This window comes from Turicibacter sp. H121 (genome assembly GCF_001543345.1).
Taxonomy (GTDB): Bacteria; Bacillota_I; Bacilli_A; order MOL361; family Turicibacteraceae; genus Turicibacter; species Turicibacter bilis.
This window is the reverse complement of the sequence record NZ_CP013476.1, coordinates 750,515-865,857: the sequence shown is the minus strand read 5'-3', so window position 1 is coordinate 865,857 and position 115,343 is coordinate 750,515. Positions and strand designations below refer to the sequence as shown.

110 protein-coding genes and 3 pseudogenes (1 of these 113 cut by a window edge) are annotated in these 115,343 nt (G+C 34.9%); 89 read left to right on the top strand and 24 right to left on the bottom strand.

Annotation, left to right across the window (positions count from 1 at the left end):
- Positions 1-7 precede the first annotated feature (7 nt).
- The 13 genes from prfB (at position 8) to AT726_RS04125 (ending at position 14,682) form a co-directional block, all read left to right on the top strand.
- Positions 8-1,105, top strand: coding sequence for a peptide chain release factor 2 (prfB, locus tag AT726_RS04185; RefSeq protein WP_070100325.1), 1,098 nt, complete (start codon positions 8-10; stop codon positions 1,103-1,105).
- A gap of 103 nt (positions 1,106-1,208) precedes the next feature.
- Positions 1,209-1,688: an S-ribosylhomocysteine lyase gene (locus tag AT726_RS04180; RefSeq protein WP_055242735.1), complete on the top strand. Its 480-nt coding sequence runs from the start codon at positions 1,209-1,211 to the stop codon at positions 1,686-1,688.
- A 286-nt stretch (positions 1,689-1,974) separates the two neighbouring features.
- Complete coding sequence (gene ftsE / locus AT726_RS04175) at positions 1,975-2,658, top strand: cell division ATP-binding protein FtsE (RefSeq protein ID WP_055275154.1); 684 nt, start codon at positions 1,975-1,977, stop codon at positions 2,656-2,658.
- A complete protein-coding gene (gene ftsX, locus AT726_RS04170; RefSeq protein WP_068759127.1) occupies positions 2,645-3,559 on the top strand; it encodes a permease-like cell division protein FtsX in 915 nt (304 codons plus the stop codon). Before ftsE ends, ftsX begins: the two co-directional genes overlap by 14 nt.
- A 27-nt stretch (positions 3,560-3,586) precedes the next feature.
- Positions 3,587-4,795, top strand: a complete 1,209-nt coding sequence (locus tag AT726_RS04165) for a murein hydrolase activator EnvC family protein (protein ID WP_055275152.1) — start codon at positions 3,587-3,589, stop codon at positions 4,793-4,795.
- A 223-nt stretch (positions 4,796-5,018) separates the two neighbouring features.
- Positions 5,019-6,443, top strand: a complete 1,425-nt coding sequence (locus AT726_RS04160; RefSeq protein ID WP_068759126.1) for a S41 family peptidase — start codon at positions 5,019-5,021, stop codon at positions 6,441-6,443.
- A 194-nt stretch (positions 6,444-6,637) separates the two neighbouring features.
- Positions 6,638-8,611 (top strand): excinuclease ABC subunit UvrB, encoded by a 1,974-nt coding sequence (uvrB, locus tag AT726_RS04155; RefSeq protein WP_055242722.1) that lies wholly within the window; start codon positions 6,638-6,640, stop codon positions 8,609-8,611.
- 62 nt (positions 8,612-8,673) lie between these two features.
- Positions 8,674-9,867 (top strand): L-serine ammonia-lyase, iron-sulfur-dependent, subunit alpha, encoded by a 1,194-nt coding sequence (locus tag AT726_RS04150; RefSeq protein ID WP_055305989.1) that lies wholly within the window; start codon positions 8,674-8,676, stop codon positions 9,865-9,867.
- A gap of 79 nt (positions 9,868-9,946) precedes the next feature.
- Positions 9,947-10,759 carry a hypothetical protein gene (locus AT726_RS04145; protein WP_068759125.1) on the top strand — a complete coding sequence of 271 codons (813 nt, stop codon included), beginning with the start codon at positions 9,947-9,949 and terminating at the stop codon, positions 10,757-10,759.
- Between the two features lie 126 nt (positions 10,760-10,885).
- Positions 10,886-12,265, top strand: coding sequence for a 23S rRNA (uracil(1939)-C(5))-methyltransferase RlmD (gene rlmD / locus AT726_RS04140; RefSeq protein WP_068759124.1), 1,380 nt, complete (start codon positions 10,886-10,888; stop codon positions 12,263-12,265).
- 282 nt (positions 12,266-12,547) lie between these two features.
- On the top strand, positions 12,548-13,729 hold the full coding sequence (locus AT726_RS04135; protein ID WP_201023078.1) for a pectin acetylesterase-family hydrolase: 1,182 nt from the start codon (positions 12,548-12,550) through the stop codon (positions 13,727-13,729).
- Positions 13,730-13,912: 183 nt separating this feature from the next.
- Positions 13,913-14,314 carry a pyridoxamine 5'-phosphate oxidase family protein gene (locus AT726_RS04130; RefSeq protein WP_068759123.1) on the top strand — a complete coding sequence of 134 codons (402 nt, stop codon included), beginning with the start codon at positions 13,913-13,915 and terminating at the stop codon, positions 14,312-14,314.
- The gene (locus AT726_RS04125; protein WP_068759122.1) at positions 14,314-14,682 is read left to right on the top strand and encodes a winged helix-turn-helix transcriptional regulator; all 369 of its coding nucleotides are present in this window, start codon (positions 14,314-14,316) and stop codon (positions 14,680-14,682) included. The genes AT726_RS04130 and AT726_RS04125 overlap by 1 nt, the downstream gene beginning before the upstream one ends.
- A gap of 571 nt (positions 14,683-15,253) precedes the next feature.
- Here AT726_RS04125 and AT726_RS04120 read toward each other — a convergent pair.
- Positions 15,254-16,401, bottom strand: a protein-coding gene (locus AT726_RS04120; protein ID WP_144436949.1) for an IS3 family transposase whose coding sequence is annotated in 2 segments (ribosomal slippage) — positions 15,254-16,158 and positions 16,158-16,401 — 1,149 coding nt in all. Because the reading frame shifts where the segments join, the coding sequence is not laid out codon by codon here.
- Between the two features lie 307 nt (positions 16,402-16,708).
- Here AT726_RS04120 and AT726_RS13150 point away from each other — a divergent pair.
- The 6 genes from AT726_RS13150 (at position 16,709) to AT726_RS04090 (ending at position 20,267) form a co-directional block, all read left to right on the top strand.
- Positions 16,709-16,834, top strand: coding sequence for an NAD(P)H-dependent oxidoreductase (locus AT726_RS13150; protein ID WP_237297203.1), 126 nt, complete (start codon positions 16,709-16,711; stop codon positions 16,832-16,834).
- A complete protein-coding gene (locus AT726_RS04110) occupies positions 16,816-17,331 on the top strand; it encodes a flavodoxin family protein (protein WP_201023093.1) in 516 nt (171 codons plus the stop codon). The genes AT726_RS13150 and AT726_RS04110 overlap by 19 nt, the downstream gene beginning before the upstream one ends.
- Before the next feature lie 140 nt (positions 17,332-17,471).
- Positions 17,472-17,681 (top strand): hypothetical protein, encoded by a 210-nt coding sequence (locus AT726_RS12815; protein WP_068759118.1) that lies wholly within the window; start codon positions 17,472-17,474, stop codon positions 17,679-17,681.
- A 96-nt stretch (positions 17,682-17,777) separates the two neighbouring features.
- Entirely contained in the window at positions 17,778-18,683 is a 906-nt protein-coding gene (locus tag AT726_RS04100; RefSeq protein ID WP_068759117.1) for a radical SAM protein, read from the top strand.
- A gap of 597 nt (positions 18,684-19,280) precedes the next feature.
- Positions 19,281-19,895 carry a DUF6664 family protein gene (locus tag AT726_RS04095; RefSeq protein WP_068759116.1) on the top strand — a complete coding sequence of 205 codons (615 nt, stop codon included), beginning with the start codon at positions 19,281-19,283 and terminating at the stop codon, positions 19,893-19,895.
- A gap of 117 nt (positions 19,896-20,012) precedes the next feature.
- Positions 20,013-20,267, top strand: coding sequence for a hypothetical protein (locus AT726_RS04090; RefSeq protein WP_068759115.1), 255 nt, complete (start codon positions 20,013-20,015; stop codon positions 20,265-20,267).
- A gap of 225 nt (positions 20,268-20,492) precedes the next feature.
- On the opposite strand, the gene AT726_RS04085 is transcribed toward AT726_RS04090, so the two are convergent.
- On the bottom strand, positions 20,493-21,752 hold the full coding sequence (locus tag AT726_RS04085) for an IS4 family transposase (RefSeq protein ID WP_082704876.1): 1,260 nt from the start codon (positions 21,750-21,752) through the stop codon (positions 20,493-20,495).
- A gap of 288 nt (positions 21,753-22,040) precedes the next feature.
- On the opposite strand from AT726_RS04085, the gene AT726_RS04080 reads away from it, so the two are divergent.
- The 9 genes and pseudogenes from AT726_RS04080 to AT726_RS04040 all read left to right on the top strand — a co-directional run bounded on the left by AT726_RS04080 (position 22,041) and on the right by AT726_RS04040 (position 30,561).
- Positions 22,041-22,631, top strand: a complete 591-nt coding sequence (locus AT726_RS04080) for a helix-turn-helix domain-containing protein (protein ID WP_068759113.1) — start codon at positions 22,041-22,043, stop codon at positions 22,629-22,631.
- Between the two features lie 434 nt (positions 22,632-23,065).
- On the top strand, positions 23,066-24,292 hold the full coding sequence (gene mef(A), locus AT726_RS04075; RefSeq protein WP_068759112.1) for a macrolide efflux MFS transporter Mef(A): 1,227 nt from the start codon (positions 23,066-23,068) through the stop codon (positions 24,290-24,292).
- A gap of 113 nt (positions 24,293-24,405) precedes the next feature.
- Positions 24,406-25,869, top strand: coding sequence for an ABC-F type ribosomal protection protein Msr(D) (gene msr(D), locus AT726_RS04070; protein ID WP_068759111.1), 1,464 nt, complete (start codon positions 24,406-24,408; stop codon positions 25,867-25,869).
- 231 nt (positions 25,870-26,100) lie between these two features.
- Complete coding sequence (locus AT726_RS04065) at positions 26,101-26,970, top strand: nucleotidyltransferase domain-containing protein (RefSeq protein ID WP_068759110.1); 870 nt, start codon at positions 26,101-26,103, stop codon at positions 26,968-26,970.
- Entirely contained in the window at positions 26,951-27,685 is a 735-nt protein-coding gene (locus AT726_RS04060) for a class I SAM-dependent methyltransferase (RefSeq protein ID WP_068759109.1), read from the top strand. The genes AT726_RS04065 and AT726_RS04060 overlap by 20 nt, the downstream gene beginning before the upstream one ends.
- 32 nt (positions 27,686-27,717) lie before the next feature.
- Positions 27,718-28,581, top strand: coding sequence for an aminoglycoside nucleotidyltransferase ANT(6)-Ia (locus AT726_RS04055; RefSeq protein ID WP_002294505.1), 864 nt, complete (start codon positions 27,718-27,720; stop codon positions 28,579-28,581).
- A gap of 43 nt (positions 28,582-28,624) precedes the next feature.
- The gene (locus AT726_RS04050) at positions 28,625-29,152 is read left to right on the top strand and encodes a phosphoribosyltransferase family protein (RefSeq protein WP_068759108.1); all 528 of its coding nucleotides are present in this window, start codon (positions 28,625-28,627) and stop codon (positions 29,150-29,152) included.
- A 131-nt stretch (positions 29,153-29,283) separates the two neighbouring features.
- Positions 29,284-30,071: pseudogene (gene ant(9) / locus AT726_RS04045) on the top strand (aminoglycoside nucleotidyltransferase ANT(9)).
- Between the two features lie 238 nt (positions 30,072-30,309).
- Entirely contained in the window at positions 30,310-30,561 is a 252-nt protein-coding gene (locus AT726_RS04040; protein ID WP_002294510.1) for a hypothetical protein, read from the top strand.
- Between the two features lie 50 nt (positions 30,562-30,611).
- Here AT726_RS04040 and AT726_RS04035 read toward each other — a convergent pair whose 3' ends face one another.
- On the bottom strand, positions 30,612-31,070 hold the full coding sequence (locus tag AT726_RS04035; protein ID WP_002325145.1) for a hypothetical protein: 459 nt from the start codon (positions 31,068-31,070) through the stop codon (positions 30,612-30,614).
- A 61-nt stretch (positions 31,071-31,131) separates the two neighbouring features.
- Between AT726_RS04035 and AT726_RS04030 the strand changes: the two genes are divergently transcribed.
- The 3 genes from AT726_RS04030 to lnu(B) all read left to right on the top strand — a co-directional run bounded on the left by AT726_RS04030 (position 31,132) and on the right by lnu(B) (position 34,500).
- Complete coding sequence (locus AT726_RS04030; protein ID WP_002294511.1) at positions 31,132-31,716, top strand: recombinase zinc beta ribbon domain-containing protein; 585 nt, start codon at positions 31,132-31,134, stop codon at positions 31,714-31,716.
- 442 nt (positions 31,717-32,158) lie between these two features.
- On the top strand, positions 32,159-33,643 hold the full coding sequence (gene lsa(E), locus AT726_RS04025; RefSeq protein ID WP_068759107.1) for an ABC-F type ribosomal protection protein Lsa(E): 1,485 nt from the start codon (positions 32,159-32,161) through the stop codon (positions 33,641-33,643).
- A 53-nt stretch (positions 33,644-33,696) separates the two neighbouring features.
- Positions 33,697-34,500 (top strand): lincosamide nucleotidyltransferase Lnu(B), encoded by an 804-nt coding sequence (lnu(B), locus tag AT726_RS04020; protein WP_002294514.1) that lies wholly within the window; start codon positions 33,697-33,699, stop codon positions 34,498-34,500.
- Positions 34,501-34,847: 347 nt separating this feature from the next.
- Here lnu(B) and AT726_RS04015 read toward each other — a convergent pair whose 3' ends face one another.
- Positions 34,848-36,152: an ISL3 family transposase gene (locus AT726_RS04015; protein ID WP_201023077.1), complete on the bottom strand. Its 1,305-nt coding sequence runs from the start codon at positions 36,150-36,152 to the stop codon at positions 34,848-34,850.
- Positions 36,153-36,409: 257 nt separating this feature from the next.
- Between AT726_RS04015 and AT726_RS04010 the strand changes: the two genes are divergently transcribed.
- The 6 genes from AT726_RS04010 to AT726_RS13145 all read left to right on the top strand — a co-directional run bounded on the left by AT726_RS04010 (position 36,410) and on the right by AT726_RS13145 (position 39,252).
- The gene (locus AT726_RS04010; protein WP_237297202.1) at positions 36,410-36,553 is read left to right on the top strand and encodes a hypothetical protein; all 144 of its coding nucleotides are present in this window, start codon (positions 36,410-36,412) and stop codon (positions 36,551-36,553) included.
- Between the two features lie 64 nt (positions 36,554-36,617).
- The gene (locus AT726_RS04005) at positions 36,618-37,631 is read left to right on the top strand and encodes a hypothetical protein (RefSeq protein ID WP_082704875.1); all 1,014 of its coding nucleotides are present in this window, start codon (positions 36,618-36,620) and stop codon (positions 37,629-37,631) included.
- On the top strand, positions 37,621-37,815 hold the full coding sequence (locus tag AT726_RS04000; RefSeq protein ID WP_055305993.1) for a hypothetical protein: 195 nt from the start codon (positions 37,621-37,623) through the stop codon (positions 37,813-37,815). The genes AT726_RS04005 and AT726_RS04000 overlap by 11 nt, the downstream gene beginning before the upstream one ends.
- 137 nt (positions 37,816-37,952) lie before the next feature.
- A complete protein-coding gene (locus AT726_RS03995) occupies positions 37,953-38,330 on the top strand; it encodes a hypothetical protein (protein ID WP_201023110.1) in 378 nt (125 codons plus the stop codon).
- Between the two features lie 33 nt (positions 38,331-38,363).
- The gene (locus tag AT726_RS12985) at positions 38,364-38,612 is read left to right on the top strand and encodes a hypothetical protein (protein ID WP_055305994.1); all 249 of its coding nucleotides are present in this window, start codon (positions 38,364-38,366) and stop codon (positions 38,610-38,612) included.
- A gap of 358 nt (positions 38,613-38,970) precedes the next feature.
- Positions 38,971-39,252 carry a GNAT family N-acetyltransferase gene (locus AT726_RS13145; RefSeq protein WP_237297201.1) on the top strand — a complete coding sequence of 94 codons (282 nt, stop codon included), beginning with the start codon at positions 38,971-38,973 and terminating at the stop codon, positions 39,250-39,252.
- Between the two features lie 297 nt (positions 39,253-39,549).
- On the opposite strand, the gene AT726_RS03980 is transcribed toward AT726_RS13145, so the two are convergent.
- Positions 39,550-40,032 carry a hypothetical protein gene (locus tag AT726_RS03980; RefSeq protein WP_068759106.1) on the bottom strand — a complete coding sequence of 161 codons (483 nt, stop codon included), beginning with the start codon at positions 40,030-40,032 and terminating at the stop codon, positions 39,550-39,552.
- A gap of 437 nt (positions 40,033-40,469) precedes the next feature.
- Between AT726_RS03980 and AT726_RS03975 the strand changes: the two genes are divergently transcribed.
- From AT726_RS03975 to AT726_RS03955, 5 genes are all read left to right on the top strand, one after another.
- The gene (locus AT726_RS03975) at positions 40,470-41,369 is read left to right on the top strand and encodes a GNAT family N-acetyltransferase (protein ID WP_055305715.1); all 900 of its coding nucleotides are present in this window, start codon (positions 40,470-40,472) and stop codon (positions 41,367-41,369) included.
- Between the two features lie 640 nt (positions 41,370-42,009).
- Positions 42,010-42,669: an amino acid ABC transporter permease gene (locus AT726_RS03970; protein WP_068759105.1), complete on the top strand. Its 660-nt coding sequence runs from the start codon at positions 42,010-42,012 to the stop codon at positions 42,667-42,669.
- The gene (locus tag AT726_RS03965) at positions 42,650-43,327 is read left to right on the top strand and encodes an amino acid ABC transporter permease (protein ID WP_068759104.1); all 678 of its coding nucleotides are present in this window, start codon (positions 42,650-42,652) and stop codon (positions 43,325-43,327) included. The genes AT726_RS03970 and AT726_RS03965 overlap by 20 nt, the downstream gene beginning before the upstream one ends.
- A 9-nt stretch (positions 43,328-43,336) precedes the next feature.
- A complete protein-coding gene (locus AT726_RS03960) occupies positions 43,337-44,077 on the top strand; it encodes an amino acid ABC transporter ATP-binding protein (RefSeq protein ID WP_068759103.1) in 741 nt (246 codons plus the stop codon).
- Positions 44,078-44,092: 15 nt separating this feature from the next.
- The gene (locus AT726_RS03955; protein WP_068759102.1) at positions 44,093-44,938 is read left to right on the top strand and encodes a cysteine ABC transporter substrate-binding protein; all 846 of its coding nucleotides are present in this window, start codon (positions 44,093-44,095) and stop codon (positions 44,936-44,938) included.
- Positions 44,939-45,062: 124 nt separating this feature from the next.
- Here AT726_RS03955 and AT726_RS03950 read toward each other — a convergent pair whose 3' ends face one another.
- Positions 45,063-45,299, bottom strand: a complete 237-nt coding sequence (locus AT726_RS03950) for a hypothetical protein (protein ID WP_068759101.1) — start codon at positions 45,297-45,299, stop codon at positions 45,063-45,065.
- 236 nt (positions 45,300-45,535) lie between these two features.
- Here AT726_RS03950 and AT726_RS03945 point away from each other — a divergent pair, with 236 nt between their 5' ends.
- Positions 45,536-46,387 (top strand): DegV family protein, encoded by an 852-nt coding sequence (locus AT726_RS03945; protein WP_068759100.1) that lies wholly within the window; start codon positions 45,536-45,538, stop codon positions 46,385-46,387.
- Positions 46,388-46,403: 16 nt separating this feature from the next.
- The gene (locus tag AT726_RS03940) at positions 46,404-46,931 is read left to right on the top strand and encodes a DUF1836 domain-containing protein (RefSeq protein WP_055275130.1); all 528 of its coding nucleotides are present in this window, start codon (positions 46,404-46,406) and stop codon (positions 46,929-46,931) included.
- A gap of 111 nt (positions 46,932-47,042) precedes the next feature.
- On the opposite strand, the gene AT726_RS03935 is transcribed toward AT726_RS03940, so the two are convergent.
- Entirely contained in the window at positions 47,043-47,291 is a 249-nt protein-coding gene (locus AT726_RS03935; RefSeq protein WP_055275129.1) for a DUF1653 domain-containing protein, read from the bottom strand.
- Positions 47,292-47,415: 124 nt separating this feature from the next.
- Between AT726_RS03935 and AT726_RS03930 the strand changes: the two genes are divergently transcribed.
- Positions 47,416-50,655, top strand: coding sequence for an SNF2-related protein (locus AT726_RS03930; protein ID WP_068759099.1), 3,240 nt, complete (start codon positions 47,416-47,418; stop codon positions 50,653-50,655).
- 85 nt (positions 50,656-50,740) lie between these two features.
- On the opposite strand, the gene AT726_RS03925 is transcribed toward AT726_RS03930, so the two are convergent.
- On the bottom strand, positions 50,741-51,136 hold the full coding sequence (locus AT726_RS03925) for an HI0074 family nucleotidyltransferase substrate-binding subunit (protein WP_055242700.1): 396 nt from the start codon (positions 51,134-51,136) through the stop codon (positions 50,741-50,743).
- Complete coding sequence (locus AT726_RS03920; RefSeq protein WP_055242698.1) at positions 51,117-51,413, bottom strand: nucleotidyltransferase domain-containing protein; 297 nt, start codon at positions 51,411-51,413, stop codon at positions 51,117-51,119. Before AT726_RS03920 ends, AT726_RS03925 begins: the two co-directional genes overlap by 20 nt.
- Before the next feature lie 301 nt (positions 51,414-51,714).
- Between AT726_RS03920 and AT726_RS03915 the strand changes: the two genes are divergently transcribed.
- From AT726_RS03915 to AT726_RS03905, 4 genes and pseudogenes are all read left to right on the top strand, one after another.
- A complete protein-coding gene (locus AT726_RS03915; protein WP_055242696.1) occupies positions 51,715-51,897 on the top strand; it encodes an SGNH/GDSL hydrolase family protein in 183 nt (60 codons plus the stop codon).
- 181 nt (positions 51,898-52,078) lie between these two features.
- The gene (locus tag AT726_RS12980) at positions 52,079-52,246 is read left to right on the top strand and encodes a hypothetical protein (protein ID WP_201023074.1); all 168 of its coding nucleotides are present in this window, start codon (positions 52,079-52,081) and stop codon (positions 52,244-52,246) included.
- 111 nt (positions 52,247-52,357) lie between these two features.
- Positions 52,358-52,534, top strand: a complete 177-nt coding sequence (locus tag AT726_RS12975) for a hypothetical protein (protein WP_201023073.1) — start codon at positions 52,358-52,360, stop codon at positions 52,532-52,534.
- Between the two features lie 75 nt (positions 52,535-52,609).
- A pseudogene (locus AT726_RS03905) lies at positions 52,610-53,434 on the top strand (Rpn family recombination-promoting nuclease/putative transposase).
- 53 nt (positions 53,435-53,487) lie between these two features.
- Here the strand turns inward: AT726_RS03905 and AT726_RS03900 are convergent.
- Positions 53,488-53,925, bottom strand: coding sequence for a globin domain-containing protein (locus AT726_RS03900; RefSeq protein WP_055242694.1), 438 nt, complete (start codon positions 53,923-53,925; stop codon positions 53,488-53,490).
- A gap of 171 nt (positions 53,926-54,096) precedes the next feature.
- Between AT726_RS03900 and AT726_RS03895 the strand changes: the two genes are divergently transcribed.
- The 4 genes from AT726_RS03895 (at position 54,097) to AT726_RS03880 (ending at position 59,678) form a co-directional block, all read left to right on the top strand.
- On the top strand, positions 54,097-54,492 hold the full coding sequence (locus AT726_RS03895) for an RrF2 family transcriptional regulator (RefSeq protein ID WP_055242692.1): 396 nt from the start codon (positions 54,097-54,099) through the stop codon (positions 54,490-54,492).
- A 101-nt stretch (positions 54,493-54,593) separates the two neighbouring features.
- Positions 54,594-56,159 (top strand): glycerophosphodiester phosphodiesterase, encoded by a 1,566-nt coding sequence (locus AT726_RS03890; protein WP_068759098.1) that lies wholly within the window; start codon positions 54,594-54,596, stop codon positions 56,157-56,159.
- Positions 56,160-56,478: 319 nt separating this feature from the next.
- Entirely contained in the window at positions 56,479-58,158 is a 1,680-nt protein-coding gene (aspT, locus tag AT726_RS03885; RefSeq protein ID WP_068759097.1) for an aspartate-alanine antiporter, read from the top strand.
- 200 nt (positions 58,159-58,358) lie between these two features.
- Positions 58,359-59,678, top strand: coding sequence for an amidohydrolase (locus AT726_RS03880; protein WP_068759096.1), 1,320 nt, complete (start codon positions 58,359-58,361; stop codon positions 59,676-59,678).
- A 241-nt stretch (positions 59,679-59,919) separates the two neighbouring features.
- Here AT726_RS03880 and AT726_RS03875 read toward each other — a convergent pair whose 3' ends face one another.
- The 3 genes from AT726_RS03875 to AT726_RS03865 form a co-directional block, all read right to left on the bottom strand.
- Positions 59,920-61,260, bottom strand: a complete 1,341-nt coding sequence (locus tag AT726_RS03875; RefSeq protein ID WP_055275115.1) for a sensor histidine kinase — start codon at positions 61,258-61,260, stop codon at positions 59,920-59,922.
- A 10-nt stretch (positions 61,261-61,270) separates the two neighbouring features.
- Positions 61,271-62,002, bottom strand: coding sequence for a LytR/AlgR family response regulator transcription factor (locus tag AT726_RS03870; protein ID WP_055242671.1), 732 nt, complete (start codon positions 62,000-62,002; stop codon positions 61,271-61,273).
- Positions 62,003-62,754: 752 nt separating this feature from the next.
- A complete protein-coding gene (locus AT726_RS03865) occupies positions 62,755-63,702 on the bottom strand; it encodes a Ppx/GppA phosphatase family protein (RefSeq protein WP_237297230.1) in 948 nt (315 codons plus the stop codon).
- Between AT726_RS03865 and AT726_RS03860 the strand changes: the two genes are divergently transcribed.
- The 8 genes from AT726_RS03860 to AT726_RS03825 all read left to right on the top strand — a co-directional run bounded on the left by AT726_RS03860 (position 63,623) and on the right by AT726_RS03825 (position 71,064).
- On the top strand, positions 63,623-64,327 hold the full coding sequence (locus tag AT726_RS03860) for a phospholipase D-like domain-containing protein (protein WP_068759094.1): 705 nt from the start codon (positions 63,623-63,625) through the stop codon (positions 64,325-64,327). The two genes, AT726_RS03865 and AT726_RS03860, sit on opposite strands and share 80 nt — an antisense overlap.
- A 114-nt stretch (positions 64,328-64,441) precedes the next feature.
- Positions 64,442-64,936: a hypothetical protein gene (locus AT726_RS03855; RefSeq protein ID WP_068759093.1), complete on the top strand. Its 495-nt coding sequence runs from the start codon at positions 64,442-64,444 to the stop codon at positions 64,934-64,936.
- A 44-nt stretch (positions 64,937-64,980) separates the two neighbouring features.
- Positions 64,981-65,655, top strand: a complete 675-nt coding sequence (locus tag AT726_RS03850; RefSeq protein WP_158508538.1) for a hypothetical protein — start codon at positions 64,981-64,983, stop codon at positions 65,653-65,655.
- 101 nt (positions 65,656-65,756) lie between these two features.
- Positions 65,757-66,074 (top strand): GNAT family N-acetyltransferase, encoded by a 318-nt coding sequence (locus tag AT726_RS03845; RefSeq protein ID WP_201023072.1) that lies wholly within the window; start codon positions 65,757-65,759, stop codon positions 66,072-66,074.
- A gap of 394 nt (positions 66,075-66,468) precedes the next feature.
- Positions 66,469-67,782 carry a hemolysin family protein gene (locus tag AT726_RS03840; RefSeq protein WP_068759091.1) on the top strand — a complete coding sequence of 438 codons (1,314 nt, stop codon included), beginning with the start codon at positions 66,469-66,471 and terminating at the stop codon, positions 67,780-67,782.
- A gap of 289 nt (positions 67,783-68,071) precedes the next feature.
- Entirely contained in the window at positions 68,072-69,283 is a 1,212-nt protein-coding gene (locus tag AT726_RS03835; RefSeq protein WP_068759090.1) for an SH3 domain-containing protein, read from the top strand.
- A 65-nt stretch (positions 69,284-69,348) separates the two neighbouring features.
- The gene (locus AT726_RS03830) at positions 69,349-69,651 is read left to right on the top strand and encodes a hypothetical protein (protein WP_068759089.1); all 303 of its coding nucleotides are present in this window, start codon (positions 69,349-69,351) and stop codon (positions 69,649-69,651) included.
- A gap of 684 nt (positions 69,652-70,335) precedes the next feature.
- Positions 70,336-71,064: an HAD family hydrolase gene (locus tag AT726_RS03825; protein WP_068759088.1), complete on the top strand. Its 729-nt coding sequence runs from the start codon at positions 70,336-70,338 to the stop codon at positions 71,062-71,064.
- A 630-nt stretch (positions 71,065-71,694) separates the two neighbouring features.
- Here AT726_RS03825 and AT726_RS03820 read toward each other — a convergent pair.
- From AT726_RS03820 to AT726_RS03805, 4 genes are all read right to left on the bottom strand, one after another.
- Positions 71,695-73,728: a beta-galactosidase gene (locus AT726_RS03820; protein WP_068759087.1), complete on the bottom strand. Its 2,034-nt coding sequence runs from the start codon at positions 73,726-73,728 to the stop codon at positions 71,695-71,697.
- A gap of 89 nt (positions 73,729-73,817) precedes the next feature.
- Positions 73,818-74,624: a carbohydrate ABC transporter permease gene (locus AT726_RS03815; RefSeq protein ID WP_068759086.1), complete on the bottom strand. Its 807-nt coding sequence runs from the start codon at positions 74,622-74,624 to the stop codon at positions 73,818-73,820.
- Complete coding sequence (locus AT726_RS03810; protein ID WP_068759085.1) at positions 74,617-75,540, bottom strand: carbohydrate ABC transporter permease; 924 nt, start codon at positions 75,538-75,540, stop codon at positions 74,617-74,619. Before AT726_RS03810 ends, AT726_RS03815 begins: the two co-directional genes overlap by 8 nt.
- A gap of 83 nt (positions 75,541-75,623) precedes the next feature.
- On the bottom strand, positions 75,624-76,922 hold the full coding sequence (locus AT726_RS03805) for an ABC transporter substrate-binding protein (protein WP_068759084.1): 1,299 nt from the start codon (positions 76,920-76,922) through the stop codon (positions 75,624-75,626).
- 194 nt (positions 76,923-77,116) lie between these two features.
- Here AT726_RS03805 and AT726_RS03800 point away from each other — a divergent pair, with 194 nt between their 5' ends.
- Together AT726_RS03800 and AT726_RS03795 are read left to right on the top strand one after the other, a co-directional pair.
- On the top strand, positions 77,117-78,646 hold the full coding sequence (locus AT726_RS03800) for a response regulator transcription factor (RefSeq protein WP_055244946.1): 1,530 nt from the start codon (positions 77,117-77,119) through the stop codon (positions 78,644-78,646).
- Entirely contained in the window at positions 78,647-80,407 is a 1,761-nt protein-coding gene (locus tag AT726_RS03795) for a sensor histidine kinase (protein WP_068759083.1), read from the top strand.
- 298 nt (positions 80,408-80,705) lie between these two features.
- Here AT726_RS03795 and AT726_RS03790 read toward each other — a convergent pair whose 3' ends face one another.
- Positions 80,706-81,887, bottom strand: coding sequence for an IS110 family transposase (locus AT726_RS03790; protein ID WP_068759082.1), 1,182 nt, complete (start codon positions 81,885-81,887; stop codon positions 80,706-80,708).
- 123 nt (positions 81,888-82,010) lie between these two features.
- Here AT726_RS03790 and AT726_RS03780 point away from each other — a divergent pair.
- From AT726_RS03780 to AT726_RS13545, 4 genes and pseudogenes are all read left to right on the top strand, one after another.
- A protein-coding gene (locus tag AT726_RS03780; protein WP_144436946.1) for an IS3 family transposase occupies positions 82,011-83,143 on the top strand; the annotation gives its coding sequence in 2 pieces (ribosomal slippage) (positions 82,011-82,272 and positions 82,272-83,143; 1,134 coding nt in all).
- Between the two features lie 803 nt (positions 83,144-83,946).
- Positions 83,947-84,420 (top strand): annotated as a pseudogene (locus AT726_RS13550) (transposase); the annotation flags it as partial.
- Between the two features lie 45 nt (positions 84,421-84,465).
- Positions 84,466-84,975, top strand: coding sequence for a reverse transcriptase domain-containing protein (locus AT726_RS12970; protein WP_068759080.1), 510 nt, complete (start codon positions 84,466-84,468; stop codon positions 84,973-84,975).
- 9 nt (positions 84,976-84,984) lie between these two features.
- Positions 84,985-85,377: a group II intron maturase-specific domain-containing protein gene (locus AT726_RS13545; RefSeq protein ID WP_055243553.1), complete on the top strand. Its 393-nt coding sequence runs from the start codon at positions 84,985-84,987 to the stop codon at positions 85,375-85,377.
- Positions 85,378-85,445: 68 nt separating this feature from the next.
- Here AT726_RS13545 and AT726_RS03760 read toward each other — a convergent pair whose 3' ends face one another.
- On the bottom strand, positions 85,446-85,973 hold the full coding sequence (locus AT726_RS03760; RefSeq protein WP_055243554.1) for a hypothetical protein: 528 nt from the start codon (positions 85,971-85,973) through the stop codon (positions 85,446-85,448).
- 586 nt (positions 85,974-86,559) lie between these two features.
- Here AT726_RS03760 and AT726_RS03755 point away from each other — a divergent pair.
- The gene (locus AT726_RS03755; protein WP_068759079.1) at positions 86,560-88,113 is read left to right on the top strand and encodes a nitrite/sulfite reductase; all 1,554 of its coding nucleotides are present in this window, start codon (positions 86,560-86,562) and stop codon (positions 88,111-88,113) included.
- Between the two features lie 137 nt (positions 88,114-88,250).
- On the opposite strand, the gene AT726_RS03750 is transcribed toward AT726_RS03755, so the two are convergent.
- Complete coding sequence (locus tag AT726_RS03750) at positions 88,251-88,763, bottom strand: hypothetical protein (protein ID WP_055243556.1); 513 nt, start codon at positions 88,761-88,763, stop codon at positions 88,251-88,253.
- 47 nt (positions 88,764-88,810) lie between these two features.
- The gene (locus AT726_RS03745; protein WP_068759078.1) at positions 88,811-89,335 is read right to left on the bottom strand and encodes a flavodoxin domain-containing protein; all 525 of its coding nucleotides are present in this window, start codon (positions 89,333-89,335) and stop codon (positions 88,811-88,813) included.
- 167 nt (positions 89,336-89,502) lie between these two features.
- Between AT726_RS03745 and AT726_RS03740 the strand changes: the two genes are divergently transcribed.
- Entirely contained in the window at positions 89,503-90,153 is a 651-nt protein-coding gene (locus tag AT726_RS03740; protein WP_070100340.1) for a YoaK family protein, read from the top strand.
- A 50-nt stretch (positions 90,154-90,203) separates the two neighbouring features.
- Here AT726_RS03740 and AT726_RS03735 read toward each other — a convergent pair whose 3' ends face one another.
- Both AT726_RS03735 and AT726_RS03730 read right to left on the bottom strand, forming a co-directional pair.
- Positions 90,204-90,713: a hypothetical protein gene (locus AT726_RS03735; RefSeq protein WP_055275098.1), complete on the bottom strand. Its 510-nt coding sequence runs from the start codon at positions 90,711-90,713 to the stop codon at positions 90,204-90,206.
- 53 nt (positions 90,714-90,766) lie between these two features.
- Positions 90,767-91,414, bottom strand: coding sequence for a putative ABC transporter permease (locus tag AT726_RS03730; RefSeq protein ID WP_237297200.1), 648 nt, complete (start codon positions 91,412-91,414; stop codon positions 90,767-90,769).
- 165 nt (positions 91,415-91,579) lie between these two features.
- On the opposite strand from AT726_RS03730, the gene AT726_RS03725 reads away from it, so the two are divergent.
- The 6 genes from AT726_RS03725 to AT726_RS03700 all read left to right on the top strand — a co-directional run bounded on the left by AT726_RS03725 (position 91,580) and on the right by AT726_RS03700 (position 99,871).
- Complete coding sequence (locus tag AT726_RS03725) at positions 91,580-93,019, top strand: NADP-dependent glyceraldehyde-3-phosphate dehydrogenase (RefSeq protein WP_068759076.1); 1,440 nt, start codon at positions 91,580-91,582, stop codon at positions 93,017-93,019.
- A gap of 12 nt (positions 93,020-93,031) precedes the next feature.
- Positions 93,032-93,517, top strand: coding sequence for a thiol peroxidase (gene tpx / locus AT726_RS03720; RefSeq protein ID WP_068759075.1), 486 nt, complete (start codon positions 93,032-93,034; stop codon positions 93,515-93,517).
- A gap of 454 nt (positions 93,518-93,971) precedes the next feature.
- Positions 93,972-97,391: an acyl-CoA dehydratase activase-related protein gene (locus tag AT726_RS03710; protein ID WP_335338317.1), complete on the top strand. Its 3,420-nt coding sequence runs from the start codon at positions 93,972-93,974 to the stop codon at positions 97,389-97,391.
- A gap of 8 nt (positions 97,392-97,399) precedes the next feature.
- Positions 97,400-98,263 (top strand): hypothetical protein, encoded by an 864-nt coding sequence (locus tag AT726_RS13495; RefSeq protein ID WP_335338316.1) that lies wholly within the window; start codon positions 97,400-97,402, stop codon positions 98,261-98,263.
- A 563-nt stretch (positions 98,264-98,826) separates the two neighbouring features.
- Positions 98,827-99,363, top strand: coding sequence for a putative ABC transporter permease (locus tag AT726_RS03705; protein ID WP_068759073.1), 537 nt, complete (start codon positions 98,827-98,829; stop codon positions 99,361-99,363).
- Positions 99,364-99,373: 10 nt separating this feature from the next.
- Positions 99,374-99,871 carry a DNA-deoxyinosine glycosylase gene (locus AT726_RS03700; RefSeq protein ID WP_068759072.1) on the top strand — a complete coding sequence of 166 codons (498 nt, stop codon included), beginning with the start codon at positions 99,374-99,376 and terminating at the stop codon, positions 99,869-99,871.
- Positions 99,872-100,547: 676 nt separating this feature from the next.
- Here the strand turns inward: AT726_RS03700 and cls are convergent.
- Positions 100,548-102,083 carry a cardiolipin synthase gene (cls, locus tag AT726_RS03695; RefSeq protein ID WP_082704872.1) on the bottom strand — a complete coding sequence of 512 codons (1,536 nt, stop codon included), beginning with the start codon at positions 102,081-102,083 and terminating at the stop codon, positions 100,548-100,550.
- A 153-nt stretch (positions 102,084-102,236) separates the two neighbouring features.
- Here cls and AT726_RS03690 point away from each other — a divergent pair, with 153 nt between their 5' ends.
- The 14 genes from AT726_RS03690 to nrdD (AT726_RS03625) form a co-directional block, all read left to right on the top strand.
- Positions 102,237-103,115 (top strand): MurR/RpiR family transcriptional regulator, encoded by an 879-nt coding sequence (locus tag AT726_RS03690; RefSeq protein ID WP_068759070.1) that lies wholly within the window; start codon positions 102,237-102,239, stop codon positions 103,113-103,115.
- 130 nt (positions 103,116-103,245) lie between these two features.
- Entirely contained in the window at positions 103,246-104,658 is a 1,413-nt protein-coding gene (locus AT726_RS03685; protein WP_068759069.1) for a glycoside hydrolase family 1 protein, read from the top strand.
- Between the two features lie 95 nt (positions 104,659-104,753).
- The gene (locus AT726_RS03680) at positions 104,754-105,146 is read left to right on the top strand and encodes a hypothetical protein (protein ID WP_068759068.1); all 393 of its coding nucleotides are present in this window, start codon (positions 104,754-104,756) and stop codon (positions 105,144-105,146) included.
- A gap of 321 nt (positions 105,147-105,467) precedes the next feature.
- A complete protein-coding gene (locus tag AT726_RS03675; protein ID WP_068759067.1) occupies positions 105,468-106,457 on the top strand; it encodes a metal ABC transporter solute-binding protein, Zn/Mn family in 990 nt (329 codons plus the stop codon).
- Between the two features lies 1 nt (position 106,458).
- Complete coding sequence (locus AT726_RS03670; RefSeq protein ID WP_068759066.1) at positions 106,459-107,169, top strand: metal ABC transporter ATP-binding protein; 711 nt, start codon at positions 106,459-106,461, stop codon at positions 107,167-107,169.
- A complete protein-coding gene (locus AT726_RS03665; RefSeq protein ID WP_068759065.1) occupies positions 107,162-107,983 on the top strand; it encodes a metal ABC transporter permease in 822 nt (273 codons plus the stop codon). The genes AT726_RS03670 and AT726_RS03665 overlap by 8 nt, the downstream gene beginning before the upstream one ends.
- 50 nt (positions 107,984-108,033) lie before the next feature.
- Positions 108,034-108,660, top strand: coding sequence for a Crp/Fnr family transcriptional regulator (locus AT726_RS03660; protein WP_068759064.1), 627 nt, complete (start codon positions 108,034-108,036; stop codon positions 108,658-108,660).
- Positions 108,661-108,754: 94 nt separating this feature from the next.
- Positions 108,755-109,291, top strand: a complete 537-nt coding sequence (locus tag AT726_RS03655) for a YeeE/YedE thiosulfate transporter family protein (protein ID WP_068759063.1) — start codon at positions 108,755-108,757, stop codon at positions 109,289-109,291.
- Positions 109,292-109,852, top strand: a complete 561-nt coding sequence (locus tag AT726_RS03650; RefSeq protein WP_068759062.1) for a YeeE/YedE thiosulfate transporter family protein — start codon at positions 109,292-109,294, stop codon at positions 109,850-109,852. It begins immediately after the preceding gene.
- Between the two features lie 265 nt (positions 109,853-110,117).
- A complete protein-coding gene (gene nrdD / locus AT726_RS03645) occupies positions 110,118-110,648 on the top strand; it encodes an anaerobic ribonucleoside-triphosphate reductase (protein ID WP_237297199.1) in 531 nt (176 codons plus the stop codon).
- A gap of 690 nt (positions 110,649-111,338) precedes the next feature.
- Positions 111,339-113,345 carry a reverse transcriptase domain-containing protein gene (locus AT726_RS03640; protein ID WP_068759061.1) on the top strand — a complete coding sequence of 669 codons (2,007 nt, stop codon included), beginning with the start codon at positions 111,339-111,341 and terminating at the stop codon, positions 113,343-113,345.
- A gap of 103 nt (positions 113,346-113,448) precedes the next feature.
- A complete protein-coding gene (gene nrdD, locus AT726_RS03635; protein WP_068759060.1) occupies positions 113,449-113,805 on the top strand; it encodes an anaerobic ribonucleoside-triphosphate reductase in 357 nt (118 codons plus the stop codon).
- A gap of 256 nt (positions 113,806-114,061) precedes the next feature.
- Positions 114,062-114,817, top strand: coding sequence for a GIY-YIG nuclease family protein (locus AT726_RS03630; protein ID WP_068759059.1), 756 nt, complete (start codon positions 114,062-114,064; stop codon positions 114,815-114,817).
- A gap of 278 nt (positions 114,818-115,095) precedes the next feature.
- On the top strand, positions 115,096-115,343 hold the 5' portion of the coding sequence (nrdD, locus tag AT726_RS03625; protein ID WP_068759058.1) for an anaerobic ribonucleoside-triphosphate reductase. Its footprint extends 112 nt past the window's final position; only the first 248 of its 360 coding nucleotides appear in the window; its start codon is at positions 115,096-115,098; its stop codon lies off the right edge, out of view.

Genomic DNA, 115,343 nt, shown 5'->3' with positions numbered 1-115,343 from the left:
GACAGAGATGGAAATTCATGAAATAAGAACAGAAATCAAGAAAATGTCTGAACGTATCTCTCAATTTAAAGAATCTTTAAATGTTGAGCAAAAAGAAGCTGAGATTAAAGAGTATGATGCAAAGATGCAAGCGGTAGGTTTTTGGGATGATCAACGTAAAGCTCAAGAAGTTATTAATGCAGCCAATGCAATCAAAGATAAAGTTAATACATTCTATACTTTAGAAGGTGAAGTAGAAGATTTAGCCGTTGCTTTTGAGTTAATTTTAGAAGAACCCGATGAGGACTTACAAGTTGAACTTGAATCACAGATTAGCGAAGTCAGTGAGAAGTTAAATAAGTTTGAATTAGAAATTTTATTAAGTGGTCCATATGATGCAAACAATGCTATTTTAGAACTACATCCAGGTGCGGGTGGAACAGAATCACAAGACTGGGCTGAAATGTTATATCGTATGTATACGCGTTATGCTGAACGTAAAGGGTTTAAAGTAGAAGTTTTAGATTATCTAGTAGGTGAAGAGGCTGGAATTAAAAGCGTAACAATCAAAATTAAAGGAACAAATGCATTTGGTTATTTTAAAGCCGAGCGTGGCGTACATCGTTTAGTTCGTATTTCTCCATTTGATTCGGGGGGGCGTCGTCATACGTCATTCTGTTCTTGTGATGTCATGCCTGAATTCTCAGGAGATATTGATATCGAAATTCGTGCTGAAGATTTAAAAATTGATACGTACCGCGCAAGTGGAGCAGGTGGTCAGCACATTAATACAACTGATTCAGCGGTACGTATTACGCATTTACCAACGAATACGATTGTTACATGCCAAAACCAACGTTCACAGATTAAAAACCGTGAGGCTGCGATGGAGATGTTAAAATCTAAGTTATATCAACGTAAGTTAGAGGAACAAGAAGCGGAGTTAGCAAAAATCCGTGGTGAAGTTAAAGAGATTGGGTGGGGAAGTCAGATTCGCTCATATGTTTTCCATCCGTACTCATTAGTTAAAGATCATCGCACATCATATGAGGTCGGGAATGTCCAAGGTGTTATGGATGGCGATTTAGATGGATTTATTGATGCTTATTTAAGACATAGTATCTAACGGTGGAAGTTTGTGGATAACTCATGCTATAGATAGAAAGATACACAGATTACATGTATAATGAATTTAAATATAAGTAGTGAGTAAAAGGAGTGAAGGAGATATGAAAAAGATTCCTAGTTTTACAGTTAATCATGATGATTTATTACGTGGAATTTATGTTTCACGCCAAGATGTCATAGGACAAGAAATCGTAACAACATTTGATATTCGTACAAAATTACCGAATCGTGAACCAGTTATGAATACTGCTGAAATTCATACGATTGAACATTTAGCTGCAACATTTTTACGTAATCATGAAACAGCAGCAGATCAGACTATTTATTTTGGACCAATGGGATGTCGTACAGGGTTCTATTTAATTTTAAAAGGCGATCTAAAATCAGAAGAGATTGTAGATTTAGTTAAAGAAACCTTTGAATTTGTTGCGAATTATGAAGGTGACGTTCCAGGTGCAAGTGCGCGCGATTGTGGAAATTATTTAGATATGAATTTACCAATGGCGAAATATGAAGCTAAGGCCTTCTTAGAAAATACATTAAACCAAATCACAGAAGCTAATTTAGTTTATCCAGCGTAATAAAAAAGAGGAGAATCTTTTACGAGATTTTCCTCTTTTTTGGGTTTAGAAAAACTTTATAATGTGTAAAGAATGTAAAAAGTCATTAGTTTAAGGCTTTGATAGCCTGTTTTGTTCGACATTTTCTATTAATATAAAATTGATTATGTTAAAATGTTAATGAAAGATTATTGAAAAATATACGTAAAAAACGTTAGTATTTGTTGGTAATTGCCAGATTAAAAAAGAAACTATCTGGCAGATATGTTATAATGAGAAAAGACGTCTAGAGATAGGTGGGGAGATTATGATTGAGTTTACAAATGTCAGTAAAAAGTACGCAAATGGAGTTATTGGGCTTCATAATATAAATATTCAAATTGAGCCGGGAGAGTTCTTGTTCGTGATTGGGCCGAGTGGGGCAGGGAAATCATCATTTTTAAAAATGATTAATCGTCAAGAAAAATCTACGGGTGGTCAAATTATGGTTAAGGGACTTAATGTGAGTAAACTTAACCGCTTTAAAGTACCAAAGTTACGTCGTCAAATTGGTGTCGTATTCCAAGATTTTAAATTATTGCAGAAAATGACGGTTTATCAAAATGTTGCTTTTGCTTTAGAAGCCATTGGATTGCCGAGTAAAGAGGTTCGTGCAAAAGCAGTAGCAGCTATTGAATTAGTTGGATTAACGAATAAAATGCGTTTTTATCCTAATCAATTATCAGGGGGAGAACAGCAACGTGTGGCAATTGCCCGTGCCATTGCGAATAATCCAGATATTATTATTGCCGATGAGCCAACTGGAAACTTAGATCCAGAAAATTCAACTCAAATCGTTAATATTTTAAAGAAATTAAACGATGAAGGAAAAACGATTATTATGGCAACTCATGATCATGAGCTAATCTTTGAGCAAGATTGCCGTGTGATAACAATTGATCATGGAACAATTTTTAGTGATGAGGTGAAAGGTTACTATGAAACTAATTAGACAATTTTTCCGTTATATCCGAGACGGATTTAAAAATATTTGGAATAACTTATTCATGTCACTTTCATCAGTCATTACCTTAACCTTAACTTTAAGTTTATGTTCATTATTCGTATTATTTACTCATAATACGAGTAATTTTACTGAGCAAGTAGAAAGTGAAATTAAAATTTTTGTTGAGTTCTCAAAAGAAGCAACAGAAGAACAAATTGCTGCTGCAATTGATTTAATGAAATCGCAAGAGCACGTAGCAGATATTATTCATACGACAAAAGAAGAAGAGTATACGGATTTTATTAATCGTATTGGTGAAGATGATCCAGAGTTAGCTACTTTCTTTGAAAATACAAGTGATGAAAATCCGTTACGAGATTCAGTAGTTGTAGCTGCAGATGATGTGAAAAATGTGGATGAAGTGGCTAAAGTCGTTAAAGAGATTGATGGTGTTGATTATGTGGATTATGGTGAAGAATCATCGTTAGCAGCTTTTTCTAATATTACAAATATTATTCGTAAGTCATTCTCATGGATTGTTGTTATTTTATTAATCTTAGCTGTATTCTTAATCCAAAATACAATTAAATTAACTATTTATGCACGTAAAAATGAATTGAAAATTATGAAATTAGTTGGAGCATCAGTTTCACATGTTACAGTCCCATTCTTAATTGAAGGTTTCATTATTGGTATTTTAGGGGCTGTAGGTCCTATCTTATTTACGATTTATGGTTACCAATTTTTATATGAATTATTCGGAGGCGTTTTAGTTATTCCGATGCTTCAAATGACAGCACCGTTCCCAACAGTTTATGAATTAGGTGTTTTAATAGGAATTCTATCAATTATTGTTAGTTTATTGGGAAGTTTCTTTGCAGTTATTAAATATTCATTAAAAATCTAATTCATTAAGGTAAGGGAGGGAATAAATATGTCAAAAAAGATTTTTACAATGTTAAGTTTGGCTCTAATGCTTAGCTTAATTCCAAAGTTTTCTTTTACGGTAGATGCAGCTACTACATGTTCGACTAAACAAGAGTGTAATGACATTATTAGTGAGGCGCAAAGTCAGATTTCTGATTTAAAAAGTAAAGAGGCTGCTGTTCAAAAAGAGATTGATATTGTAGAAGGAGATATGGGTACAACGATCCAAAAAATCTCTGAAACAGAAACTGCTATTTCTGAATTTGAAAAGAAAATATCAATTAAAGAAAATGAAATCAAAAATAGTGAAAATGAAATCAAAAAATTAGAAAATGATATTAAAGAGCTTAAAGAAGTTGTTGCAGAACGTATGCGTGTTTCACAACGTTTATCTCGAGGAAATACTATTTTGCAAGTCTTATCTGAATCAGATAGCATCGTTGATTTTATTCGTCGATTACGTGTTGTTAATCACTTTGCAGAAAGTGATGCAGAATCAATGGATGAGCTAAGTTTATTAGTGAGTCAACAACAAGCGATGCTGGCTACTTTAAAGGTTCAAAAGCAAGAGCTTGCTGAGAATAAAGCTAGTTTAGAAGTAGAGCGTGAGACTCTAACAGCTTATCAAGAAAAGTTAGAACAACAAAAACAAGAATTAGCAAAACAAATGCAACAATTAGAAAGTGAACGTTTATCGGCAGCTGAGATTATCTCTATTGCTGAAGAACAAAAGAAAATTCTAGAGCAAACGCCACCTCCTCCTGTTTCAAGTGGAGGTTCATCTAGTAGCGGTGGTGTCATTAGTGGAACTGGATTTATGATTCCATTAGCAACAGGATATGTGAGCTGTGAATTCATGTGTTATCCAAATCATACAGGAATTGACTTAGCAAACTATGGTGATACATCAACCCCTGTTTATGCTGCACAGGCGGGAACGGTTATTCGTGCAGGCTGGCATAGTGCCTATGGAAACCATGTTATGATTACACATAACGTTAATGGACAGATTTTGACAACAGTTTATGCACATATGCATTCAGCTCCATATGTATCTGTTGGACAACAAGTATCAAGAGGAACACAGTTAGGTACAATGGGGAACACAGGTAATTCTTTTGGAGCTCATTTACATTTTGAGGTTTATGAAGGATATTATAATTATCCATACGCTGTTAATCCAAGAAACTATATCAGTTTCCCATCATCATGGTAGTAGAAAAAAGACATGTTATAACATGTCTTTTTTTTATTGTTTATGAAATTAAGTGATTATATCAAATAACCACAATATAAACTAATTTATTCCATTTTATAATCATGACAAAGAAAATAAAAATTGATAAAATAGAGATAATCCTATAAAGTCTACATTTTTTGGTATCGTTAGGAAATGATATAAAGGGTATAGAAGATATTCAATTAAAAGGAGTGATTGCATGAAGCGTAAGAGAGTATTGCAACTTGTGGGAAGCTTTTGTTTAGGAGCTGTTGTTACATTATTACTATCTTTAGTATTTCCAGCTAAAAGTCCAGATCAAACTATTGTTTCACCAGCTAATTATGGGGAGACAGCTTCAATTAACCAAGTATATGAAGCATTAAAGACATATCATTATTTTTATGAAGGTGACAGCCAATCTTTAATTGACGGAGCGATTTCAGGAATGATTGATGCTTTAGGTGATCCTCATTCAACATATTTTACGATGACAGATTATGAAAATTTTGTTGAGCACTTAGAAGAGACTTATTCAGGGATTGGATGCGAAGTAACGAATGTTAATGGGTATACAATGATTGTATCGCCATTTCCTGATTCACCGGCAGATGAAGCTGGAATTTTAGCAAATGATTTAGTCGTTGAGGTGGATGGAGAAAATGTAGTCGGTCAAAATTTACAAGAGGTAACGAGTAAAATTAAAGGTCCTGTTGGATCAACAGTGATCCTCGGAATTCAACGCAACGATAATCCTGAGTTAATTTCTATTGAAGTGACAAGACAAGCGATTGATCAAGAAACGGTTAAATCAGAATTAATTCCAGCTGGGGAAGACTTAATTGGATATCTTCAAATTTCAACTTTTGGAGAAAATACGGCGAATGAATTTAAGCAAGCGATTGAAGCTTTAGAAGAAGAAGGAATGACTTCTTTAATCGTCGATTTAAGAAATAATTCAGGTGGTTATTTAACAAGTGTAGTCGAGATGGTTGACTATATCCTTCCACCTGATCAAGTGATTACAACAATTGAATCTCGTGATGGTAGTGGAACAACATACAAAACAACAAGTGAAGGAAAAGATTATCCTGTTGTGACGCTAATTAATGAAGGTAGTGCTTCAGCTTCAGAAATTTTTGCCGCTGCGATGAAAGAGGCTGGCAAATATGATGTCATTGGAACGACGTCTTATGGAAAAGGGACTGTCCAAGTTTCGATGCCATTAGATGATCATTCTTCTTTAAAAATTACAACTCAAGTGTGGAAGACACCAGATGGAAATTGGATTAATGAACAAGGGGTAACACCAACGATTGAGGTAGAAGCACCAGAATTTTATTACTATTATCAAGTTTATTTAACAGACGGAGCACCACTTGAATTTGACATGGTAGATACAGCTATTAAAAATGCTCAAAATATTTTAAAAACATTAGGTTATAACGTTGGAAGAACCGATGGATACTTTGATGAATCAACTGTGTCAGCGGTGAAAGAATTCCAAGTGGATCATAGTATTGATGCAACAGGTGTAATTGATAATAAAACAGCGAGCGAATTAACATTAGCATTACGAGAAAAAATTCGTGATAAGCAGTATGATACTCAACTTCAAAAAGCAATTGGTATGTTGCAGCAATAATAAAAATAGGAAGATGATAAATCTTCCTATTTTTATTATGATGAATTCTTTAAGAATGGTTCATAGTAAGTGAGGAATGGTTTCTTTTAGCGCAAATCTTATTGTCTAAATTGACAAGAAAAAGGTCAGCGGTTAAGTAGATAGCGGTGGATTTTTAGATATGATATAATGGATTTAATGTGAGGTGACATTTAATGACAAATGGTAAGTTTCAGATTGTTTCTAAGTATGCGCCTTCAGGTGATCAACCAAAGGCGATTGATGAATTAGTTCATAATATAAATAATGGTGTTAAAGAGCAAGTTTTATTAGGAGCAACAGGGACAGGGAAAACATTCACGATTGCTAATGTTGTTCAAGCAGTGAATAAGCCAACCTTAGTCTTAGCGCATAATAAAACGTTGGCGGGACAATTGTATAGTGAGTTAAAAGAGTTTTTCCCAAATAATGCGGTTGAATATTTTGTCAGTTACTATGATTATTATCAACCTGAAGCGTACGTCCCATCATCGGATACGTTTATTGAAAAAGATGCAAAGACGAATGATGAAATTGATAAGTTACGTCACTCAGCGACTGCAGCACTTCTTGAACGTAATGATGTGATTGTCGTGGCTTCTGTTTCATGTATTTACGGGATTGGGGATCCAGAAGAATATAAAAAGATGATGGTTTCTATTCGTGTTGGAATGGAGATGGAACGAAATGATCTATTAAATGAGTTAGTTCGTATTCAATATCAACGTAATGACATTGATTTTCATCGTGGAACCTTCCGTGTACGAGGAGATATTGTTGAAATCTTACCGATTGCCACAGAAAAGAATGCAATTCGCATAGAGTTCTTTGGTGAGGAAGTTGATCGTATTCGTGAGATTGATACGTTAACTGGTGAAGTGTTAAGTGAACGTAAACACGTCGTTATTTTCCCAGCCTCTCACTTCGTGACGGGTGAAGAACGTATGAAAATTGCCCTTAAAAATATCGAAGATGAGTTAGAGGAGCAGGTTAAATACTTTGAGTCAGAAGGTAAATTATTAGAGGCTCAACGTATTGAACAACGTACACGTTATGATTTAGAAATGATGGCAGAAATGGGATTCTGTTCAGGTGTCGAGAATTATTCAGGACCCCTTTCTTTACGTGAGCGTGGAGCAACGCCATACTGTTTACTTGATTTCTTCCCTGATGACTGGTTATTAGTTGCAGATGAATCACACGTGACACTTCCACAGGTAAGAGGAATGTATAACGGGGATCGTGCGCGAAAAGAAACACTTGTGAATCATGGATTCCGTTTGCCTTCAGCTTTAGATAATCGGCCACTACAATTCAATGAGTTTGAAGACAAAATTCATCAGGCCATTTATGTATCAGCAACGCCAGGTGATTACGAATTAGAACGTACTGATCAAGTGATTGAGCAAATTATTCGTCCAACGGGATTACTTGATCCAGTGATCGAGTTACATCCAAGTCGTGGACAAATTGATCACTTAGTGGGTGAAATTTATAAACGTATCGAGAAAAATGAGCGTGTCTTAATTACGACCTTAACGATTAAGATGTCAGAAGAATTAACGAATTATTTAAAAGAATTAGGGATTAAAGTAGCTTATTTACATTCTGAGATTAAGACGCTAGAACGTATCGAAATTATTCGTGATTTACGTGTGGGAACGTATGATGTTTTAGTTGGAATCAACCTATTACGTGAAGGATTAGATATTCCAGAAGTTTCACTGGTTGCTATTTTAGATGCAGATAAAGAAGGGTTCTTACGTAGTGATCGTTCACTTATCCAGACCATTGGTCGTGCGGCTCGTAATGCAGAAGGACGTGTTATTTTATATGCAGATAAAGTAACTGGATCGATGCAACGTGCAATTGATGAAACAGCTCGTCGTCGTGAAATTCAGGAGAAATATAATGAAGAGCATGATATTATTCCAATGACTGTTCGCAAAGATGTGCGAGATGTGATCCGTGCAACTGAAGTGGTTGAAAAAGAGGCGAAGTATGATAAGAAAATGTCTCGTAAAGATAAAGAAAAGTTAATGCAAAAACTTGAAAATGAAATGAAGGAAGCGGCAAAAGCGCTTGACTTTGAAACAGCAGCAACACTTCGTGATGCAATGCTTGAATTAAAAATTGAGTTAGGCTTATAATAGAGTTAATAGGAAGATAAATGTGGCAATGAGTCACTAAAGATAAGGAATGAGATAAATCTATGGAAAGTTTACGTGAGTTATATAAAGTAGGAAATGGGCCATCTAGTTCACATACGATGGGACCTGCTCGTGCAGCAAAAGTATTTATGGGACGTTATCCTGAAGCGACGTCTTATGAGGCTGTATTATATGGAAGTTTAGCTGCAACAGGTGAGGGACATTTAACGGATTATATTATTATTAAGACAATGGATCCAAAGCCAGTAAAGATTACATGGCGTCCAGAAGATTTCCGTCCCTTCCATCCAAATGCAATGCAGTTCATTGCTTATAATGAAGCGAATGAAGAAATCGGAACATGGACGGTTTATTCAGTAGGTGGAGGATCGATTATTGAAGAAGGCCAAGCTCGTGATGAGGTTGAGAGTGTTTACCCAAATACAACGATGAATGAAGTATTAGACGTGTGCAAAGAAAAGAACTGGACATTAGCTGATTATGTTTATGCTTATGAAGCAGATATTAAACCTTATTTAGAAGAGATTTTAGCTGTGATGCGTGAAAGTTTAATGAATGGATTAGTTTCAGAAGGAACGTTACCAGGAAAGTTAAATTATCCACGCCGTGCGAAACAATTCTTTGAACAAGCAAAAGCAAATCCAGAAGATTTATCTATTTTAATTTATGCGTATGCTTTAGCAGTTTCAGAGCAAAATGCGTGTGGAGATGTGGTAGTTACCGCTCCAACGTGTGGAGCTTCTGGTGTTTTACCAGGTGTTTTATTTGCTTTACAAGAACGTGAAGGATACAGTGATGAGCAATTAGTTGACGCGTTAGCTGTGGCAGGACTTGTAGGGGATTTAATCAAAACAAATGCCTCTATCTCAGGGGCAGAAGTTGGATGTCAAGGTGAAGTGGGATCGGCTTGTTCAATGGCAGCGGCAGCTGTCGCATTCTTAAAAGGAGCATCTAACTTACATTGTGAATATTCAGCAGAAATCGGGCTTGAACATCATTTAGGAATGACATGTGACCCTGTATATGGATATGTACAAGTACCATGTATTGAACGTAATGCTGTTGCAGCAAAACGTGCGTATGATGCTGCAAAATATGCGATGTTAACAGATGGTTATCATACGATTACATTAGATCAAGTGATGCAAACGATGAAAGAAACGGGGCATGATTTAATGGCAAAATATCGTGAAACAGCTCAAGGCGGGCTTGCGAAACATTTTGCAGAATGCTAATAGACTAGGATTTATGAGGTTTTAATGGTATAATAGAGGATACTTAAAGTGAATGAACAACAGTAAAGGAAGTGACTGTATGGCAAATGAAGAAGCTAAGAAACCAAGCAAAAAACGTAATGTAACGAAAAAGCAAGTTGTTTTATATAGCTATATCGGAGTTTTGGCAGTTGTAACGGTCTTATTCGGTTATAATGTTTTAAAATATTTTTACTTAGATCCTCTAAAGGTTGCGGGGCAGTCGATTTACGGTTATCGTACCGAGAACTTGCAACCTATTACTGATTCGATGATTTCTAACGCTGAACAAGTAGGTGCAAGCCAATCAGGTGTAAAAGAAATAAAAGTGACGGTTCAAGGACCAGTTGTCTATTTTGATGTACGCGTTAATGATGGAGTTGATGTGGAGACGGCACGTGCTGCCGCCGAAGCAGCAGCAACTGAGTTTTTAGCACAAGCAGGGGATGTTGCTAATGGTTACACCGTACAACTTGTTGTTTCATCAGGTGATATTAAAACATTAGTGGAGACAAATCGTGAAGAGGAATTAGCTTATTATAAAGAACATCGTCTTGATATTGTAGAAAGAATTGTCGCGCAAGCAGAGAAATATCCAACTGCAAAAAATATTGAGCGTGCTCAAAATAATATTAATGTCATGCCGAAGGACTATAATGAAAAGACTGGTCAGTATGAAGCACGATATCCTGAGGAGAAAGCAGCATTTCAAGCACGTATCGATGCTTTAACACCATTAACAGCTGAGGAAGAAGAAGAATTAGGTGAAATTCCGTATTTAGAGGTGGATCAATCGATTAAACCAACAAATATTTCACCTTATCCAAGCTGGGGTGCTTACGATACAACAACAGAAACATTTGAATGGCAATAAAGGATGGGGAGACTAATAGTCTCCCTCTTCTTATGAAGAATTAAAATAGAAGTCTCAGTAATTGTTAGACTTTAATACTATAACTAAAAATGTAAAAATACTTTTTGTATATATAGGTGATAAATGATGGCGAAGAAAGTAGTACCAGTTCAAAAGAATGAATATTATGATGTGAAAATTGAAAGTTTAACACACGATGGATTAGGTGTAGCACGTGTGGATGGATTCCCAATTTTCGTATCAAATGCGCTAGTTGGCGAAGAGATTAATATGAAAGTGACACTTGTTAAAAAGACATACGCGTTCGGACGCGCCGTTGATTATTTTGTGACAAGTCCTGAACGTGTCGAGCCTGCATGTGGTATTTATAAACAATGTGGTGGTTGCCAAGTTCAACATTTAAGTTATGAAGGACAGCTTCAAATGAAGCATGATACAGTGGTTAACCAATTAAAACGTATTGGGCATATTGAAGATGCAAATGTATTACCGACCATTGGAATGAAAAATCCAAGTCGTTACCGTAATAAAACACAAGTACCATTTGGTTATGCTAATGGTGAAGTGGTAGCAGGATTTTATCAAAAACGTAGTCATGAGATTACGAATATGAAGTCGTGTTTAATTCAAACGGATATTTCAGATCAAATTGTGGATACCATGCGTGAGTTATGTCGTGATTTAAATATTGATCCTTATAATGAGTCATTAAATTTAGGAGTGTTACGCCATGTTATTGTTCGTGTTGGATTCAAGACAGGCGAAATCATGGTAACACTTGTTACTCGTACAAAAACTATTCCGAACATTGATACTGTGATTAAAACTTTAGTCAACAAGTATCCACAAATTAACAGTATTGCTCAGAACATCAATCCAAAAGTAACAAATGTTATTTTCGGAGATGAAACAAAGATTTTATATGGAGAGCCATATATTTATGATGAAATGAATGGAATTCGATTTGCGATTTCACCACGTTCATTCTATCAAGTAAATCCAGTACAAACTGAAACGTTATATTCAAAAGCAGTAGAATTTGCAGGATTAACAGGAAATGAAGTCGTATTCGATGCCTATTGTGGAATTGGAACAATCACGTTATTTTTAGCACAACATGCTAAAGAAGTTTATGGCGTTGAGATTATTCCTGAAGCCATTGAAGATGCGAAGATGAATGCAAAGTTGAATGGCTTTGATAATGCGCAATTCGCCGTTGGAAAATCAGAAGATGTAATTCCAATGTGGATTGAAAATGGTATTATTCCAGATGTCATCGTTGTCGATCCACCTCGTAAAGGATGCGATAAAACATTACTTGATACTATGTTAGAAGCGAAACCAAAACGTATCGTTTATGTATCATGTGATTCATCAACATTAGCTCGTGACTTAAAAATCTTAATTGATGGTGGATATAATCTAGAAGTCGTTCAGCCAGTCGATATGTTCCCACAAACAAGTCACGTTGAGACGGTAGTCTTGATGTCAAGGAAAACTACATAGGAGGCTCGAAAGCCCTTGAAATAAGGCACTTTCCGGGTTTCCGCTGCTTCGGTCAGGCTTGTGCGGCAATCGCTCCGAGGGAACTTATCCAAGAATGACTCCGGTCGGCAAATGTGAGGGTTGAGTTGCCGAGTTAGATGTCAGAGGGTTGAGTTAGTGAGTTAGATGTCAGGGGTCTTGAGTGTTCGAGATAGATGTTAAATAAAAAAGAAGCTCCCAACTACCGAATGCCATCGGCGACGGGGAACAGGAAAAATATAACAAGTGGAGAGTGTTAAGTTTATGAAAAAGATAATGAAAACAATACTGAAGGTACTCGGCATCATTCTTGCCATCGCAGTTGTCCTTTCAGTCGTTGTCTATTTTACTGTTCTGCAGTATCCGAATCTGAAAGAAGATCCAAAGGTTGGAAAATGGTACCGCCTTTCCACCAGTGAAATGAAGAGCTCGGAGGGCAAGGAGTATCATGCGCTCTTCAAAAAAGGCAGTGAAAACAATGTGCTGGTCTATTTTGCAGGCGGCGGTGTGAGTGTCGACGAGAAGACTGCAAGGAATGATACCTACAATACTGTACTTGTCTGGCCGGACATGCTGGCAAACACAACCATGAATATGGGAGGATTGGCCACGAATATCGACGGTAATCCGCTGAAGGGCTGGACAGTCATTATGTTCCCCTATGCGACAGGAGATTTTCACTGCGGTACCGGCGAATTCCGTTATACTGATAAGGACGGCAAGGAGAAGATCCTGTACCATAACGGCTATATCAACTTTACCGAAGCCATGGATCTCGTTATGGAAAAGGCAGGCGTGAGCGATCCCGAAAACGTCATTGTGACCGGATACAGTGCAGGCGGCTGGGGTGCGTCGATCCTCGCTGAAGATGTGTTCGCCAAGTATTTCCCAAATGCAAAAAACAAGACCGTTCTGGTGGATTCCTCTGTTGCTCTGTTTGATGACTGGAAGGACACGGCAATCAACGTGTGGAAAACGCCGCAGCATATCACAGACAGGATCAACAGCAACAACATTACGCTGGATGTACTGACTGCGCTTCATAACGATATACCGGAGGCCAATATCCTGTTTGACTGTTCGACCAGAGACGGAAGCCTTGCGCAGGTACAGCGGTATTTTTCCACAAAAGAGATCGACGAGACGACCGGGGAGATGCCTGTGAACGAGGATGATGGCGATGCCTTCCAGAAGACGCTGAAGGAATTTGTGCTGAAGCTGAAGGAGCAGGCGGATGCCCACGTTTATATCTTCGATGGAAAACCTTGGTACGAGGAAGGCAATAACCTGACTTCTCATACGATCATTTCGGTTCCATACGTATTTGAGCGACAGAACGATTTTGATAAATCCGTTTGTGAATGGCTGATCGATGCGCAAAACGGCACCTATGCCGATTATGGAATAGAACTTCTGGATAAAACCTACGAGAAGATAGCAGATTAAATACTTAGGAGAATGAACTGTCATAACAAGCCTCCCACACAGCCGACAAAGCATCGGCTGCGGGACGGTATCTTCTGTGATACTTAGTATCATAAAAAATCGTACTTGAAAGATTTGATTAACGGTCGTATAATTGAACTGGTTCAAATAAATGACCAATAAATAATTAAGGAGATCATAACCATGACAAATGTTGAAAAAATCAGCGAGTTCCTAACACAGGCAAAAGTTTTCACCTTCCTTACCGTTGATAACGGCCAGCCCAAAGGTCGTCCTTTCTGCTTCCATCTTGTAGATGGAGATCGTATTTACTTCGGAACAGGCACCTTCAAGAATTGCTTCAAGCAACTTAGCGCAGATCCCCATGTTGAAGTCATGGCTGTAAACGGCGACAAGTTTATGCGCTATGACGGTCTTGCAAAGATCGTTAAGGATGATGCGCTTCTTGCAAAGGTTCATGAGGCTATGCCTCAGCTCATGGAAACTTACGATAAAAACGGCTGGGAGATTGCGCTTTTCTATCTCGAGAACGGTCATGCTGAAATTCGCGGATCATTTGAAGTAGAGGAAGAGTTTGATGTGTAATGACTGATGAGTTTAAGTTTGACACATCACAGATAACCACGCTGGATGAACGTTTCGGCAAATGTCCTTATGCGACTGCGCAGAGTCTGATATCCGGAAAATGGGCTCCGTCTATCCTGCTTTATCTGTCCGATGGACCGATAAGGTTTAATGAATTGCAAAGGCGGATGCCCAAAATTACTCACGCCACCTTGTCCGTGCAGCTTAAATCTCTTGTAGAGAATGGACTTGTAGAGCGGACACGGTATGAGGATATCCCTCCGCATGTCGAATATTCTCTGACAGAAATAGGTGAGAAATTCAGACCTGTGCTCGATGCCATGCAACACTGGGGGATGGAATATATCGAGTACATGAAAGAAAAATAAAACACAGATATTCAAATGAAGTCGAGCGGTAGTGATGACTGAACTTAGAGACACAGCTTGCCAGAGGAACCCAGCGATTGTCGAGCCATCGGCGAAGACAGAGCTGCAGGTTCCGGGACGGCAGACGGTCTGTCTGATGTCTCGCATAAAAGATTGAGGTGTGAAAAAGCCTTGATTTAAGCCATTTCTGAACGGTGACATCTATCCTAACGCCTAAGCACTCGCTGTAAACGGAAACATCTCAACCGGATTTTTACGAAAATCGGAGGTATAGTTTAGACCTCGATTTAGATGTCGCCCATTGAGACAGTGATTTAGATGTCAGGGCAGAGTTGAGTGTGTGAGATAGATGTCGGGCAAAATCGGCGGAGGGTATGTTTAGACCTCGGATTAGATGTCGGGTGTTGAGTTGCCGGGATAGATGTCGGCGGAGAAATGATGATTTTTCGGGTGAAAAGATACGGAAAAATATAAATGACCGTTTACTAACACCTGAATCCGTGAGATTGGCTGCTTTCAAAAGACAGTTTGGTCTTATGTCAATATTTTAGACACAAAAAGTCAAACTTTTTTATGCTGCACTTCTAGCTAGTAATTTACATTGATCTGGAGTCATGTAATTAATAGAAGAGTGTAGCCTTTTTCTGTTATACCAACCTTCAATATATTTAAATATAGCTACATTAGCTTCTTCGAAGGTACGATATGTATTTCTATAGATTTCTTCCTTCTTTATTGAAGAATGAAAAGATTCAATGCAAGCATTGTCATACGGACAACCTTTTTTGCTAAATGATTGTATAATATTAAATTCTTTACATAGTTCTTTTAAATCATTACTTGTGTATTGAGATCCTAAGTCTGAATGGAATATTAAAGGTTTATTTTTATCAGGATTCTGGCTGTAATAAGCATTTTTTAAAGCTTTAATAACTAAATTATTTGTCATTCTTTTACCAAAAGCATAGCCAATTATTTTTTTAGAATGCAAGTCAAGAACTGAAGCTAAATAGCACCAACCATCTTTGATAGTATGAATATATGTAATATCTCCTACCCATTTTTCATTAATAGAAGTAGTTGAGAAATTTCTCTTTAAAACGTTTTCTAACCCTTCTGCTACTTTCTTATTAGAATGAGGCTTGTATTTTTTTACAGTCACTGCACAAAGGCCAAGTTCAATCATTTTTCTTTGAACTCTCTTCAAAGATACATTAAAGCCTTCTGTAACAAGTATATGATGAATCCTCGGAGCTCCATATATTCCTTTATTAGCTTTGTATATTCTACTAATAGCTGCTTTTAATTCCTCATTTTCTAATTGTCTTGCTGATTTAGTTTTATCAAAAAATTTATAATATGTACTCCTGGCTACGCCTAGAACGGTACACATAGTCTTGATATCATGGTTGCTTTTATTAGAATCTATAAATTCTATTACTTTGTCTAATTTCTTGTTGCAAATATGGCCATAGCTTTTTTTAATATTTCATTTTCCTCTTTAATTCTTGCCATTTCTTTTTTTAATTCTTTAACTTCTTTTAATGTCATAACTTCATTCTCATCTACTTTAATTTCTTTTACATCTTTAATCCAGCCGTTGATTGTTGATTTTGCAATGCCATATTCGCTACTTAGCTCTGCTAAGCTCATTCCTGACTTAAATAAGTCTACTATCATATCCTTATATTCTTGATCATATCTTCTGCCCTTTCCCATAATGGACACATCCTTTCTTAACTAAATATTATTTTACTTAGTTCGACTTAATGTGTCCACTACTTTATACTAACACCAGTTCACTTCAGAATCGTATCGCGTATTTTTAGAAGAACAGGGATTTGAGATTGTAGATTATCAGTTATTCGATGGCCGGGTTCCGTGTCAAGTAGCGGTAATCAAGAAGCGGAATTTGAAATAGTTACAGGATTACATTTGCGAATTTTGATTTGCAGAACATAACAAGCCTCCCACACTGCCGACATTCCATCGGCGGCGGGGAGCGGATGATAAGGAGTATACCAATATGAAAGTTATTATATTAAACGGAAGCCCGCGCAAGGGTTGGAACACCGATCTACTGCTCAAAGAAGCTGAAAAGGCGCAAGGGATGCCGGAGCAGAAACTGAGTACATCAATCTTTATGATCTGAAGTTCTCCGGCTGCAAGAGCTGCTTTGCCTGTAAAGTGAAGGGTGGAAAAAACAATGGAGACTGTGTTGTGAACGACGACCTTAAACCTGTTTTACAGGCAATTGATAGCGCGGATGCTGTTATACTTGGCTCTCCGATCTACTTTGGAGATATTACAGCTGAGAGCAGGGCTTTCTTTGAGCGTTTTATGTTTCAAGTTCTCAACTATGAAGGCCCGGCATTTATGGACAGCAAGAAGAAAATCGGATGCATCTATACAATGAATGCGCCGGAATCCTATGTTGCGGACATTGCCGGGAAGTACGAGATGCTGTTCGGACTGTTCCATCAGCATGTTGGCTATGTGGCAGCTACAGAGACGTTGCAGTCGGATAAATATGACAGGTTCTACGTAGGAGATGCGGCAAACGAAGCTTATAAAAAGCAGCGCAGAGAGACAGTATGGCCTGAGACAATGGAGCAGGCATATGAGCTTGGGAAAAAGGTCGCATCGTGAAGCGGGTCGTTGTTTTGAACGGTTCCAACAGCAATAAAGCATATACCGCAGCGATGGTCGGGCGTTCACAGAGGGAGCCGAGTATGCCGGACATCAGGTGACCGAATTTCAGGTGGCGCACATGGATATCCACGGCTGCCTTGGCTGCTACCGGGCACGCAGGGCTTGAGCATCTGAGCCGGAAATCTACAGCACTCCTGATGACCTATCGTGGCGGAGGCGCACAGGCTGCCCAGACCTGGTATGCTGTCTGGAAATTCATCATCGGCTGTCAGGATCTTGGACAGGTGATTGGCTTTGAAGATCAGAAATTGCAGGAAGCATACCAACTTGGGCTGAGTATCCGCTAAATCAGAAAATAACAAGCGCTAACACTGCCGACATAAACAACTCAATAATGTTTCCGTGAAGGAAAAGTTAAACGAAATCGAAAGGAGAATAAGATAATGCATTTCACTGAACCGCTATATAGCAATCCGATGATACGTCCCATACCACTGCTGGAGGTGACGCAAGGCTGTACGCACAACAAGTGCGCATTCTGCAACATGTACAAGAGTGTACGTTTCCGCCCAAGCCCTTCCGAATGGGTGGAGGCAGATATTAGAGAACTTGCTGTGCGTAACCCGGGAGCTACTCGGCTCGAACTGGTGGGTGCGAACCCCTTCTGCCTTTCGTTCGAGCGGCTTGATGCAATTATGGATTTGATCAACGAGAATTTGCCGAAGGTGTCATGGGTCGGCTGCGCAGGGCGCGTGACCGATGTGCGAAACAAGACGGTCAATGAATTGAAGATGCTCAGGCAAAAAGGTCTCGCTGCAGTATGGCTGGGCGTGGAGAGTGGTGACGATTGGACGCTTGAGCGTATGAACAAGGGTTACACATCCGCAGATATTCTGGAGCAGACCGCAAGACTCGATGAAGCTGGCATCAGCTACTGGATGACATTTTTGAACGGTGCAGCCGGTACATCACACAGCCGCGAGCATGCGATCAACTCCGCAAAAGTTTTCTCCGCCTGCAATCCCGTGCTTGTCGGATGTGCCGGTCTTGTGCTTTTCGGTGACACCGATCTTGCAGCCCAGGCGGAGCGCGGCGAGTTCGACCCGCTGGATGAACGCGGACTGCTTGAGGAACTGAAGCTCTTTGTAGAGAACCTCGAATGCGATCCGGTTACATTTATGACCGCTCATACCAGCCCGGCGAGCCTGAACGGTACAGGCATATTCGGCGGAGACGGCACCACATTCCAGGATCATAAGGCTGAAATCGTGTCCGAGATGGAAAGCTCACTGACGTATACCGACTTCGACCGACAGGGGCAGGCCCGTGCTATGAAACGATCACTATAAAAAAATCAAGAGGAGGAATAAACTTTCGGATTAACAACAGGTTTGTTCGTGGACAAATTCCCTCAAAGCGGTTTTTCTGGACAAGTTCTAAAATCAAAAAATCAGCAACCTCTGACATCAATCGGCACGTCCCAAGGCATGTGGAGACGGTTGTTCTTCTGTCAAAAGTAAAGTAATTCAGGACTGAAAAAGCCCAGAAATAAAGGGATTTCGAGAGTTTACCGCAGTTGACATCCTCCCGGAAGCCCTTTTCTTTTTGCTTTGACGATAGTCCTGTAGTCTGGGTTTTGATAGGGTTGAGACAAGAAACTACTTTTTGGGCTACTGAGACGATAGGACTATTGTCAGTATGAGTCGTAGAAATAGTCCTACATCACGCAAAAAGTAGAGCATAACTTTAGTGATATTACATACTCGAACTGACTGGCTGTCGTTATGTGTATACGATAGTTGTGCGGTCTGGTGCAGGTTTTGATGCGTAAAGTCACCAATATCCTCCCCCTATTTTTCAGTACATCTGATGAATTGCTATTTTACCCAAAAGTGATATAGTTCTATAACTGACAAAGGCTATTAGGCAGAAAAGAGGGGTTAATTATGGTAAATAAACAGGATTCATACTGGATGGAATGTACACTTGACGAAACAGTAGATCGGAAGGTGTGTGAGCATTTGAGAGGACACCACGCAGAGTATCGTAACGCAAAACAGAGAATAATGGAATTGCTGGAGCAGTATCCGAATGTACATGCCGTGTTTGAGACGGAGGATGGGGTTACGCTGACAGCAGAAGAACATGAGATATTACACACATATTTTGAACTGGAAGATAGAGTGGAAATGATAGAGAGAGAATATCATTTCTATATGGGGCAGTCCATGATGTTTTCCTACGGAAATATGCTTGCAAAATTGAAGAAAGAAATCATGAATCCGGAAGAAGGAGTAACAGGCCATCTTCTGGATTTTTTCATAAAAACAAGAGCGGATGAGTTGGAAAATGAATTAATAGAACAGAATCAGCAGTACCGGGAAGCGATTGACGAGATTAAGAAATACGAAGAAGAGATACAGAAATTGAACCTTCCCAAAGCGGTGAGAGTTCAAATAGACCGTTATGTGAGTGCAGTAAACTGGCGGTGGGTACTATGCTGGGATTTTCTATACAGATCGGGTATGAAGGATATATTGCTTCTTTTCGAGAACCGATAAAATTGTGCACAGTTCTAGCTTTGCATTTTTGTGACAATTATGTGGCCAGATTGACCTTCTATTGCCTGTAATCAAAGCGAATATACAACCTACCAAAACGAAATGGAGGATTTGCAGATGAGCAGAGATTGGACGAAAGAAGAACTGAACGCAGCAAGCGAGCTGATGGAGCATAATGGTCACATGGGATTTGAGAAATTCTGCCAAGCTATACCTGGAGATACCTTAACGAGAAGTTTGGCTAAAATGAACACATTTTTCTGGGATTTTTTGGCGGTTTTCCCGTATCGAATTTACTGGATATCTGTGCGGTTTCGAGCGAATATGTACCTACCAATTGAAGGAGGAAATGCATATGATTTACCATTTTAATGTAAGTGGAACAGACCGCAAGAACTTAGTAAATGCCATTAGCGGGTTCCTTAGCATGGAAGCTAAGTACCTGGGTCAATGTCAACAACTTAACAGACTATAAAAAAATTATCAACCTAAAAAAGTTGATGATTTTTTGAGCTTTATCAGGGTTTTTGTGAAAAATGGGTAGTCTTTCCCCCTCCCCAAATCAGATATTGATTTTAGTCATCAGATGATTCGTTTTTATAGGTTACTTTTCAACGGTCGTTTAATCGATCGTTTCTTTTTATCAATGTTTTTACGTTTAAAGCTGCGGCCAGGCCTAATGGGAACACGAGAATGTATGGCATCTTCTATGATTTCATTCAATAATTGTTCTCGTTTACTATCGTTCTTTTCTAATAAGCATTTCACTAAACGATTTTTCAAGTGACCTATCAACATACTTTCATTGACTTGGTAGTTGTATTTTAGATCTTTTTCTCGATTCATCTCTCGAATGGATTCATCGGCGATAACTTTTGAAATCGCCACCAGATGAGATAAGAACATCGTCGCATAGAAATCCTGTTGCACTGAGATTAATGTTCGCCCTGAAAAGTTTTCAAGTTTCAGTTTATTTTTAATGGTATTATATTTCGTTTCGATGGGCCATCTTTTAAAATATAGCTCCATAAATTCTGATTTTTTAAATTGATTTCTTCCGACATTCGTTACAAGGACTTCGATTTCATTAGAGGGAAGTTTTAACTTTATGATTCGAACTTTATAAGTTTTCTTTTGATAACTAAGATCCATATAATAATCTTCTTGTGTCGATTCATCAATTAATTGACTGAAACTTTTTTGAACTCTCATTAGAAACTTAATCTTTTTCTCACTTAACATCGCAATAAGTTCTTTTGAAGGGTAACCACGATCAAAAATAATTAAATCCTTTTTTCGCTTATACGCTTCGAAGACTTCTAGGTGTCTTTTGGCAAGAACTCGCTCGCCTACGGCATACGAATCCATCTGAGCATCAATAATCATCCCCTCATTTACATCACATAAAATTGAAACTCTTGCTTTACAATTTTGATTATGTTTCTTCTGACCATAGACTTCGATCAATTCTTTAGTTGGTTCTAAATGAACTTCAGTTGAATCAATCGCAAATAGACGATACCCATTCCAGCGCACACTTTCCTCATCTTCCATCAATCCTTTGACTGTTAATTCAAATAAATATTTAAAAGCTTCGGGGCTGATTTTTTGACGAGCTTTAGAAAAAGCTTGTTGGCTAATCCGTTCTTTGATCGTCATAAAATCAAAAAATTGATTTAACTCTGCTTGGGTTGATTTAGATAAAAAATTAAGAATAAATACGACTAGATTCACAAATGTCAACTTCCTTTTCCTTGTAAAATATCTTTCAGACAGTCTAAACTGATTTAAAAATTCAATACTTAGTATTGTATCATGAATTCCTTTGGTGATTTTAATGCCTTGTTGCCTTCTCATGAAAAAAACTCCTTAATACTTAGTCTAAAGTTAAGTATTAAGGAGTTGAGAAACTAATTCAAATAAATTGCATGATTATGTTTAGTACTAATCATTTTTCTTAAGTTGTTGACATTGATCCAGTTCCTAGCTGCAGCCATTGGACAGGATAAGGAGGCCATCCGAGAACTTTACGGTGCTGAAAATACACTGGATATAACCGATTTGAAGCAGCTTCCAGCAAGGTTGGTACAAATAATCGCAAGGTTCATGTAGTATGATATACTAAAGAGAAATGGAGGTGGTGGCATGGACTGTGTGAAAATAGGCAATTTAATTGCCAAGCTACGAAAGGAAAAAAAACTTACCCAGAGAAATATTGCAGATGCACTGGGTATTCAAAATAAAACTGTTTCAAAATGGGAATGTGGTTTAGGATGTCCTGACCTATCGCTGTGGCCAGAACTATCTACTATTTTGGGTGTTGATATGAAACAGATGATGGAGGGTGAAATCACATCAAATAAGCCGGACAGCGGCAATATTGATAAAGTACGTTTTTACGTCTGTCCTTCCTGTGGAAATATTTTGGTGAGCACAGGAAGTGCCTCTATCTTCTGCTGCGGAAGAAAGTTAGAACGTATCTTGCCTACTGTTGCAACTATTGCACCAAAAATCACGGTAGAGGAAATAGATACTGATTACTTTGTCACTTTTGACCATCCAATGACCAAAGATCATTATCTTTCTTTTGTGGCCTGTGTTAAAAGTGACAGAGTATTTCTAAATCGCTTGTACCCAGAACAAAGTCCAACTTGTAGGTTTCCTATAACTACCGGTGGCAAACTATTTGTTTATTGTATTAAGCATGGCTTATCGGTATATTCAGGTAATCTATAATTAAATCAATATTATCTTCCTGAGATGTATATGTTTGTTGTACTGTCCGTGGCTTTTTTCAATTTTAAACGTTGCTTAAAACAACTTATTGTGTTAAAATATATGCTGATACAAATAAGAGTTTAGGAGGAACCGAAACTATGACAGCCTCAATGCGTTTAAGATAAGCTGGCAATAAAAAAAGCAGAATCTTATCCCCGATGATAGGCTTTTTTGTTGTGCTTATTTATACGATATTGAGCATTCATTAGTTACGGTGAGATATAAGTTATTTAACTATACCTTTATTTAACTATGTCTTTAATATGAATGTTTCCAAATTGTATGTATGCAGACCAAAAGCCACATTGTGGATTTAGGCCTGCATTTTTTATTGCCTAGAATGCTATTCAAAATAGAAATTCAAGCAAAATAATATGCAGGAGATAATATAAATGGAAAAATACAACAATTGGAAACTTAAGTTTTATACAATATGGGCAGGGCAGGCAGTATCATTAATCACTAGTGCCATCCTGCAAATGGCGATCATTTTTTACCTTACAGAGAAAACAGGATCTGCGATGGTCTTGTCTATGGCTTCACTAGTAGGTTTTTTACCCTATGCGGTCTTTGGACCAGCTATTGGTGTATTAGTGGATCGTCATGATAGGAAGAAGATAATGATTGGTGCTGATTTAATTATCGCAGCAGCTGGGGCAGTGCTTGCTATTGTTGCATTGTATATGGAGCTACCTATCTGGATGGTTATGGTAGTATTGTTTATCCGTAGCATTGGAACGGCTTTTCACACCCCGGCTCTCAATGCGGTTACGCCACTTTTAGTACCAGAAGAACAGCTTACGAAATGTGCAGGCTATAGTCAGTCTTTGCAGTCTATAAGCTATATTGTTAGTCCGGCGGTTGCAGCACTCTTATACTCCGTTTGGGAACTAAATGCTATTATTGCCATCGATGTATTGGGTGCTGTGATTGCATCTATTACGGTAGCAATTGTACGTATTCCTAAGCTGGGTGATCAAGTGCAAAGTTTGAAACCAAATTTCATACGAGAAATGAAAGAAGGAATGGCTGTACTACGGCAAAATAAAGGATTATTTGCTTTATTACTCGTTGGAACATTATATATGTTTGTTTATATGCCCATAAATGCTTTATATCCTTTAATCACTATGGAATATTTTAATGGTACACCGATGTATATTTCTATTACGGAGATTGCTTATGCCTCTGGTATGTTGATAGGGGGTCTATTATTAGGGTTATTTGGGAATTACCAAAAGCGAATCTTATTAATAACGGCATCCATTTTTATGATGGGGATAAGCTTAACCATTTCAGGATTACTTCCCCAAAGTGGATTTTTCATATTTGTAGTCTGCTGTGCAATAATGGGGCTTTCGGTTCCGTTTTACAGCGGTGTGCAAACAGCTCTTTTTCAGGAGAAAATTAAGCCTGAATATTTAGGACGTGTATTTTCTTTAACTGGAAGTATCATGTCTCTTGCTATGCCAATTGGGTTAATTCTTTCTGGATTCTTTGCTGATAGAATCGGTGTAAATCATTGGTTTTTACTATCAGGTATTTTAATTATTTGCATTGCAATAGTTTGCCCAATGATAACTGAGATTAGAAAATTAGATTTAAAACAAAATTCATAGGAGGGCCATTTTTATGTATTTAATTTTCATGTAATTTTTCCTGCTAAAATCGCAGGGTTTTCCCTGCGTACAAGCAAATGAAAACATGCGATTATAGACAGGAGGAAAATGTTATGGAATTGATATTAAAAGCAAAAGACATTCGTGTGGAATTTAAAGGACGCACTTGTTTAGATATAGATGAATTAGAAGTGTATGATTATGACCGTATTGGTTTAGTAGGAGCAAATGGTGCAGGAAAAAGCACGTTACTCAAGGTACTTTTAGGAGAATTAACTCCCCCAGGATGTAAAATGAATCGTCTGGGTGAACTTGCCTATATCCCTCAGTTGGACGAAGTAACTTTGCAGGAGGAGAAAGATTTTGTACTTGTGGGCAAGCTCGGTGTTGAGCAATTAGATATACAGACCATGAGCGGTGGTGAAGAAACAAGACTTAAAATAGCACAGGCCTTATCGGCACAGGTTCATGGTATTTTAGCGGATGAACCTACGAGCCATTTAGACCGTGAAGGAATTGATTTTCTAATTGGACAGCTAAAATATTTTACAGGTGCACTGTTAGTTATTAGCCATGACCGCTATTTTCTTGATGAGGTAGTAGATAAAATATGGGAACTGAAAGATGGCAAAATCACTGAGTATTGGGGAAACTATTCTGATTATCTTCGTCAGAAAGAGGAAGAACGCAAGAGCCAAGCTGCAGAATACGAACAATTTGTTGCGGAACGTGCCCGATTGGAAAGGGCTGCGGAGGAAAAGCGAAAACAGGCTCGTAAAATAGGACAGAAGGCAAAAGGTGCTTCAAAGAAAAAAAGTACTAAAGGCGGAGGGCGTTTAGCTCATCAAAAATCAATAGGAAGTAAGGCAAAAAAGATGCATAATGCCGCTAAATCCCTAGAACATAGGATTGCGGCCTTAGGAAGTGTAGAAGCTCCAGAAGATATTCGTAGGATTCGTTTCAGGCAAAGTAAAGCATTGGAGCTCCACAATCCATATCCTATTGTCGGTAAGGAAATTACTAAAATATTTGGAGATAAGGTACTGTTTGAAAATGCATCTTTTCAAATTCCGCTTGGAGCAAAAGTGGCTCTAACTGGTGGTAATGGAACAGGTAAAACAACGTTAATCCAAATGATCTTAAACCATGAAGATGGAATTTCTATTTCACCTAAGGCAAAAATAGGTTACTTTGCACAAAATGGTTACAAGTACAACAGTAATCAGAAAGTCCTGGAGTTTATGCAGGAGGATTGTGATTACAATGTTTCAGAAATCCGTTCCGTGCTAGCATCAATGGGGTTTAAACAAAACGATATTGGAAAAAGTTTATCTGTTTTAAGCGGCGGCGAAATTATGAAATTATTGCTAGCTAAAATGCTTATGGGTAGATATAACATCTTACTAATGGATGAACCCAGCAACTTCCTTGACATACCAAGCTTAGATGCTTTGGAAATACTAATGAAGGAGTATGCCGGAACTATAGTGTTTATCACCCATGACAAACGGCTGCTTGATAATGTGGCTGATGTGATTTATGAAATCAAAGATAAGAAATTAAACTTAGTCCGATAATTAATTTACTTTTCGTATTTGACAGATCGTAAGTAGGCCAGTGAAAGAGGTTATTGATTTTATCTAAACGTTAAGTAGGTTAGACCTCTAATCAGGGAAAATAAGGCCTTCAAGATGAATTTTGAAGGCCCCCTTTCCATAGAAATATACGTAAAGCATAAGGAACACATGGCAAAAAAGGCGTTTCTCAGCATGGGATATAGCTTTTGATATTGAAAGGAGTGATTCAGTATGATAGATAATATTATTCAATCAGTGACAGAAAAATTATCCTCTTTGCCTTATATAGAAGGCATCGTATTAGGGGGTTCCCGTGCAAGAGGTACCCATACAGAGGATTCTGATATAGATATCGGAATCTATTACAAATCAGAATCATTTGACCTGACAGCGATTAACCAAATTGCTACAGAGTTGGATGATGAGAATAGAAACGACCTTGTTGTACCTCCCGGAGCGTGGGGTGATTGGATTAATGGCGGCGGATGGTTAGTTATAAACGGGTATCATGTTGACTTGATTTTACGTGATATAAAACGGGTGGAACAAATAATCAAAGATACGGAGCAAGGAATTGTTACTGCCAATTATCAGACTGGGCATCCCCATGGTTATATAAGTGCTATGTATCGTGGAGAATTGGCGATCAGCAAGATACAATATGCTAAGAATGAACGCTTATGCGAATTAAAAAATCAGGCAGAAATTTACCCTGGTGCTCTAAAGAAGAACTTGATAAACTTTTTTATATTTGAAGCAGAGTTCTCTTTAATGTTTGTAAAAGCAAATGCGGGAGCAGAGGATAAATATTATATTGCAGGCCATGTTTTTCGTATTATTTCATGCTTAAATCAAGTACTATTTGCATGCAATAATGCTTATTGCATTAACGAAAAGAAAGCTATAAAACTGCTTGAAACTTTTGAACATAAACCTGAAAAATATACCGAGAAGGTAAATCATATTTTTGAAGTACTCGGTATCTCACTTTTTGAATGCTACGACATGACCGAGAAGCTTTATAATGAAGTGAATGAAATTGTATCGGAGATAAATAACTTTTTAAACGAGGAGAGTTCAGATGAAAGAAAACAAATATGATGATAATATATTTTTTCAAAAATACAGTCAAATGAGTCGCTCGCAGAAAGGACTGGCTGGTGCGGGAGAATGGGAGACTTTGAAAAAGATGCTACCTGATTTTAAGGGTAAGCGTGTGCTTGATTTAGGATGCGGCTATGGATGGCACTGTATATATGCGATGGAAAACGGTGCTTCCTCTGTAGTAGGTGTTGATATTTCTCATAAAATGCTCGAAGTAGCAAAAGGAAAAACCCATTTTCCACAGATTGAATATGAATGCTGTGCCATAGAAGATGTGGATTTCCTAGAGGAGAGCTTTGATGTAATACTAAGTTCGCTTGCGTTTCATTATGTAGCAGACTATGAGAATTTAATAAAAAAGATATATAGGATGCTGAAGGCTGGTGGCAATTTAGTTTTTACAGTTGAACATCCTGTTTTTACTGCTCATGGAACACAAGACTGGTATTATAACGAAAAAGGAGAAATACTGCATTTCCCGGTGGACAATTATTATTATGAGGGCAAACGGACAGCTATGTTTTTGGAAGAAAAGGTTACAAAATATCATAGAACACTGACCACATATCTAAATACACTGCTTTCAAATAGTTTTATAATAAATCAGATTGTGGAGCCACAGCCGCCAGAGAACATGATGGATATTCCGGGGATGGCGGATGAAATGCGACGCCCAATGATGCTGATTGTATCGGCAAAAAAGAAGATGTAATAATATAGAAAAAATAAACGAGGAGTATGTAAATGAGATCAGAAAAAGAAATGATGGATTTAGTACTTTCTTTAGCAGAACAGGATGAACGTATTCGAATTGTGACCCTTGAGGGGTCACGCGCAAATATTAATATACCTAAAGATGAATTTCAGGATTATGATATTACATATTTTGTAAGTGATATAGAACCGTTTATATCTAATGATGACTGGCTTAATCAATTTGGGAATATAATAATGATGCAAAAGCCGGAGGATATGGAATTATTCCCACCTGAAGAAAAGGGATTTTCCTATCTTATGCTATTTGATGATTACAATAAAATTGATCTTACCTTATTGCCCTTGGAAGAGTTAGATAATTACCTAAAGGGCGATAAATTAATAAAGGTTCTAATTGATAAAGATTGTAGAATTAAAAGGGACATAGTTCCGACTGATATAGATTATCATGTAAGAAAGCCAAGCGCAAGGGAGTATGATGATTGCTGCAATGAATTTTGGAATGTAACACCTTATGTTATTAAAGGATTGTGCCGCAAAGAGATACTGTTTGCAATCGATCATCTGAACCAGATTCTACGGTTTGAACTACTTAGGATGATGTCGTGGAAGGTTGGGATAAAGACAGAATTTTCATTAAGTGTTGGGAAAAATTATAAGTATATTAACAAATACATTGATGAAGATCTATGGAATAGATTATTATCTACATATCGCATGGATTCCTATGAAAATATTTGGAAGTCATTATTTATATGCCATCAATTGTTCAGGGAAGTGTCCAAAGAGGTAGCAGAACTACTGGGGTTTGATTATCCAGAGTATGGTAAGAACATAACAAGATATACCGAGGACATGTATAAAAAATATGTTGAAAATGACTATTTTTAAAGATTAGCAAAGATTATTAACCATAAGCAAGGGGTGTAAATGTATGGAAAGTACTGATGTTATAAATGAAATTAGAGGTATATTACCTCGTAACTCAATTGGAAAATATGATTTACTAACTATTTTTACACATAAAACCGTTTTTGATAAAATTGTAAAAGTACTATCATTGGATTTTCAAAATAAAGTAGATTATGTGGCTGCCCCAGAAGCAATTGGATGGATACTAGGCACTGCCATAGCCAAAGAACTTGGAGTGGGGTTTATTGGAGTAAGAAAAGGTGATAAGCTGCCATACGTAAAAGAAGAGATTATTTCGACACATTTTACCGACTATTCAGGTCAAGATAAAAGCTTTGAAATATCTAAGAGTTCTATTGTGAGGAACAAAAGAGTTTTGATTGTAGATGATTGGATAGAGACAGGTTCTCAAATGAAGGCTTTAATAGCTTTGTTAGAGAAATTGGATTGCAGCATTATTGGGTTGGCTACTATTGGGATTGATATAAATGAGGTTACTCAAAAATGGATAGACAGCAGTTTTGTAGCTTATATTGGCTCAAACATATAATAAACCGAAAGAAAATCTTGAATCAAAATTTTGGATGGTGTTAATTTACAATACAACGAAAGATGTTTACTCTTTTTTTATAAATTTTAAGAGGCGTTAAAAAACAGTTTTCAGACGAAAGGAGATCGAAGTTGAGTATAGATTTAAGTAACAAAAAAATTCCGAAAGAAGCAATTCAAGCATTAAAAACTATAGCGGAACTACTTGATAATATGTTAATTGGGGTGTATTTGTATGGTTCGGCAGTAATGGGTGGTTTACGTATGAATAGCGATGTAGATATTTTGGTAATAACAAATCAAAGTTTATCTGAAAAAACTCGAAGGAATCTTACAAATAGCTTAATGCTTATATCTGGGAAAATAGGAAACATAAAAGATATGAGGCCTCTTGAAGTTACGGTCATAAATCAAAAGGATATTGTCCCTTGGCATTTCCCCCCAAATATGAATTTATGTATGGCGAGTGGCTAAGAGAGCAGTTTGAAAAGGGAGAAATTCCTGAGTCGACTTATGATCCGGATTTAGCAATACTTTTAGCACAACTAAGAAAAAATAGTATTAACCTTTTGGGACCAAAGGCAACAGAAGTAATTGAGCCTGTGCCAATGACAGATATTCGAAAAGCAATTAAAGAATCGTTGCCCGGGTTGATAGCTAGCATTAACGGTGACGAACGCAATGTGATTTTAACTTTAGCCAGAATGTGGCTGACAGCATCTACTGGTGAAATTCGCTCAAAAGATCTGGCAGCTGAATGGGCGATACCTCAATTACCCGATGAGCATGCTACTTTACTCAACAAAGCGAGAGAGGCTTATTTAGGAGAGTGTGTTGACAAGTGGGAAGGAATGGAATCTGAGGTGGCTGAACTCGTTAATCATATGAAAAAGTCTATAGAGTCTTCCCTTAATATCTAATTACCTTTTCGAATAGTTTAAATATAACAAAGACTAGTTGTTAATGTGCATTATTGATTGCTTCGATATGTTCCCCCATATATCAGTTTCTTAAAAAATAATCAAAATACCGTTGATACGTTCCCGCGAACGAAAGGGTTAAAAATCAGCTTAAGACATCAATGCCATCAACTCGAGCCACGTTGAGACGTGTGTTTTATTGTCCCACAAAAGTGCAGACGATTTTATCAGTGTAAAAATGGAGTACGCAGACGACCGAAAAATCCAGCCAGATCGTATCACCTACAGGCTTATTCAGGAGTATATCGAAGAAAAGTACGGCTTCAAAGTTCACACTGCAAACATTGCAGAGGTCAAAAGAAACTTAGGCCTGCCGATGTACGACGCACCAAACGCAGTTGAAGAACTAAAACGCCCATATAAACCAGCACCAGAATATAAAGTAGAAGCTATTAAAGACGCATTAAGGCACTTCAAGGTCATAGATTAAAGTAAAGTACCCTTTCAGCAGATCATTACTGTTGAGAGGGTCTTGCTTTTTCAGAAGCCGGCCAATGTAAGGATAGCCCTACAAGATTGCGGGTCTTTCTCTTCGAGCCATGTTTCCAGATTGCTTATAGCGATATCCTTTTGAATATGGATGCTCTCTTCAAATCGATATTCGATTGCACATGTAAGGATATCAACAGGTTCATCAAGAACCTTACCGCCAAGAACTGGGTATTCGTCAATTACAATCCAGTCAGGTGGGAGACCATCAAAGAGAGCCTGCGGATACAATTCCCTAAAGTGAATCTCAATTTCCATAGCTTCGATCTCACCTTGTTCTTTATCTGGGTAACAAGTGGCATAAGATACATCGAAGCCTCTAGTGAGCAGCATCTGAACGACATTGATGAGTTCAATATCAACAGGAATGGTCTTATCGGCGCATTTACAACAAGGCTTCGACCAAATTTCACTGTATAGCTCTAAACATCGTGGACACATCGTCATCATACAATCACTTCCTTCACCAGTTTATAGAAAGTAGTTCTTTTAAGATTAAGTGCCTGCATAGTTGCAGTTGCAGTTTGCTCGCCAGTGCGGTGATATTTACCGCCGGGTACACTGGAATAACCGAGGTTACAAGTCTATTGTTTGGAGATGCGTCAGCCGTTTGGAGGAAAAAGGATCTGAATGTACTGCCCCTACCATAAACGAGGAAACATTGCAGACAGCAGTGGTCAAGGCTATTAACGAACTTTTGGCTAACAAAGAACCCTTCCTCCAGGCGTTGCAGAAAAACATAGCTACTATACTTAATGAAGAAAATGATAATGCCACCAATGATATTGATAGCAAATTGGAAGAATTACAACAACAGCTTCTTATCCAAGCAAAATCCAAGAATGACTATGAAGATGTGGCTGATGAAATCTACCACCTTCGAGAATTGAAGCAAAATGCACTTGTTGAAAATGCAGAGCGTGAAGGAAAAAGGCAACGAATCGCTGAAATGACTGATTTCTTTAATGAACAATCCTGTGAGTTAGAGGAATATGATGAGCAGTTAGTAAGGAGGCTTATAGAAAAAGTTACGGTATTTCATGATAAGTTCGCCGTTGAATTCAAATCAGGAGTCGAGATTGATGTAGAAGGGTAATCTTTAGAAAGAGAACAGAAGAATTATATTGGATTTTTAAAGATAATATGATATAATAAAACGACTTGGAGGTGGAAGAATGTATAACTTTTCTTGCTAATTATATGATGCATAATAAGATATTTAAAGAAACGGCTATAGAACCGTTTGTTTTGTTATGCAAATTGCAAGAAAGTTAAGTGTTCTACACTCAATAATACATTACAGTAACCTTATGTTATGTATAACAAAAGGTAATAATAGTATTTGTTTTTGAGCCGTAAGAATTTACTTTCTTGCAGCTTTTAATATTTGTAAAAGAAAGGAAGATAAACGTGATAGACAATGATACTATGTCATTCATGACAAAATCCTTGCAGAGTTGGATAACATTATAGAGTAATTAATGCCGAAAACCGACTTTGCTTATAAAATTTTTATAATGTAAAGGAGGAAGAAATATATGTCCTTAATAAATGTTTCAAATCTAACTTTTTCATATGAAGGAAGTTATGACAATATTTTTGAAAATGTAAGTTTTCAGATAGATACAGATTGGAAACTCGGTTTTATTGGAAGAAACGGACGCAGTAAAACTACTTTCTTAAATTTACTGCTTGGCAAATATGCGTATTCCGGCAATATAAGTTCTACAGTTAAGTTTGAGTATTTTCCTTATGATGTGGAAGATAAGAGTCTATATACAATTGAAGTAATGAAGAGTATTTGTACGGAATGTATGGATTGGGAGATTTTTCGTGAAATATCATTGCTTGATGTTCAAGAAGATGCTTTATATCGTCCGTTTAATACATTGTCAAATGGTGAGCAAACAAAGGTCCTTCTTGCAGCTTTATTCCTTACAGCGAGTTGTTTCCTGCTTATTGATGAACCTACAAACCATCTTGACATCGATGCACGTAATGTAGTGCAAAACTATTTGAAACGCAAGAAGGGGTTTATTTTGGTATCTCATGATAGAAGCTTACTTGATCAATGTGTTGACCATATACTATCTATCAATAAAACGAATATCGAAATCCAAAAGGGAAATTTTACTTCTTGGTGGGAGAACAAAACGTTACAAGATAATTTTGAACTGGCAGAAAACAAGAAACTCCTTAAAGAAATAGGAAGGTTGTCTTATGCAGCAAAACGTAGTTCAAACTGGTCAAATAAAGTAGAAAAAAGTAAATATGGAACAACAAATTCTGGTTCAAAACTGGATAAGGGTTATGTTGGACATAAGGCTGCAAAAGCGATGAAACGTGCCAAAAATATTGAGTCAAGACATCAGGAAGCCGTTTTACAAAAATCAGAACTGCTCCACAACATTGAACAATATGATGACTTAAAAATTTCACCACTTGAATTTCACAAAGAGTGCTTAATAGAAGCGAATGATTTATCATTGTCTTATGGAGATAAAGAAGTATGCAGTAATCTTAATTTCAGAGTCAATATTGGTGATAGAGTTGCCATTATCGGAAAAAATGGGAGTGGTAAGTCTAGTATCCTAAAATTGATTAATGGAGATGATATTAAATTTACCGGAAATTTTATGCTAGCAAGTGGACTAAAAATTTCTTATATTTCGCAAGATACTTCATATTTAAAAGGTAATCTATCTGAATTTGCCTATAATAATAAGATCGATGAAACTCTATTTAAAACGATTCTTCGTAAACTGGATTTTAATAGAGAGCAGTTTGATAAGAACATGGTGGATTTTAGTGCTGGTCAGAAAAAGAAAGTACTAATTGCTAAAAGCCTTTGTGAAAGTGCACATTTGTATATATGGGATGAGCCATTGAACTATATTGATATTTTTTCACGTATCCAAATTGAAAAAATGATTTTGGAATATTGTCCTACACTATTGTTTGTGGAGCATGATGATGCTTTTTGCAATAACATTTGTACGAAAAATATTAATTTAGGTTTGTAGAGATTTTGAGTTGCCACAATAACTAAAAGATATTTACATGAAAGGGTGAAGAAATGTTAAAACAAAAAGAATTAATTGCAAACGTTAAGAATCTTACTGAGTCAGATGAACGAATTACAGCTTGTATGATGTATGGATCGTTTACCAAAGGAGAAGGTGACCAATACTCTGATATAGAGTTCTATATATTTTTGAAAGATAGTATAACCTCGAACTTTGATTCATCCAACTGGTTGTTTGACGTAGCTCCGTACTTGATGCTTTATAAAAATGAGTACGGAACAGAGGTAGTTATTTTTGATAATCTTATACGTGGGGAATTTCATTTCCTTTCTGAAAAAGATATGAACATAATCCCCTCGTTTAAAGATTCAGGTTATATTCCTGATACGAAGGCTATGCTTATTTACGATGAAACAGGGCAATTAGAAAATTATTTATCAGAGATAAGTGGTGCAAGACCAAATAGACTTACTGAAGAAAATGCTAATTTTTTGTTGTGTAATTTCTCTAATCTATGGTTGATGGGAATCAACGTTCTAAAAAGAGGAGAATATGCTCGTTCATTAGAACTCTTATCACAACTTCAAAAAAATACACTACAACTTATACGTATGGCAGAAAAAAATGCTGATAATTGGCTAAACATGAGTAAAAACCTTGAAAAAGAAATTAGCCTTGAAAATTATAAAAAATTTGCAAAGACCACTGCTCGATTAGATAAGGTAGAATTATTTGAAGCCTATAAAAATTCTTTGCTATTAGTTATGGATTTGCAAAGTCACCTTATTGAACAATACAACTTAAAAGTTACACATGACATTTTAGAAAGATTGTTGAATTACATTAGTGAATAGGAGAGTAACGTTATTCACAGTATTGGGTACTGAAAATTAACAGCATACCTCAGTTTTTCAAAAAACAGCGAAGCCTATGGATATGTTCCCGTCTACCGATAGTGCAAAAAGTGTCGTGGATATGTTTCCGAGAACGGACATACACAAATGACATTCATTCTGTCCTCTCAATCCATGTGGAGACAGTCTGTCTGTTGTCAAGAAAAGATAAATAAGCAACTGAAAAGTGTTTAAATCAAGGGATTCCAAACGTAGCCCCATTATTGGGAACTTCCTGGAATCCCTTTTTTAGGGCTCTTTGTCAACTGGTGTGGGTGAAGAAATTTTATACCTGTAATCGTGAGGGATTAAGCTGCTCGTTGAGCAGTTTGATTCCTTTTATTTTTTTGTTCAAAGGTGTACTTATGGATAATCAAAATTCTAGCTTTGAAATGATAGAAACTACGGTATCCAAAGGCCATGCGTTTAATCACTTTAATCTTGTTATTAATCCCTTCAAGCACTCCATTGGTATAAGATGTTTCAATCGTATTTTTGATATAATCTTGGTAGTTAGTTAATGTTTTTAAAGCTGTTTTCATTTCAGGTGAAAGTAAGTCAGAGGGGTTTTGAATGGCATGATGAAAAGCATCAAAGTTGCGAAGTTTGATGGCCTGTTTGATGGTTTGATAGAAGTCATAAGTCGCTTTTAATTCAGGATCTAAAGCGAGTAAAAAGTCGATGATTTCTTGTTGAGAAATCTGCTTTTTGAAACAGTTAGAATAGAAGTAGTGGGTAGAATGGATATCCTCTTGGGCTTTTAATAAAAGGCGCCAATAATGTTTGAATTTATTGTAGAATTCTTTGTTTTGGTTCATGAAGCGAATACGAGTTTTATTGAGGGCACGAGATAAAAGTTGAACGACGTGGAACTTATCTAAAACAATTTTAGCGTTGGGAAACACCTCTTTAATGAGTGTCATATACGGAGCATACATATCAATAACAACGTGAGTTACACCTTCACGGGCCTCCTTAGAAAATCGCATGAAATAAGGTTTTAAAGTGCTTAGACGACGGTCTTCAACGATATCAATTAACTTCCCATTAGAAGCATCACAAAAAATGAATGACATAGCCCCTTCCGCTGATTTGACCGACTTAAACTCATCAAAACAAAGCACCTTTGGAAGAGAGTTAAAATGAAGGGGTTGTTCCTCGTACGATGTATGAATGATCCGATTGACCGTTGAATGGGATACGTTGAGTTCACGGGCAATATTTGACTCGGATTTTTTATGGCTAGCCTCTAGGAAAATGGCTTGTTTAAGGGGATTAGAAAGGTAACAATTAGATTCTACGAGAGAGGTTTTAAGCGTAAAGGTACGATCACAATGACGGCATTTATAGCGTTGCTTTTTTAAATCGAGATAGGTATCAAAGCCAGAGAGTTTCATCATCTTAATACGAGAGGTTTTGAAGCCGTGTTTAATGATTTGTGAGTCAAAGAGATGACCACAGTTGTAACAATGGGTCGGTTGAAAAGAGAGGATACCAGAAATGACCTTAGAGTGGATCCCGTTAATCTGAACATCTTCCATCCAATTTTCTGAAAAAGTAATATTTTTATCTTTTAAATCGAGTAAAGTTAAGATACAATTATTGTGAGACATAAACCCAATCCTTTCGTGTTTTTTTTGGTCAATTACATGGTATAGAATTTGGGACGTGATGTCTCTTTTTTTATACTTATTTTTTATTCCAAATAAAAGAAGTGTGGGAATCACCCACACCAAATATTATAGAACCTTTTTTAGTTGGTTTGGCAGTAGTTCTGTAGCCTGTTTGTAGGTAGGGTGGAGTTCAGAAACTATTTTTTATAGGTGCGAGTGCATGGGACTATTGTCTATTTGACGAGCATAGTTTATTAATGAAAGCGGAAGATATCGGAACAACAGGTCAGTATGTGAATCGTATCATTAAGAAAAAGGATGGGGGCGTGAATAAGACATTCGTTCAGATGATGGAATCATTGGGAGATGACATTGAACTGATATGTGTGAAAAGAGACTGATACATTCTGATTTCACAAAAATTACAAGTGTTGTTATAGAGAACAACAGAAAGGAAAGCATTTTATGGAAGATACAATTTATATATCACCAGATGAAATAGAAGTAATTGATGTTGAGGGTTATAGTTATGAAGTGGTCCAACACTTCTCTGATATGCCAGAAGTGGCAAAACCTTTATTGAGAGGTGCTAAAAAGACATTCAAGAAAATAGAGGAAATGTTATACACCGCACCAGCCTTTATCAATATGGTAAAGGCAAGTATACCGGACCAGGCTTTTCAAGCGATTTTGACAGATGAGCAAAAGTCACAGATTGCTAGTGGTGCATTAAAGCTCATGACGAAAAAAGATGGTACTTTAATGGCAAACCTGATAAATCCGGAAACTAATAAAATCATATCAACAATTTCACTTAAGAGTGTTGACCTGGCTCCTGCACTAACTGAGGCAATGACCAGTTATGCGACACAAATGCAGATAGCCCAAATTGCAGAAGAAATACATACGGTTCAGATTGCAATCGAAGAAGTAAGACAGGGGCAGGAATTCGACAGATTAGCAATGGCATATAGCTGTCAGCAAAAATTGTTACAGGCAATGCAGATTAAAAATCCAGAGTTGAAGGCAATGGCACTTATGCGAATTGTTTCTGATGCGGAAGACAGTAGAAATCTTCTGATGCAGAGCCAAAATGCCAATCTTACATTTATTAAAGAGCAGCCAGAATCGTTTTGGGGTAAACTTTTATCTGGTGCGAATCCTGAAAAGATTGGTCAGAGAATGAATGAAATAAGAGAAAGTTTATCAGCTGTTAATATGGCTTCATTGGCAGAGGCAATGGCATACCAGGAATTGGGTGAAACTGCAGCAGCACGTCAAAGTCTTCAATACTATGCTGGATATTTGCAGAAAGCATATTTGTCAACGGATGGCCTGGTGCAGAGATTGGATTTAATAGATCCCGCACCGGAAAACTATTGGTCAAAAACATTACCAGATATCAATAAAAGAATACAGGCACTTCCTTGCGTGGAAAATGTGTCTTTGTTAGAAGGAGAAGATGTTGATGGAGAATAAGGTATGTAAGAAATGCAAAAAACCATTGCCAGAAGGGTATAAACGCAAGAAATGTGAATCTTGTATAAATAGCCAGGTACAAGGTGTGAAAAATGGCTTAAAAGCTGCGGTGGGTGCTACGGGAGCAGTTGCAAGTGTTGTGGTGGTTGTTGCAACAAAAGGAAAATTCAATCCTAAAAAGTAATGGAAAAATTAGAATTTGTAGGGATGAAAGCAATGATTATTTTAATTACAGGTGCATCGCACACAGGGAAGACAGCGCTTACATAAAAATTACCTGAAAAATATAAATATCCGTATCTATCAATAGACCATTTAAAAATGGAGTTAATCCGTAGCGGAAACACAGAACTCACACCGATGAGCGATAATAGCGATTTGACTGTATACTTATGGCCTATTGTCCGTGAAATGATTAAAACGACCATTGAAAACAAGCAGAATCTAATTGTTGAGGGATGCTATATTGCATTTGATTGGGCAACGGACTTTGAGCAGAAATATCTTGAAAATATCAAATACTATTGTCTGGTTATGAGTGAGGACTATATAAAAAGTCATTTTGCTGACATAAAGAAATATGTAAATGTCGTTGAAAATCGTCTAGATGATGAGTGGTGCACATTGGAAAGTGTGTTAGAGGACAATGCTCATTATGTACTTATTGATGACAAGTACGAAATCATTATTGATTTATAAAGAAAAATTACAATTTAAAAGAGGATTGGTTATATGAAAAACGGAAAGAATCCAAATCCAAACACAATCCATCCGATTGCAGGATATGACAAAGAAATCTATGTAAAGCCAACCATTAAGAATCCTAACATTGTCGTTGGTGATTTTACATATATTGCAGATTCAGAGTTTGAAAGTCATGTGGCACACCACTATGAGTGGAATGGCGACAAACTAATTATCGGAAAGTCTTTCCGGATTACGACTGGTGTGGAGTTTGTTATGAATGGTGCTAACCATTAAATGAACATAGTTTCTACATTCCCGTTCTACACTCTTGATTGATTGGACTTATGCTTAAATTCAAATGGTGGAATAAGTCGATTGATGAAATTGATAGGTTAATCCCTATTTTAACTTGTAGCGATTTGGAAAAAGTTAAGGTTGAAATCAGAAAACTCATAGAGTGACAAATTCCAATTTGTAGAGGAGTTCATAAACAATGAAGATAGTCGAAATTTATGAGAAAACAACAGAGTTGATAGAATAACTGACTAAAGTATGGGAGCAGTCTGTTAAAGCAACCCATCTGTTTCTATCGTCATCTGAAATCGGTGAGATTAAACAATACATTCCACATGCATTACAAGAGATTCCTCATTTGATAATTGCCGTAAGTGAGAGAGGATTGGCCATTGGCTTTATGGGGATAGAAAATGGAAAACTGGAAATGCTCTTTATTTCTCCCGAAGAGCGAGGAAAAGGCATCGGAAAAAGATTCATTCAGCATAGTGTTGAAACGCTTTCGGTCAGTGAAGTTACGGTAAATGAACAAAATCCCGAGGCTATCGGTTTTTATGAGCATATGGGATTTAAGATTTATAAGAGAACAGACGTTGATGAGCAAGATAGACCGTATCTTCTTCTTTACATGGAGCGATAAACTCAGACCGTCAAATTCCAATTTGATTATTTAGATGAAGGGGTGTAGACTATGGATATGTTTCCTACAACGGGCAGAAAGGTTGACTTGTTCCCGTCAACTGATGACATTAACGTCATTGTCTCGACCCATATGGAGTGTGTGGCTAAACTTACACGAAAAGATGTGTAAGCATTAGCACGATTTTATGTAGCGATTTTATTAAGAGGATAAGTATAGCGAATAAGATTAGAATGAACCTACCTAGGGAGACTTACTAATGAGGTGCTAGAATGGCTAATAAGTTTGAAATATTAATCAAATACATACCACTGCTAAAAGAGGATAATTTAAAATTTCTGAAATTGAAAATAATATTGAAAAGAACGATGTAATTGAAGATTTAATGTACGTTTTTTCATCAGCAGGATTGTGTGCAATATTAAACGTTGATCCATCAACAGCGAGAAGTCGATATCCTCGAAAATATTTATAATGATCGTATGAGGCGGTAAACTGTTGAAATAAATGTTTAAATGCATCCGGTCGTATTTTACTACGTTGTTGGATAAAAGCAGAGGTAGATGCAGTTTTAACATCATAATTGAAATAGGTCATTAACTCTGTATAAAGGCTATTGCCATTCATTGCGAGAATAAAACTCACCATACTTTCAAATGAGAGTTTACGATTGCGAGTAAAATCTTTCTCAGGATTTTGTACAAAGTCCTTTGGGTTACTACTCATTGTCTTAATCATACGAATGAGATTTTGTTTAATCTTAGTTGAATACTTAGCCATGTGATAGCCTCCTTAAATAGGTATATTTAAGGGGCTTTGCCACAGATTTTTGCTTCGATGTCAAGTGTTTTTTACAAGAAAAAAGGGAGGTGTACAAAAATGTACACCTCCCTTTTAGAGATTTGAGCTATGAATTAATTAACTTAATGACATTGCCCGTTGGACGGGTGGTTTTTATTTTAGTCTTGGGAAGATGTATTGAAAGATTAACTCTAAAAAAGTGAATAGAAGTTTAAGATACTTGAATGTTTTTAGAGTTAAGTTATAGGTAATGGAGAAATAAGTGTTGATATTCAATTTCAAGTCTATTCAATCTAGAGATATCATATGTTAAAGTAGGTTACTCTGAATTTACTTGTGTTATTAGGTATTATTAATGAAAAACAATGTCATACTCAAGGATGAGCCGGAAATATGAAAATAAAGAGGAATAGAAAATGGAAAAACAGATTAAGTTACGAAACTATGAAGGGAGCCGCTTGGAAACATCTGATTATAAGAAGTTGCATGACTTTTTGGTTGAGAGCAAAAATACCGAATATACTTATGCTCGCTTTGATTGGATGATGATGAATTGGGAATATTTAGATGATGAGTTCTTGACGAGAATAGGTATTTGGGAACAAAATGGAAAAATTGTAGCAGCAAATTTGTATGATCATTCTCTAGATGACATTTTTCCAATAGTTCTCCCTGGATATGAATTTTTATATGAAGAAATGGTATCATATGCAAAAAAGAATATGATGAAAGAAGAAAATGGTGATTTCAGAATATTCGCTTGTGATTCTAATCGTACTTTGCAGAAGGTACTAAAAAGTGAGGGAATGATGGCATCAGAAGAAAAGGATATGGTTGCAATTTTCGATTTATCAGAAGAAATTCCTGTTATCAATCTAAAAGAAGGTTATAGAATCACTTCCTTGGCTGAAGAAAGAGAATATGACAAGTATATGCTGTGTCTGTTTAAGGGCTTTGGACATGAAGAGGCAGGAGAAACTTTTTCTTTTACAGAAGTAAGTTTACAGGATTGCAAGGCTGCTTATGAAAGAAATTACTTAGACCTAAATTTGAAACTATCCGTTGTAGATGAACAGGGGAACTATATAGCTCATGCAGGCATGTGGTATGACAAGAGTAGTGAATTTGCATTGATTGAACCCGTTTGTGTAGTTCCTGAATATCGCAAAATGGGATTTGGAAGAGAAGTTGTGTACGAAGGACTTAGACGTGTAAAGCAGGCTGGAGCAAAGTATGCGGTTGTAGGATCAAATCAGCAATTTTACTATTCAATAGGTATGGTTCCTTATAGCACAGGTACCTTTTGGATTGACTAAAACTAAGGGGTATAAAATACTGAAATAAGCCTGAATTTATGAGATTTTCAAGTTTATTCAGTTAGTCTTATAGAGAATATTATTATATCGTATCAACTGAGAAAATAAATTTGATTTAATAAAGGAATAAGAAGAGTATAAGGTGGAATAATGAATGGCATACTCTAATGAAGAAGATGGGATTGCTTACGCTATCATAGTTGATTTAATTAAAATTAAATTTTTTATCTGAAGGATAGTGATTATTGATTTTTTAGCAGCTTATTCTCACTTTTTATATGTTCAATAATTTCTTTTCATGATTTTCTCTAAGGAAAGAGTAGTTTTTTATTTTATATAAATCTAGATAAGTTTTTTAGATCGGAACAATTTTAGTTCGATGATTGCCTGTCTTAGTTTTAAAGCCGATTCTCAACTAGCCTGTTATAAAATTGTAGAATACTTTTTTATTTCTATAGAGAAAGTTAAAAACTTCCCATTACTGTAAGAGATGGGGAGTTTTTTTATGTTCACATATGATAAATTTCGTTATAAATCCGTTTTTATATCATTAATTCTCTGAAATTGTAATTATTTAGAAAATTGAATCGTATGATTAATATAAGAACAAGTTAATTTAGTTTTAGTGAGGAGGGAGATCATGGATTTTGAATTTATTAGGACGTATACACCGATGTATGTAGAGGCTGCTAAGTTAACTATTAGTATTGCTTTTTTAGGAATTTTATTATCTACTTTTTGGGGATTTATTTGTTGTGTCATTCGATATTATAAAGTTCCAATTTTACAGCGAATCATTGGTGTGTATATTGAGCTTTCAAGAAATACTCCTCTATTAATTCAGTTGTTTTTCTTGTATTTCGGATTGCCGAAGCTAGGAATCTTTTTAAGTTCTGAAGCATGCGGGGTATTAGGGTTAACCTTTTTAGGTGGAAGTTATATGGCTGAGGCGTTTCGTAGTGGGCTTGAGGCTATTCCAATAAGTCAAACAGAATCAGGATTAAGTTTAGGATTAACAAAATGGCAAGTGTTACGATACATTGTTATTCCACAGGCAGCTGTTGTTTCTTTACCTGCTTTTACTGCCAATACAATCTTTTTAATTAAGGAAACATCTGTTTTTAGCGTTGTCGCACTTGCGGATTTAATGTATGTCGCTAAAGGATTAATCGGCTTATATTATAAAACAGATGAATCATTACTGATGTTAGTTGTTTCTTACTTACTGCTGTTATTACCGATTTCTCTAATTTTAAGCTTCATTGAAAGGAAGGTGCGCTATGCAGGAGTGGGGAATTAGTGTTTTATTTGAAGGAAGGAATTTTATTCGTTTATTAGAAGGGTTATGGGTTACGTTAGAAATCTCATTAATCTCGGTTTTAATTTCAGTCATTTTAGGAATTGGAATGGGAATTTTAATGAGCCTGAATTCTACAATTATGAAGCTTATCTGTCGTATCTACTTAGAGAGTGTTCGAATTATTCCACAATTAGTATTACTCTTTTTAGCTTATTTTGGCTTAAGTAAGTCGTTTGGAGTTAACTTATCTGGTGAGGTCGCTGCAGTTTTAGTTTTTTCTTTTTGGGGAATTGCAGAAATGGGAGACTTAGTACGTGGGGCATTAAGTTCTATTCCAAAACATCAATATGAAACAGGGCTCGCGATTGGTCTTAAGAAACGTCAACTTTATCAATATGTTATTATTCCTCAAACGATTAGAAGATTATTACCTCAGATGATTAATTTAGTGACACGTATGATTAAAACAACCTCGTTAATTGTACTAATCGGTGTTGTAGAGGTAGTAAAGGTTGGTCAACAAATTATTGAAGCTTCTCGGTTAACAGTGCCAAGTGCTGCTCTTTGGATTTATGGTGTTATCTTTCTTCTTTACTTTATCATCTGTTATCCAATTTCATTACTAGCGACGAAGTTAGAAAAGCGGTGGGAGGTGTAAAAAACGATTATGAGTGAAACGATATTAAAGTTAAACCATGTGACGAAAAGTTATGATCAAAATGTTATTTTTTCAGATTTATCATTAGAAGTAAAAAAAGGAGAAGTCGTTGTGATTTTAGGACCGTCTGGTTGTGGAAAAAGTACCTTACTTCGATGCATTAATGGACTAGAAAAAATTCAAGCAGGAGATATCTTACTAGAGGATGAATGTATTAGTCATCAAAGTAAGCAAATGCCATTGATTAGACAGAAAATTGGCATGGTATTTCAAAGTTATGAATTGTTTCCACATCTGGATGTATTACATAACATTATCTTAGGCCCTACAAAAGCGCAAGGACGTGATAAATCCGAAGCCATTAAAGAAGCAGAAAGATTACTCGCCCGAGTAGGATTGCTTGATAAGAAAAAGGCATATCCACGTCAATTATCTGGTGGGCAAAAACAACGGGTAGCCATCGTTCGTGCCCTTTGTATGAAACCAGAAATTTTATTGTTTGACGAGGTGACAGCTGCCCTTGACCCAGAAATGGTTAGAGAAGTATTAGATGTGATTCTTTCCCTTGCTAAAGAAGGAAGTACGATGGTAATCGTCACACATGAAATGGAATTTGCCCGTGCGATTGCTGATCGAATTATCTTTTTAGATGAAGGGAAAATCATTGAAGAAGCGGATCCAGAAACATTTTTTACAAATCCAAAAACAAAAAGGGCAAAACAGTTTTTAAATCTATTTAAATTTGAATAGAAAGGATGGATGAAAATGAAAAAGTGTTTACTATGTTTGGGTACTTTATTATTAACGTTAGGTGTTTTTACAGCGTGTCAAACTTCTTCACCGAATGATAGCCAATCAAAAGCAAGAACGGTTGAGGAAATTAAACAAAGTGGCAAAATTGTCATTGGCGTATTTAGTGATAAAAAACCATTCGGATACGTTGATTCTAACGGAGATTATCAAGGCTATGATGTTTATTTTGGTAATCGTATCGCCAAAGATCTTGGGGTAGAAGTTGAGTATGTACCAGTTGAAGCAGCGAGTCGTGTAGAGTATTTAGTTTCTAATAAAGTCGATATTATTTTAGCGAACTTTACAGTCACTGAAGAGCGAAAAGAAAAAGTAGATTTTACGCTTCCTTATATGAAAGTGGCTCTTGGTGTCGTTTCATCTGATAAGGCTTTAATTACAGATGTAGAAGATTTAAAAGGTAAAACGTTAATAGTATGTAAGGGAACAACAGCAGAGACATTTTTTACAGAAAATTATCCAGCAGTTAATTTATTAAAATTTGATCAATACAGCGAAGCCTATAATGCGTTATTAGATGGTCGTGGAGATGCGCTTTCTACGGATAATACAGAAGTATTAGCATGGGCCATTGAAAATGAGGGATTTAGTGTTGGAATTGAATCATTAGGAAATATTGATACGATTGCAGCGGCAGTTCAAAAAGGGAATCAAGATTTATTAGATTGGTTAAATAATGAAATTGTTGAACTCGGAAAAGAAAACTTCTTTCATGCCGATTATGAAGAAACATTAGCTCCAGTTTATGGGGAAGCAGCAGATGCGGATAATATTGTTGTAGAAAGCGGAGTTGTACAATAAAATTTTTTGTGAATAAGAAATGAGAATATTTATTTGATAACTTAGATAGTTAAGGAAGAACTAGATTGGTATTTTGAATGTGGTTGTCAATAAAATAAAAAACTGCTCAATTAAGAGCAGTTTTTTATTTTTCAGAAAAAGTAGCTGCGAATTCTTGTATAACATTGTGAACCTCATCGACATGGTTAGGTTTAATCAACATCGTAATTTTAGGAATGAATTCTCCAATATCAGCACGAGTAAATGTACCAGCCTCTTGTTTTTTGAAGTTTTCATTAATAAGTGCTTGTGCTTCATCTATTTTTCCATCTTGAACTCTTTTAAGGATATAATTTAAGAATTGCTCTTGTTTATTATTCATTGTTTGACCTCCTATCAAATATAGTATGTACGTTTGTTGCGAGAGTATTAAGCGATAGATGTAATTCAGGGGAACGATTTTAAATGATGACAAGCTTTCTTTATTTTTAGTGAGATGAACTATCAGGTTTATTTTTTCTTGATTGACAATGCAAACAAAAGGTGTTAATCTAAATTATATAGTATTAAAAACTAAGTTTATTAGAAATGTTAACTTTTATATATGGAGGGCTTAGTATGATTAAGATTGTGGCGGATTCATCAACGCTTTATTCAAGAGAAGAGGCAAAACAAAATCATTTAGATATTAGACCGTTATCGGTAACGATTAATAATAAAAGCTATAAAGAATTAGAGGAATTAACAACTGAAGGTTTAGTAGAAATGATTAATGAGGGGTATTTTCCAAGTTCATCTCAACCTTCAATTGGAGATGTCGTAGAGATGTATGAAAAATATCCTAATGAGGAGATTATTAATATTTCATTAGCGGATGGATTATCGGGAACGTATCAATCAGCATGTATGGCAAAATCAATGGTCGATCATGAAGAAAATATTACAGTTATCAATTCGAAGACGCTTTGTGGGCCACATCGTTATCTTGTAGATGTTGCTGTGAAATTAGTTGAAGCGGGTAAGACGAAGTCTGAAGTAGTAAGCGAAATTGAATCGCTAATAGAAACTTCTACTTCTTTCCTGATTCCGAAAGATTTTGATTATTTAGTTCGTGGTGGACGTTTATCCCCATTGGTTGGTCGCATTGGTGGTTTAGTAAAGTTAGTACCAGTCATGACATTATCTGAGGATAGTACACGTTTAGAGAAGTTTGCGACGAAACGTACATTCAAAAAAGCCATTCAAGCGATTTGTGATGATTTAATAGCGAAAGGCGTAAATGATGAATATAAGATTTATATTTCACATGCATGTGATGAAGAGTTGGCAATGGAGACAAAAGATATTATAATTAAAAATATAGGAAGTATTGAGACTGAGGTAATGCTGCTGACACCCGTTTTTACAGCACAAGGTGGTCCAGGATGTATTGCAGTTCAGGCTATTAAAAAACATGATATTTTAAAATAGAAAGTTAGGAAGAACTATGGATCATAAAGAAATGTTAGAGTTTCATTGCCCAAGATTTGATGAATTGCCAACGATTCCTTTGTACAAGGATCAGGTTATTTCGTATGTCGAAGATGTACTGAAACCATTAAATTTAAATCCAGAGGAAAAGTTATTAACACCAACAATGTTAAATAATTACGTCAAACAAAAGGTTGTATCTCCACCAGTCGGTCGTCGTTACACTGAAAAGCATTTAGCGTATTTGATTGTCGTTTGTTTATTTAAACAAGTTTATAGTTTAACAGAAGTTTGTGAAATGATTAAAATTCAGATGAATTTATATCCAACAAAGGAGGCTTATGACTTCTTCTGCGTTGAATTAGAGAAAGCCTTACAGTTTGTTTTTATTAATCGTGAATCCATTGAACCAAACTCAGCAAAGAATATTACATTTGAAACAGAAGTTTTACGCTCTGCTGTCATGTCTATCGCACATAAGTTATTTATTCAAAAATATTTACTCGATAAGAAAGAAGCAGTACCTTCAAAAAAAGCAAACTAAAGAAAATCTTCTTCTTATGAAGAATCAGTACTCGATCGATTTTTAGAACCAGATGTTAAAAAAATAAGAAAACTCCTACTAATTAGTCTCAGTAGGAGTTTTTTTGTAGAGTTATTTGACGCTCTTAACTTCATATTCTTGGAATCGGTATTTTTGTCCGGTTGGATTTACTTTTCCTTCAGGAACCTCTTCAACAAACATGCCATAAGGTCGTACGAAAAGGCCGCATTCACCGTATAGGGCTCGATAAAGAACCATGGTTTCTTGCGTTTCTGAATGTTTGACGAAATCCTCAACTAAATATAAATCACCTTTAAAGTGTCTAAAGATTTTTCCTTTTGAATTTGTAATATCTCTCACATTAAAACCTCCTTGCTTCAATTATCTTCTTTATTATATAGCTTTTTTTCTTGTTCATGTTTAAATTTGTATTAGTGTCCCTATAATTGATATAATAGGAGATGTTTTAGGAGGATATTTTTTTATGAAATTAAAATTAAGTGATTCATTGATTGAACGTATAGCAAGCTTTGACTCAATTTTTTATAACGGGAACATCTTGCATGATTCTGGAGCTGTTAAGACAATTAATTTTTTAAAAACTCAAAATTCCGATGCTCCTTATGAAATTTGTTCCATTGTTCATGACTTTACTGGAAGAGAGTATCATGCCGAAGCTGATTTCGATACTAAAGGAAACATTCAAAGTATCGGTTGTGACTGTCCAGCATCACATCACTATCAATCATGTTGTATACATGTTGTAGCAATGCTATTTCAAGCACAATATGAACAAAAAAGTCGTCGTATTTCTTGGGAGGATGCTATAGTATTTTATCAAAGAAATACGATTAATCAATTGTTAGATCAATATGAAGATTCATTAGTTCAAGAGGTGAGAATGAATTTAGAAGATACATCCACCGTATCTTTAATTCCTAAGTTAAGATTTGAAGGTGAGGTAACAAAATTAGAGTTATCGATCGGAACAAAACGATTTTATGTTATTAAAGATTTGTTTGATTTTATTAATCGAATAGATACACAATCAGAATTTATTTATGGAAAAGAATTAACTTTTAATCATGATATTCGTCGTTTTGATGAGCAATCATTAAAAATTCTAAATTTTGTGAAATCGATAGTAAAGGACCGACAGTTTATTACACAGCAGTATCGATTACCAAACTCGGAACGTCGTAGTTTATTGCTAAGTTCTATGAAATTGCGTGAATTAGATGATTTATTACTTAATACGAAGTTAAATTGTTATGTTGAAAAAGACGAATGGAAATCTATCTTAATGACTAATCAAAGACCAAATATTCAATTGAAGATTGAACAAGCTAAGAATAAAGGACTACTTCTTACACAAACAAAAGGAAAAATGTTAATACGTGGTCGAGGAAAGGATTATTTCCTTTTGACACAGGATAGCTTATGGTTTATGGATGAAGAGTTTATTAATTATATCTTCCCAATTTTAAAAGAAATTATTGTAATGAGTGGCTACTTATATATTTCAAGTGAACAAATTCCTCACTTCTTATCTGTTATTTATCCACGTATTGCCGCATTTGTTACTGATGATAGCATTAATTATTTACAAGGTAAATATGAGATGCCACAACTTGATAGTAAAGTATATTTAGATTTAAATGATGATTTAGCGGTTGAGGCAAAAGTAGAATATGGTTATAATGGCCATTTGTATAATCCACTTACTGACGAGTTACCATCAACTATTGTTCGTGATAAAGTGAAAGAAGCGCAACTTATGAATGTGTTTGAAACTTATGATTTCAAGATTGATAAAGATAAGATGGTGCTTAATGATGATCATCAAATTTATCAGTTTATGAATCAAGGCGTTCCGGCCTTAATTGCACAGCATGAAGTAAATGCGACGGAACGTTTTAAAGGGATGAGCCCAAAACAAGTGAATAAGAAAGTATCAGTCGGGGTACGTTTACAAAGTGATTTAATGACTTTTAAATTAGAAGATTTAGCATTTGATGTGTCCGAGTATCAAGAGGTGTTGGCACAGTATCAATTAAAAAAGAAATATTATCGTTTAAAAGATGGAAGCTTTTTAGAGTTAGATTCTGAGTATATGCAATCGTTTTTTAATTTAGTAGAGGATTTAGAATTAACCGAAGAAGACTTACAACAAGATGAAATTCAACTCTCGAAATATCGTGCACTTTATTTAGAACGAATGCTTGAAAAAAATGAAGTTAAATCTAAGAAAAATAAGGCCTTTCGTCAATTAGTTAATGATTTTGAACAAATTGATGAAATGGAATATGAACTGCCACAAAATTTACAAGCGACGTTACGTCCATATCAGGAAACAGGTTATCGTTGGTTAAGAACGTTATCTGATTATGGAATGGGTGGAATTTTAGCTGATGATATGGGGCTTGGGAAGACGCTACAAGTGATTGCTTTATTGTGTGCAGAGTACGAGCGAGAAGTTGATAAACCAAGCCTTATTGTTACTCCGAGTTCACTGGTCTTCAACTGGCAAGCAGAGTTTGAACGTTTTGCCCCACATTTACGTGTGTTGACGATGACAGGAACAGTGAGTGAGCGCAGCAAGAAATTGAGTACTTTAAACAATTATGATGTGATTTTGACGTCATACGATTTGCTGCGTCGTGATATTAAGGAATATGAGGCAGCATTTAAATATGTGATTTTAGATGAGGCGCATTATATTAAAAATCAGGCGACACAAAATGCGAAGGCGGTAAAAAAACTGAACGGTGAGATCCGTTTTGCCTTAACAGGAACACCGCTTGAGAATTCAATTGCAGATGTATGGTCAATTTTTGATTTTATTTTGCCAGGATATTTATTGAGTTATGCGAAGTTTAAAAAGCAGTACGAGAATCCGATTATTAAAGATAAAGATGAAAAGTTACTTGCGCGTGTTCATCAGTTAGTAGCACCATTTATTTTACGCCGCTTGAAAAAAGATGTCTTAACGGAATTACCAGATAAGGTAGAATCAGTTGTTTACTGTGAGTTAGACAAGGCACAACGTAAGTTATATGAAGCAACACTTATCAGTATGAATAAAGAACTTCAAGCTGAACTTGGAGAAGGGAATGAAGGGCAAAGTCGTATGAAGATGTTGGCGATGTTAACACGTCTTCGCCAGCTCTGTTGTCATCCTGCACTTTATTTGGAAAACTATAAAGATGAAAGTGCAAAGTTAAATTTATGTTTAGAATTAATTCAGGAATGTAAAGACAGTGGACACCGTATGTTGTTATTCTCACAATTTACATCAATGTTTGATTTAATCGCACCAAAGCTTGATGAGTTAGGTATTTCTTATTTTACGTTAACAGGTGAAACAAAATCGGAACAACGTGTTGCCTTAGCAAACCGATTTAATGAAGGTGAAGCTGATGTGTTCTTGATTTCATTAAAAGCAGGTGGAACGGGATTGAATTTAACAGGAGCGGATGTCGTGATTCATTATGATCCATGGTGGAATATGAGTGCACAAAATCAGGCGACGGATCGTGCATACCGAATGGGACAACAAAATAAAGTTCAGGTTTATAAGTTAATCGCAAAAGATACAATCGAAGAAAAAATTGAAAAACTTCAACAAAGAAAATTAGAATTATCAGATTCTCTTGTTAAAGAAGGCGAAACATTCATTACCCATCTTTCAATGGATGATATTCAAGAACTATTTGAATCTTAATATGAAAGCTTAAAGGAAATATACGTTTATTTGTGTATATCCTTTAAGCCTTTTTTATGTAAAAAAAGCCCATCATATAATGGGCTTAAATTAATTCGTCTAATTTTTCAATCAGTTTTCCAATTACTTCAACATAATCAGTAACAATACGATGAGCAATTTCATTAGCAATCTGTTCGCTGTATAAATGGGACGTTGCATTTCGATCTTCTAATAAGTTAATCCATATTTTATCATTATCAATCAAATGGTTCGCGTAAGCTTTTTTGTAAATCATTCTTGGAAATGAATTTTCCATTGTAATACCAGAATATTTAAAAAATTCTTGAAGGGTTTTGTGTGTTAATTCATATGTGAATTCAAAGCGCTGAATCAAACTATCTCGAATGATTTCATTTTTTCCATCATATAGATTTGCAACCTCAACTAGTCTTTGATAGGCTTTTTTTAAATTAGTAAATTTATATTGAATTTTTCTCATAAATTACGATTCCTTCTCTATTAATTTGTTCTAAAAAATAATCTTCTGTTAATTCAGTAATATGTGTTATATCGTATTCAAGCAATGTCGTCGTCATAAGTTCTATTTCTTCAATAAACGTGGAGATAGATCCTTTGGCATAGACAGCTAAATCAATATCACTTCTCTCACTATTATCTCCTCTAGCTCGTGAACCAAATAATAATATTTTTTGGATTTCTGGGTGATGAGTCGCAATCTGTCCGATTTCTTTTAGTATTTGCTTATCTAGATTCATTAATATCACCTCTAATATGGGAAAAGTCAAAAGTTAATTATGTCATATTCATATTGTAACATAAGTGTAAAAAATAACGACAGATAATCATTGAGTATTTCATGTTTTATGGAAAGATATTGGAGTAATGAGATTTATTACATCAACTTGAAGTATACAATAAGAGTGAAATTCAAGTGTAAAGTTAGAAGTGATTCCTTTTAAAATAGTATTTTACTATACGAAATATAAAGCTAAAATGGAGGGGGTAATGAAAAAGTATGATTCTGATTGCAAGGTGATTACTAATGGTTGAAGTGGAATGAATTCTACTCAATTAAGAAGTTACTTATCGGAATTAGTTGAGGTAGATGATGATGTGGTGTTACTGATGATTGGTACAAATAATCGAAAGCTTTTTAATGAAATGGAGATTTTGTTTCATGATTTAGTAGCTATTATTAATCAGTTAAAAAATATAATAAAGAAGTTATTTTATTGCTGACAAATTCAGTTACCACATTAGACGATAGTTATGAGAATCGTTTGTTTAAACAGGCTGATGTAAACGAGGTTTTGAAGTGTTAATGGCAGAAGGAGATGGTTTGCATCCAACTGATAAGGTGTATGAATTGATGTTTAAGTATCGAGTCAAACGTTTGGAATTATAAAAGGAGAGAGTGATTATGGGATACATAATGGATTTAAGACAATTAGTTGGTTCACAACCCATTGTGATGGGGGGAGCTAATGTAATTTTATTAGATGAGAATGAGCGTCTTTTGCTTAAGCTAAGACACGACAATAATTGTTGGAGATTGCCTGGTGGAACTTTAGAACTTCTGGAAGTTTAGAAGAAGTCGCGAAGCGAGAATTATATGAAGAGAGTGGGTTCATTGCTAAAAGATTAACTTTGTTTAATATATTTTCAGGTGAGGAGTTTTATTACGGATATCCAAATGGGGATGAAGTATATAAATTTCATCGCGACTTATAGTTGCACTGATTATCGAGGAAACTTGAAAAAAGATGCGGCAGAAGCAAAGGATTTAAAATTCTTCTCTTTAGATGACTTACAAGAGAATATTAATCCTCCGGAAGTAGTAATTATTAAAGCTTTTTTAGAGTCAGATTTAATGTAATCTATTGATTAAAAATCAATTAATATCCGTTATAATAGAGGCAAAGGTTATATTTGATTTTTAAGGAGGTTTAAGATGAGTAGAGGTTTATTGGATCCTAAAGTTGATTTTGTATTTAAAAATATCTTTGGTTCACATAAGCACCCTAAAGTATTAATTTCATTTTTAAATGCAGTCTTAAAACCAGTGAATAAAATTACTCGAGTAGAAGTTCAAGGGACAGATTTAGAAAAATAATTTTTAGAGGATAAATATTCTCGATTAGATGTTGAAGCAACAACAAGTAATCAGGAGATTATCAATATTGAAATTCAGTTGAAGAATGAATATAACATGATTAAGAGGAGCCTCTACTATTTAAGTAAGATGTATGAAGAGCAGTTAAGTAATGGAGAAGATTATTCTCAATTAAATAGAACGATTTGTATTAATATTTTGAATTTTAAATATTTAAGATCAGAGAAGTTTCATACTGCTTATCGTTTTAAAGAGTTAGAAACGCATGAGGAGTTAACAGATATTATGGAAGTTCATTTTATAGAGATTCCTAAACTTCCGAAAAATAGTGATGCTAAGGATATGTTAGTCGCTTGGACTGAGTTTTTAATCGATCCTGAAAGTGAGGCTGTACGTCGATTAGAGATGAGTATTGAGGAAATCCGGGAAGCAAAGGATGAACTTATCCGTATGAATAGTAATAGGGAGGAACGTTTATTATATGAAATGCGTTCTAAAATTTTACAAGATAACATAAGTGTTTTGAATGAGGCAGAGTGTAAAGGTGAGCAAAATAAAGCTTTTGAAATAGCAAGAAATTTATTAAAGTCTCTAGATAATGAAACGATTTGTAAAATGACGGGACTCTCGTCTGAGGTCATTGATAATTTAAGAAAAGAATAGATGAAAAAAATCCCCTGACCTAAATAGTTGGTAGGGGATTTTTTTGTTTTAAATTAAGCACGAGAAGCGTAAATTTCTTTTTCTGCATCGATGAAGACTTGTGCAATGACTTCATATGTTTTTGCCCATGCATCGATAATTTCATCTGTAGCAGCCTCACCTAAAACTTGTTTGATAGCCTCTAATAAATGCTTTCCTACGATTGGGTAGTGTTCTTCTTTTACTCCACAGTCGCAGTGACGAATGGCAATACGTTGTACAACGGGCATAATAGCGCCTAAGTTATCAACGTTTTGTGCAGCTGCTAAAACTGTCATAGCTAATGCTTTTGGTTGTTCCCCTGATTTTTGTTTACTCATATCAAATAAAGGTGCTACTTCTGGATTTTGTTCAAACATATTTTTGTAGAATGTTGTGGTAATATCTAAACCGTGCGCTTTTAATGCAGGGACAGTACTTTTAATGATATCAATTGTATGTTGATCTAACATATAAATCTCTCCTTATTCATTGTTTTTCTTACTGACAGTGATAGAATAACATACAGAAATTAAATATGCAAATAAAATGCACATTTAAGATGATGAAGGATTTTTAAGTCTTGTTTTCATTCAAGTGAAGACAGTTTCTGTTGTATAATTGAAGCAAAGGTGGTGTTTAATATGCAATTATCAAAGTTTAGTGATTATAGTTTTCGAGCGCTCATTTATTTAGCTCATCATAGTGATGAATTATGTACCGTTGATGAGTTAGCAAAGGCATTAAATACATCAGAGCATCATATGAAAAAAGTTATCCATCATCTTGGAAAAACGGATTATATTATTTCAATTAAAGGTCGTGCTGGTGGATTAAAGCTCGGGTTAAAACCTAGTGAAATTAATCTAGGTGATCTTTTAAAGGTGACGGAAGATAATATGAACATTGTCGAATGTTTCAGTAAACCAGAGAGTTGTCCTTTAATGTCATCAGGATGTAAATTAAAGCACATTTCTTCTCAAGCCCTCAATCAATTTATAAAAGAATTTTCAAAGTATACATTAGCCGATTTACTATAAAAAAGTGCTCCATTAACTAGACAGGTCTAATGGAGTTTTTTTGCATATATGGGCCATGAATTTTGTATAATTTAGAGAATATACAGACTGGGGTGAAGAGGATGTATAAGAAGTATGTTCGCTTAAAGTTAAACGAAAGTAAAAAACCGATTTGTCGGATACGATATGATGAGTACGGAAGTCAGGTTGAAGTTAAATTGTTTAGTGAAGAAGAAGTACTAGATTTATCAGGATACCGAGTTAAGGTTTGTGCGAATCAGACGAATGGGAAAAGTGTTTTTAATAGATGTGAAGTTGTTTCAAATAAAGTAGGAAGTGTGTCTTTAAATTTAACTAATTATTTAAGTGATTTTGATGTACGTATACCATGTGAAATAATGGTGTATGGGCCTGACGAGGAGTGTTTAGGCACAGCTTCTTTTTACTTGGTTGTTCCCCATCCATTGGCCCTAGATGATCAAGAGATGAGAGTGACTGATGTGAAGAAATCGACGTTATCACCAAAGATAAGAATGATTGCACATCGAGGTCTAAGTTCATTAGCACCAGAAAATACGTTGCTAGCTTATGAGTTAGCAGGGAAATATGGTTACTATGGGGCGGAATGTGATATTCATGAAACAAAAGATGGGGAGTTTGTGTTACTGCATGATGACACATTAGAACGAATGACAAATGGAAGTGGAAAACCGGAACATTATTCATTGGATGAGTTAAAAGAACTTATTATAAATGGTGGGAATCAGGTGAAAAAGTATCCTCATCTAAGGATTCCAACGCTTGAGGAGTATTTAGCAGTCTGTAAAAAATGGGGATTAGTACCGGTGATTGAGATAAAAGAAATTGAACCGAAGAGTGTGGCTCGATTGTTAGAGGTTGTTGCTCAGTGGGGAAGCCTTCAATATGTGGTGATTATTTCTTTTTCAAAAGAGATTGTGACAGAGGTTCGAAAATTAAATCATCAAATAAATATTCAGTGGTTAGCAGAGATGACCATAGAAAATATTGATTATTGTGCGAGATATGACATGGATATTGACTGTTATAAAAAGCAAGTTTCAAAAGAAATGGTCGATTATGCACATAGTAAGGGAGTACTCGTGAATGCTTGGACGGTTGATCATGGGGAAGAGATGCAAAACTTAGTTGATATGGGGGTTGATTGCATTAGTACGAATGTGTTGCTTTATAATCAAGCGTTACAAAGTAGCGGAAAAGTAAAAAGTTATTTATTTGATCATCGTGTAAATTATGTGACGTGTATTCATTCATCCATTGATAATCAAGGTGAAAATGAATGGATGTGGAGAGAGACGGGGAGAATTTTAGAGATTCGGGGAAATCATGAAGCTAAGAAGATGTTACAAATTAAGTTGCCAGGGTTAAATGTTGGTGATGTTGTGAGTATCTCGTTTTTCTATCGAAATATTTCAGGCGATGAAGTTCGAGCAGGACTTGAATATATTGAGATGGATGAGGCTTCGACGATTGAGCGAAGTATTAAAACAAAGGCTATTAATGATTGGGGATATGTTGATTGCCAGTTTATCGTGATGAATCAAGTGAGTGGGAATAAAGACTATTATAATGTCTTGATAGGATCCTGGAGTATGAGTAACTCCCATTTCATGCTCCGAGACGTTCGTATTAAAATAGAATATATGTAGTCAAGCTATAAAGGAGCCTTCAGAATTGAAAGCTCCTTTTTTGGTGTATTTAATGTTTTTATACATTAATTTACAACTTGTTTCTTGACATTGATGAAAATGCTATTATAATAGACTCGGCACAATAAATGATTTTTCGACAAAACGTGAGAATTTGACTCGAGAGGATAAATGAAGTACCTCATTTTTGTACTACCATGTGTAGATTTAAAAAGCAACAGAAATGGTCAATCAACGAGGAAAAATCGCATGATGAGTATTAAGAGGAAAGCAATTTAAATAGTGATTGCTTTCAATATTTTAAAATGAGGTGAAAAAGATGTCATGGTTAGTTGAAATCCTTCAATCATATCCAGAGCTAGCATTATTTTTAACACTAGCCATCGGATATGCGATTGGAAAGATTCAAATAGGTTCATTTAAGATTGGAACAGTACCGGGTGTATTAGTAACAGGTGTATTAGTCGGTCAGTTAGGAATTACAGTCGATAATACGGTTAAAGCTGTTTTCTTCTTATTATTTTTATTTGCATTAGGATATAATGCAGGTCCTCAATTCTTTAAGGGATTGAAAAAAGAAGGAATTCCACAGATGATTTTTGCTGTTATCGTTTGTGTGATAGGTTTAATTTCAGCCATCCTTGTTGGGAAACTGATGGGGTTCAATGCAGGACAAGCTGGAGGACTTGCAGCTGGTGCTTTAACGCAATCTTCTGTTATTGGCGTGGCCCAAGATGCTATTTCTAAGATGGATATTTCAAATCAAAAACAGATGATGGACTTTGTGCCAGTTGGATATGCTGTTACTTATATTTTTGGGACGCTTGGATGTACCTTTATTTTAACGACATTCGGACCAAAGATTTTAGGTGTTGATTTAGAAAAAGAATGTTTAGAACTAGATCAACAAGCGAAAGAATCATTTGAAGATGAGTTCGTTAGTTCACATGCAAGTGATGTTTTATATCGTATGTATAAAGTCAATGATGAATATGCAGGGAAAACTGTTTCTGAGATTGAAGCACAGTTATCACAAAAAAATATTCGATGCTTTATTGTTAAGATTAAACGTGATAATCAGGTGTTTAAAGCTAATACAAGCACTCTTATTCATACAAATGATTGTCTTGCGATCGCGTTTAAAGAGAAGGATGTACAACACATTAAATTTCTTGATTTAGGAGAAGAAATTTATGATCATCAATTAGTTAATTTTAGAACAGAATCGTTAGATGTATGTGTGAAAAATCAAGCGATTATCGGAAGATCCATTCAAGAAATCCAAGACAATGATTTAACACGAGGAGTTATTATTTCTAAACTTAAGCGTGCAGGTGAAGAGGTTGCTTATACGCTAGAGACGAAGCTTGATAAACATGATGTCTTAACGTTAGCAGGACCTGTTGATGATGTTGAAGGATTAGTTTCTCGTATCGGGAAGCCTGTTCGTCAATCAGATGAAACAGATATGACGTTTGTTGGTCTTGGAATTTTATTCGGTGGATTAATCGGTGTTCCATCTTTAATGATTGGTAAGATTGGTATTACGTTATCAACAAGTGGTGGAGCGTTGATTATGGGACTAATCTTTGGATACCTTCATTCCCGTCGTCCAACGATTGGCCGTATCCCATCGGGTGCCACTTGGTTCTTAAGTAACGTTGGTTTAGCTGCCTTTGTTGCAGTGGTTGGAATTAATGCAGGACCAGGATTTGTGGATGGATTACAAAGTTCGGGATTGAGTTTCTTCTTAGCTGGAATGATGGTAACAGCTATTTCCACTTTCTCAGGAATTTTCCTTGGCAAGTATGTATTTAAATTTTCAGCTCCCGTTATATTAGGGGCAACAGCTGGGGCTTTAACAACAACAGCTGCTGTCGGTGGACTTTGTGAAAAAGCAAAAAGTAACGCACCTGTTCTTGGGTACACGATTCCATATACAGTGGGAAATATCTTATTAACGGTTTGGGGATCATTAATCGTGATGTTTTTCTCTTAAGTTGTTTTGCCTCATGGGGGGACCACAGTCGTGGTAAATCCTCATGAGATTAAAAGGGATTCAAGTATAAAAAATATCCAATGCAATTGCATTGGATATTTTTTATACTTTATTTAGTTTCATTAACATTAAAGGTGAAGACACTAGAAGGATTAATATGAAAACACAAGGAATTGTTCCGTTGATTGAGGAGGTTTATTATGAAGACATTAATTAAAAATGCTTGGATTTTAACAATGGATGAAGTATTAACAACCTATCCTAAAGGAATGTTAATCATCGAAGATGATAAGATTTCTTATGTTGGAGAATATAAGGCGGAAATGGAGGAACATGTGGATGAAATCATTGATGCGGCAGGTGGTCTACTGATTCCCGGTATGATTAATACGCATGCTCATGTTTCAATGATTCCATTTCGTTCATTAGGCGATGATTGTCCAGACCGACTTCGTCGTTATCTTTTTCCATTGGAAATTGAATGTATGACAGAGCCACTTGTTTATGAGGCGGCACGTTATGGAATTTTAGAGATGCAACGTAGCGGTGTGACAACTTTTTTAGATATGTATTATTTTGAAGAAGAAGTGGCCCGTGCCTGTGAGGAACTAAATATGCGTGGCGTACTGGGAGAAACGGTGATTAACTTCCCAACTTGTGATTGTAAGGAGGCTTATGGTGGGTTAGCTTATAGTGAGGCATTCATTAGTAAATGGAAAAATCATGAGTTAGTCACACCTATTATTGCTCCCCATGCGACGAATACGAATGATGCGACTGCTTTAAAGACAGCGTATAAAATCGCTGAAAAATACGAGACATTAATTTCGATGCATGTGGCTGAGATGGACTATGAAATGAAAGAATTCCGTGAAATGTACGATATGACGCCCGTTGAGTATCTAGATTCCATTGGTGTTTTAAGTAATCGATTAGTCGCTGCTCATTGTATTCATGTCAATGAACATGATATGAAGTTAATGGCAGGACGTGGGACAAGTGTTGCTCACTGTGTGGGATCAAATATGAAAGCAGGAAAAGGAATTGCCCCTGTTAAAGAGATGATCGAGCATGGAATTGCTGTTGGCCTTGGAACAGATGGACCGAGTAGTGGGAATACACTCGATTTATTTACACAAATGAAAACAGCGGTTTATGCCCAAAAGACTCATTATAAAGATCGTTCATTATTTAAAGCTGAAGAAATCGTTAAATTAGCGACGATCGGTGGGGCAAAGGCATTAAAAATGGATGCTCGTATTGGTTCACTTGAAGTTGGGAAGCAAGCTGATATCGTCTTAATTGAAACAGATTCGGTAAATATGTTCCCAATTTATGATCCATATTCAGCGATTGTTTATAGCGCAAATGCCTCAAATGTGGATAGTGTTTGGATCAATGGAGTTCGAGTTTTAAATCATAAACAATCTATTTTCAATCAACAAGAAATAAAAATAGCTCTTCAACAAGAAATGCAACAATTTCAAAAACGAGCAGTTGAACGTTCAAAAGAATTATAATCGGTATAAGAAAACCTCAGATGGAAAATCTGAGGTTTTCTTATTTTCTATTTAAATTATTGCTTTTAGGCTATAGTCTAAATAAATAGATGGGTGTAATTAAGCGCCATGCACAGGGGATTAAATTAATTGAGTTCATTTATAAGTAAGTATAGTGTATATATCAATAATCCAATCCATCTTATAAAAAACATTCTGTCTTAGAGAGAACAGAGTGTTTGAAAATGTGGAAACAAAGATCTTACTCATGACTAAGAGGGATTTTAATGTAAAATCTGAACATATTTTTTTCCTCATTGACATCAAATAAGGCGATCCCATTAGCGGATTCGACGATGTTTTTAATACTTTCAATCCCAACACCATGTTGTTTTTTATTTCGTTTTGTTGTTCTGATTTTATTTTGTTCAATAATAATTTCACCATTAAAGCTATTTTGAGTATAGAGAATAAAGAAATCATCTTTAATATAACTTTTAAAGATAATTTTTCTCATCTCCTGCTCATCTTGTCTGATACAGGCCTCATAGGCATTATTTGCAAGGTTTCCAAAGATTCGGCTTAGTGATAAGTCACTAAGTGATAAATGATCAGGAATCGAGCATTCGGCATTAAACTCAATGTTTGCTTGTTTACATCTTTCAGATAAGGAGTTTAGGATGACATCTACAATCAGTCGATTTGAGTAACACTGATTTTCTGTAACAATAACTTTAATATCCGAATCAATCGTTTTTAAAATTTCTTGTGCTTTTGGAATATCTCCTTGATCGAGAAAATAACTGATATTAGTTAAGACACTTTTAAAGTCGTGATTATACATTCTTAGAATTTCCGCGTAGTGATCTCGTTTTTTATAAAGTTCCTCTTGATGTTCAAGTTGTAGTGAAATTAATTTATTATTGAGCTCAACTTCTTTAAATTTGATTTGTTGAATTTGTGTAAACAAAAGGAAATAGTAACAAAGACCGATAATTACTCGATTCATTAACAATGGAATAGTTGCTGTTTTGATATTAGCGGAGTAAAAGTCAATATAGTTAGAATTTAGCATGAGAATCACGAGTGTTCCTTTTACTAAAATCGTAAACTTTAAAATAGGGATATTCATTAATATTTTCTTAGCAACATCTAATGGAAGTAGTTTATTAAAATTAAACAGGATAAAAAGTACAATAATGCGGGAGACACAGAATGAAAGCATATAGTTTCCTTTATCCTGGACAAGAGTATACATACTTTGGTTTGTGATGAGTGATGAGACACCAATGACGATATCACGTGTCAGAACGAGTTGAAAGACGATGTTAATGCAGATAATAAAAATAACTGACTTGAGATCAGTAAAACAAAGTCTTAGAGAAAAATATAAAACGATACTTAAAATAAAGTAGGTTAGAGGAATGAAAATCTTATAGGTGATTAAAAACATTGAAACAAGTGTTAAAAATAGTGATAAGAAGATAATCATCATGCGAGAAGAAAATCGCGTCGTTAATAGCTTGTTAAAATAGTTTAGCTGACAAACATTATAAATATAGATTAAAATAAAAAGAATTAATTGAATTAGCTGCTCACTCATAAGGATACCTCTATAAAAGGATATGGTCTAGCTCATTTTTTAGATAGTTCTCTTTGAAGGTAGACGAGTACTTTCGTCCAATTGGAATCGTAATCCCTTGCTTAAGAGAGCATTCTGATTTATTAAAGGAGCTGATGTAGGTTGTGTTAACGATGTATGATTTGTGACAACGGATGAATCCATACTCGTTAATTTTTTCAGCTAAACTATTAAGTGTTGTATTCAGTTCTTCTTTTTCACCGGATAGATTATATAAGATGACCTTTTTTCCGATACTTTCAATATACAAAATATTATCAAGTTTAATTAGTTTATTTGTCTGTTTACTTGAAATCATAATACTTTTCTTTCTCTTTTTTTCAACTTCCATCATCGCTCTTAAAAAGGTTCCTTTTAATTGTTCTTCATCACGTAAATCTTTAATTAGATAATTGAATGGCTCAACTGAGAAAGAGTCGAGTGCATATTCTTTACTAGAAGTTAAAAAGATAATAATGCCAGTATAACCGAATTTTCTTAAAAGTTGCCCCGCTTCAATTCCATTCAACTTCTTCATAATAATATCAATAATAACAATATCGATTCGATTAGGATTGTCTTCTAATTCAAAAGTAAGGCTTTCACCGCTGGTATAGGTTTCCATCATAATCGGAATATGATAGATATCTGCTAATTCATTAATTTTTGTAGAATAGTAATTTAAATAATTAAGATCATCATCACATAAACAAATATTAATCATTGTTAAATTTCCCCCCTATAAAAATTCAATATAATACAAAAAATGTTCAATACGTATCATGAAAAAATAATGACTTATGCAGAGCTTGGAATCATTCTCATAATGACGACAAAATGTTTGTTTTTTCTACTATTCATATCTTACCATAAAAGAATTAGGAGACATAGGAAAAAACTATATAAAATAGAGGGAAGAATTATACTAAAATCTGAACAGTTTAAATTAATCCATTAGTTGATTTAAATGTCGTTTATGCCTTAGAAGATGTTGTTTGTACCCAAGTCGTAACTTTCTACTAGTTTCTTGTTATAATAAACATGTTCTTAGAGGTTTAATCTTTAAGAGAATATTCTCTATAAATTCCCAAAATCATATATTACCCTATTTACTCTAAGCAGATTCTCTTTCCCATATTTACAGAGATTTTTACTGAAGAGTATCGTTTTTAAAAGAAGCTACCTCCCAATAGCTTCTTTTTATATTGTAAATGAAACTATTAAATAATCTTTTTAGGAAAGACCTAAATTTTTCTATACAACTGGGTGGAATTTAGATAATCATGAATTGTAACATTTTATTATTGTTTAAGAATTAAGCGTGTTTAATGGAAAAAACCTCCCTTATCAAAGGATTTAAGATCTTTGGTAAGGGAGGTTTTAATTTATTAGAGATAAAAGAAGTAGTTATTTTGTTCTTTAGTTTGAAGAAGACTCTAGCTTCGACTTTAGTAATATAGGCTTCATACCATCAGTTTAATGAATCATTAACTTTTTATTAAAGACTTCTGTGTAAAGTTTAGATAGGGTTTCAAGTTTTCCGATATAAATGCTTGGAATTGGATGTGAAAATTGGATTTGTATGTTATTTTCCTTTACATGAAGTGAGGTGAATTCTTGTTTTAATGCAGTTAGATAGCTTGCAAGTTGAAGGATAAGTGAAAGTTTTTTACAGTGAGCAAGATCTGGCTCATTTAAGACATTGGCATGTTCTAATTTAATATTGAAGCGATCTAACAATTTCACAGTATAAGCACACATTAATTGTTCCTTTGGAGTTAAGCCGTTTACTTGGACATTCATGAGTAAATGGAAGGTATGTTTATTCACATTTTGGTATGAGATGACTTGTCCAATCTGATGAAGTTTACTAATCGTTTTTAGAATATTGACTGAAGAAGGATCATTAATGCCTAATTGATTAGCAAGTGTTAACGTTGATTGTTTTAGTCGGTCGTTATGATGCTCATCAAGTTTAAAATGAGTGAGCAAGTTACAAAGTGAATAATCGAGAACTGAATGAGTTGGAAGATCAAGTTGTTTAAAGATTAAACCTTGACGGATTCCATAGCGGTTAATGACAAGTTCTTTAGAATCAATGTAGCTCATTAAAGCTCGAATTGTCATTAAACAACCTAACACAATATCCGCACGTTCCTTCGTAATTCCTTTTACACCTAAGCGATCTTTTAAAGAGAGAGGCGCTAACATGTCGTAAACAGTTTGAAAGTTCTCACATGTGAGGATGTATTGATGTTGAAGTTTAAAGTTATCGCCAATAAGATTACGATAGATTTTACTAATCATACGAATTGTACCACCAATTCCGACGATTGGTAGATGAATGGCATCTTTTAACCAAGGAATGTCGTTAAACGATGAATTAATAAAATTCTTGAAAGCTTCCGATTTTTCTTGGGTAATTTCGTCTCCTAAATTGAAATTTTTACTTGTGACGATTGCTCCCCATAGGCTTCGCTTAAAGTTTGAGACGTTAATTGATCGAGAAATTAAGCATGCTAAAGCAGGGAAAAAGGCACATATCATTGCTAAAATGAATGGGTTATACGATAAACAGATGATTATGAAATTGTATGAAGCTTCCATGGCGGGTGTTAAGATTGAATTGATTGTTCGTGGAGTTTACTGCTTACGTCCACAAATGAAGGAGATTAGTGAAAATATCACCGTACGTAGTATTGTTGGACGGTTCTTAGAGCATAGCCGTATTTATTATTTCTATAATAATAGTGAAGAAGAAATTTATATTTCAAGCGCCGACTGGATGTATCGTAATTTAAGTAAACGAGTTGAGACAATGGGAATTGTTGAAGATGAGGCAATTAAAGAAAAAATTAAACAAATCTTACAGATTTATTTAAGTGATAACACAAATGCCTATGAGTTACAGGCTGATGGAAGTTATATTCCGGTCGGGATTGAGAAAAGAATTGTTAATTCTCAAATGGAAATGCTCAACTTAATGAAAGATGAATCGCCAAAGATCAAAATCTGCGATGTATTAATGCCAATTATAAAATACAACTAAATTGCTAAAAACACCGATTGACTTTTAAGCTATCGGTGTTTTTTTTATCGATTAGCAAAGGAATGTACGATGGGGTCAGTGAATAAAATGATTAGTAGAAGGAGGGATAAATTCGTGGATTGGATTAATGTTTCAAGTGTAAAAGAATTAAAGGAGTTAGGAAAGTTTAAAGAAGTAAAAGCACAGATTAAAACAGATGTAGGTGATACGATTAAAATTTCGGGAAGAGGATGGAACTCTTTATATGCTTCGATTGAAAATTTCCAAAAAACAGTGTTTAAACTTAATCTAAGCCAAGCACCTATCGTTCATGAACAAAAGGATGCGCCTCATCTTGTTATTTCAGATGAAACATTAGAAACAAATACAACTGAATATTTTGCGACGGAAGCTTGTGAGTATATTTTTTATTTAGTTGAATTAGATGGAAAACTTCGAATGGATAAGCTCGGTATTACTCCAACCTTATTCAGTAATAAAAAAACGGCAAAACGCTGGAGAGATCGTATTTCAAAAGTTATCCATCCTGATTGTTGTCATCATCAAAGAGCAAGTGAAGCAATGGCAGAGCTAAATCAATTATATAATCAAATGACTGGAGGTGAGTAGTTATTAAGACACATGAGATAACTTTATATCATCCTGGAAAGGAATTGAAGTATGAGGTGCCTGAGGTTGATTATCGGGTCTACAAAGGAGTTAAAACACAATTAAGTAACGCTTGGCGTGAAGGTGTTTTAGTAGATGAGAAAGGTTGGTTGTGGGTTAAAAAGTCAAAGCTACATAGCATTTTAAGAACAAGCCCACAAAAAGCTAATTACTTAACGATGGCATTAAATGAGGAAGATAAACGTTATTTTCATGGTGAACTTTATATTAGAGGATATATTGTACTTGGATTAATTAGAAAAGAGCAAGAAGAATATGGAGTAGGGAAAAAAGGAATCAATTTATTAGCATCTGAACAGTTTTATAATGCGATTGATCGTTGTGAAACAGTTCGAGCGATTCGATTAGAGTATGACAGTCAGAAAGTTGATGCCCGTAAATCATTAAAACCAAAACGAAGAAGAAAATATAAAATTAAGTTTGATGAATTAACTGGGGCTCCTTTGAAACGAAATGCTGAATTTTCTCATATTAGAAGTTACTCTATGTATAAACATCTCTCGGATAATATTGATAATGGATTGCTAGTAAATAAAGAAATACATCAATTGATTACCGAACGAGGAATTAATGATGAAAATCAATTACTAGCACTTTGCCAGGAACAAGGCTGGAAGACGGATTGGTATGAGACATATATAACTAAGTTTCCTTTTTAAATATTATCTTCATTTTGGAGATAATATTTTTTTATTGAATCAAATGCTATGAAGTAGTATGCTAATTTTAAATAATTATAGGTTAGCGAAGGAGACAGGGAATGAAGCTTAATTATCAATTAGCTACAAATGAAGATATACAGATGATATATCAATTAAATAGGTCTTTAATTAATCAATATGAATCGATAGAATCGATTAATTATGAGTATGTATTAAAATGGGTAAGACATAAAATTGAGACACATATACACGGCTATCAAGTCATCTGGTATGAAGGGAAGAAGGTGGGGTATTTTTATTTTCATCAAGAAGATGGCCAGCTTGAATTAGATGACCTTTATATTTTCGAGGAATATCAAAGCCAAGGAATTGGGAGTGAAGTTTTAAGAGATTGCGTCGAATGCGCTAAACAATAAAATCAAAATATATTTTTATATGTTTTCGCTCAGAATAAAGGGGCAATTAAGCTTTATCAAAAATTTGAATTTAAAATTACTGAGAAAATCAAGAAAACTAGATACATCATGACCTATACAATATAAAGCTGGCAGATTAAAGCTTTATTTTTAATTATTGGAAAACTTAGTTAAACGAGGGTATATTGAATATGATTAAGTAAAGGGACAGTAATTTTAGTAACACCTTTATGCGGGGATTTTTTGTTACCACCTGATAGGAAGTGAATATAGTATTAGTATCAAGGAAGATATTCAAAGAGAGTTGTAAAGATAATTTCCTGACTCATACTGAAGAGTCTTTCATATATTAGAATAGCCGTAAAATTCATAAGATAGAGGGGAGATAAATTTTATGGACCCGGAACCGATGAACTTAGTGTCACAATTTATTTTGATTTTACTATTAACATTATTGAATGCATTTTTTGCGTCAGCGGAGATGGCGATTGTATCGGTCAATCGAAATCGAATTAAAATGTTAGCAGATGACGGAGATAAGAAAGCATCCTTACTCGTTGATTTATTAGAAGAACCAAATAAGTTTTTATCAACTATTCAAGTGGGAATTACATTAGCAGGATTTTTCTCAAGTGCTTCGGCAGCTACAGGAATCTCAGAGGTTATTGGTGCTTCCTTATCGCAGCTCGGTATACCTTATGCACAATCTATTTCAATAATAGTCATTACTATAATCTTATCTTATTTTACACTGGTCTTTGGTGAACTTGTGCCTAAACGTATTGCTTTACAAAAATCAGAACAGATGGCGATGTTATCGGTGAGACCGATTGTCTTTGTCTTTAAATTTGCGAAACCTTTCGTTAAACTTTTGTCTTTATCAACTAACGTATTACTTCGAGTCATTGGAATGAGTGACACGGATTTAGAAGAAAAAGTATCTCGTGAGGAAATAAAATCACTGGTTGATGCAGGAGAAGAATATGGTGTCATTAATCAAATTGAAAAAGAAATGATTAATAGTATCTTTGATTTTGATGATAAACTTGCTAAAGAGGTTATGACTCCTCGGACTGAAGTTTATATGATTAATATTAAGCTACCATTATCAATTGAAGAATTATTAGAAGAAAATTATTCACGTATTCCAGTTTATGAAGGCGATATGGACAACATTATTGGAATTTTATATCTTAAAGATTTTTTGCATGAAGCTTATCAAGTTGGATTTGAAAATGTGGATCTAAAAAAATTACTTCATCGGCCTTATTTCGTACCTGAGTGTAAAAACATTGATCAACTATTTAAGGAGTTACAAAAATCTAAAAGGCATCTTGCCGTATTGATTGATGAGTATGGAGGGTTCTCAGGAATTGTAACGATTGAAGATTTAATTGAAGAAGTGATGGGTGACATTAATGATGAATACGATGACGATGATCCTGTTATTCGAAAAATTGATAATGATACGTATATCGTTAACGGATTGATTAGCATAAAAGAACTTAATGATAAATTGCAATTAAACCTTGATGAAGAGACAGAAGACTATGATACATTAGGTGGATTTTTAATTAACCAAATCGACTATATTCCAAGTGAAACAGAAGAGTGCATGGTCGAATATGAAAATCTTTTATTCAAAGTCCAATGTGTAAAAGATAAACGGATTGAAACGGTTAAGATTCATATGAATCATATTCAATAAATGATTTTATCAGGACTACCTCAAAATGAAAAAGAGATGATTTGTGTATTGTGCAGGAGTCATCTCTTTTTAACTAATATTTCTAATTATTGTAAGATAAAATTAAATACAGAGGTAGTGAAAGGACCATTCAATAAACTATTTTTTTGAATATGATAAAACAGGAACTAAGATATATAAGATTATAAGATATGTAACCGTCCCAGTGCATTATCCAAGTAATTGATTTAGTTCAAGAACTTCTAAATAACAATACAATATAAGACTCTTCAGAGGGAGGTTAATAAAAATGAGTTATATTTTTAAAGAAAACTTAGTTTCAAGTAGTAAGTATTCAATCAAGTGTCCTTATCCCATGAAACCTAGATATGTTGTCTGTCATAATACTGCAAATGATGCATCAGCAACTAATGAAATCAGCTATATGATTGGTAATAATAATCAAGTTTCCTATCATATTGCTGTAGACGATGTGAATGCGATTCAAGGGATACCATTCGAGCGAAATGCCTGGCATGCAGGTGATGGTAGTAGTGGACCTGGTAATCGTTATGGAATTGCCGTTGAAATTTGTTATTCAAAATCAGGGGGGGCTAAATATACCGCTGCAGAAGAAAATGCAGTTTATGTAATGGCACGACTACTATATCAATATGATTTAGGAATTGATGCTTTAAAACAACATGCTGATTTTTCAGCTAAAAATTGTCCACACCGAATCCGGGATGAAGGTCGTTGGAATAGTGTCAAAACAAGAGTAGAAACTGTTTTGCAAGCGATTAAAGAGGGAAGATGTGACCCTAAATTATCTAGTGGAACAACGGTTATCTTACCTCCGTATTCACCTGATGATGAGTCTCCAAGTTTACCAGGATTAAAATTTACAGTAAAAGTGATTTGTAATGAATTAAATATTCGTAAAGAAGCCTCATTCACAAGTCAAGTTGTAGGAACTGTTAAAAAAGGTGAAGTTTATACCATTGTAGAAGTATCCAATGGATTAGGACGCTTAAAATCTGGAGCGGGTTGGATTTCAATGGGAACAGACTATGTTGAAAAAGTTAAAACTGACTCCTCAACAGAATCATCTGATAGTTTTTCAAGTTTTACTGTAAAAGTGATTTGTAATGAATTAAATATTCGTAAAGAAGCCTCATTCACAAGTCAAGTTGTAGGAACTGTTAAAAAAGGTGATGTTTATACCATTGTAGAAGTATCCAATGGATTAGGACGCTTGAAATCTGGAGCGGGTTGGATTTCAATGGGGACAGATTATGTTGAAAAAGTTACAACTACTTCATCTTCCAGTTCATCTGGCTATCAAGTTAAAATTGTGAATTGTTCGGTATTAAATGTTCGATCGGGTGCAGGTACTAGTTACCCTGTCGTTACTACTGTTAAAGCTAACGAAGTTTATACAATTGTTGATGAAAGTAATGGCTTCGGAAAGCTAAAAAGTGGGGCTGGTTGGATCAGTTTATCCTATACAAAAAAAATATAAGGTCAGGAAAGGATTTAACAATCAATCCTTATGAATAACTAATATTTTCGGGGGGAGGTTAACTAATGATGGAACTGCTAGCAGTTGTCGTAGTCGCAATTCTGATAGAATCAGCCGTTGAAACATTCAATACATTATTCAAAAATAATGGGAAATTAAGCTATAAAAAAATCGGAGCAATTATATTAAGTATAGCAGTTTGTATTTGTGCTAAATTAGATTTATTTAGTATATTAGGAATAACCATGGTTGTTCCATATGTTGGGGAGATAGTTACTGGGCTAGTTGTGAGTCGTGGTAGTGGCGTCGTCAATTCCCTAATTGAAAAACTTATGCAATTAAGATCTTCAAAATCTACACAAGTATAGCGAAGAAAATAATTAATTTGAAATAAGATGAACAATATAAAGGACCATAGAAAAAGCTAAATTCGCCTTCTTTTATGATCCTTTTATTCTTCTTTAGTTAATTCATGAACTGGAACGGGATTTCCTATTACACTAGTATCATTGATTGCGATATCTAATTTTTCATAACATTTGATTATTTGCTCGCCCATTTGTTTCGCATTTTTTTCAATCGAGGTATCTAAGTTTAGAAAGAGTGCCTCTCCAGCTTTATCCTGAATATAAACTAGTGTTTTTGCGCCATTTACTTAATCGTTATCAACAACGATGATTTTAGCGCCTTTTAATGGTCCTCTCATAGCAGTCACTCGTCCAATTTCCCGTAATAATCATTAATTTATCTTTAAATCGATTTTTATAATAAGTTCTCATATAAATCCCCTTTCGATTTATCGTTCTTGATTAAAGGTATGATATTGTATGAAACGTAATAGAATTTATTATCGCTGTAAATGATAAAAAATAGAATTTTATAAATTGATAAAGTAAAACGCATACACAACTTAATAGTCAGAATAAATTTAATGTGGTTTTATTCTTGATTTTTTTAAATTAGTTTGCTATTATAGTCGGAACACCATTTGTTAACACTAAATCTTAGTGTCAGTATGTTGTTCAAAATTTAATTTCAGCAGGAGGGGTAACGTGTCTAAGATTGCAGCCTTTTTTGATATTGATGGTACGATTTATCGTGAAGGACTTATTACGGAAGTATTCAAGAAAATTATTAAATATGAATTAATCGAAGAAGATGTTTGGCATAACGAAGTGAAACCTGTTTATTTAAAATGGGATCGTCGTGAAGGTGACTATGATGAGTATCTATTGAAGATGGTTGATGCTTATAAACAAGCTATTCTTGGTGTAAGTAAAGAACACATTGATCATGTTGCACAAAAAGTAATCAACCAAAAAGGAGATCGTATCTACACGTTTTCACGTGAACGTATGAAATGGCACAAAGAACAAGGTCATATTGTCATTGCGATTTCAGGCTCACCCCTTGAATTAGTTAGCAAAATGGCAAATAAATATAAAATGGATGACTTCAGAGGAACCATTTATGAAACAGATGAGCAAGGATGTTACAATGGAAATGTCATTCCGATGTGGGATGCTGTTAGTAAACAAAAAGCCATTAAGGAGCTTCAAGCCAAATACGATATTGATTTAAGTAAAAGTTATGCTTATGGTGATACAACTGGCGATTTAACAATGTTTCATGCAGTTGGAACACCATTTGCCATTAATCCAACAAAAGAGTTGATTACAAAGTTAATGGAAGATGAACAATTAAAAGAAAAAATCAATGTCATTGTTGAACGTAAAGATGTTAAATATAAATTGGATATGAATCATATTGAATTACTATAGAAATGAGCTAAAGGGGGATGTCTCAAAATATATGTAAATAGCTAAAATTTGTTATAGAGAGACTCTCTTTGAATTAAAAATAAGTATTAGAATAAATCAAGGACTCTTTAGTCTACGAAAACATCTTAAATGGGCGGGGAAATTGTATTTCCTCATAAATAGCGAGCAAGCTCGCTAATCATCCCATATTTTCAGTTTTCTTGACCTTAGAGTCCCTTTTTAATACTTATTAAAAGAAATCATGAAATTTTATTAGTTCTATAAGTGAGCATTCACTGATTACTTTAATAGTTTCCCCTAATAAATGACACACTGTTTTGATACTTTTTATATTCATCCTGTATCAAAATGATTTTCCATAAAGTGAAAGTTTCATTTTTGATGATTAATAAACGATGCACTTTTTCTATTAAAATAAACTGATATAAAAACTTTCATTATTTGAATTAGCCAATTCGTTTTAAAATAGTTGTGCTATTTTGTATAAAGACAGATGCCAATAATCAATGAGAACTAGGTAGTAGAACTAACTGAATTTCATTACTCATTAGGATTAGTATTTAAAAAGGGCTTAAAAGTTTTCATCGACTAATAAGCCCTTTAATTATTTTGAGATTATCTCTTTTTATATTAGTTATGAACAATTAAAACTTCAAATGGATTTAAGGTAAAATCATGGTGGATATCTTTATCTCCATCTATTAAATGATAAGTTGTTGGAAGTGCTGGAATTGTAACTGCTTCACGGTTAAAGTTTTGGATGAATAAGTAGCCTTCACGATCAGTCACAATGACTCCTGTCGGGAATGAAATATCAATTGGACGCTGGATACCAACTTCTTCTAGTACTTGGGCATAGAAATCATCGTAGAATTTATCTTCAAATTTCGTAGCGATATAGTAAGCTTGTCCTTGTCCAAACGAATTAACAGTTAGAGCCGGTTGATTAGCATAGAAGTCTGCGTTATAAGTCATTAATGTTTTTGCTGTACTTGGGATGATGAGATCACATAATTCAGAACATGTATAAGACTCTGATTGAGTTAACCATGAAGAAGTTGTAGCAGAGGCACTATTTGTTTCGCCATCAAATAACCCATCGATTTCTCCGCTGCGAAGGCCTACGACATCCATTAATCCATGTGGTGTACCTTCTAAGTAGCAAAGATCTGTTTCATTTACGATTCCTGACCAATAGGTTGTGATTAATGTTCCACCGGCTTCAACGAATGCCTTTATTTTTTGTTCAAATCCGTTGCGAAGTAGATACATCATTGGAGCAACTAATACTTTGTATTTTGAAATATCGCAGCTCATATCAACAAAATCAGTTGGGATCCCCATTTTCCAAAATGCTTTGTAATGCTGTTGAACGGTTTCCTTATAATGCATGCCAATGTTACGGGGACCTTGCATATCATCAATGGCCCAGCGGTTATCCCAATCAAATAGGATAGCGACTTGTGCTTGATTGCATGTTTTTGTTAATGGGGTTAATCCTTCTAGACGTTGACCGAGCTCTGATACTTCACGGAAAACGCGTGTATCGGATTTTCCATAATGATCAATAACAGCACCGTGGAATTTTTCAGAAGCTCCACGACTTTTACGCCATTGGAAGTATTGAACTGAATTTGATCCATGAGCGACAGCCTGCATTGAAGAAAGCATATGCATCCCTGGTTTTTTGAGTTTAGCAACGTTTTGCCAGTTTGTCATACTTGGTGTGCTTTCCATTAATAAGAAGGGTTCATTTTTAATAGAACGCATGATATCATGCATCATCGCTGTATCACAACCGATTTCTAAATCAGTAGTTCCGGCTTTATGCCAAACTGGGTAAGAATCCCAAGAAACAATATCGATTAAATCTTTCGTGTCAAAGTAGTTGATCCCATAGAAGTAATACATCATGTTAATTGTGACTGGTAATTGTGGATTATATGATTTAACACTATCTTTTTCCCATTTCACGAAATCAAGTGTTTGATGGCTAACAAATCGATACCAATCTAAGTTTAATCCATGTAACATCATTTCTCCATGCGGAGCGGGACTTTCGATTTGATCCCAAGACGTATAACGGTGACTCCAAAAAGTTGTCCACCAGGCATCATTGAGAGCATCAAGTGTTTGATATTTTTCTTTTAACCAATTGCGGAAAGCTTCCTGACAAAGTGGACAGTGGCATTCTCCTCCATATTCATTTGAAAGATGCCATAAGATCACTCCTGGGTGATGAGCAAAACGTTTAGCTAATTCACCATTAATTTGTGCTACCTTTTCTCGATAAGCAGGTGATGTATAACAGTGGTTATGACGAAGACCAAATAAGTTACGGACACGATTTTTCTCAACACGTAACACTTCAGGATATTTTTTGGCTAACCAATGTGGACGAGCTCCACTTGGTGTTGAAAGAATCGTATAAATCCCATTATCATAAAGATTATTGATAACAGATTCTAACCATTCAAATTGATAGACACCTTCTTCTGGTTCAAGCATTGACCAAGAGAACATCCCCATACTGACCACATTACAGTGTGCTTCTTTCATTAACTCAATATCTTTAGCTAAAATATCTGGGCGATCTAACCATTGTTCAGGATTATAATCGGCACCATGTAAAAGATTTGCAACTCTTAATTTGTTAAATTCCATTTTTAAATCCCCCTCAAGTTAAAAATACACTTTCATCTTAACAGATGAAAGCGATTAATTAAAGTCTTTATTTAGTAAATTTTTCAATATTATTTTACTGATCCAACCATGCCTTCTACGAAGTGTTTTTGCATTAAAAAGAAAATTAATACAGTTGGAATAGTCGTAATAACAATAGCAACCATAATCATTCCATAGTCTGGACTATAGGCAGAAGCAAGAGAAGAAATGATAAGTGGCATTGTTTTGTTATTTTCGCTCTGTAGTACGATTAATGGCCATAAATAACTATTCCAATAACTCATAAAGGTGATAATGGCTGCAGCAGCATAAGTTGATTTCATACTCGGCATAAAAATATAGAAAAAGGCTTGGAATTCATTTAATCCATCAACACGAGCAGATTGTAAAAGATCTTTTGGAAATGATTTTGTATTTTGTAAGAAGAAAAAAATCATAAAGGCTGTTGCTAAAGATGGAAGGATAACAGCTGTAGCAGTATTCATAAGCTTTAAATTACTAAACATTTTGAACAATGGAACCATAATTGCAGCAAATGGCATCATCATAGAAAGCATAAGTAAACTCATTAAACGAGATTTTATTTTAGATTTATAGATTTCAAATCCATAACCTGCCATAGAACATAAAAGTAAAGTAAAGAGCGTCCCAAGAATAGCAATTTTAGTAGATGTCCATAAAATACTTCCTAAATTAACAGAATTAATAAAATTTGAAATGTTTGCTAGAAGTTCACTACCAAAAGTTAATTTTCCTTTAATAATATCAGTTGAAGTATTAGTCATTCCGACAATCATCCAAAAGAATGGAAAAATAGAAAGAAATGATGCAATACATAAAAAGACATGGGTAAAGATTGTTCTAAATTTAGTCATTTTTATCACCTGCCACTTTAAATTGAATGATAGCTAATATGGCTACCATGAAAACAATTGCATAGGAAACAGTTGCTGCATAACCGAAGTTAGGCGTATAGACGAAAGAGAGGTTATAAATATATTGTGAGATAGTCATTGTTGCATTCCCAGGACCTCCACTTGTAATATTCATAGCTTCATCGAATAACTGTAATGTTCCATTTGTAGACATTATTGTTGTTAATAAAATAATCGGTTTTAATAGTGGAATTGTAATTTTTGTGAATTGTTGAAATTTAGTTGCCCCATCAATTTCAGCTGCTTCATAGACACTAGAGTCAATATTTTGCATACCAGCAAGGTAAAAAATCATATTATATCCTGTCCAACGCCATGTGATAGCAATAATAATCACGATTTTTGCCCAGAATGGATCAAGCAACCATGAAATCGGTTCTTGAATAATATGAAGTGCCATTAAAAAGTTATTTACAACACCGTCTAAAGCAAAGATACTTTTAAATAAAATAGAGTAGGCAACTAAAGAAGTAACACAAGGAAGGAAAATAGCAGTTCGATAAAAGCCTCGCATTTTTAATTTTGGAGAGTTTAAGAGATTAGCAATGACAAGGCCAAGAATCAACATAATTGGAATTTGGATAATTAAGTAAAGAAACGTATTACTCACTGCCTGAAGAAACATAGGATCAGAGAAAAGTCGGATGTAGTTATTAATTCCGCAGAACTCACTTACCATTCCTTTTCCAGATTGGAAAGAGAGAATAAAGGACTGAATCATTGGATAAAAAGAAAACGTGAAGATTAATAGTGTTGGGATAAGGATAAACCACCAACCCATTAAATTTTTTCTTAGTTTAAGATGTTTAGTGCGTTTCTTTTCGATATTTAAAGGCTTAGATTTGATATTTTGCATACACATCACCTTTCTAATTAATTAAAATATAGGCGGTTATAAGCAACATTTTTTGCTATGAACCGCCATAAGGTTATTTGGAACTATTGAACTTGTTGTGTATATAATGATTGAGCATTTTCTAAGGATTTTTCAATGTCACCATTATTAATGATATTTGGTAATTCATTTTTTAAAGCATCTTTAGCTTCTTGTGTATAAGTTCCAAATGAGATACTAGGTACTTCTGTTAACCAATCAGCAAATAATTTATAAACTTGTTGTCCACCAAAGAACTCAACTTCTTGAGCAAAAATTTCACTTTCAAAAGCAGGTAAATAAGATCCAATACCACCACATTCATCAAGGAATTTTTCATAAAGTTCTGTACTGCTACCAAGTGTGGAAGCTAGAAAATCAATAGCTAATTCTTTATTTTCAGCCACATCTAATACAAACCAACTAGATCCACCTTCATTTGATGCATTGACACCATTTGAAATATTTAGACGTGGCGTTGGAGCCACAGCCCATTTTCCGCTTTGATCAGTTCCATCCATAATAGTTGCAATTTGCCAAACCCCAGAAATAACAGCTGCAACATCACCATTGTTAAAGCTACTTACAAATTCACTCCATCCCGTAACAGGTTTCGTTACTCCAGATGTAGCTAAAGCATTATAAATGCGCATTGTTTCTGTCATGACTTCATTATTAGTAAAGTTTCCTTTATTATCAGATGAAATGTACCAAGATCCAGCTGATTGAAGCATAATAGATATAATTGTTTCACCATTTGGAGTAATAGTTGATAAATATTTTCCTGTCTTTTCATAGACAACTTTTCCAATTTCAATAAATTCGTCCCAAGTAATATTTTCTAAATCTTCAGCAGTAAATCCTGCTTCTTCTAGATAGTCAGTACGATAAAATAAACCAGTTACTCCGACATCAAAAGGAATTCCATAGATTTTACTATCAACAGTTACTCCCTGTACTTTATAAGGAACAAAATTTGAATAATCAACCGCATTTGTTAAATCTGCAAATGTATCAGGATAAGATTCAACGTATTTTTGAGCATTAACATCATTAACAAGAATAATATCTGGTAATGAGTCAGTTACTCCTGAAGCAAGATTAGTTGTTAGTTTTTGCTCTAAATCTGTTTTAGATAAATCAATAATTTCAAGTTCAAAATCTGGGTTATTCGCTTGATAAATTTCTTCAGCAAGTTTTAATGCCTTACCATTAAAAGCCTGATCCCAGCACCAAACAACTACTTTATTTTCATTGGATTCTGAAGCTTCCCCTGAGCTATCATTGCTGCACCCAACAGTTGTTGATAACAATGCGATAGAAAAAGCTGCTGTTAAAGATGTAAATAATTTCTTTTTAATCATTAAGTAATCCCCCTATGTATTTAAGATTCATATCTGTATCTTAGCAAAATCGTAATTCCTATTATAGTAAAAAATTGGTTATTAACTGTATTTTCTTTGGAAGCGATTTCTGATAAGATGATTAATGTAGTAAAAATTTTAGGTTTTAATAAATATTAGCGGTTTCATCTTGTGTGATGAGGAGATGTTTTAAAGTGAATGAATTATATAGATTGTTAATTGTAGATGATGAGATTATTTTGCGCAATGGGGTGAAATATCTATGTAATTGGGAAGAGTATGGTTTTGTTGTAGTAGGAGAGGCAAGCAATGGAAAAGAAGCTTTAGAGCTTATTCCAGTACTAGATCCTCACATTGTTATTATTGATATTGTGATGCCAATAATGAATGGCATTGATTTTACTAAAGCTGTGAATGAAAAGTATCCAAATATTAAAGTTTTAATTTTAAGTAGTTTTAGTGAGTTTGATTATGTAAGGGAAGCTTTTAAATATGGTGCTGTGGATTATTTATTGAAACCGAAGCTTAGAAGTGAAGATTTATTAAATTCGTTAAATAATATTGTGAAAAAATTTAGTTCACCTCAAACTAGATTAAATGAATCTCAAAAAAATAAAATATTATTAGAACAGGTTTTATTTACATCGTTAGATGATCAAGAGAAAGTTTTTAATGAGCTACAAGAGGGGATGAAGCAATCAAACTTTCGATTAATGAAAGCTTCATTACAATACTTGAGGTATGTAGGTGAGGAGGAATTAAAAAAAATAACAGAAGAAGTTTTTTCTGTTTTGAAAACATACTCTATTATTGATTTAATTAAAAATAACGAATATATTGTCCTTATTAATTATCCTTTAGATAAAGAAGATGAATTATTTTCCTATCTAAGTCAAATTCAAGATACTCATAATGAGTTATTTAAAGAGATTAAATTTATTGTTAGTGAGTCATTTTCTGATATCAGAACAATTAAGGATTATTATGATAGTGTGAATAATCTGATGGGATATCTCTTTTATTACAGCCATGAAGCATTTGTAAAAGCAAATGGTATTTATAGTGAATCCGTAGAAGAATTTGATGCAGCACTTCTTTTGACCTATTTAAATAGCTTTGAGATTGAAAAGGTTAAAATATATTTGTTTGATTATTTGAATAAGGTTCGTTTTAAAAGATCATATGATGAATATAGTTTTAAACGATTTATTCAAAGTAATATTTATAATATGATTAATACAATGAGAAAGTTAGGGTTTGACGTTGGAATACTTAATCAAAATAAAATGAAGTTATTTAAGTCGATTGATAAGAGTATAGATTATAATGAAATTAAAAGTCTCATTCAATCATTTTTAGATCAGATTGAAAATTTAGTTGATGTCCAGTCAGAAAAGAAAAATTCAATTATTTTAGATAAAATCATTGATTATGTTCACAAACACTATAATGAGGATTTAAGTTTAATGGAGATTTCAGAAGAATTACATTTAAATTATTATTACTTATCTTCATATTTTAAAAATCAAACGAATGAAAATTTAACATCGTATATTAATAACGTTAGAATACAAAAAGCTAAGCAACTCTTAACTGATAGTGATCTTAATATTGCAGAAGTAAGTAAACAGGTGGGATTTACAGATCACAACTATTTCTCTAAAGTATTTAAAAAATATACAAAGATGACTCCGACATCATATCGGCGAAAACAAGGTAAATAAATGAAAAGATATAATACTATCTTTATACGTATTCTTAGTATCACATTACCAAGTTTTTTGGTTCTATCGTTAATTATTAGTATTAGTTGTATTAAGATTTCAGAAAATGTTTTATTAAAAGAAGTTGTTGAAATAGCTAATCGTAATCTAATACAAGTCAAAAATAGTCTGTTAGAGTATAATACTGAAATTGCAGTTGCGATAAGTAAAATCTCTAATAGTAAAGAATTTAAAGCTTATATTACTGCTGATAATCCATCAAGTAGTGAACAATTAAATCTAGTTCTAGAGATTGGACGATATATGGATACTTATCGAGAATATCTAACACCTCAGGATTCCTATTTTATGATTGCTGGTGCTGAAGGGAATGAGAGTCGCTACTATTCCAGTAATACTTCAAAGTGGGGAAGTGCACCGACTGATTTTATTGATCGATTTCTCATGGTGGATGGACATTTAATAACTGGAACTAATTACCACATAGATAAGGAGCTTTTTAAAGGTGCTTCTCCTTTTGAAAATAATATTTTTGTGACAAAATCCTTGATAGATGCTCAAAAAAACTTTTATGGATATGTAGTATTAGTGTTAGATGAAAAGTACATTGCATCAATTTATGAAGATTATATAACATCTGGAATGACAATTTCTGTGATTAGTAATACAGGTGATATCTTATCTAGTAGCGATAAAGAGCGATTATTTACAGCTAATGAAGAGCTCATCAATTTAATTAAGGACCATTCAGAAGAACTTTCAGATACAGATACAGTTAAAGTCATTAAAAATGATAAAGAAACGATTTTAGCTTTATATCTACCATTTTATGATGCCTACCTAGTGGAAGAAATTAATCCACTTATCGTTTTTTCTTCGTTACATTCAATTGCAGATAAAATTATTTTTATTATTTTAGTTACGTTACTAATAGTAGGTTTTGTTGTTTTTATTGCAACAAGAAATATTACAAAGCCTCTAAGATATTTATCTGAGAGAATGCTTTTTACTGTTACTCATGATTTTAGAGGACAAATGATAGAGCCACAAGGAAGTAATGAGCTTATCTTAATTACACAAGCATACAATACGATGCTTAATGATATTAAGGAGCATGTCAAAAACTTAGTCTCAGAACAAAAAGAAAGAAGAAAAGCGGAACTTAACGCTTTACAAATGCAGATTAATCCTCATTTTCTATATAATACGTTGACTTCAATTAAGTATTTAGCAAAACAACAACGTTTAGATGAGGTGGATGAAACAATACATTCTTTAATATCTATTTTACAAAATGTCATTGGAAAAACAGATAGTATGACAACAGTACGAGATGAAATTGAAAATTTAGGATACTTTATTTATATTAATCAAATTCGATATGGCAATGGTATTAAAGTTGATTATCAAATAGCACGAGATTGTTATGATTTAATGATGCCTAAGTTAATTATTCAACCATTTATTGAGAATGCCTTTTTCCATGGATTTGTTGGAACTGATGTGGGTAATATTACTGTTTTTATAAATAGTGATGAGGAGCTATTAATGATAGAGGTTATTGATAATGGTGTTGGTATGGCTAATTCAGAAACAACCATTAATGAAAAGAAATATCATTTTAGTGGAATTGGTATTAATAATGTTCATGAACGAATTCAATTACTTTATGGTGAGGAATATGGAATAGAAGTTTATAGTGAAGTCGGTGAAGGAACAAGTATCATTATTAAGCTTCCTAAAATTGAACCAATGACTTAATTGGATGATTGATTTTAAAAATAAAATCTTCAAATAATATTAAACAACCATTACTTTAAGTTAGATTTAATCTAATTTTAGGTAATGGTTTTTGTTTTATACTTTTCTTGAGTTGTTATATCTACTACTATGAAAATAAATCCAAACTCCCTCCGCGAGGTCAGCTTTGAAAAGACCTCCCTTGTAGGCCTCGAATCTTGTCATAAAATACCGTCAAAAGAAAGGCGACCTTCGACAATATTTGTTTGTCTTTAGCTGTTTTAAATTCCTTATTTTTTACGATAATAAATTATCCGACTCACTTTACCGTTGAATGTTCATCCACTCTATATCCTAAAGCAGCTAACTTTTTCAGGTATGAGTTAATTTTTTTCTCGGTATTAAATTGGTTATAGTAGTCGGATCCTAAGTCAATAAATTCCTGGCCATCTTTCAACATATGATAGATGGCTATTAAAATAGAATGAGCGACCGCTAAAGTGGCTCTATTTTTCCCTCTTTTGACAGCGATTCGTTGATATTGGGCATGAAAAAAGCTATTTTTATTTTTAGAGGCTGATTTCGCCACTTGAGCGAGTGTCGATTTTAGTATCTTATTTCCTTTGCGGGTTCGCCCGCTTTTTCTTTTGCCCGCACTTTCATTATTCCCGGGTGCTACACCTGCCCATGAAGCTAAATGTCCTGCACTTGGAAATTGATTCATGTCTAATCCAATTTCAGCTAAAATAATTTCTGCACTCTTCTTTCCGATGCCAGGAATTTGTTCGAGTTTCTTGATGGCTTCCCAATACTCTGCCATATACGTATCAATGATGATATCCATCTCTTCAATTCTTTCGGATAATTCGTTAAGATGCGTGAGAACTTGTTTCATCATCGTTTTTTGAAAAGGAGTCATTATTCCTTCCATCGCCTCTGTCACCTCTTTAACAGAAGCTGATATTCGACTGATAATTAAGGTTTCAGCTGTTTTTTCATCCATCATTTCATCATTGTTTAGAACATAATCCAGTAGATTCATGGTTGTTTTACCTGTCATCGTTGAAAGAACTGAACTAATTTTAATATTTGCCCCCTCTAATAACTTTTGAAGTCTGTTAAGGGCACGAGCTCTTTCTTCGGTTATTGCCTTGCGATATCGTGTCGCTTCTCTTAATTCGCGTTGTTCACGACTTGGAATGAAACTTGATTTAAGTAAACCGTGACGGAGTAAATCAGCTAACCACGCACTATCCAATACATCTGTCTTTCGGCCAGGAACAGCTTTAAAGTCTTTGGCATTAACAACCATATACTTTAATCCGCGCATTTCAAAAATATTGACAAGAGGTTTCCAATAAACAGAAGTCGACTCCATCGCAACCATTTCACATTTGTTTCCTTCAAGCCAATCAACCATCGCTTTGATATCTTTTGTTTTGGCACTAAACTCCTTGATTTCTTGCTTGTGGCCTTTACACAAACAAGCAACCAACTTCATCTTGTGCACATCAATCCCACAACACGTTTGGTAAACAACATCCTGGATAGGTTACAATTAATTAGACAGTTTTTTTAAGGTCATGTAGAATTATAAATAATATCAATCTAAAGGAGCTTTAACATGACCCAAACTAAAACTCGTAGACCTCGCCGTACGTATACAGATGAATTTAAAAACCAATTAGTCCAGCTTTATTTAAATGGGAAACGTAAATGTGATATTGTTCGTGAATACGATATCTCATCGTCTTTACTCGATAAATGGATTAAACAGTCAACTTCTACAGGTTCTTTTAAGGAGAAAGATAACCGCTCAGAAGAAGAACAAGAGTTAATCCAACTTCGTAAAAAGGTTAAACAATTGGAAATGGAAAATGATATTTTAAAGCAAGCCGCGCTGATCTTAGGACGAAGATAAATGTGATTAAAAACAATACACACAAATATTCAGTTTCAGCGATGTGCAAAGTCCTTAATGTGCCTCGTAGCACTTATTATTACGAGTCTAAACCGAAGAAAGATGAAACTCAACTGGTTACTGATATCATTGAGATTTTTCGTCGAAGCCGAAATAATTACGGGACTCGAAAAATTAAGCAAGAGTTAAAAAAGATGGGACAACAAGTTTCACGTCGTCGTATTAGTCGTATCATGAAACAAGAAGGCCTTGTATCGAATTATACCGTTGCTCAATTTAAGCCGCATACAGCTAAATGTAACGAAGATAACACTGAAAATATCGTGGATCGTAACTTTGATGAACAACCACATTTAAACGTTGTTGTCAGTGATTTAACGTACGTTCGTGTAAAAAATCGCTGGCACTATCTTTGTGTGCTTGTAGACCTGTTTAATCGTGAAATTATCGGTTATAGCTCTGGGCCTAATAAGGATGCAGAATTAGTTAAGAAGGCGTTCAGTACAGTCCAAACTAACCTAAGTCAAATCAAGATTTTCCACACGGATCGAGGTAACGAATTTAAGAATAAAATCATTGATGAGATTTTAGAGGTATTTGAAATTGAACGCTCTTTAAGTATGAAGGGATGTCCCTATGACAACGCTGTTGCAGAAGCGACCTATAAAGTAATCAAAACAGAATTTGTAAACCATCAGATATTTGAAACCCAAGAACAACTAGGTTATGAATTTGCCGACTACGTTAACTGGTATAACAATCATAGGATCCACTCTTCACTAGGTTATTTGTCCCCAGTTGAGTATCGTAAAAACACCCTTAAAAAAGTTGTTTAGTTTAGTGTTGACAATCCATCCATCGTTTAAATTCTCCTTTGAATATAATTGACGTACAATATCAACTTCATGATTATTATTCTACTATGCGTCCTCAGGGACAAAATGTGGTTCAAAGAGAAGTTGTCAGGACAGTCTATATATCGGTCTATTCGATCCAAGAAACATCGTCCTTGATTGTACAACATATTGTGGATGAAGCTAAACCATATCATTCAACGCACACTTTATTTTCGTTTATTGTGGTGCCCTCCAGGCATGATGGTCTATATATAAACAGATAAGTATTCTACATCTAAGGTAGCAAACAAAAAATACTGATATCCTTTATTTATAAAGACCCCTATAGTCCAGGGGTCACCTGCCATTTACGAAGTAAATGTATCCTCCGCTGGTAGGGAATGGGTCACCTAGCATGCGAAGCATGTTTACTCCACTGCTAGGGTATGGTCACCTAGCGATTTCTGAAAGAAATCTACTCCTCCGCTACTAGAGCTTAAAAATTTTCTATGAAGAAAATTTATCTGGACTTATATATATAAGTCCAGATAAGTTTTTCATATCGGAAAACTTTTAGCTGGACTATAGGATGCCTTAATATTAAAGTGGCTTACCAACTAAGACTGGTGTAGCATTATAAAATACATTTCTGTTTATATATAGATAGCTTGATGTTGAGAAGTTAGGAGGTTGTAAAATAAAGTGTGTAAACTCTTAGAATAGTTACCATTCCCTAGCGGTTGAGGATTATAATCGCCAGATGATCCATAATAAGTTAACTATTTCAAAGGAGTTGATCGTTTATGACAAGAAAAGCTGCAATGAACCAATTATTTAATCTCATTCAAGATGAATATGAAATTAAATCTGCTGGTGATATGGAAGCCGCTTTATTAGACATGTTTGGAGGCTTTATTGAACAAGCATTAGAAGCTGAATGAGATCAACATTTAGGATATAGCCGATATGATTTTCGTCATAAATCAAATTCAAATACACGAAATGGGCGTAAACCCAAAACCATTCAAACACGTCTTGGTGAAACAATGATTCAGGCTCCCAGAGATCGTGAAGGATCATTTGAACCCCAAATTGTCCCTAAGGGTCAAACGAATGTCATTGGAATTGAAGATAAGATTTTATCACTTTATGCTAAAGGATTATCCACACGTGATATTTCTAAAACGTTAAAAGATATTTATGGATTTGAAACGTCACATGAAACAATCTCTGCTGTCACTGATAAGGTAATTCCACTTATTCAGGAGTGGCAACGGGTCACCTGCCATTTACGAAGTAAATGTATCTACCATTGGTAGGGAATGATTAAAAGTCTAGAACTCATGAATGATGGTTATACATGGATGGTCGACATCGATTTAGAAAAGGTCTTTGATACGGTCAACCATGACAAGTTAATGAGGTTGATATCAGATACGATTAAGGATGGAGATGTCATTTCACTCATCCGAAAATTCTTAGTCAGTGGAGTCATGATGGATGATGAATATAAAGAATCGGTGATTGGAACCCCACAAGGAGGCGATCTATCCCCATTACTGAGCAATATCATGTTAAATGAACTTGACCAAGAGCTGGAAGCAAGAGGATTAAATTTTGTCCGATACGCAGATGATTGTTTAATTCTAGTGAAAAGTGAGAAGGCAGCGAACCGGGGGATGAAAAACATGACGAAATACCTTGAAGAAACCCTAGGTCTTAAAGTCAATGTGATGAAAAGTAAGGTTGAGCGACCAAGTCGAATTAAATTTCTAGGATTCGGATTTTTCTGGGACAAAAGTGCCGATCAATTCAAAGCTAAGCCCCATTAGATATCCATTATGAGACTGAAAGAGAAATTAAAAAGACTCACACTACGAAGCTGGAGTGTGAGTTTTGACTACCGACTGATGAAAATAAAACAGTTAATCATCGGATGGGTGAATTATTTTCGAATAGCCCAAATGAAGACGGTATGTGGAAATCTAGATAAAACCATTCGATTTCGACTAAGAATGTGCATTTGGAAACAATGGAAAAAGATAAAGACTAAATACAAAAGCTTGATGAAGTTAGGTGTCGAAAAAGATAAGGCGTGGAAATGGACAAACACCCGAAAAGGATATACGAGAGTCGCTCGTTCATTTATTTTATGCCGAATCATCACAAATGAAAGACTAAAAAGAAGAGGTCTAGTCTCACTACTAGACCTCTATCAAACTGTTCATATTTAGAGATAAAATAGAACCGCCGTATACGGAACCGTACGTACGGTGGTGTGAGAGGACGATTATTAAATTAATTAATTATCTCCTACTGGATTCTTATACTGAGCACGTAATTTAATGAGAACATATAGTAAATAAATATATTGTGCTAATCCAATGAACAAGGAAATGAGGCCAATGATTGGAATGAAGTAGGTCAGACAAGTAGTGACGAAACAAATCATAGCTAATAGAAGGTAAGTATCAACATATTGTCTTGTTTGAGTAGATGGGTGCCAAATATATTCAGCTTTTAAAAGTGAATAATACATATAGATACTAGCTAGAGAAGCAACGAGTGTTAAGAAGACTCCAGTTCTAGAATAACTTAGAAATTCAGAGTTAAATAGAAACGGATTAATTAAAGCATAGATTCCTAAAGCGATTCCTAAATATTTCGCTTGAATAAATTCTTGAATCGGGCGTTGCTTCTCACCAATTATAACCCCTAAGACAATCAGTAAATATCCTACTGAGTCATGAATTAAATCAAATCCATTTATTGTAAAGTGAATAAATGTAAAGAAAAAACCTATGATAATATATGAATAAGCTCTTTTCAAAAATATCCCCCCATTTATTGTTTATTATAACATATAAATTAGTAAAGATTATATGTACTGTTGACAGATATATAAGTCCAGATAAATTTTCTTCATAGAAAATTTTTAAGCCCTAGTAGCGGAGGAGTAGATTTCTTTTAGAAATCTCTAGGTGACCCCTTCCCTACCAGCGGAGGATACATTTACTTCGTAAATGGCAGGTGACCCCTGGACGATAGGGTGTCTTTATAAATAAAGGATATCAGTAGTTTTGTTTGCCACCTTAGATGTAGAATACTTATCTGTTTATATATAGATTAATAGTTACGTATAAGTTTAATGGATTAAAAATTCCAAGAATATTTTTTTCTGAATTAATGGATGAATAAATTTTAATTCTTTAATCATTCACTTGATGTATCATTTATTCATCTCACATTCAGAACTAATCAGGAATTAAGTAACAAATCTTAGTTAGTTTTAATTAATATAAAATGAATGCTTGAATCAGATTTTAAATAAATTTAATCATGAATATTTTGGATGTATTTGATATACTTTAGATGATATAGGGCAGAAGAAGTAAAGAATAGAAAGGAGTAATGATATGCAAGAATTAAAAAAGGTCTTATATTCAGAAATTGAAGGTTTTCGCGAAGTGGGGCACCAGTTTTTAAATGGTGAAATTAATATGATGAAATTTAAACATGTTTCTGGTGGATTTGGAGTGTATGCACATCGTGATAAAAAAGAATTAATGATTCGTTTACGTATTCCATCAGGTGTCCTAAAATTAGAGAATATGAAGCTTGTTCGTGATTTAGCGAAAAAATATGGTCTTGAACGGATTCATTTAACAACACGTCAGGCTATTCAATTACATGGATTATCAATCGATGAGGTGTGTGATTTAATGAAAGAGGCTTTAGATCATGATTTGTATACACGTGGAGCAGGTGGAAATTTTCCACGAAATGTTGCAATTTCACCTTTATCAGGAGTTGATCCTAATGAAGCATTTGATGTGACACCTTATGCTTTAGCAACAGGGGATTATTTCTTAAAAGATATTTATAAGTACAAGTTACCACGAAAATTAAAAGTTTCTTTTTCATGTAGTAATGCTGATGAAGCACATTGTACCGTACAGGATCTAGGATTCTTAGCAGTAACAAAAAACGGTGAAGACTATTTCCAAGTTTATTTAGGGGGAGGGCTTGGTCAAAATCCGCGTCTTGCCATTAAATATGAACCATTAATTAAACCAAATGAAGTATTATACTATGTGGAAGCAATGGTTCAACTGTTTATGGCAGAAGGAGATTATGAAAATCGTAATAAAGCACGTGTTCGTTATATTGTTGAACGATTAGGAGAAGAAGCCACGTTAGAAGCTTATCAAAAACATGTGGATGAGGTTAAAGCTAAAGGTGGTTTAGATTTAATCAACCTCCAAAAAACAATAATTAATAAGACAGCACAACCTCAACCGTTAGAAGATAAACGTATATTTGTTCAAAAGCAATCGGGGTTATACAGTGTTTATTTACATCCAGTTGGAGGTCAGCTGGAACTTAATGATTTTGTAAAATTAATTGAATTCGTTGAATCAGTAGAAGGGGTAGACGTTCGCTTAGCGATGGAAGAAGGAATATATTTTAGAAACTTAAGTGCTGAAGAAGCTAAACAGTTATTACAGATAACGGATTCAATGAGTGGAAAAACAGAGCTTGAACAAAGTGTTTCTTGTATTGGGGCTCCGACCTGTCAAATTGGTTTATGTAATAGTCAAGGAACGTTACGTCAAATTTTACAACACTTTAAATTTAAGAATTATAATCAGGATGTATTACCGCGAGTTTATCTTTCTGGATGTCAAAATTCATGTGGAGTGCATCAAATTGGTGCCCTTGGATTTACGGGTAAAAAGAAAAAAGTTGATGGAGCTGTAGCGGAGTGCTTCACATTTAGTGTGGGTGGAAAATTTGGTGCTGACAAGACTCAACTAGGTCATAGTTATGGTGAGATGGTTTCAACGAAAATTCCTGAATTCTTATATGAGTTAGCTCAATCAGTAGAGAAATCTAATCTTGATTTTGAACGTTATATTGTTGAAGAAGAAGCAGTATTTAATGCGCTCGTTGAGAAGTATATAGTTTAAATGAGAAAACGCTAAGTATTAAGCATAACGTTTTGATTTTTTGCTAATGGTATGGTTGAAGAATTATTAGATTTATAAAAATATTGACTTATCAATGAAAACTGAAAAAGCTCAGGAATGGATTTTCCTGAGCTTTTTCAGTCTTCATATTGTGCACGTAGCCGGAGGAAGACATAAATTAAATAAATACTTTGTGCGATTCCAATAAGGATGGCTATAAAAGCAAAGATTGGGATGAGATACGTTAGGCAATTAGCTGCAAAACTAGTAATGGCTAAAACCAAATAAGTGTCAACATATTGTCTTGTTTGTTTTGATGGATGCCAGATATATTCAGCTTTTAATAATGAATAGTACATATAAATACTAGCTAAAGAAGCAATGAGTGTTAAGCATACTAATGCACTAGAATTGTTTAGAGATTGATTACTAAATAGAAAAGGTTGGATCAGTGCATAAATTCCTAGCGCAATCCCTAAATACTTGGCTTGGATAAATTCTTGAATGGGACGCTGTCTCTCTCCTTCTATAACCCCAAGTACAATGAGTAAGTAACCGATTGAATCATGAAGTAAGTCAATTTCATTGATTGTAATACTTAAAAAGATAAAGAAAAAACCAACAATAATATACGTATAGGCTCTTCTCATTTAATCCCCTCCATTGGTTTCTATTATTATAACACAGATAATGGAAATTACAGTAATGCATTTTTTTGAACATAATGAATCAATGGTAGGATAAATTGACGATTTGTTTCATCAACTAGGTGATTGAAACTATTTAAAATTCGTTGTTCTTCATCCGTGAGTGATTGATGTTTTTTAATTTGAGCTTTCAATCCTCGCATTAAAAACTTATCTAGCAACGTTAGATGTTGATAATCAAGTTTTCCTGGAAAATAAAAAACTTCATCATCTTCAATGTTATTTTGTTTTTTTATGATTTGGATATATTCCTCACTCGGGTCTTTTAATCCAACAGCAAAAATAAGAAAAAATTTTGGTGGGTATAGCATCATAGTGTTTAACATTTGATTATATTGATGAAGTTTACCTATATAAAGTGGTGCTCCGAAAATAACTGTATCATAGTAGATTAGTTCATAAGATTTAACCTCAGAAATTTCTTTCAAATCAGCTTTTAATTCCTTTGCAATCCAGTTAGCATAGAGTTCTGTTGTTCCATGTTTTGAACTATAAATCACGATTGTTGATGACATACTGCTCCCCCTTAAATCTGTCCTATTATAATGTATTCATTCCCTGTGAAAAATAGAAAAAATTGATGATTTTTAAATTCTTAAAGTAAATTAATTGCAATATTATGAACGCTTTTTGGGTAAAAAATTAGGTAATCATCATAGGTTAAATAGGAGGGGGGATTTTTTTGTTACAAAGTGTGACTAAGGTAAAGATTCATGAGACGAGAAGGGTAGGAATATTACTAGCTTTTGTTGGTGGATTTTTAGATGTGAATACTTATTTACTCCGTGGAGGAGTTTTTGCCAATGCCCAAACAGGAAATATGGTTTTATTGATGTTACAGATTTCAGAAGGTCAATGGATGAAGGCTTTATATTACATTATTCCGATTATCGCTTTCTTTAGTGGTGTTGTAGTGACTGAGCTTGTTAAATTACATGAACGTTGGCATGAATATGTATTAATCATTGAGATTGTTTTATTATTTTTGATTGGCTTTTATCCTGTTACTTTTCCAGCCATGATTGTTAATGTGACGATTTCATTTATTTGTGCCCTGCAAATCAGTAGTTTTAGAAAACTAAGAGGGGCTGTTTATGCAACAACTGTTTGTACAGGCAATTTACGTTCAGCAGCCGAACAGTTTACTTTGTTTTATATTCGGCACGATGAAGAAGCAAAGAAAAAGTGTTTAAATTATTTCATTATTATTTTTTCATTTTGTCTAGGGGCCTTAATTGGAGCTCTTCTAATTAAATGTTTAGAAATTTATGCGATTTGGATTTGTTGTTTTATCTTGATTGTCGTCGTTGTTCTTTTGTTAAGGAAGAATTAAAAGCTCGTAAGAAATAACTGGTCTTACGAGCTTTTTAATTTGTATTTTTATTAATAACGATATGCGTTGATAAGCTTATAAAAAACATACACAATAAAAAAATAGAAACACAAATCAAGAATTGCAAATAAGGAAAAGGCAAGCGTGCTGAAATAAGAAATAAAATATAGGCCGAGAAGTCCAATACTCAATAAAAGCTCAGCTTGTTGATAAGTTTGGACTTCAAGCGATTCAGAAGCCTCTCCTTCTGATTTAATGATAAGATAAAAAATTGCTAATTGCGTTATGAGAATTAATGTCATGAATCCAATAGATAATAGTGTATTTGACATAATGGCACGTGCGACTCCCACTTTTAATAGTTCGAAAATTAAAAGTCCAATGGTTAACTGGCTGGCAATCAATAATGATGGAGATTCACGTTGTTGAAGAATTAAAAGCATCCCTAAAATCATTAGCCCATATCCTGCTATATGAATAATAAGATCGAGAGCTATAATTCCCAGTGAAAAAAACATTAAGATTGTGCCAATTAGTAAGTAAAGATACGCTTTTTTCATTATTAACACCCCCTAAAATCGTGTTACTTCATAATGGACATTTTTGTGAAATTTTACTCACTCGTGATGATCATATTTGGATAAATTTTTAGTAAACGTTCATCAGGGTAATGATAATCAAGGAAGGTGTCGAGTTGAGTCGTTGCTGGAACATCATGACGACGTTCGGCCTGCCGTTCAAGGGCAAGGGCTGATATAGCACTGTCAAAAATAATAAATATAAGAAGAAATATAGCGAGTAGATGACCAATTTTCTTTGGAATTTTTCTAATTTCTATGAGGAGATAAGGATACATCCATTTCATCCAAGCGAGAGATAATAGTCCCCAAAAGCAAGAATAGAGTAAATTGACTCGCCCATTAAGATTAAATAGAAAATGACTATAATCCCAGGATACAGTTCCGAACCATAGCTCTTGAAAATAGCTACAAATATATTCAAATACGGTGCCAATTATAAACCCAAAGAAAAAAATAGTCTTATCTTTTTTATGCTGTAAAGGATTTAAGCCAATCGTCATAAGTAAAGCCCCAAACCCATAGATGAGATTAAAGGGTCCATAAATGAGTCCGCTACGACTTTCATAATAACCACGAGTTAAGACACACCATATACTTTCGATTACAACACCTAAAAAACATCCGATGAAAAAAATCCAAAAAAGCTCATAAAATAACTGGCCGAGATGTTTTTTACTCATCATGTTGCTCCTCCTCCAAACTCATAATAGTCTATCTCTTATTAATCTATACAAAAGCTGGGAAACAGTACCTATTAAGAAGGGAAATAATAATAGATAATTTAGAAACACTAAAGAAGAGATATCGGTCGATATCTACTAAAGATAAGGAAGGTGAGTAAAACGGTGCAGACAGTTTATCAATATTACAGTCAAGGTCAGTGGAAAAGCAGTGAGTCCGGTGAAACCATTGCTATTGTATCCCCTTACTTAAAAACATCCATTGGTTCAGTACAAGCCTTAACGCAGGATGAAGTAAATCAATGTATTCAGAGTGCTAAAGCAGCTCAACCTGATTGGAGCTTAATGAGTATTTATGATCGAGCCCATTATTTACATGCGTGGGCAGATGAGTTATTGAACATGAAAGAAGAATTGGCAACCATCATCATGAAAGAAGTTGGGAAAGCTTATCAAGATGCGATTAAAGAGGTAGAAAGAACAGCTGATTTAATTCATTATACCGTGGAAGAGGCGATTCACTTAAGTGGAGAAAGTTTAAATGGTGAACATTTCCCTGGTGGCAGTCGTTCCAAACTTGCTGTCATTGAGCGTGTTCCACTTGGAGTTGTTCTTGCGATTTCGCCTTTTAACTATCCTGTGAATCTTGCTGCCGCCAAATTAGCACCGGCGCTTATTACAGGGAATACAGTTATTTTTAAACCGGCAACACAAGGGTCTATTAGTGGAACAAAAATGATTGAGGCTTTAGCGAAAACAAATCTTCCTGCGGGTGTTTTAAATTTAGTGACAGGAAAAGGATCTGTGATTGGAGATTATCTCATTGAACATGATGATATTGCTTTAGTAACGTTTACAGGAGGAACGAGTACAGGGGAACGTATCGCACAAAAAGCGAAGATGATTCCGCTTGTCATGGAGCTCGGTGGAAAAGATCCGGCCATCATTTGTGAGGATGCTAATTTAGAACTTGCTGCCAAACAAATTGTTTCAGGAGCCTACTCGTATTCAGGTCAGCGCTGTACAGCGATTAAACGTGTGTTAGTTCACCGTTCGGTAGCAGATGAATTAGTATCGCTTATTCAATCAGAAGTCGAAAAGTTATCCGTTGGCTCACCTGAAGTTAACGCCACGATTGTTCCATTAATTGATGAACAATCTGCCGACTTTGTACAAGGGCTCATTGATGATGCACTAGAAAAAGGAGCAACCTTAGTACTAGGAAATAAACGAGAAGAAAATTTAATCTATCCAACATTACTCGATCATGTGACAAAAGAGATGCGAATTGCATGGGAAGAACCTTTCGGTCCAGTCTTACCCATTATTCGAGCGGACTCTCAAGAAGAAGCCATTGAAATTGCGAATGCTTCTGAATATGGATTACAAGCTAGTGTCTTTACACAAAATCTTGATAAAGCTTTAACGATTGCACGAAAACTTGAGACGGGTTCAATTCAAATTAATGGTCGTACGGAGCGTGGACCTGATCATTTACCATTCATCGGGATTAAAAAATCAGGGCTTGGAATTCAAGGGGTTCGTCGCAGTATTGAATCCATGACACGAGAGAAGGTCATTATTTTAAATATTAACGAAAAATAAAGGAGATTTATTATGCAAGTTACTTTTAAAGGAAATCCTGTGACATTAGAAGGAACGGTGATTAAAGCTGGAAATCCTGCGCCAACTTTCACGGCTATCGATAATCATTTAAAATCTATTTCATCGGATTTATTCACAGGGAAAAAAGTTTATGTTAGTGTTCCTTCGATTGATACAGATGTTTGTGATACAGAAGTTCGTCGTTTTAATCAAGAAGCAGCAAATTTAGAAGGGGTAAAGGTTTATACCATTTCAATGGACTTACCATTTGCTCAGGCACGTTGGTGTGGAGCAGCAGGGATAGAAAATGTTCAAACCTTATCGGACTATAAAGATCATGATTTTGGAGCGAAATTTGGAACGTATATTAAAGAGTTAGGTTTATTAGCACGTGCTGTGTTTGTTGTTGATGAAAATAATACAGTAACATATGTGGAATATTGTAAAGAAGTTTCACAAGAACCAGATTACGAAGCTGTTTTAAATGCTCTAAAATAAAAATGAAAAAGCATGATTGGGACATAATGTACAATCATGCTTTTTTTTTGTTTTTTAATTATTTTGAGATCGCCTCATTCATAAGTTTTTATATAGAGTAAAAAGGTAATTTTAATTAACTCTTTATATTGATTAAATCATGAAATTTTGAAGAAAAAATGAAAGCCAAGTCTTATTATACTAAGGGTCCCTCATATAATACTTCTATAATGGGAATCGTCAGAAATATAATGAAGGGTAAGAAGAAAAATTAAGATCGATGGGAAATGATAAAATGCAGTTTAGTTTCTATATACAAACAGAAATGTTTTCTACATTTAATACAGCAACCGAAATATGAGATGGTTATGCCGTGCAAGGCAGACTATAGTCCAGCTAAAAGTTTTTACGATGTAAAAAACTTATCTGGACTTATATATAAAGAAGGGGGAGAAGCAGAGAGACTGCGAACAGGATGAGTAAAACTCTACTTCATGTTGGAATTGATATTGGCTCAACAACAGTTAAGGTGATTGTTTTAGATAAAAACCAAAATGTATTATTTAGTGATTACCAACGTCATTTTGCAGATATATTAAAAACACTCACTCAAATATTAGAACAGGCAGAAAAAATCATGAAATCTCATGACATAACGGTCATGATCACAGGTTCAGGTGGGATGGCTTTAGCTAAACATATTGATGTTCCTTTTATTCAAGAAGTGGTGGCTGCAACAAAAGTTACGAAGCTTTATTATCCAGAAGTTGATGTTGCGATTGAACTTGGGGGAGAAGATGCAAAAATCACCTATTTTAAGGATGGAATTGAGCAACGAATGAATGGAACCTGTGCGGGAGGAACAGGTGCTTTTATTGATCAAATGGCATCTTTATTACAAGTGGATGCACTTGGATTGAATGAATTAGCTAAACATTATCAAGTCATCTATCCCATTGCAGCACGATGTGGTGTCTTTGCGAAAACGGACGTGCAACCTCTTTTAAATGAAGGTGTAGCTAAGGAGGATATTGCGGTTTCAGTGCTACAAGCGGTGGTCATTCAAACGATTAGTGGCTTAGCTTGTGGACGTCCAATCAAAGGAAATGTTGCCTTTTTGGGGGGACCGTTATATTTCTTATCAGAATTACGCCAGCGATTCATTGAGACGCTTGAATTGGATGAATCACAAGTAATCTTTCCGAAAAATTCACAACTTTATGTGGCATTAGGAGCTGCATTATCAAGTATAGATGAAAAATCAATCACTTTTTCCGAGTTAATTCATCGTTTGAAACATGTTAAATCAGCTGAAACAGAAGAGTCTGCTCGTTTGCAGCCTTTATTTGAAACAGAAGAAGCGTACGAGTCTTTTAAGAGTCGCCATCAAGATTCGCGGGTTAGGCGTTGTGAGTTAGACACTTATGAAGGAAATTGCTTTTTAGGAATCGATGCAGGATCAACGACCACGAAAGTAGCGCTGATTAATGAAGCGGGAGAATTATTATTTACGCATTATGGAAGCAATCAAGGAAGTCCACTTCAATCTAGCATTGCTGTTTTAAAAGAACTTTATCAACGACTTCCTAAAGGGGTTAAAATTGTAAATTCAAGTGTGACAGGTTATGGAGAAGCCCTACTTAAGGTAGCTTTAAAAGTGGATATTGGTGAAATTGAAACGGTCGCTCATTATAAAGCAGCTGATTATTTTTGTCCAGGTGTGGATACGATTTTAGATATTGGTGGACAAGACATGAAATGTCTTAAAATTAAAGAGGGGAATATTGAAAGTATCCTTTTAAACGAAGCTTGCTCTTCTGGATGTGGATCGTTTCTAGATACATTTGCGACGTCGATGAACCTTAACATTTCCGAATTTGCTAAGACAGCCATTAAATCAAAACGTCCGGTCGATTTAGGATCTCGTTGTACCGTCTTTATGAATTCTCGTGTGAAACAAGCACAAAAAGAAGGAGCTGAAGTGGGAGATATCTCGGCAGGGCTTTCCTATTCAGTCATTAAAAATGCTTTATTTAAAGTGATTAAACTTCGTAATCCGGAGGAGTTAGGCGATAAAATTGTCGTTCAAGGGGGAACCTTTTATAACGATGCGGTTTTACGAGCATTTGAATTATTATCAGGACGCGAAGCCATCCGTCCCGATATTTCAGGAATTATGGGGGCTTTTGGAGCGGCTTTAATTGCGAAAGAACGGTATGTAGCAGGAGAGGCTTCAACCCTTCTGGATGAAAAAGCACTAGAAAGCTTTGACATTAAGACGCGAAGTACTCGCTGTGGGCTTTGTAGTAATAACTGCCTGCTTACCATTAATAAATTTTCAAGTGGGGAACGATTTATTTCAGGAAATCGTTGTGAACGTGGAGCGGGAAAATCAAATGATGACAATGCCTTACCTAACTTAGTTCGCTATAAATATAACCGATTATTTAACTATAAAACAAAAGAATTAGAAGAAGCTTCACGCGGAACGGTCGGTATTCCACGTGTGTTAAATATGTATGAAAACTATCCATTTTGGGCAACGTTCTTTACCCGTCTGGGTTTTAGTGTTGTTCTTTCAGATTCATCATCCAAGGCAATTTACGAAAAAGGAATTGAAACTATTCCGTCAGAATCAGTGTGTTATCCTGGAAAATTGGTTCATGGTCATATCATGAATCTTATTGAAAAGAACGTCGATTTTATTTTTTATCCTTCATTGACTTATTCGAAAAAAGAAGATTCAAAGGCAAATAATCATTATAACTGTCCGATTGTCATTTCCTACCCAGAAGTCATTAAAAATAATGTGGATGAGTTGAGAGAAAAAGAGATTCTTTATTATCATCCATTCTTACCATTTGATCAAAAAGATAAATTAGCAAAACGTCTTTACGAGATTTTTAAAGACTTAGATATTTCATGGACGGAGCTTTATGATAGCGTTGATCAAGCTTGGAAAGAATTAGAGCGGTTTAAAGAAGATATTCGTGAAAATGGGGAACAGACACTTTTATATATGCGTGAGCATCACTTAAAAGGAATTGTTTTAGCAGGACGCCCTTATCATATCGATCCTCACATTAATCACGGGATTCCTGAAATGATTAACTCCTTAGGGATGGTTGTATTTACCGAAGATTCGATTGCTCATTTAGGAGAGGTCGAACGACCACTTCGTGTCGTTGACCAATGGGTCTACCATACAAGGTTATATCAAGCCGCAAGCTTTGTTGCTCTTCAAGACGACTTAGAACTCGTTCAACTCAATTCATTTGGTTGTGGACTCGATGCAGTGACCACTGATCAAGTTCACGATATTTTAGCACGTCAGTCCAAAATTTATACGACGTTAAAGATTGATGAAGGAAGTAATTTAGGAGCGGCGCGTATTCGATTACGCTCATTAAAAGCAACGATGTTAGAACGTGAGAAAAATCATTTTGAACGTCATCTTGTTGATAATATTTATCGTCCAGTTGAATTCACCAAAGAAATGAAACAGTCCTATACGATTTTAGCCCCTCAGATGTCACCCATTCATTTTGGAATGTTACAAGAAGCGTTCCGCTATTCGGGATATCAGATTGAGGTGCTACCTTCACTCGATCATGGGGCTGTTGATGAAGGGTTGAAGTATGTAAATAACGATGCGTGCTATCCAGCCATTTTAGTGGTAGGACAAATGATGAGTGCCTTAAAATCAGGGCATTATGATGTGAATAAAACAGCACTTCTCATTACCCAGACAGGTGGAGGGTGTCGTGCTACAAATTACATCGGTTTTTTAAGAAAAGCCTTACAAGATTCAGGTTTAGAACAAGTTCCTGTCATCTCATTAAGTGCGCAAGGCTTTGAAAAAATGAAGGATTTACGATTTCATATTCTCTTTTAAATCGTGCGATGCAAGCTCTCATGTATGGCGATTTATTGATGACCGTCCTCTATCGAACACGACCTTATGAAGTAGAGGAAGGCTCAGCCAATGCTCTTTATGAGAAATGGGAGCAAACGTGTAAACATGCTCTTAAAAAGGCAAGTCATCGAACATTTAGAAGCAATGTGAAAAAAATTGTGAAAGATTTTGAAGACTTACCGATTTTTAATACGAGAAAACCACGGGTTGGACTGGTTGGTGAAATTCTTGTTAAATTCCATCCAACAGCGAATAATAATGTAGTGAGTGTTGTTGAATCTGAAGGGGCGGAAGTTGTTGTACCAGGACTGGTTGATTTCTTATTATACTGTGCTTATCATAGTGATCAGCAATTGCTGCTGGGTAGTAAAGTGTCAAAAATTATTGGAGAATCATTAATCCAAGTGATTGAGTGGTATCGTAAACCAATGAAAGAGGCATTAGAAAAAAGCCCCCGCTTCACAGCACCTAAAACGATTCATCATGTAGCTAAAGGAGCTGAGCAATTTGTCTCATTAGGACATCGGACAGGGGAAGGTTGGTTATTAACCGGGGAAATGGTTGAACTCATCGAAATGAATGTTAAAAATATTATTTGCATGCAACCCTTTGCTTGTTTACCAAATCACGTCACTGGAAAAGGAATCATTAAAGAGCTTAAGAGAGCTTATCCAGGCACTAATATCGTTGCCGTTGATTACGATCCAGGAGCTAGTGAAGTCAACCAACTCAATCGAATTAAGCTGATGATTTCAACAGCCTTTGAAAACATGCCCGTTGAAACAGAAATCAAGGTTAAAGCTAAATCTAAACAAGAAGCCAATGAAATAAAAGGGTTAGTCACAACATAGAAGGCTAGCCTCAACACTGAATGACATCAATGATAACGAAAAAGAGGAAGCGTTATGACTGAACGCTTCCTCTTTTTTTGATGCCATCTCATCCTATGCTAATCGATGCAATGACCGTCTATTGAATGGAGGGGGATACTCAGGTGCATGAATCGACTAAAGATCAACAATCATCCCATTCCTAATGAAAAAAAACCACATCCATTTAGAAATGAAGAATCTATATATAAACAGATAAGTATTCTACATCTCAAGTAGCAAATAAGAAATACTGATATGTTTTACCTATCAAGGCAGCCTATCGTCCAGGGGTCACCTGGCATTTTCGAAGAAAATGTATCCTCAATTACTAGGGAATGGGTCACCTAGCAGTTTCACTTGCGAAACAATCCACCATTGCTAGGGATTTTTTAAATTTTCTCTGAAGAAAATTTATCTGGACTTATATAGCCATTAAACGGGGGGAAGAGATACGCCTGCTTTGATAAACCCAATCAGTTCATCATTCCCTTAGTATAACTTCTAATGATCGAGTCAAACTATTAAAAAAGGAGTGAGACTCGATGACTTCATACCTATGGTATTTTATGTTTAACTTTTTTCTTTATGGTGTGATTGGCTGGATCATTGAAGAAGTTTATTGTTTTGCTGTAACGGGGCATTTTCAAGAAGATGGATTCTTATATGGACCATTTAAGCCGATGTATGCTATTACGATGTCTATTTTAATTCTTTTACAGGATACTTTTCGGTTACCAGCATTACTTTTATTAATTCCATGTGCCATCGTACCAACGACAGTCGAATATTTATCAGGGCTTTTAACGCGCCACGTTTTTAATAAGGATTATTGGGATTATCATCACCTCAAATTTAATTTCCAAGGACTCATCTGCCTTCAATTTTCAATCTGCTGGACTGTCTTAACCTATATCGGCATCCAATACGTTCAACCATTCATTCGCCATTTCTATGAAGTGAACTTCTCCACTTGGTTTGTTATCGCTCCGTTTGTTATCATTGCCTTCTTTCTAGACGAATTTTTGACCATTCGAAAACATGCTATAATGAATAGCATAACGATTCATCAGAAGAAATGAGGTCAGATGTATGCAAGTCGTTGAGCACACGCTTAGTCCAATTTATGATAAAAATTCAAAGGTTTTAATTTTAGGAACCATGCCTTCACCAAAATCACGAGAAGTAGGTTTCTATTACGGTCATCCTCAAAATCGATTTTGGAAAGTATTAGCCGATATTTTTAATGAAGAATCATTAACAACCATTGAAGAGAAAATTACCTTCTTACATCGACACCAGCTAGCGCTTTGGGACGTTTTACAAAGCTGTGAGATTCAAGGAGCAGATGATGCGAGCATCAAAAATCCAATTCCAAACGATTTGACCGCCCTATTACAACAAGCAAATATTAAAGCTATCTTTACAACGGGGAAAAAAGCGACCGATCTTTACATGAAGTACTGTTATCCAAAAACAAATCTCCCTGCCATTGGGCTACCTTCCTCAAGTCCAGCTAATCGCCGCATTTCATATGAAAAACTAAAAGAAGAATATTCTAAAATATTAGAATATTTAATAGAGAAATAACAGGTGATATCTAAAAGAAAGGGACTGTTTCAAAGTGAGAGAGTCCCGTTGATGAATAACTCTCCTTACCAAAATCTTAATCACATAATTAGAAAAATAAAGCTAAAACCAGGCAGTATAGAAAGTTTAAAAATAAACGAATGATTGAGATATATAAGTCCAGATAAATTTTCTTCAGAGAAAATTTTTAATTGGACTATAGGCTGCCTTGATAGGTAAAACATATCAGTATTTTTTTATTTGCTACTTGAGATGTAGAATATTTATCTGTTTATATATAGATAAACTTATTTACTTGAATTTAATATAGGTTTATTGGATGGATGAGGTCACGAGAGAATAGTTTAGCTTATTTATTGGATGTTACGTCATCTTGATTTAACAGTAGCTTCTATTTTTTATAAATTACCGTGCTTTATCATTCAAAAAGATATGTGAATCACCAATGGGGATGAAGTTGTAGAACTAACCTCTATTCATCATTCCCTAGAATGAGGATTTAAAAAGGGCTCAAATGTTTAGAAAACTAATTATATGGGATGATGGGTGTGTAAGCACACCCATTATGGATAATTCCGCCCATTTCTAAAAAGTTTTCGTTAACTCAAGAGCCCTTTTGTTATTCTAATTGTAACTATTTTAAATGATTCTAATTATTTTAAGGTAACCTCTTTTCCTACATTAATGGTGCAAAGATACGTAAAAAGGCAAACATGATTTTTCTATACCAAGGAATCGTATTAAAATCAGCAGACGTTATTTTCTGAGAAACTTTTAATGTTTCAAGATAGTCGTCACGCACGTCTAACACACTCTTCGTTTTATAGAGCCATGCCGCACATTCGTAATGTAGATATAAACTACGGTAATCTAAGTTAATTGTCCCAACAACCGCATATTCATCATCGACCACAAATGTTTTTGCATGAACGAATCCAGGCGTGTATTCATAAATTTTAACCCCATCGTCAATTAAAGCCCAGTAGTTCGCACGAGTGACACCGTGAACATACCACTTATCACCATGATGCGGCGTTAAAATCCGAACATCTACGCCACGTTTAGCTGCCTGAGAAAGTGCTGTAATCATTTCATGATCTAAAATTAAATAAGGGGTATTAATATAGACATACTCTTTTGCGTTATTAATTAAGTTTAAATAAACATTTTCACCAACTGACTCATTATCAAGGGGACAATCCGTATAAGGTTGCACGAATCCGTCACCCTCAAATGGTTCAGAATGATGGACATGCGGACGGTAAGCCTCGTAATCTTCGTTAGTTTTACGTAAATAATCCCACATCGTTAAGAACATAACGGTAAAGCTCCAAACAGCTTCCCCTTTAATAATTAAAGCTGTATCTTTCCAATGCCCATGTTTATCAATCGCATTAATGTATTCATCTGCTAAATTAATGCCACCTGTAAACGCAGTATGTCCATCAATGACACAAATTTTACGATGATCACGATTATTCATACGCAACGTTAAAAGTGGAATAAATGGATTAAACACACAACATTTAATTCCCATCGCTTCTAACTTTTTATCATATCCAGTAGGTAATAAGAATAAGCAACCGAAGTCATCGTAGATGACGCGAACATCCACACCTTCAGCAGCTTTCTCTTTTAAAATCTCTAAAATGGTATCCCACATTTGACCTTCTTCAATAATAAAATATTCCAAGAAAATATAATGCTTGGCTTTCTTTAATTCTTCAATTAAACGTTCAAACTTGCGCTCTCCTAAATTCAAATACTCACTACTTGTCTGTTGATAAATCGGACACAGTGCATAATTCGTAATATAATGTGATTGATTGGCTGCTCGTTTATCGATCGATTCAATCTCAGTCATAATTTGAGGATCTTGAGTTAAATGACGTTTCATTTTTTTATGAATGGGTAGCATTTCATTTAAAAACTTTTGTCTCGTTTGATCACTACCAAATAATAAATAAAATAATCCCCCGAAGATTGGAAAGGCCATAATGGCAATAATCCAACCAATCTTATAAGCTGGATTCAATCGACTATTCACAATCGCCATGACAACAAGCACACTCAATAAAATACATAAAGCATAAAAATAAACAAAGTATTGTTGGAATCTTAAAATCACCACAATTAAAATAATAGCTTGAAGCGCGATTAAAAGTCCACAGAAACCAATACGTCCTAAAAGAATCCTTAGTGCCTTCTTCACTCGTATTTCTCTCCTTTTTAATAAAAAATATACCAGATAATGAAACATATTATAGCAAAATCCCCATAACCCGTAAACAGATATCGCTCCGATAGCGTTGTCAGAACGAACTTTCTTACGATAAAATAAGACATAAGAAAAGTGGGTGAAATCATGAAAATCATTAATGAATTAAACGAATTAAAACAGATGAATAAATTAACCTCAACGGAACAAGGCATTGTTAATTACATCTTAACGTATCCAGAAGAACTCGAAAAAATCTCATCTCGGCAACTAGCAGAATTAACCTATACCTCTCCCGCAACCGTCGTGCGTATTTGCCAAAAACTTGGGTTTAGTGGATATTCTGAATTTAAAATTAAGTATTTACAAGAAGTGAATCAAACACCGAGGATGGATCAAATTAATCGAACGAATCCTATTACAAGTGAAGATTCACTTCATCGTATTGTTAATAAAGTGGCAGCCTTAGAAATCACAGCGATTGAACAGACAAAAAAGGGAATTGATTTAGACCAATTAAATCGTGTGTCAGAGCTTTTAAATCAAGCAACGTGTATTGATTTTTATGCCTTTGATAATAATTTGCATTTAGCTAAAAATGCTTGCTCTCATTTTTTATATGCAGGAAAACAGGCGATTATTCATGATAGTTCTAATGCACAGTTCATGCAAGCTTTTGCTTCAGTAGAAGGACATGTTGCGATTATTATTTCTCGTACAGGAGAAAACCCGATGTTATATCGAATCGCAACCATATTATGTGAGAAAAAGATCCCCTTACTTGTCTTAACAGAATCTCGTCATTCTTCATTAGCCAAAATCAGTACGGAACATTTATACCTCTATAATGTCCATCGTTTTACTGATATGGGAACAATCCTCTTTCAAACATCGGTTCAATATTTATTTGATTTATTATTTGCTATTTTATTTTCACGCAACTTTGAAAATAGTGTGAAGCAAAATGAAATGTATGAGGAAATTAATGAATATCATCAGTTTTATAAAGAGCCTCAAAAACTGTAACACTGTTTCAAGAAAACCAACGATTTTTTAATATTTTCTGAGACATTCAACCGGAAATCATCTCAAGGATTGAGTTGCTATTTTTGGTATGATATAAGTAAGTCATGACAGAATTAAAGGAGTGTTAAACATGACCAAACGTTTTCCAGATGGCTTCTTATGGGGAGGGGCAACGGCTGCTAATCAATTTGAGGGAGCCTATAATGAAGATGGAAAAGGACTTTCAACACAAGACGTTGCACCAAAAGGAATTAAGGGACCAATCACAGATGTTCCAACAGAAGATAATATGAAATTAGTGGGGATCGACTTTTATCATCGTTATAAAGAAGATATTAAATTGTTTGCTGAAATGGGATTTAAAGTTTTCCGTTTATCTATTGCATGGTCAAGAATCTTTCCTAATGGAGATGATCAGGCACCAAATGAAGCGGGATTACAATTTTATGACAACGTATTTGATGAATTAGCGAAATACGGGATTGAACCATTAGTCACGATTTCTCACTACGAAACACCATTAAACTTATCTAAAAAATATGATGGATGGGTGAGTCGTGACTTAATTAAGTTTTATGAGAATTATGTGCGCACGATTTTTACACGTTATAAAGATAAAGTTAAATATTGGTTAACGTTTAATGAAATCAATTCCGTTTTACATGCACCATTTTTAAGTGGCGGAATTTATACGGATAAAGAAAAACTATCCAAACAAGATTTATATCAAGCCGTTCACCATGAATTAGTGGCAAGCGCCTTAGCGGTTAAAATTGGGCATGAAATCAATCCTGATTTCAAAATTGGATGTATGGTCTTAAGTATGCCAACGTATCCATTAACACCAAATCCAGATGATGTCATTGCTGTCATGAAAGCTGAACATATGAATTATTTCTTCTCAGATGTGCATGTACGTGGAGTCTACCCAGGATACATGAAACGTTATTTCCGTGATAACCATATTGAAATTCAATTTGCTGAGGGGGATGAGGAAATCTTAAAACATACGGTAGATTTCATCTCATTTAGCTATTACATGAGTATTTGTGAAACGGCTAATCCAGCTCAGAAAGTAGCCGGTAAAGGAAATATTATGGGTGGGGTACCAAATCCAACATTAAAAGCTTCTGAATGGGGATGGCAAATCGATCCACAAGGATTACGTTATGTTTTAAATCAATTCTGGGATCGTTATCAAAAACCATTATTCATCGTTGAAAATGGATTAGGTGCTGTTGATGAATTAGTTGAAGATGAAGATGGAAACAAAACAGTTATCGATGACTATCGTATTAATTACTTAAATGACCACTTAGTACAAGTTTGGGAAGCAATTGAAGATGGGGTTGAAGTCATGGGATACACCTCTTGGGGATGTATTGACTTAGTTAGTGCTTCAACAGCTGAACTTAAAAAACGTTACGGATACATTTATGTCGATCGTCATGATGATGGAACAGGAACGTTAGAACGTTATAAAAAGAAATCATTCTACTGGTATAAAGAAGTCATTGCTACAAATGGTGAAAGTTTAAAATAATGAAAAAAATTCCTCTATCTTCTAGAGGGATTTTTTTTCATTCTATCTCATTAGTAATTAGTGTATAATAATAGTAAAGAAAAGAGGTGTTCGTATTGGAATGGTTTAAAAAATTTATGGAAGATCGAACAGGCGTTGATCATTTATCATTGGCTTTACTGATCGTTTCAATTCTTCTCTTTTTGGTTGGAAAGTTATTTGGATGGGGATTCTTTGCTTGGCTCGCTTTAGTTCCACTTGTTCTTTGTTACTATCGAGCACTATCTAAAAATAAACTAAAGCGTCATCAAGAAAATATTTTATTCTTAAAATACTGGTATCCTATTCAATCTAAATGGATCAACCAATATCGTGCATTCAAAGCAAAGCGTCAATATAAATATTTCAAATGTAAAGAATGTGGACAACAATTACGCGTTCCTCGTAAAAAAGGAAAAATTGAAATTACATGTCCAAAATGCCGTCATACGTTTATTAAGAAAACTTAAAGTACTTGTTTTTTACAAGTACTTTTTTATTTCCTTTCTTTTCAAACACTAAGTATCAGACAAGAGGGGGAAATGAATGGGGGTCCCCTACCATTTATCTCCGATAAATGTCTCCTCCACTAGTAGGGAATGGGTACCCTAAGCTAAGTAGCAAAGCTCTTAGCCATCCTCAGCTGGCAGGGGGATAACCTACCTTATAACCGTCTTATATGAGTACTTGCACATATATTCAACTCAACTGATAACTATTATCATTTGTATGAAACTGTGCTACAATAGACATAACATAAGTAAGAGTACTTTTTTAGGAGGAGTTTTTTTATGAAAAAGTTTAAAGGATTAGTCTTTGCTTTAATGAGTTTTGTTGTCTTGTTGGTTGGATGTGATACTGATTCAAAAACGGGTTCAGTATCAGATAAATTACAAATTGTCACAACATTATTTCCACAATATGATTTTGCACGTGTAATCGGTGGCGATAAGGTCGATGTCACATTATTATTACCAGCTGGAATGGAATCACACTCATATGAGCCGACACCAGCTGATATTATTAAGATTAATAAAGCAGATTTATTTATTTATACGGGAGAATCAATGGAGCAATGGGCTCATAGTATTATTGAGAGTGTTGATAGTAACGAAGTTTATGTTTTAGATGTTTCAAAAAATGTTCCATTATTAGCTCCAAATAGTACAGTTGAAGATAATCACGACCATGAAGATGAAAATCATAACCATGATGCAGAAGTAGAAGCGGGACATGATCATTCTGAAGGGGATGGGCATAATCATACTTATGATCCACACATTTGGACAAGTCCAAAAAACGCGATGATTATGGTGAATAATATTTTGGAGGCCTTATGTGAAGTTGATCCAGAGAATGCAGACTACTATAAAGACAATGCTAATGCTTATTTAGCTGAATTAGAAGAGTTAGATCATGAGCTTGAAGATGTGGTGGCGAATGCGAAGCGTGATACGATTTATCATGGTGGACGCTTTGCGATGCAGTATTTAACGAATCAATATGGAATTCATTATGTATCGGCGCCATTTGAAGCTGAACCGAGTGCTGCTTTAGTTGCACAAATGATTAAAGAGATTAAAGAACAAAAGATTCCCGTTATTTATTATGAAGAATTAGTAGACCCAAAAATTTCGCAAATGATTAGTGACGAAACGGGAGCAAAAATGTTATTATTACATTCATGCCACAATGTTTCTAAAGAAGATTTTAATAATGGTGTCACTTATTTATCATTAATGAAACAGAATGTGGAAAATTTAAAAGTAGGATTGGATTAATATGGCGATTTTATCTTGTAAAGATTTAAATGTTCAATACGATAATCAAGTAGCATTAAAAGATGTTAATTTTGAATTAGAAGATGGCGATTATTTATGTATCATTGGGGATAATGGTTCTGGGAAAAGTACATTAATGAAGTCAATTCTTGGATTAGTAACGCCAAAGTCAGGTAATATTCAATACGGATCTCACTTAAAAAGTCATGATATTGGTTATCTGCCACAACAAACGGTGGTGCAGAAAGACTTTCCTGCTTCTGTGTATGAAGTCGTATTATCAGGATGCTTAAATAAACGAGGGTGGCGCCCGTTTTATTCTGCCGAAGAAAAAAAACGTGCCCTTGAAAATCTTAAAAAATTGAAAATTGAACATTTGAAAAAGAAATGTTATCGTGATTTATCGGGTGGACAGCAGCAACGTGTTTTAATTGCACGCGCACTATGTGCGTCAGAGAAAATTTTATTGTTAGATGAACCGGTCACAGGTTTAGATCCAGTGACGACTGCTAACCTTTATCAAATCATTGAAGAGTTAAATAAAGAATATGGTATGAGTATTATTATGGTAACGCATGATATGAATAGTGGTTTAGAACATGCAACGAAGATCTTGAGATTGAATAAAGAAGTTGTATTTTATGGAACGCCAGAGGAGTATTTATGCTTTACGAATTCGTGCCATCATATGGGAGAGGTAAAGCATGTTTAGTATTTGGCAAGAGATGTTTTCGTATAGTTTTATGGTGCGTGCGATTGTGGTTGGAAGTGCGGTATCACTATGTGCAGCTTTACTGGGCGTAAGCTTAGTATTGAAGCGTTATTCGATGATTGGAGATGGATTATCTCACGTCGGATTCGGGGCACTATCAATTGCAATGGCCATGAACTTAGCACCGTTAAAAATTGCAGTACCAGTTGTTGTGATTGCAGCATTTTTCTTATTGCGAATTTCACAAAATAGTAAGATTAAAGGTGATGCTGCGATTGGATTAATTTCAAGTACTTCGATTGCGATTGGGGTAACGGTGACGTCACTAACGAGTGGATTAAATGCAGATATTAATAGCTACATGTTTGGTAGTGTTTTAGCAATGACACAAAGTGATGTGAAAATTAGTATTGTGTTATCAGTTCTTGTATTTATTTTGTTCGTTATTTTTTATGATCGTATTTTTGCGACCACATTTGATGAGAATTTTGCAAAGGCCACAGGTGTAAAGGTGGAGCTTTATAATATGTTAATCGCATTCTTAACAGCAATCACGATTGTTCTTGGGATGCGTATTATGGGAACGATGTTAATTTCAAGCTTAATTATTTTCCCAGCCTTAACCTCTATGCGAGTGTTTAATAGTTTTAAGAGTGTTATTATTTCATCAGGAATTATTTCGGTCGCTTGTTTCTTTATAGGGATGACCGTTTCATTCTTATATTCAACGCCTGCTGGGGCTAGTGTCGTATTAGTGAATGCAGTTGCTTTTCTTATTTTTAGTGTGATTGGTATGGTAACAAAGCGCATATAATTAATGGGGTGTTTCATTTGAAACTCCCTTTTTTATAAGGAGGAGGATGCATGTTAGACGGATTAATGAGTGATTATCCATTTTTAAAGATGTTAGATGAAGAGGCATTAGCAATTATTGAACGGAATTTAGTACAAAAAAAGGTTCAAGCAGGGGAATTATTAATTAATGGTGAGGAAGCATGCTGGGGATTTTCATTTATTAAAAGTGGCGTATTACGTGTGTATCGCTTAAATGATGAAGGACGTGAAGTCACATTATATCGTTTAAGAAAAGGTGATAGTTGTTTTATGACCGTGATTTGTGCATTAGCACAAAGTAATACACACGCTTATGTCCGTGTAGAAGAAGATAGTGAACTTGTTATTTTACCGATTTTGTTATTTGAAAAGTATTTAATGAATCATCCAGTGTATTTACAGTTTGTCTTTAAGAATTTATATGAGAAGTTTTTAAGTGTGATACAAGTGGTTGAAAATGTGACGTTTAATAGTATTGAGCAGCGTGTGATTGATTATTTACAAGAGCATAGTCGTGGTGGATTGTTATATCGCACGCATGAACAAATTGCCTTTGATATTGGTTCAACCCGTGAAGTGGTTAGTCGCACACTTAAATCGCTTGAGCGAAAAGGAAAGGTTAAGTTAGAGCGTGGAAAAATTTTAATCAAAAAATAGATGGCATTAACCATTGTGTGACTTTGTCACGGAATGGTTTTTTTATTTTATATATACTAGTACTATAAGTTACAAAAAAAGGAGTGAATGAATCATGAAGTTACCAAATTGGGTGAAGAGTGCAATTCTTTTATCGTTATCATTTTTTATAGCAGTTTGGTTAGTGAAGCCAGTTGGCGTTTCAACGCAATTTAGTGTATTAAGTGGGATTATTCATACGGTAATTGATAAAGATGCTTTAGAACAGAATGCATATTATCAAAAAGATGATGGGAAGATTGCTGAAGAAATTGAACATCCATGGAATTATAATTTTGTATTTGTGTTAGCGATTCCGGTTGGTGGGATGATTGGCTATGCTTTAGATTCTAAGCGCCGTGAATCACGTCGTGAGAATACAACTTGTACTATTAAATCATCAGTATGGCGTACGTATGTGTTACCGTTTATTGGAGGAATTTTATTGTTATTTGGAGCCCGTATGGCTGGTGGATGTACAAGTGGTCATATGATGAGTGGAATGATGCAAAGTAGTGTGAGCGGCTATGTGTTTGCGGCGTCGGTTTTCATAGTTGCGATTCCAACCGCTTTAATTATAACTAAGATTCGTTCAAGAAAGGTGGGAATGTAAATGATGATTGTATTAGCTATTTTATTAGGTGGATTTTTTGGATTTGCCCTTTATAAAGTAGGAGCTGCTAATATGGATAATTTATTATCGATGTTAAGTTTACGTAATTTAACGTTAATGAAAATTATTTTATTTGCGATTGGATTGGCGAGTGTTTTAGTTGCGTTATTTTATACGATTGGATGGTTTGATCCTGCGCATTTAAATGTAAAACCAACACACTTAGGTGTTGTTATCGGTGGATTAATTTTTGGTTTAGGATTTGGAGGAGTTGGGACTTGTCCTGGAACATGTGTCGCTGGTGCGATGACAGGCGGATTTAAAAAAGCTATTAGTGCGGTTTTAGGTGGATTAGTTGGTGCCTTTTTATTTTCAATGAGCTATGGATGGTTAGCTGATAAAGGATTTTTTGAGGTGCTTAATTTAGGTAAATTAACACTATTTCATGTGTCAGACAAATATCCATCAGTGTTTAAAATGGGATATGAAGGACTGGCTATTGTTGGCGTAATTTTTATTGCAATTGCACTTATTTTACCCATCAAGGGATTAAAAAAATAATTGAATAAACATTAAAAGACAAACATAAAATAATATTGTTTTTCTTTGTCTTAAATGCTTTGAATAACATAAAAACAAAAAAAGTAAAGTAGTAAATGTTTTCAAAAATAATGAAAATAATGCTCAAAATTTACATGAATACTTTGCTTGAATCTTACGTTTTTTTTTAGTAAGATGGTTATATTAAATCTTCATCTTTTGTCCTTTTTCGCTAAAATGAGACGTTCAAAAGATGGAGATTTTTATGTGTAAAGGGGTGTTTACTGTGCGAGAAGTGATTAAACGTGATGGAACTCATGTAGCCTTTGATGAGTCGAAGATTTATCAGGCCATATTGAAAGCAATGAAATATGGAAGTGGAGTAATTGATAAGGAAATCGCAAAGAAGATTGCCCATGAGATCAATTTAACATTTGAACATTTACAAACAACGCCAACCATTTTTCAAATTGAAACGTATGTGTATTTAAAGTTAATTGAGAATGGTCATGAGTTGACAGCGAAAGCCTATGAAGGATATCGTGCGATTCAACAGTTTAAGCGTGAAACGAATACAACAGATGATAGTATTTTAAGTTTGATTGATTTAAGTAATGAAGAGGTCATGAATGAAAACTCGAATAAGAATCCAATGATGGCTTCTACTCAGCGTGATTTAATCGCGGGAGAAGTGTCAAAGGATATTACGCGACGTAAGAAGTTGCCGGCACGTATCGTGCAGGCTCATGATGAGGGAGTCTTACACTTTCATGATATGGATTGTGTGAAACGTTTTCAAGAAACTCAAGTAGCCTAACTACTTGATGGGATTTGAAGGAGTAAATAAATTACTCTAACTACATTACTGATAACTCAAATGAGAGCGCCAATAAAGCTCGAAGGGGTACACTGAGACCTCCCGCATGCACTCTTAGCTAACAAATGAGAGTGTGTGAAGCCGGGTAAAGACGAGTGAAACCTACCCTAACACGTAATGGTGAGGAAAAATAAGTCAGAGGTGACTATGTAGGCATAGCACGGGTGGCGATTGACATGGTGAGAATGACATAAAATATGAACATAATATTTAGTCTGACGAACTTCCGAATGTACTGTCCTTAATGTCGGGTATATCGAAAGGTATACATACTCTTTGTGAAAGCAATGGGTAGTAAGTGTGGATTAGTAGTTCTTAGTCTTGGCGAAACTCCATATACCCTTATGGCGGGTATCAAGCTTGCAGGGCAATAGGAAGCACCTAAATCAATCATTAAGCTAAGTAATGTGGAACGTTTGAAGCTTCTTACATCTATATAGCCTTTGTTAGAGGTGATGGTGAGATATAAGACTCCGGTTGAAATTCTCTTTGAAGAAGTGGCAGTAGGGGTGTAGTAGCGACGAAACTATGATAATAAGTAGTGGAGCGAAGGCCCCAAGTCAATAAGATAAGCAAAAAATAGCAGAATTGAGTCATAAATCAGTTACGAAAAAGAGGGGCGGAACCAAAATGAAGCCCGAATATGCTCAAACAACGAGGATACAGTTCTTTAAATCGGCTGATTACTATGGCATGTCAGAGGTATACGAAGATTTATACCATAAAAGCACGAATAACATTAATGTTAAGAACTTAATTCCAATAATCAAAGATAAACGCAATATGCTTATAGCTATAAGATGTATCAAAGCCAATAAAGGTGCTGATACTGCGGGTATCGATGGAATTACTTTCTCCCAAATGCTTAAATCTAATTCAATAGATGAACTACATCATAAAGTATGTGAACTTATTGATGACTACAAGAGTTCGGGGGTAAGAAGGGTATACATTCCCAAGAGCAATGGTAAACTTCGTCCATTAGGAATTCCTAATGCAATTGACAAGCTAGTCCAACAAATGATTAAACAAGTCTTAGAGCCTTACTGTGAAGGAAAGTTCTATAAACATAGTTATGGGTTTAGACCTACCAGAGGCGTAGGAGAAGCCATCGCAAGGTGTCACCACTTAGTTGTGAATGCTCGATGCACGTACTGTGTTGACATAGACATCAAAGGTTTCTTTGATAATGTGCATCATAATAGACTAATCAAACAAATGTGGAACTTAGGTATCAGAGATAAACAAGTACTTATGTTAGTCAAGAAGATAATAAAATCCCCTGTAGATGGAGTTATCCCAACAAAAGGGACACCTCAAGGTGGAGTTCTATCGCCTTTACTAAGCAACATTGTTCTGAATGAATTAGACCATTGGGTAGCTAAACAATGGGAAGATTTTCAATCTCACTGCCACAGTAATAAGACGAAAGATGAGTTCTACAAAGAACTACAGTATAAGAACAAAAGTCCTAATCCGAATTACATCCCAGGTAAGAAGACCAAAGGAAACTCAAAGTACATTCGAAAATGGAAAACCTTGAAAACAGGATTTATTGTTCGATATGCAGATGATTTTAAAATTTTCACATCAAATTATAAAGAAGCAATCAAATGGTTTCATGGTGTTAAACAGTTTATTGAGAAGAGGCTTCACTTAGAAATAAGTGAAACCAAATCAAAAATCATAAATCTTAGGAAAATGAAAAGTAAATTCCTTGGATTTGAACTTAAGGCAATAGATACCAAACAGAAGTACAAGAAAAGACGTACTAATGTTAAAAATAAAGGAAATAAAAGTCGATGTATCCTGCAAGTAAGAGTAAGTAGAGATAAATTGGATGAAATGGTAGAGAAGTACAGAACACTACTGAACAGTCTGCTTAAACAAGGGGCGAATAAGCCTCAGATAATGAAGCGGATTAACACGACAATCATGGGATGGCAAAATTATTGCCAACTCAGCACTTATCCATCAAAAGACATGGGTGAAGTCCATTATAGAATTTTTGGTAAACTTAAGAGATTAGCAACCTACCATGGGAAACTTAAAAAGATTTCACTTAAGGAAGCTAAGAAACGTAGTGAACTAATTAATAGGAAATATTCTGAATATAATGGAAAGACATTCATATCTGTCGAGGGTATTGCTTTATGTCCAATCTGGGCAATTAAACAGAAGAGACTGGCTCAAAGAAATCCTAATATTAGTCCATACATAAGGGATGATTTAGTCAACTACTGGTATAAGGAACTAAAATGGGATAACTCTGCTGGCAGAAGATTAATTGAAAACTATTGTAACTCCCAATGGGTGAACTCTTTAGTTTCAGTTCATGCCTTGAGTCTCTACACAAGTCAGTATGGTAATTGCCCTGTAACAAATCTACCACTTTCAGAAGGTTTTGAGATACATCACAAAGTAGCAAAGAAAGATGGTGGTGAAGACCATTATCAAAATTTAGTTCTTATAAATCCTTTAGCACATAAACTATTGCATGCAAAAACTGATGAAACAATCATGAAATATATTGGTTTGATTAAAAACTTTGGTGGAAAGATTAATAAATCGTATACTAATGAACTTCGTAAAAAGTTACATTTAAATCAAATTAGGGTTACTGCTATGACCCAATAAATCTTATTGATGGAACGCCGTATGAGTACGAAAGTCTCACGTACGGTGTGGAGGAGGGGAAAAGGTAGAGATAACTTCAAAGCCTTACCTATTCCTATATTTCATGCAATCGATCTTCAACTGCTGCTTGATTGACATTAAAGATATGCTAGATAACGGAACGGTTATTAATAAGCGAATGATTGAAAGTCCAAAAAGTTTTCAAGTCGCTTGTACGGTTATGACGCAAATTATCGCGCAGGTAGCTAGTAGTCAGTACGGAGGACAATCAATCGATATCCGCCATCTTGGAAAATATTTAAGACGAAGCCGTGATAAGTATGTGGCGATGTTAGAAGATGTTATTTCTTCAAAGGCTGAACTTTCACAAACAGTCGAAGCATTAATGGCGAAAGAATTAGCATCAGGTGTTCAAACGATTCAATACCAAATTAATACATTAATGACAACAAACGGTTAATGTTGGTCGCCTTAATTAGGAATAATTAAGTGAACAGGTGGTGAACCTACAAATGTAGGGTGTGTTTCCAATCAGAATCTAAGATTCTGGTTAGTTCGGCGTAAAAATTGAACTTTTGATTCTTTCACATTAAGTGAGAAATGTGGAGAAAAGAGATTTTATAGACGAGTTGCGACTTGAAGCTAGATTGAGTAATTGGAAATGCTAACGATGAACGCTAAGTTACCCTATAATTTTTGATTAGAGGTAAATACCCGTGTATATCTATAAAATTACGAATATAATAAATGAAAAAGTTTATATAGGTCAAACTACTAGGGATTTAAATAAAAGATTTATAGCCCATAAGAACTCTCCAAATTTTAAGCATACAGAAAACTTTCCATTGGCTCGTGCGATTAAAAAGTATGGATGGGAAAACTTCACAACAGAGTTGATTGATACGGCAGACTCTCTAGATGAATTAAATCAAAAAGAATTATTTTACATTAAGAAATTTAATTCGCTAGTTGAAGGTGGCTGGGGTTACAATTTAAAAGGTGGAGGAGATTCTATTGGTTCTCACTCAGCACAGACAAAAGAAAAAATAGGTAGAGCACAAATGGGGGCTTTAAATCATTCTTTTGGAAAAACTGGAGAACTAAGTGCTAGCTCAAAACCATTGATATGTATAACCACAGGAGAAAAATATTCATGTGCTATGGAAGTTGCTAAGATATTAAAGTTGAATGTTTCTCATATATGTGCAGTTTGTCGAGGAAATAGAGGCAGCACGGGTGGTTTAGTATTTAGATGGATAGATGAAAATCAAAATATAGTAGATCCTAAAAATAAATCTAAAATAAAAAAAAGAAAAATTATGAATGTGGATACAGGTCAAATATATTCATCATTAAGAGATGCTGAAGTAGCTACTTCAAAAAATGGTAAATATAATGGAAACCTATGTAGATGCCTAAAAAATAAAACAGAGTGTAGATATAATGGTGTTAATTTTAAAATTATAGAGTAATATGTCAATATCGTGCCAAGCCTTAAAAAGCTAAAAGTGACGCTTAGATTTTTATACAAGCTGTAACTAGTGGTCAAAACTCAATTTTTGAGTTTATTGATGCTAGAAGATTTGATAGAAAGGTAAGAGCTTGAAGCTAGATTGATTATAATTTAAGGAAGGTGTATCGACTATCCCGTTAGGGAGTAGGTTAGAGGTGAAACTCCTTTTTCCGAAGCGCCACCCATCCAGAACGGATGAAGAGATAGTCAGTCCCCTTAGAAATAAGGGAGTAGGGAATGCAAAGCCCATTTGTTACATTATTTTTAAATTTAGATGAAACTGATGAATATGCTGAAGAGGTTGCTTTAATTATTGAAGAGATCTTGAAGCAACGTATTCAAGGAATTAAAAATGAAAAAGGAATTTATGCGACGCCAACGTTCCCTAAGTTAGTTTATGTTCTTCATGAACATAACTGCTTAGAAGGTGGGAAGTATGATTACATTACGGAATTAGCGGTTGAGTGTAGTTCGAAACGTTTATA

Coding starts and splice junctions, on each gene's coding strand:
- prfB (WP_070100325.1), top strand. CDS start 8: ATGGAAATTCATGAAATAAGAACAGAAATCAAGAAAATGTCTGAACGT.
- AT726_RS04180 (WP_055242735.1), top strand. CDS start 1,209: ATGAAAAAGATTCCTAGTTTTACAGTTAATCATGATGATTTATTACGT.
- ftsE (WP_055275154.1), top strand. CDS start 1,975: ATGATTGAGTTTACAAATGTCAGTAAAAAGTACGCAAATGGAGTTATT.
- ftsX (WP_068759127.1), top strand. CDS start 2,645: ATGAAACTAATTAGACAATTTTTCCGTTATATCCGAGACGGATTTAAA.
- AT726_RS04165 (WP_055275152.1), top strand. CDS start 3,587: ATGTCAAAAAAGATTTTTACAATGTTAAGTTTGGCTCTAATGCTTAGC.
- AT726_RS04160 (WP_068759126.1), top strand. CDS start 5,019: ATGAAGCGTAAGAGAGTATTGCAACTTGTGGGAAGCTTTTGTTTAGGA.
- uvrB (WP_055242722.1), top strand. CDS start 6,638: ATGACAAATGGTAAGTTTCAGATTGTTTCTAAGTATGCGCCTTCAGGT.
- AT726_RS04150 (WP_055305989.1), top strand. CDS start 8,674: ATGGAAAGTTTACGTGAGTTATATAAAGTAGGAAATGGGCCATCTAGT.
- AT726_RS04145 (WP_068759125.1), top strand. CDS start 9,947: ATGGCAAATGAAGAAGCTAAGAAACCAAGCAAAAAACGTAATGTAACG.
- rlmD (WP_068759124.1), top strand. CDS start 10,886: ATGGCGAAGAAAGTAGTACCAGTTCAAAAGAATGAATATTATGATGTG.
- AT726_RS04135 (WP_201023078.1), top strand. CDS start 12,548: ATGAAAAAGATAATGAAAACAATACTGAAGGTACTCGGCATCATTCTT.
- AT726_RS04130 (WP_068759123.1), top strand. CDS start 13,913: ATGACAAATGTTGAAAAAATCAGCGAGTTCCTAACACAGGCAAAAGTT.
- AT726_RS04125 (WP_068759122.1), top strand. CDS start 14,314: ATGACTGATGAGTTTAAGTTTGACACATCACAGATAACCACGCTGGAT.
- AT726_RS13150 (WP_237297203.1), top strand. CDS start 16,709: ATGAAAGTTATTATATTAAACGGAAGCCCGCGCAAGGGTTGGAACACC.
- AT726_RS04100 (WP_068759117.1), top strand. CDS start 17,778: ATGCATTTCACTGAACCGCTATATAGCAATCCGATGATACGTCCCATA.
- AT726_RS04095 (WP_068759116.1), top strand. CDS start 19,281: ATGGTAAATAAACAGGATTCATACTGGATGGAATGTACACTTGACGAA.
- AT726_RS04090 (WP_068759115.1), top strand. CDS start 20,013: ATGAGCAGAGATTGGACGAAAGAAGAACTGAACGCAGCAAGCGAGCTG.
- AT726_RS04085 (WP_082704876.1), bottom strand. CDS start 21,752: ATGAGAAGGCAACAAGGCATTAAAATCACCAAAGGAATTCATGATACA.
- AT726_RS04080 (WP_068759113.1), top strand. CDS start 22,041: ATGGACTGTGTGAAAATAGGCAATTTAATTGCCAAGCTACGAAAGGAA.
- AT726_RS04065 (WP_068759110.1), top strand. CDS start 26,101: ATGATAGATAATATTATTCAATCAGTGACAGAAAAATTATCCTCTTTG.
- AT726_RS04060 (WP_068759109.1), top strand. CDS start 26,951: ATGAAAGAAAACAAATATGATGATAATATATTTTTTCAAAAATACAGT.
- AT726_RS04055 (WP_002294505.1), top strand. CDS start 27,718: ATGAGATCAGAAAAAGAAATGATGGATTTAGTACTTTCTTTAGCAGAA.
- AT726_RS04050 (WP_068759108.1), top strand. CDS start 28,625: ATGGAAAGTACTGATGTTATAAATGAAATTAGAGGTATATTACCTCGT.
- AT726_RS04040 (WP_002294510.1), top strand. CDS start 30,310: ATGGAGTACGCAGACGACCGAAAAATCCAGCCAGATCGTATCACCTAC.
- AT726_RS04035 (WP_002325145.1), bottom strand. CDS start 31,070: ATGATGACGATGTGTCCACGATGTTTAGAGCTATACAGTGAAATTTGG.
- AT726_RS04015 (WP_201023077.1), bottom strand. CDS start 36,152: ATGTCTCACAATAATTGTATCTTAACTTTACTCGATTTAAAAGATAAA.
- AT726_RS04010 (WP_237297202.1), top strand. CDS start 36,410: ATGAAAGCGGAAGATATCGGAACAACAGGTCAGTATGTGAATCGTATC.
- AT726_RS04005 (WP_082704875.1), top strand. CDS start 36,618: ATGGAAGATACAATTTATATATCACCAGATGAAATAGAAGTAATTGAT.
- AT726_RS04000 (WP_055305993.1), top strand. CDS start 37,621: ATGGAGAATAAGGTATGTAAGAAATGCAAAAAACCATTGCCAGAAGGG.
- AT726_RS03995 (WP_201023110.1), top strand. CDS start 37,953: ATGGAGTTAATCCGTAGCGGAAACACAGAACTCACACCGATGAGCGAT.
- AT726_RS12985 (WP_055305994.1), top strand. CDS start 38,364: ATGAAAAACGGAAAGAATCCAAATCCAAACACAATCCATCCGATTGCA.
- AT726_RS03980 (WP_068759106.1), bottom strand. CDS start 40,032: ATGGCTAAGTATTCAACTAAGATTAAACAAAATCTCATTCGTATGATT.
- AT726_RS03975 (WP_055305715.1), top strand. CDS start 40,470: ATGGAAAAACAGATTAAGTTACGAAACTATGAAGGGAGCCGCTTGGAA.
- AT726_RS03970 (WP_068759105.1), top strand. CDS start 42,010: ATGGATTTTGAATTTATTAGGACGTATACACCGATGTATGTAGAGGCT.
- AT726_RS03965 (WP_068759104.1), top strand. CDS start 42,650: ATGCAGGAGTGGGGAATTAGTGTTTTATTTGAAGGAAGGAATTTTATT.
- AT726_RS03960 (WP_068759103.1), top strand. CDS start 43,337: ATGAGTGAAACGATATTAAAGTTAAACCATGTGACGAAAAGTTATGAT.
- AT726_RS03955 (WP_068759102.1), top strand. CDS start 44,093: ATGAAAAAGTGTTTACTATGTTTGGGTACTTTATTATTAACGTTAGGT.
- AT726_RS03950 (WP_068759101.1), bottom strand. CDS start 45,299: ATGAATAATAAACAAGAGCAATTCTTAAATTATATCCTTAAAAGAGTT.
- AT726_RS03945 (WP_068759100.1), top strand. CDS start 45,536: ATGATTAAGATTGTGGCGGATTCATCAACGCTTTATTCAAGAGAAGAG.
- AT726_RS03940 (WP_055275130.1), top strand. CDS start 46,404: ATGGATCATAAAGAAATGTTAGAGTTTCATTGCCCAAGATTTGATGAA.
- AT726_RS03930 (WP_068759099.1), top strand. CDS start 47,416: ATGAAATTAAAATTAAGTGATTCATTGATTGAACGTATAGCAAGCTTT.
- AT726_RS03925 (WP_055242700.1), bottom strand. CDS start 51,136: ATGAGAAAAATTCAATATAAATTTACTAATTTAAAAAAAGCCTATCAA.
- AT726_RS03920 (WP_055242698.1), bottom strand. CDS start 51,413: ATGAATCTAGATAAGCAAATACTAAAAGAAATCGGACAGATTGCGACT.
- AT726_RS03915 (WP_055242696.1), top strand. CDS start 51,715: ATGAATTCTACTCAATTAAGAAGTTACTTATCGGAATTAGTTGAGGTA.
- AT726_RS12980 (WP_201023074.1), top strand. CDS start 52,079: ATGGGATACATAATGGATTTAAGACAATTAGTTGGTTCACAACCCATT.
- AT726_RS12975 (WP_201023073.1), top strand. CDS start 52,358: ATGAAGTATATAAATTTCATCGCGACTTATAGTTGCACTGATTATCGA.
- AT726_RS03900 (WP_055242694.1), bottom strand. CDS start 53,925: ATGTTAGATCAACATACAATTGATATCATTAAAAGTACTGTCCCTGCA.
- AT726_RS03895 (WP_055242692.1), top strand. CDS start 54,097: ATGCAATTATCAAAGTTTAGTGATTATAGTTTTCGAGCGCTCATTTAT.
- AT726_RS03890 (WP_068759098.1), top strand. CDS start 54,594: ATGTATAAGAAGTATGTTCGCTTAAAGTTAAACGAAAGTAAAAAACCG.
- aspT (WP_068759097.1), top strand. CDS start 56,479: ATGTCATGGTTAGTTGAAATCCTTCAATCATATCCAGAGCTAGCATTA.
- AT726_RS03880 (WP_068759096.1), top strand. CDS start 58,359: ATGAAGACATTAATTAAAAATGCTTGGATTTTAACAATGGATGAAGTA.
- AT726_RS03875 (WP_055275115.1), bottom strand. CDS start 61,260: ATGAGTGAGCAGCTAATTCAATTAATTCTTTTTATTTTAATCTATATT.
- AT726_RS03870 (WP_055242671.1), bottom strand. CDS start 62,002: ATGATTAATATTTGTTTATGTGATGATGATCTTAATTATTTAAATTAC.
- AT726_RS03860 (WP_068759094.1), top strand. CDS start 63,623: ATGGCATCTTTTAACCAAGGAATGTCGTTAAACGATGAATTAATAAAA.
- AT726_RS03845 (WP_201023072.1), top strand. CDS start 65,757: ATGAAGCTTAATTATCAATTAGCTACAAATGAAGATATACAGATGATA.
- AT726_RS03840 (WP_068759091.1), top strand. CDS start 66,469: ATGGACCCGGAACCGATGAACTTAGTGTCACAATTTATTTTGATTTTA.
- AT726_RS03835 (WP_068759090.1), top strand. CDS start 68,072: ATGAGTTATATTTTTAAAGAAAACTTAGTTTCAAGTAGTAAGTATTCA.
- AT726_RS03830 (WP_068759089.1), top strand. CDS start 69,349: ATGATGGAACTGCTAGCAGTTGTCGTAGTCGCAATTCTGATAGAATCA.
- AT726_RS03820 (WP_068759087.1), bottom strand. CDS start 73,728: ATGGAATTTAACAAATTAAGAGTTGCAAATCTTTTACATGGTGCCGAT.
- AT726_RS03815 (WP_068759086.1), bottom strand. CDS start 74,624: ATGACTAAATTTAGAACAATCTTTACCCATGTCTTTTTATGTATTGCA.
- AT726_RS03810 (WP_068759085.1), bottom strand. CDS start 75,540: ATGCAAAATATCAAATCTAAGCCTTTAAATATCGAAAAGAAACGCACT.
- AT726_RS03805 (WP_068759084.1), bottom strand. CDS start 76,922: ATGATTAAAAAGAAATTATTTACATCTTTAACAGCAGCTTTTTCTATC.
- AT726_RS03795 (WP_068759083.1), top strand. CDS start 78,647: ATGAAAAGATATAATACTATCTTTATACGTATTCTTAGTATCACATTA.
- AT726_RS03790 (WP_068759082.1), bottom strand. CDS start 81,887: ATGAAGTTGGTTGCTTGTTTGTGTAAAGGCCACAAGCAAGAAATCAAG.
- AT726_RS12970 (WP_068759080.1), top strand. CDS start 84,466: ATGATTAAAAGTCTAGAACTCATGAATGATGGTTATACATGGATGGTC.
- AT726_RS13545 (WP_055243553.1), top strand. CDS start 84,985: ATGAGACTGAAAGAGAAATTAAAAAGACTCACACTACGAAGCTGGAGT.
- AT726_RS03755 (WP_068759079.1), top strand. CDS start 86,560: ATGCAAGAATTAAAAAAGGTCTTATATTCAGAAATTGAAGGTTTTCGC.
- AT726_RS03750 (WP_055243556.1), bottom strand. CDS start 88,763: ATGAGAAGAGCCTATACGTATATTATTGTTGGTTTTTTCTTTATCTTT.
- AT726_RS03745 (WP_068759078.1), bottom strand. CDS start 89,335: ATGTCATCAACAATCGTGATTTATAGTTCAAAACATGGAACAACAGAA.
- AT726_RS03735 (WP_055275098.1), bottom strand. CDS start 90,713: ATGAAAAAAGCGTATCTTTACTTACTAATTGGCACAATCTTAATGTTT.
- AT726_RS03730 (WP_237297200.1), bottom strand. CDS start 91,414: ATGAGTAAAAAACATCTCGGCCAGTTATTTTATGAGCTTTTTTGGATT.
- tpx (WP_068759075.1), top strand. CDS start 93,032: ATGCAAGTTACTTTTAAAGGAAATCCTGTGACATTAGAAGGAACGGTG.
- AT726_RS03710 (WP_335338317.1), top strand. CDS start 93,972: ATGAGTAAAACTCTACTTCATGTTGGAATTGATATTGGCTCAACAACA.
- AT726_RS13495 (WP_335338316.1), top strand. CDS start 97,400: ATGCAAGCTCTCATGTATGGCGATTTATTGATGACCGTCCTCTATCGA.
- AT726_RS03705 (WP_068759073.1), top strand. CDS start 98,827: ATGACTTCATACCTATGGTATTTTATGTTTAACTTTTTTCTTTATGGT.
- AT726_RS03700 (WP_068759072.1), top strand. CDS start 99,374: ATGCAAGTCGTTGAGCACACGCTTAGTCCAATTTATGATAAAAATTCA.
- AT726_RS03690 (WP_068759070.1), top strand. CDS start 102,237: ATGAAAATCATTAATGAATTAAACGAATTAAAACAGATGAATAAATTA.
- AT726_RS03685 (WP_068759069.1), top strand. CDS start 103,246: ATGACCAAACGTTTTCCAGATGGCTTCTTATGGGGAGGGGCAACGGCT.
- AT726_RS03675 (WP_068759067.1), top strand. CDS start 105,468: ATGAAAAAGTTTAAAGGATTAGTCTTTGCTTTAATGAGTTTTGTTGTC.
- AT726_RS03670 (WP_068759066.1), top strand. CDS start 106,459: ATGGCGATTTTATCTTGTAAAGATTTAAATGTTCAATACGATAATCAA.
- AT726_RS03665 (WP_068759065.1), top strand. CDS start 107,162: ATGTTTAGTATTTGGCAAGAGATGTTTTCGTATAGTTTTATGGTGCGT.
- AT726_RS03660 (WP_068759064.1), top strand. CDS start 108,034: ATGTTAGACGGATTAATGAGTGATTATCCATTTTTAAAGATGTTAGAT.
- AT726_RS03655 (WP_068759063.1), top strand. CDS start 108,755: ATGAAGTTACCAAATTGGGTGAAGAGTGCAATTCTTTTATCGTTATCA.
- AT726_RS03650 (WP_068759062.1), top strand. CDS start 109,292: ATGATGATTGTATTAGCTATTTTATTAGGTGGATTTTTTGGATTTGCC.
- AT726_RS03640 (WP_068759061.1), top strand. CDS start 111,339: ATGAAGCCCGAATATGCTCAAACAACGAGGATACAGTTCTTTAAATCG.
- nrdD (WP_068759060.1), top strand. CDS start 113,449: ATGCAATCGATCTTCAACTGCTGCTTGATTGACATTAAAGATATGCTA.